Here is a 115,343-nt window from a genome sequence, read left to right on the forward strand (position 1 = left end):
CTTACCATCTACGACTCGATATTGACGGTAAAGCGTGACATCAATTGAATTACCCGTAGGTGAGTTTCCAAAAAACACCCCTTTATGCGTACCTTTCACAACCATTCTTACGATTACCTTCTCCCCCTGAGCAATGATCTCTTCAACTGTGTAGAGTTTATCAGGAAATGCCTCTAATATTTTTCCAGCAAATTGTTTCAGACCTTCTTTCGATTGATAAGAGTGTTCTTGATAATCGGTTGACAAAAATTGTTCCGTACAATCCATATCACTTTGATTCCAAAAAGCCTCGATAAACGCTGATACCGTCTCAATATTTTTCTGTTCAATAGTTATCACAATAAAACATCTCCTTTTTTATGGTTAATTGGCTTTAATTTGGGGCAAAAGTGTCGCTGTATCGAACCATCCACGATGCTCAACAATCTGGCCATCTACTACACGAAATTCACGAAACTGAGTGGCCTTTACGGAATTGCCTGTAGGTGAATTTCCTGCAAACGTACCTTTATGCGTACCAGTCATAAATATTCTAGCTATTACCTTCTCTCCTTGGGCAATGACCTCTTCCACTGCGTAGAGTTTATCAGGAAATGCCTCCCCTATTTGTTTAGAAAAGAATTGATCTGTACAATCTAAATCGTTTTGATTCGAAAAAGCCTCAATAAACGCGGTTACCGTTTCAATGTTCTTCTGTTCAATCGTTTTCATAGTAAAACATCTCCTTTTTTGTACTTACATGAAATGCTTTGAGTCAACAATGTTTTGGTGCGATTATGTTAAAATAATTAGTCGAGTTAGATGGGTCTATTTGTCGCCGGCTGACAAACAAATTTGTTTGTGCTAATATGTGACTATACTGTCACCTTTATAATACGTTACCATTAGGTCACATGTCAAGGATGAAAAAAGCATGCTTGTAAGCAAACTGTTAGAAGGAGGTGTTCCAAATAGATAACGATATATTTAAGGCACTTGCTGATCCCAGCCGTCGCACACTTTTAGACTTGCTTCACGCAACTGATGGGCGAACGTTGAACGATCTTTGTACCCCTCTACAAATGTCAAGATTCGGTGTAATGAAGCATCTTAATATTCTCGAGGAAGCTAACCTCATAACCACAAGAAAAGTTGGCAGAGAAAAGCTGCATTATCTAAATTCTGTCCCCATACGGCAAATTTACGACCGCTGGGTTAGCAAATACGCCGAACCCTGGGCTATCGAATTAACATCACTTAAAAACGAATTGGAGCGTGAAACGAATATGGAAAACAAACCTAGGCATGTTAACCGAATTGCCATTAAAGCGACACCTGAGCAAGTGTGGCAAGCCATTACAGATCCGGCCAAGACATCAAAGTTTTGGTACAATTGCGCAATCCGATCCAACTGGGAAATTGGCTCCTCTTTCGAACTATGGAACCCAGAGGAGAAAAAACTAGCAGATGGGATCATTCTCGAAATATCTCCTCCGCATAAGCTGGTTATGAGTTGGCAGTTCCCCGCGTTTCCAGACACGGCCTCTGAGAGCCCTTCACGTATTACGTGGGAAATTGATTCTCATACCGAGTTAGTCGGTGTGACCCTCGTAACAGTCGTGCATGATGAATTCGAACAAGCAATAAACACCGCAAAGATTCTTGAAATGGGTCTACCGATTGTACTTTCGGGAATGAAGACATTGCTTGAAACCGGGTCAGCACTCTCCAATGATTGATAATAGTAAACAAGAAAATGACGCTTCTTTATAGGAGCGTCGTTTTTACCTATCCGTTACTTTTTATAAGTAATTGAGGCAGGATATTTGAACTTAATGAGGAGATATGATAACACAGGAAAAGTAAGTATTGAAACCAAAAATAAGAGTAATGAAGGTATGCCTATTAGAGGGGTATAGTCTGCCCCATGTTCTGGATTTAAGATTTGTATGCCCAAGGGGCCTTTTGAAAAAATGGCATTTACAGTGAAATTCCAGCCAAGATGGAGTCCTATAGGTAATGCTATTGATTTTGTTTTTGCAAAAGCGTAAGCCAATACTAGCCCCACAAGGGCTGTCATAATAAAAACAATGATCATGGAGACTACATTACCAAAAATACCGTATGAAAACCAATGATAGATGCCGAAGCAAATAGCTGAAAGTAAAATACCTGATTTTACACCAAATCTTCGAATGACTATATAAAGCAAAGCGCCTCTAAAAATTAACTCCTCAAACATGACCGATTTAACATTCCACCACAAATAACTCACGATTTCTAACCCGGTTAAATTCGAGCGAAGCGTCCAATGCAGATGGGTTATTGACCCATCCAATAGCTGAAGCAAAGTGCATACAGTAGCTGCGAAAATAAAACCTGTCGATAACTGCAACAGATTTCTGACTGGTGGTAAAAATCCTAACGCGGAAAGATTTTGCTTTTCTACAATTCGAAGTATGAGCCAAGTAAGAATCATTAAAACAATGATCCCTAACAATAATAACACCTCCATCTACATGATTTTTATCCTTCTGTGAACATTATACAACTTGATATCTTGATTTAGGCATACGTTACTCGAATAAATGGCTTGATCTTGGAAACTCTAATTCAATGAAAGGAGGTTCAAACATGGTTGAGTACACAAATATTCAAGACAATTCCGAAGAAATAATGAATTGTATTGTTAACTGCGACACCAACACCGAGCAAGATCAGAAAAAAGTAGATAAAAACCTTTTGAACAGCATTCCGAACGAAGAAGAATATATCGATGAACCTTAATTCGCTAACCGCCAAAAATGGCGGTTTTATTTATTTCTGTCTGCATTCTGGATAACTCGTCTTACTTCGTGCCTCTCTTCTCTCCCATCCATAAAAATGTTGCTGCCGTGCCAGCAGGAAGCGTGTACGAGAAAGACTTGCTGCCGCGCTGCCCTTTGAACGACCTGCTTTCCGCTGCCGAGCGTGTTCTAATCAATCCGATACGCTCCTGCCCTTACAAATTTACTCGCATGCCCAAATACATAATACTCCGGGTTATAGGAAATCGCCACGGTATTCTGTTACGTATACGAGAAAATGAAATCGATTTCAATGAAATTTTTCAACACAAATTTCTAAATCATTTGAGCATAAAAAAATCATCCGGCCTTCAACAATGGCCGGATGATTTTGCATCTACAATACGTTAATGTTCGTTACTTCGCGGACCATGTCTCGATCAAAGCGTTTGCGTCAGCCGTGAGGATGGTCTTTACTGTTTCGGAGACGTTATCCGCCATCGACTTGCTATTCAGATGCTCCAGGAAATCCTGCATATGTTTGGCCGCTTTCTCATTGTCGCCTTTGCCCAACTGATGCCGTGCCTGATCTAGGCTGTTGTTCAATTGGTTAACCAGCGATCCCTTCAATTCACCGGCTTTGGCATAACGGTCAATCAAGCTGGACAACCCTTCGGGGGTGGCTGCAATGGTAAAGCGGACAGATTCATCCGTCCTATTGCCAGCCTGATCGGTGATGACGATCTTCAGAGTATGGAGGCCTGGCTTCCCGGCCAAATCAACGGAACTACCGTTGTCCAAACGCTTTCCGTCCAGGGCGAGTTCCTGGCTCGCTATGCCAGATAGGGTATCGCTCGCATTCAAGAGCAGCGTTATCGGACGATCGTCAGAGAAAACTGCACCTTCCGCAAGCGGTTCCCCGTTTGCCGTCAGCACAAAGGCCGGCTTCGTTTTGTCAATCTGGACGATTAGCTCCTTCGTTTGCTCAATGTTGCCTGCAGCGTCGACCGAGCGGAACTGCAGCCGATACACGCCTTCGTTCTTGAAAACGATTGATCCGACATAGGTTTGCCATTCCGAGTTGTCCCCCACCTTGTATTCCGTTTTCGATACAGCGGAGAGATCGTCATGTGCCGTCAGTGCAACGGAGCCATCCGTGTTCAGCCAGCCGTTCTGCAGCGCCGGTTCAATCTGTGCTTCCGTCTTAGGAGAATTCACATCTTGCGGATCTACCACTAACGTCGGCGCAGATATCATAAACTTGCGGGAATTCGGGTCTGTTCCATTTGACCTTATAGCGACTTTGGATACATCGGTTATGCTACTTGGTAAAGTATAGCTTGTTGCGCCTGCCGGTAAGTCAACAAGAACCGTTGCCCCATTGTAAACTGTGTAACCTTCGCTTAAGCCGTTGGAGTCCCACTTCAGTATTTTAGCTGAGCCGTTAGTTTCAATTGTAAGATTCTGTGGAGGAGTTGGCGCATTAAACACTTGAACCTGTGTAAGGCGTGGAGGTCCTGTTAGATCCGTCCCGGAATTGCCCCCGGATGCGTTGTCTACCGTTACCTTAATATATCTGGAATGATAGGTCTTACCAAGGTTAATTGGATAGGAACCATCTTCCGAGTCAGTACCTCCAATATTGTTGCCTGTTGCATACGTATAACCTTGGGCAGATTGTCTATCCACTTGTTTAAACGTCATTGCATCAAATTCAGCAGCCGATGTATGGTTTCCAAAATCATCAGATACATAAACGGTTGCTCCTTTTAACCTGGTGGATTTTGCAAATAGTCTTAATTGGCTAAAATCCATGGCCTGTCCAAGGTCAATGACGAAACTGCCTTTTCTCTCTCCGTCGGTACCCAGCCATGAATAATTTCCGATTTGATTCAGACTAGTGACGTTAGTAACATTCCATTTTGTCGGGTCTTCCGATACACCGCTAACCAGTTTGTTTGCATTGCCGTATTCGTTAGCCATAGCAGATTGTATCTGAATTGGGTTGGCACCTTCTGCACGACCTACGTTATAAGCTTTTTTATTAAGGGCAAGGTTTACAGATGACAAACCTGATGCCACCTTACTTATGGTGATATCGGCAAGTTGAAGCGAAGCGTCATAGGCAGAGTTGGTTCCGTTAGCGGAGCTGCGGTAAATGCCCCATTTTGGACGCAAATATTGATCAAATGCAGCTGGATACTCCGTCTCGAATCCGCCGACTCTTTCTGGTCTTCTCCACATGTCTTTCGTGCCGTCGCTTGCACCTTTGTTTGTAAACACTTGATAAACATCCGGGCTGTCAAAAGTGTATACCTTACCGGTTACCCTATCCGTTATTTTAATTGTGAACCAGCCGCTATCCGAAATAAGCGCATGAAGCTCAACCTTAATCCAGTGACCATCGATTTCTTTTAACGGTATTCTCATCATGGTCTTATCGCCGTCATATCGGTTATGATTCACGACCAGATCCCTGCTGTTCGTTCCCGAAATCGACATCGCGAGGATATAGGCGCCGTTTTCTCCGCCGTTGTTCCCGCCCGGTAAAGTATCAGGTGCTTGCCGATTCACAGCCTTCAACTGGAAGATATGTCGGAAGTTTGACTGATTCCACTGGTTGCCGTCCGGAATATTCCAGAGCCATTCATAGGAAACCAAGTCGCCTTCATAAGCTACAAAATCGCCATTTGAATCTTCGCTGGGGCGAATTTCAATTCGCTGCCTGTCCGTGACAGCCGCTCCGTCAACCACATAGCCTAATTTCCGGTCAAAAATACCTTTGTGGCCATACTCGCCGTCGCGAACCTTATCAAGGAATTCGTTATTCAAACCTCTGCCGTTGGCAAGGACCTTGAACACATTTTTTTGCAAGGTACTGTCCCAAATGCTCTTAATATGGTCGTCGGCTGCAGTCGCCTGAGGTTGATCACCGTAAAATTCGTGGTAAGCGTCTCTTATCCTTTTGGTCACGCCTTCTACCGGCTCGTCCGTCCCCATTGCGCCGCCTAAAATGTTATAAGGAGATACGCCTTCAATTGCGTTCATCTTGATCGTCTTGTCATTCGTACCAAACCCGCGGGCTGTTACGTCCAATGCAAACATGGATGGGTTGCCGCTGTTAAAATGAAAGTTGAATTCATTCGTGCCGAGCGGCAGTTTGGCAAGGTATGGAAGCGAGAATATCACCATGCTGCCAGTTAACGAGTAATCGATATTCGGACGAAGCGTAGTATCGCCTTTGGTTATGCTCGTAAGAGTCTGTCCGCTAGCAAGATTTATATTTGTAGATTTAGGTGCAACCTGATCCCATGTACTGTAGGTATCCTTAGCCGGTACCAGTGCGGTTGCGTTAGAAACCGAATCTTTGCCGTAGATAGCCAAGCCGGATATCCCCATCATCGAACTGGTATCATTCGCGCGTTTATCACTAGGACCAACCAGTACTGTGTTGATCATCACATAACGAGCTGTAAACGGATACAAGAATGTCTTGGTATCATAGCCCCATTGTTGTCCGTTGTAAGTTACATATGACCATAAACCTTCCGTTTCCGTCCCACCAGCCAACGTCCAGCCGTTTGCCTTCCAATTGTAATTGCTCGCTGTGTCGGAGGCCGTGGGGGCACTTGCCCAAGAATTGGGGTCATTTGTGTAATAAACCTCAAATCTTGTTGCATTGCTTTGGATATTTGCAATTGTGTTGGGGATTTCAAGGTAAAGTTTATCAATCGTTTTTGGAGCGCCTAAGTCGAGGGTTAAAGCTAGTAGGGATGGCGAATAGTTACTCATATAGACATTTGAACTTGAATTACGCCAGAAACCGCTGCCTCCCGATCGCAAAGCATCTACTCCTGGATGATCTGCAGCTTCTGAACTTACCTTGAGATTCACGCCTGCTTGTGGTGTAAAACGAGACGGAGCCAACAGATTGACGGAACCAGTTGCTGAGGGGTTATAAACAGCATCCGTTACTGAAGAGTTGAGTTTGTTGATATCTGGCGTATTGGCATGAACCGTTGATGCTGGAAGAACGGACAGATTAATAAACGAAAATGCAAGTGCAAATGAAAGAACTGAGCTTACTATCTTCTTTTGAACTTGTTGCTTAAACATTTGAAAGCCTCCTTATTTTCGCAATATTAAGTGTATACCTTTCCACGCCTATTTGTGCGTAGGTGCCCGATTAAGCGCGTTTTCCGCGCCTATGAAAAAAATAATTTTGCTTACAACAGATAAAATCCGACTTAACATTTTCTCATTATGAACCCCTTCTTTCCTCATATTTGCGAGACTAGTAAACGCTTTCAATTACCATCATAATGAATCATTGAGATTTCTGTATTAGTTAATTTATGATATACATGGAATTTTTTACGATTTTACATATGCTGAGCTCGTAAGCTGCAAGCAAAGCAAAAACAAAAACGCTCAACCTCGCCGACTGTAAATAGCCGGCTTAAGTTGAACGTTTCATGCATCCTGATCTTATTCACATCTATTAATTTCACATTAAGAGGTACCAGAGAACCCACTTTTCGTTTCTCCTCCCCCTCGTGTCTTCACCCAAAACGCTAGAAGCATTTGAAAAATATCCCCTCCTATACCAACGGAAACTTTGGTTATAACAGTTGTTTCGTTTGAAATGTAATGATGTTGTCTGTTACCATTTTCCATAGGTATAAACGGAAGGAGGTTATTGGAACTGAATTTCATATTGGAATCAAAAAATACAATCAACATAACGGAGGAAATAACAATGCTAAAAATCGCAATTATAATAGGCAGCACACGTCCAGGACGCAGAGGTGAAGCAGTCGCTCGATGGGTTCACGAGATCGCACAAAAACGCAGTGACGCTGAATACGAAATCGTGGATATTGCAGATTTCAATTTACCGCTATATGATGAACCAAAGCCGCCTATGTTGGCTCAATATACGAAGCCTCATACAGTGGCTTGGTCGACAGCAATCCATTCGTATGATGGCTTTGTTTTCGTAACGCCTGAGTATAATCATGCTATCTCTGGAGCGCTCAAAAACGCTATTGATTTTCTTTTCAATGAATGGAAAGATAAGGCCGCAGGTATCGTCAGTTATGGCGGTGGCACTGGCGGGGCTCGTGCTGCAGAAAACCTGAGACTCATCTTAGGTGAGCTGCATGTGGCTGACGTACGTGCACAGGTCACCCTATCGCTCTTTACAGATTTTGAAAATTATAGCGTTGTGAAGCCTGCACCACACCAGGAAGCAGCCACCAACACGATGTTCGATCAAGTCGTCGCTTGGAGCAGCGCTTTAAAAACGTTGCGTTAAGACTCCAACCAACCGAATAAGAAAGAAAAACTGGATAGGGTTTCGCCTAATCCAGTTTTTTTATTGTTAAATCAGTATTTCTAGTTTCGAGTTACGCTTATACTCTTCGATCTCAGCCCAAATTATATAAGATACTGGCTGTTCCCAGTTCCCCCCTCTCCACTGCCTTTTATTACTTCTAAGTAACTATATGACTTCAAAGTGCGTACTTTTCATTCAACTCTCCAAAGTGCACAATGATCATGAAACCACCAAGGAGTAGGAGAGGATACTATATGAAAACAAATGAAACCACACCGCACAAAACCGCTCTTGTTGTCGGAGCTAACGGCGTTATTGGAAGAAATCTTATCGCATATCTGGAGCAGCTTCACGACTGGGATATCATCGGTGTGTCACGGCGAGGCGGGGAGTCCAACAACCGAGTCCGATATATCGCCGTCGACTTACTTAATGAAAATGATATACGTGAGAAACTTGGAAGTCTAACGGAAGTCACCCATATCTTCTTTGCTGCTTATCAAGACCGTCCTACCTGGGCCGAATTGGTCCCCCCAAACTTAGCCATGCTTGTCAATATCGTCAATGGGATGGAGCCAATCTCTCCATCCCTCCAGCATATCAGTCTCATGCAGGGCTACAAAGTATATGGCGCGCACCTCGGTCCCTTCAAGACACCAGCTCGAGAAACAGACGCCTATCACATGCCACCTGAGTTTAATGTCGACCAACAGCAATTCCTCGAAAATCGACAGAAAGGGAGCAGTTGGACCTGGTCGGCGCTTCGCCCTTCCGTCGTTTGCGGATACGCATTGGGCAATCCAATGAACCTAGCGATGGTTATCGCAATCTATGCTTCCATGTCGAAGGAACTCGGGTTGCCGCTCCGCTTTCCCGGTAAGCCGGGAGCCTACAACAGCCTACTGGAGATGACCGACGCGGGATTGTTGGCCAAGGCCACCGTCTGGGCAGCGACAGATGAACGTTGCGCGAATCAGGCGTTCAACATTACGAACGGAGATCTCTTCCGGTGGAACGAGCTTTGGCCTAAGATTGCTACCTATTTCGGTCTAGAGACAGCACCTCCGCTACAGATGTCCTTGGATGTAGTCATGGCCGATAAGGAGTCGCTATGGAACACCATGGTGAAGAAGCATGGGTTAGTGGATAACAGCTATAGTGATGTTTCCTCCTGGCGGTTCGGTGACTTTGTGTTTTCTTGGGATTACGACTTTTTTGCTGACGGCACGAAAGCGCGTCGTTTCGGTTTTTACGAGTTCATTGATACAGAAGCAATGTTCCTGAACATCTTCGAGGATTTGCGTCAACGCAAGGTTATTCCATGACCTAATACAAGAAACCGGCCTCTGAAATCCAGAGACCGGTTTTTGTCGTATCACTAATCATGTTTCACTCACGTCTGGTACCCGTTCTAAAATCTTGACCTTATCACCGTACACACGTTCAACATGCATATCTCCCCACCTGCACATGATATGCAGAAGTTCCTTCAAACTCCAGCCATACTCGGTCAGCTCATACTCGACTTTTGGGGGTACCTGATTATATGAAATCCGGGTAACAACCCCATCCTCCTCCAGTTCTCGCAGCTGCTGGGTTAGCACTTTTTGTGTAACCGTTGGCATCAAGTTCATCAGCTCGCCGTTGCGTTTCGTACCGAACGTGAGATGGAACAAAATGACTGGCTTCCACTTGCCTCCGATCACTTCGAGCGTTACTTCCACTGCCGTATTATACGTTTTCCCCAGTTCCAGCATAGGATTTGCATCGCCTCCCTGACCTTTACGATACCGTTTCAAGCACGCGGGTGCAAGCCCTAAGTATTTTAACATTCGTTCTAATGTCTTCGTTGCTCCCTCACTTCTCTTACTAAATTTGAGAAACCAACAATAAATGAGTTAATATAGATAATGAAGGAGGCGAAAAAACATGGCCGATATGTCACCCAACATAGAAATAGGAATAAGTACTTTCTTGGAGACTACACCAGACCCAGTGACAGGAGAGGTCATCAGCCATGCCCAGCGGCTACGCAATGCGGTTGAAGAAATCGTACTAGCTGATCAGGTCGGGCTGGATGTCTATGGCATTGGAGAGCACCATCGTGCCGATTATGCAGGCACCTCGCCTGCTGTCGTGCTTGCAGCAGCGGCTGCCATGACTAAGCGGATAAGGCTCACGAGCGCCGTAACCGTGCTGTCCTCAGACGACCCGGTTCGCGTTTATCAAGCTTTCTCTACCCTTGACGGCATCTCTAATGGCCGAGCCGAAATTATGGCAGGCCGGGGTTCGTTCATTGAATCCTTTCCGCTTTTCGGATATAGTCTGGACCATTATGACGAATTGTTCGACGAAAAACTGGAACTGCTGCTTGCTATCCGAGCTTCCGAAAAGGTAACCTGGCGCGGCGTTCATCGTCCCGCTATCGATAACCTCGGTGTCTATCCTCGGTCTGTTCAGAGCCCATTGCCTGTGTGGATCGCAAGCGGTGGGAGTGCACAATCCGCTATTCGGGCAGGAATGTTGGGTCTACCGATCGTATTCGCCATTATCGGCGGAATGCCCGAGAGCTTTGCTCCCTTAGTCGCACTCTACAAAGAAGCTGCCATGAAAGCTGGGCATGATCCAGACAAGCTATCAATTGCGACTCACTCGCACGGATTTGTCGGAGAAACTACCGAACAGGCTGCTGATTTATTCTTCCCCTCAACGCAGGCCCAGATGAACGTTATTGGGCGTGAGCGGGGTTGGGGGCAGAATTACAACCGCGGAACTTTTGATGCCGCACGCAGTATTCGGGGTGCTCTTTATGTCGGCGATCCTGAATACGTCGCAGAAAAGATCATTCTACTGCGCAAAAATTTGGGGATAACGCGTTTCTTCCTGCATATAAATGTCGGCACAATGCCGCACCGTGAGGTCATGCGGTCCATCGAACTGCTTGGCACTAGGGTTGCGCCAATTGTACGAGAGGAGCTTGCCCGAAGTTAGATAAAGTAATCAGATGAGCTGTGGAGAACCCCTCATTCACCTATTCCGACAGAGAATATGAGCCTATGTTTGTATCATTGGACATAAAATAAATACAGTTCCTACTTTGTGTGATCATAGTCGATTTGTCCGAAGTTGTTTGTTGCTGACGGAAGGATTCGTAAAATTTTCTAGACCTATGGAGGTTATGGTTATGATCGTATCCGATGAAATTTATCAGTCCTACGGTATGGATAAAGATTCCTTTATTGCGTTTATGAAAGAAAGAAGTCAGAACACCGCTATCCGCACGCTAGGCATTGAAATTGTAGAGCTAACTCCTGATCGCGTTGTAATGACGATGCCAGTCGGACCGGCAACCCACCAACCAGCAGGGATTTTACATGGAGGGGCTTCTGTCCTATTGGCTGAGACCGCAGCTTCTATCGCTTCTGAAATTAATATCAATAAAGAAAAACATGCAGCTGTAGGACTTGAAATTAACGCCAATCACCTCAAAAGTAAGAAAGATGGTATCGTAACTGCTGTTGCAACTCCTTTGCACAAAGGTAGAAAAACAATGGTTTGGGAAATTAAAATTTCCGATGAGAATAATCAACTCATATGTATTTCTCGATGTACGGTCGTTATCATTGACAAAAAATAATTTTTCTTAATAAAAATGAAATGAACTCCTTCTCAGGAGTTCATTTTTATTTCAACATCTACGCACACTACATACCATGCTCAGGACGTCCTTCTAACCAGTCTTCAAGAGTTGCAACTCTCTCTGGATATTTGTAGCTTCTAGCCAAGAAGCCTGTACCGTGTGCTAACATGGGATCTTGGTCTGTCGGTTGGTAACGCAAATCCACGCTCCACCTAACCTCATTAGATTGATTCGGCGTTGACATATGGAGACATCGATCATTGAATAATATTGCACTGCCAGCGGAAACAGGCAATACAACCGTCTTTGTGTCTCCTAATTGACTTTCCTTTAATGCAGTGTAACCGCTTCCAGTTTCAGATTCTTGGTGCCATTTCAAAAGTGGTTTTCGGTGTGTCTTCGGTTTAATATGCAAACAGCCATTCACTTCGTTAGCGTCGACTAAAGGGATCCAAACTGTGATGACAGGATTGGAATTGGCGTCTGGCCAGTATGATTTATCTTGATGCCAAGGCACTGCTCCTGCGGCAACCCTCGGAATTTTTGGCCTAACATTATAAACTGGATTCGAGAAGAGCTCACCACCGATCAAAGATTCGACAGCATTAAGAATTTTATCGTTGCTCATTAAATGAAAATAACCAGGTATCCGGTCACGCCAACTTCGTCCGTATTTCAAAAATTCTTCAGCGGTTAAATGTTCAAATAGTTCCGCTAACCGATATTTAAACGGGCGGTCAACCAATTTATTCTCAATTAATCCGTCACGAAACAATTCATCGGCAATCATTGAAACCTTGTACGTCATTGCATCTTGCGCTGGCGCTAATTCCTCATTTGATAATAAACGATCAAGTACGATGTAACCTTCCTCATTATAAAATTCAATTTGTTGTTTAGTTAAATATCCGCTATTATTTTCTTCCTTCATCTCTATCACCTTCCATTATTTGCTTGAATACGAGATAATAATAACATGATCATAGAATTTCGTATTTGTTATATCGTACTATCATTGATCAATTTATCCGTTAAATTTAGGAGATGAGGTGATAACTCATGGAGAAGATATCGTCTATTCGTCCCTTTGTTCGTGTCGCTCACCAATACCAGTTTCCAAAAGAAAGAAATGCGAATGAAGCTAACCGGATTGGTTACTGTTATGCTTTTCACTTAGTCTCTGAAGGTAAAGGATCCGTTTCCGCAAATGAGCATCTGTACCCCGTCAAGAAAGGGGATCTTATTTATTTCCCTCCAATGGTTAAGCATGCTTTTTACTCCAATCCAAATCAGCCCTTAGCATCTTACAACTTGTACTGCGACCTTTGGATGAGTCATCCGCTTGTCACCAACCATCATCTCATTTGGAATGAAGCTGATTTCTATCAGGACCTATTAACTTTAGTGGTGCCTTGCTCGGAATTGGATGAGCTCCCTGTCGTAATCCCGTTACAGCATCAAAATGCGTTGATAAGTATATTTCAACATGCGGTGGGCAAGCAAGGAACCCCAGAAAGTTATTCGGATTTAATAAATAGTAGTCTAATCAAGGCATTCCTTATGGAACTCGTTCAGACAGCTGAAACGAATCACCCGATAGACTACCGCATTACGCCAATTATTGAGCGAATGGATAAGGAAGCAAATGCAAGTCATAATTATGAAACCTGGCTGGCAGAATGCGGCCTACAAAAATCTCATTTTCACAAGCTTTTCAAACAGGCTACGGGCCTATCACCCAAAGCTTATTGGACCAAAGCCATTATGCGGCAAGCAGAGGCTGAACTATGGGAGAGTAATCGCTCTGTAACAAGGATCGCAGAGGATCTGGGCTATTCTTCTATTCACCATTTCACGAAGCAATTTACCCAATATCACGGTGTATCCCCTTCAGAGTTCCGGAAAAGAGCTCATTAAATCAAGGATCAACGGATAAAGAACCTTCATCCCTACTATAGGTTTGAAGGTTCTTTACTAACTCGTACGATCAGACGCAATTACTTATTTTTTATATACTTTGTCGTAGGCATCCTGATAAATTTTGATAAATTGATCCATGCCGGAATCTTTAAGGCCTTTCACGTAAGCGTCCCAATCTTTGTCGATGCTTTTAGCCCCCATGATGAACTGCAGCATAGACTGTTTGACGTAATCCGTAATAATCGGCTTCAACTGTTTAACTTGATTGGCTTGATCGTTCGTCAAGAAAATATCCGTCGGGAACTCTTCCTTCGGTTGATGTCCTTCGTACAATTCCTTGGTGGCCTTGTACAGCCTGGTTTCCAAGCCATCCATCGTATAGATTTCCTGGCTAGCTGCATACGAAGTTTCACGATATTCGGCCGAACGAAGGTTCGGTCCCATTTGATTCCAATGATCGTTCTGCACTTGGCCTACTCCATAAGACGTTTCCTTAACCTTGAACTTGGCTGCAGTTCCGCGCGTGTTTTTATCGTTTGCTTCCGCCTTCACCCAGTTACGGCCTTCTTCCCCAGAGTTGGACGTTGTCGTCCCCTCTTCGGAGTACAGATAATCGGCTAGACGAATTGCCGCTTCCGGATTTTTATTTTTATTCGTTATTGCAAACACCGAGTTCCCGATGCCAATGTAATGTGCTGTGAATGAGGCTCCGTCCGGTCCTGTAAGCGGCGCGATCGGATCATAGTCTTTATGACGTGTTGCTGTTGGCGATGCATCCGTGAATTCGCCGAACCAGCCTGCCGGAATAGCACCGGCAATCGCCGTATCCGGACTATTCCCTTTTTGGGTAAGCGCATCCGATTTTTGCGTAAAGGCTTCCTTATCAATCAAGCCTTCCGCATACAGTTTGTTCAAAAATTGCAAACCTTTTTTGAAGCCTGGTTGATCGACCGATGTTGCCAGCTTACCGCCGCTCATCATGAAATAGTTGTTATCCGCATTGTAATAGACGAACGAGTTCATCACGAATGTCTCAACATCCGTATGCCAACCTGTCGGTGAACCCGTTAACGCGATTTCGTCTGCCTTGCCATTGCCATTTGGATCCTTCTCCTTAAACGCTTTGAGCATGTTATAGAAATCGTCAGTCGTCTTCGGCGCGCTAAGTCCGAGCTTTTGCAACCATTTCGTGTTCACCCACATTTTGGCCGAAAACTGGCAGTGATAGCACTCATTTACGGAAGGGATCGCATAAATATTGCCATCTGGCGCAGTGATCGCCTTCTCCAAATACGAAATGTCTTTAAACGCTTTCTTAATGTTCGGTGCGTACTGATCGATTAACTTGTTTAACGGGATCAAGACGCCTTGTTGACCGTACAGCAGCTGCTCCTCTTTCGTTAGATTCCCTTGCATGAAAATATCGGGATAGTCGCCGCTGGCTAGCAGCAGCTGCTTCTTCTCATTCAATGCCGCTGTTTCTCCCGGCACAAGCTGCCAGTTCAAATGAATATTCGACTTTTCTTCCAAATACTTGGTAAACCAATTCGTATTCAAATCTGCAATATTAGCCGATTGCGGCGCGAAAGCACTCATCGTAATTTTATTTTTGGCGATAGGAAAGCCTGTTGCATTAACGTTCGCTCCCCCGTTTGCGCTTCCACCCCCATTAGGGCTAGCGCTATCCTTCGGCTCATCGCTATTCGACGTACAGCCGATTACAAGCAAAGTGATGAATAAAATCAGGACCGCCGATAACCAAGTTTTTCTGGTTCCTTTACTTACCATATTCAAAACCCTCCTTGTTTTTTATACATAATCAATCCTTGGGGGCAAACCTGATCTGTTCGTGCCTCGCATTCCTCCTTTCAATATCTAACTAGATTCAACCTTTCAGAGAACCAATCAATAACCCCTTCACAAAATGTCTTTGTACAAAAGGATACAAAATAAGTACGGGTGCGCTTGCGACGACGATCAGCGAATATTTAAGCAGCTCCTTCAAGCCTTGTCTTTCCGCAAGTTCCCTGACATCTTTAATCATCGTAGGATCGATCGAGTTCAGAATTAGAATGTTCCTTAGAATGAGCTGCAGCGGATACAGATTAGCCGATTTCAAGAAAATTAATGCTTCAAAGTAGGAATTCCAATAGCCGATAGCGTACATGAGCACTAGAACGGCAATGATGGGTTTGGAAAGTGGAATCACAATTCGAAATAAAAACTTGAAGTCGCTGCATCCATCCAAATGTGCGGCCTCCGTTAGTTCCGATGGAATCGATGTCTGAAAAAACGTCCTTGCCAGAATGACTTGCCAAACCGAAATCGCGCCTGGAATAATCATCGCCCATCTCGTATTGAGCAAGCCCATCCCCTTCACTGTCAAATAATAAGGAATTAATCCTCCACTGAACAGCATCGTAAAAACGAATAGTGCCGTAATGACGTTGCGTCCATAAAAGTTTTTGCGAGATAGCGGGTAAGCAGCCGTTATCGTCAATGAAACGCTAAGCAGTGTCCCGAAGAAGAGATAGAACAAAGAGTTGCCGTACCCCGTCAAGATTTGCGGATTTTGAAACACGGCTTGATAGCCACGAAGTGTCGGTTCAACTGGGAACAACCAAACCTTACCTGAGATGACGGCTGATGACGAGCTGAATGATGAACTAACAATATAGATGAGCGGATAAGCTACGATAATCAAGCATATGATCAAAAACAAATAGACAAAGAACAAATAAATTCTGTCCACACTGTTTTCAAGAATTCGGGTAGGTGCCTTTCGCACTTCTAGCGTCAAAGTCTGATCGGGATTTACCATATTTTCTACCTCCTACCACAAACTCGTCTCAGAATTTTTTCTCGCCACATAGTTGACCACAATGAGCAGCAGCAAATTAACGATTGAATTAAACAGTCCGACTGCTGCGGAGAAACTAAAATTCGCTCCTACCAAGCCCATTTTGTAAACATAGGTGGAAATAACCTCAGACGCCCCAACATTAATCGCATTTTGCATCAGGTACACCTTCTCGAATCCAACGTTCATGATCTGCCCTGCATTCAGAATGAGCAAGATGACAGCTGTCGGCATTAAGCTTGGTAAATCGATATGAATCATTCGTTGAAAACGGGACGCACCATCCACCTTGGCCGCTTCATACAAATGCGGATCCACCCCTGCTAGAGCGGCAATGTAAATGACCGAGGCATATCCTGTAAACTGCCAAACATCGGAAAGTACATACACGGTTTTGAAATACTCCGGCTTAGACATAATATTTTCCGCTGGAAACCCGAACTTATCCGCCAAGAGATGGATGAAGCCAAGCTGCGGGGAAAGGAACAGCATAATAATCGAAACCATGATGACTGTTGAAATGAAGTACGGCGCGAATGTGACCAGTTGTACAGCTCGTTTAAAAACCCCGTTTTTCAGTTCGTTCAAAGCAAGTGCGAGTATAATCGGCGCCGGAAACCCGATAAGGAGCGAGTATAGGCTAAGCAGCGACGTGTTCTTGATAACCCTCCAAAAAATAGGCAAATGGAAAAAGTCTACAAAGTGCTTAAAACCAATCCAATCGCTTCCCCATATCCCTTTGGTAACCATATAGTTTTTAAAAGCAATTTGCACGCCAGCCATAGGTACGTATTTAAAAATAATCAAATATACGAGTGACGGCAAGATAATCAGATAGAGTTGCCAGTTTTTCTTTACCATTCTAAGTGCTATACTCATGATACTCCCCCTCACTGCATTTACGTAAAAGTTAATATTAAGCGCTTACAGGATCTATGATATAGGAGCTAGAATTAAATTTATAGGGGTCATTCTTAAGCAGTAGTGTCCGTTTATAAGGTGGTGTGATGAGTCATAACGAAGCCAACGATTACCTTTCAAAACTTGTCGATTGTGAAAAAAATGGCGATTGGCTATATTGTCATCATCTTCATTCCGATTATTTCGTTCGGCCTGTATCTGTATAACCAGAACTACAACAGTTTTCTCGAAGAGTACGCGCAAGGTAGGCAGAAAATTGTTAATCAGGTGCTTAACAACTTAAATGTAAGCACAGTGCAGATTGAATCCGCTTATCAATTGTTTCAAAATAATTCGAATACCATTGCTTATTTAAGTGGGAACTACCGGACCGATTTCGATCAGGTCTCTAATTTTTTAACCTATATCAGACCCCTATTCTCTTATATTTTGTCATCCAATCGACTGATCGACGGAATGACCATCTATATGGAGCAGCAGAATGGTATGGTTTTTCGGCCCGAAATGGCTAAGATGGACGAGTCTAAACTAGATGATAGCATCAAGAAACTCCCGCTTGGCGTTGGAAAATGGATTACGATAAAAAACGGGTCGAATCCAGACATCAACCTACATTTTGTCCATAAAATCGGAAACCGGAATTTTGAACAAGATATCGGTCTCCTTGATATCAAAGTTACTTCGAAATTAATTAAACCTTTGTTAGAATCACTAAATTTGAACAACAGAAGCAATTTATATGTGCTTGATCAGGATCACCAAGTCATTTCTCTTGTGGAAAAAATCCACTTATCACAGGATTCAGAACAATCCTTATTTGCCGATGTCTTCCAATCGAACGCAAAATACTCGTATCAACAGGTTAACGGAAATAAAATGCTAATTGAATCGTTTTATGCCGAAGGCCTTAAGCTGCAGTTTGTCATGATTGAGCAAGTTGACGACGTCTTTATTGGCATCAAAAAAAACAAGTACGTACTCGTATTAACGGTGTCCATCCTTTTATTACTACTTTCAGGCATATATTATCTAATAGCCAGTTCAATTACGAAACGCATTTTAAAGCTTTCCAAACATATGCGTCGAGTTGACGAAAACCACTTCCCACTCTATCACGGGGAAATTAATAAGGATGAGGTCGGACATCTGACCTCCGCCTATAATGCGATGATCAGGCGCATGGATGAGTTGGTAAATACCGTACACCGCTCGGAAATGCTGCGGAAGGAATCGGCCTATCTCATGATGCAGGCGCAAATCAAGCCTCATTTCCTGTACAATACCCTCGAATCGATTCGCATGATCGCGGAAGCGAACGATGACCCGGAAGCTGCTGAGATGTCTTATACACTTGGCAAACTATTTCGCTACAGCCTGTCGGGAACGAAAAGCGAAACTCTACTGGGAGAAGAAGTAGAAAATGTAAAAGACTATATCAAAATCCAGCAAATTCGGATGGGTGACCGGCTGCAAGTATCTTTCGATATAGACGCTGTGATTGATAACTTTATTTGTCCCCACTATATGCTGCAGCCAATTATTGAAAACAGCATTGTCCATGGGATCGCAAATGTAAGAAAACAAGGCTCGCTTTCGATCCGCATTTGGGAAGATTCCGCGTTTATGTTCATTGCTGTTAAGGATTCTGGTGCAGGCATTGAAGAAGAAAGGCTTGTGCTCATTCAAGGCGTCTTAAACGGTAAAATGGATGCCCATCTCTTGCAGACGGATGGCGGCGGTCTCGGTATTTTCAATGTAAACGAAAGAGTGAAAATGTTTTTTGGTGAACATTCGGGTATTCAAATGGAGAGTAAGCTTAACGAGGGGACGACATGTATACTCAAGTTAGCTAAGGGGGCAACACAATGAAACTGATGGTTGTCGATGATGAGCCTATCATTTTAAATGGGATTATCCGCATGATCCAGAAAGCAAATACATCGTTTATCGAAATCGTCGGCGCTGCCGACGGCGTTGATGCGCTGCAAAAGCTAGCCAATTTTCAACCCGACTTGATCCTTACGGATATTCATATGCCGGAAATGGACGGACTCGCTCTTATTAAAGAAATTCAAACCCTGAACCTTTGCAATCGTTTCGTTATTTTAACCGGTTATGGCGATTTCGCCTATGCGAGACAAGCTCTGCGCTATCAAGTCATTGATTATTTGTTGAAGCCCATTAATAAGGAAGAACTTGTCACTGTACTCACGAAAGTTGAGCAAACGATTCGGGATGAACAGCAGCTAACCATTGAGCATGACCTACTGCTTCTCAAAGAGCATATCCTTTATAATTCGCCAATTGAGGACATGCCGCTCAAACCTGAACAGCTGCACACCCTGCTTCCCTATCCATATACGACGATCATCGTATTCCAGGCATACGAGAGTGTTCCCCTTTTGACGGCCGAACGTCTGGAAGGTGTTTGTGCCCTTCTGTCGCACGTTTGCAAGAAAATGTACACTGTCCACTCCCGTTTCTTACGGCAAACGGTCCTCATTGCGAACGGTGTGCATGTTCCGACGGACGAAGAGTTTCAGCGTGCATGCGGCGATTTGTTCGATACGAAGAGGATACTGGGCAGCGGATATTGTATTGGGGTTAGTGTGAGGAAGAACGATAATGATAACTTGCGTGATCTGTATATTGAAGCGATGGCTGCGATGTTATTCAATCGATACTTTTCCAATAGCAGTATGACGATATATAGACCAGAGTCAGAGAACATTCATAGTGATTATAATAATCTTGTTCAATATATTGAACATTCGCTAGCCCAACAGATTTCTATCGAGCAGATTGAGAAGGACATCCAGTCCATACTGCCTCATTTCTCAGGTAATGCGGATTGCAATAACAAGCTGCGTGAGCAGTTTCTTATCTGTGTTGGTGTCTACTTACAAAGTGTTGGCCTAACGCCTGAATCCATTTGGGGTGAACACGCGGCAACCAAACTCTTTTCGCCCAGCAGTACCCCGCTTGAGAATATCAGTGTATCGGAGATCATCGCACAGCTAGTTCGATATGCACGCAGCACCGATCACCACCAGCCGCACACACAAGCAATCGATAAAATCGTCGCTTTCGTGGAACAAAATTACAAGCTGGATTTATCACTCGATGCTGTTGCGGATCATGTGCAAATGCATCCCAATTACATCAGCATGTTATTTCGAAAAGAGATGGGGCTAACCTTTCTTCACTACTTGCATACGTTCCGGCTTACCAAAGCCAAGCAAATCATGCAAGAGAATCCGGAATGGCCAATCAACACTATTGCGGAGCTTGTAGGTTATGAAAATCCGCGGCATTTTTTCAAAGTGTTTAAAAAATTCGAAAACATCACGCCCGGGCAATACCGGCTTGGAAATTCTTCGTGATGGATTTCCTTATACTTCTTCCCTTTCGAAATAAGCAAAAAGCCGCGAATAATAACGCGGCTTTTTGCTTATCATTTTTACCAAGCATATGCTTGAGGAGCTGCTCCGCCTGGACCCGGGAAGATTTCATCTAGTCTCTTCAACGTTGATTCATCCAATACAATATCAACAACACGCAGTGTATTTTGAAATTGTTCTAACGTACGCGGCCCAATAATCGGTGCTGTCATAGCTGGGTGAACCAGCGTCCATGCCAATGCCACATTCGCTTCACTCTCACCAAGTTCCTTGCTTAATGTCGAGAAAGCCTCCAACTGTGTACGAAACTTCTCTACCCTCTCAGGGTTACTCGCTCGTTTTGAACCCTCAATCGGCTTCAAGGCATTGCCGCCTAACAGTCCGCCATCTAATGGGCTCCATGCGATTACACCAATGCCAAGTTCCTGAGCCGCTGGCAGAACTTCAAGTTCAGGCAGCCTGCATAGCAAGCTGTATTTGTGCTGCTCGGATACAAGACCAATAAGATGACGAGATTTGGCTTCATATTGCGCTTTCACCAAATCACGACCTGCAAAGTTACTAGAGCCTACATAGCCGATCTTCCCTTGGTACACGGGAACTTGAAAAGCTTCCCACAGCTCATCCCAAGAAACGTTGCGATCCACATGGTGCATTTGATAAAGCTCAATATGATCCGTTTGTAGGCGACGTAATGATGCGTCCAAATGTCGGCGAAGCTTGTAAGCGGAAAGCCCGCCATCCCGGTTAGGTCCGTCGTTCACATCATGCATGTCTCCATAGAACTTCGTAGCTAGGATCGTTTTCTCTCTACGTCCGCCGCCTAGTGCGAACCAGCGACCTATAATTTCCTCGGTACGCCCAGCATTCTCTCCCCAACCATAAATATTTGCCGTATCAAAAAAATTGATTCCAGCATCCAATGCTGCATCCATGATTCGAAAAGCTTCTTTTTCCTCTGTATCTACACCGAAGTTCATGGTTCCAAGGCACAATTTACTGACTTTTAAGCCCGAACGACCTAAGTAACTATATTTCATCTTTATCTCCTCCATTTCATCCTTATCATACCTGAATCTGGGAGGCTTCAAAAGTACGCACTTTTCCTTAACATAGTTGGTTTAGGGTAATCTACTTACCTGAAAGTAAGTGCTATTTTGAGAAAAAAATAGCCTCGAAAATAACAAATAAGCGCGAAAAACGCGTTTACATCGAGAGCTCTGCGTGCCGACGCTCGCCCACTGAGTCCGAGAAATTTTCTGCTTTACGGACAGATCAGGATAGGTATCTGCATTCATCTTCCTATCCCCCAGTTCATTTTATAACACTTAGCCATAGATCGGCATCTTGCATAATTTCCTATACAACAAAAAAGTGGTCAAATCCACTGGATTATAGGTCGGCTTGAATGCTAAACTCTGTGGAGTGATTTCGAACATTTAGGCTGCAAATCTGAGGATCGCGGGGAACGAGGAGCCGTTATTTCGGTAATTATGTCGATGCGGGACCCGCACGCGGAACGTAGGGGCTCTATTTTGGCGTTTTACCGGTTTTTCCACCTCGAAAGCGGGAAATAGAGGCTCCTCGTTCCGCGAAAACGTGAATTACGCGGTTTTGAGAAAAATAAAGCTTCTACGTTCCGCTAAAATCTGGTGATGCTGGTAAGAGTTGAGTTTTGGAAACAGGTATAAGAGAATATCCGAAATTCTGTATTCACGTCCCCGTGGGACTGCCTCTCAACATGTATCCCTTCCATTCCGTTTTCATTTTATAACACTTAGCCATAGAACGGCATCTTGCATAATTTCCTATACAAAAATAAAAAAAGCCGCGACTAGCGCGACTTTCAAGCTTAAACCTTTTTAACAAATTCGGACTTTAATTTCATTGCTCCGAAATCATCAATTTTGCAATCAATATCATGATCTCCATCAACCAAACGTATATTTTTAACTTTTGTACCTATTTTTATGACGGATGAACTTCCTTTTACTTTAAGGTCCTTGATTACTGTAACCGTATCACCGTCATTTAAGACATTTCCATTGGCATCTTTAACAATTTTGTTCTCTGCACGATCTTCCGTTTCCAATTCTAAAGTCCACTCATGCGCGCATTCTGGGCAAATCAATAGATTCCCATCTTCATACGTGTACGCCGATTGACATTTTGGACAATTTGGTAATTCTAGCATTAATCTCATTTCCCCCATTCGTTATATGTTTATATACTGCCATAGTCTTCTCATATTAACAACCCTTCCTCCTTCCTGCGTAACGTACAAATGTACAAACACACTTCCCGCTTTTGCATTTACTGTATTAATTAAGGAAGGAGAAGTGATAGGATGATTGCAAAGCGAGTTACATTCTCAACTGGTATTTTGCGGAGGCCAAATAAAACGAAGTTTGCCCTTGTCGATGTCGTTAACTTCAATAAAAAGTGCTCCCGCAAGGTTACGGTACAAGTGTTTGACTGGTCCACGGGTTCACCGATTCCCTTGAAGGTAAGTCCTTGCAACACAAAAAAGTGTACGGTAACGGTTGCACCTAATAAATCGGTTTTCTTGTTTGCAAACGTGTCAAAGGTAAAGTTTAAGTATGAGGTTCGGATTACACAGGATAACGATCGCAAATTAGTAACGAATGTAACTGGTGTTACGAATACACCCTTTACGCCGCAAGAAGGGGATACGGTGCTTCAACGAAGCTTAATAAGAATAAAATAGCTTCACTTTATAGCTGAAATTATTTCATAACGAGCAAGCTGCTACAGCAGCTGCTCTTTTTCATGTTATTTTACTTTTGACTATCGAACCATGTAAGATTAAGGAAATAACCAAAGAAATGAGATGATTTCGGATGGAGAAAACAATAAAAGTGTTAGCCATTTCGGGAAGTCTTCGCCAGAAGTCTTCTAATACAGCCCTTATGCACGCTATTATAGCTCTATCCCGCGAAAATATGGTCTTTACTGTATATAACGGATTGGGTGATCTACCGCATTTTAACCCTGATCTTGATGTCGATGATGGACCAGAATCAGTACTAGATCTGCGCACACGACTTAATGAAGCGGATGCTGTTCTTATATGCACACCAGAGTATGGGAATGGAGTACCTGGGGCTTTGAAAAATGCATTAGACTGGTTAGTATCTTCAGGTCAATTTATGAATAAACCGACAGCGGTAGTCACCGCGTCCCCCACTCCTATGGGCGGCGACAAGGCGCATGATTCAATTCTGCTAACGCTGAACATGATCAATGCCAAAATAGTTGAGGGTGGCACCATGAAGATTCCTTACATTAACTTAAAACTTAATAAAGAAGGCGTCATTACTGATGCTATAACCGAGAAAGGTTTAAGATCCCTGCTTGAAAATCTTTTAGAGGCTTGTTTATAATTAATATTCGCCCTCTTAGTACTGATATTTTGCTCTCAAAAAAATCAAAAGAGCTCCGATTTCTCGAAGCTCTCTTTGGTCACTTGAACCATCCCTTTTCTTTAAAACGCATAATAGCCTCAATACGATTGCTTACATTGAGTTTATCAAGGATTACAGAAATGTAGTTGCGGACGGTTCCCGTTGTTATATACATTTGATCGGCGATTTCCTTCGTATTTTTACCGTCGGCGATAAGGATCAGCACTTCCTTCTCCCGCTCGGTCAAAGGATTTTCTTCCCCATATGCGTCATCTACTAACTCTGAGGCATAGATGCGACGGCCGGCCATGATACTGCGAATCGAAGTAGCGAGTTCCTCACTTGGGCTATCTTTCAACAAATAACCGTTGGCACCTGCCTTCACAGCCCTTTCAAAATATCCGGAACGGGCAAACGTAGTCAGTATCATCACCTTGCAGCCAAACCCCTTAAGTTCCTCAGCCGCGTCTAATCCGCTCTTCACTGGCATCTCAATATCCATGATACAAATATCTGGCTTATGAAGATGAACCAGCCTCACAGCATCCTCGCCGTTGCTCGCTGTCCCAACGACCTGCATATCCTCTTCCAAATCCAGCAAAGAAGCAAGTGCGCCAAGCAGCATTCGTTGGTCCTCGGCAATTACAATTCGAATCATATCCCCGCCTCCCTTTCCGGTGGTTTGAAGGCATTCGGCACTTTAATAACGATCGTCGTTCCATTGTTCGAAACAATTTCCATGCATCCGTTCACAAACTCAAGCCGCTCTTTCATACCTCGCAGTCCATTTCCAAGTAAGACAACGGATTCTTTAACCATGCCGACCCCATTGTCCCCCACTTTGATAACCAAATCAGTTTGTGTCGGCTCAATGGCGATCGAACAGGTAGAAGCGCTGCTATGTTTAATAATATTGGTAATGGCTTCTTTTAAGCACATACTCACCACATTCTCGTTCATCAGGGAGGTGTTCGTTAACTGAGGGTCTCCTTCCAAAATGAGGTCGATCTCAGCAGCCTTCAAAATCTGTTTAACGCGAAACATCTCATCCTCGAGTCTAGTACCCCGCATTGATGTAACCATTTCTCTAACTTCCTTCAATGCACTTCTAGCCGTCTGCCGAACATCATTGATTTCAATTTGTGCTTGCGTCGGGTTTTTGCTAATTAATTTCCCCGCCAAATCACTCTTTAAGCCAATTAATGAGAGCTTTTGACCAAGTGTATCATGTAAGTCGCGAGCGATTCTTTGGCGTTCTTCCAACTTTACCAGCTCGGAAATTCGCTTATTTGCATCCTCTAGCTGACCCTGCAGTTTATCACTCCTGTTTCGGTTGTACGTTGTGACTGGAAGGAGAATTACGCCAATCACGTTAATAATGACAAACGGCAATTGCGTAATATATACAGGGTTTTGGGATACAAATCCATAGTTGATCGTGACAATCGTGCTTACTAGATGAATGGTGTACAACGTAATAAATCCGGCTCGACTTTGAATGTTGCCGATAAAAAAGGCTAAAAACAGCGAGAAATATACATAGCTAAACAGTAAAGTCATGGTGATTGAAATCAGAATTTGTACACTCGACCAGAAGTACATGAGCCAGCCTTTAGAGACAAAAGAAAGCACGTAGCAGATAAAGAATACAATAATCATACTGGTGCCTAATACGATTTGGTAAGTAGCAGAAGAACGAAATATGAAGTAAAAAGGGAGGATGTAAAAGACAACCCATACATACGGACTAAGACCTGTTTTTTTGTGAAAAATTTGATGCCACTTTTGCATGGTTCCTTTACCCTCTTTTTCTTCGCCATTGATTTCATTCTATTTTAACATAATCATGGTTGGACAGGATTATTTTCCTTATATGACCGATTTACGGACTTTTAATTTGTTCCCCAAAGAATCTTGCTTATCTTGGTTAGGGAGCACCTGTTTTTTATTTTTATAACCGACAAACGTTTTGTTCTGCTCGTCCCAAAGACGAAAACGTAACGACTGCAGACTCGTGCTAATTGTAATCGTCGTTGCTTTTTGAAGCGGTGGAGTTGCGTTATGAGCCTTCTCCAAGTTATAATTTGGCACTTTCGGACTCAAATGATGCACATGATGAAACCCAATATTTCCGGTTATCCATTGCAAAAGCTTAGGCAGCTTGTAATAAGAGCTTCCATCTACCGCGGCTTTCACATAACTCCACTCATCTTCATTCTCAAAGTAGGAATCCTCAAACTGATGCTGTACATAGAACAGCCAAATCCCCAGCAAGCCGGCTACAAAAACGAGCGGAGCTTGAATCATAACAAATGCCTGCCATCCAATTGCCCAACACATTAAAGCATATAAACCGATGATGGAAATATTAGTCAAGTAAGTACTGATTCTTTCTTTACGTTTTGCACCTTTTGTATTAAAACGGTTCGTAAATAGGAATAAAAAGATAGGGCCAAGTCCAAACATAATAAATGGATTCCGATATAATCGATAAGCAATTCGGCGCAATAAGGGAGAAGCCGCATATTCATCGACCGTAAGAACCCACATATCACCTGTGCCGCGTTTCTCGAGGTTACTGCTCGTTGCATGATGAATAGAATGACTGTTCTTCCATTGTTGATACGGAAAGAGCGTAAGAATACCCGTTATCGTACCGATGATTTCGTTTGCTCGGCGGCTTTTGAAGAACGATTGGTGACAGCAATCATGGAAAATGATAAAAGTCCGTATAACAAACCCGGAAGCAATGAACGTAATCGGCAATGTTATCCAATAAGATACCGACAGGCTTAGATACGCAGCATACCACAGCAGCAATAAAGGTCCTATAGTGTTGAGCAGCTGTTTAACACTCGCCTTCGTATTTGATTTTTCATAGGGGGCAACCTGTTTTTTTAAATTGGATAGCGTAGATTGGGTCATCGTTATTGTTCCTCCTCGGGTATGGTAAGCGAGTCATGTTGTCGAACGTAAGTCGCAATATCCTATCTTCATTATAGATATCGCTTTCATTTCGTTGTAGTCATAAACGTCAAGTAGCGAGTATGACAAATGTCATGTCCTATAAAAAAAGAGTGCCGCTACTTCGTAAAATACGAAATAGCAGCACCTGATTACAACATCCTTACTTTAGACGCAGTCCCATTCTCCCATCAATTGAACAACCGTTATCGCGATATGTTTTCAAAATGTTATAACACATTAGTCATGGTCCTGATCTTCTAATTTGCTCATCAAAAGTCTGACTTTCGAATCGGTATCCGAACCGGGAGAAGGTGTATACACACTGCATCTTAAATCGGTACGTCCTTGTACTTGAAGTGTTGTCAAATCGAACAGCATCTTTCCCACTTTGGCATGCCTGAATTCAATGAACACTTCGGGGGCTGAACTCACATCACTTTGGTTCCAAAAAGCCCTAAAATCCTGGCTCTGCTCACTGATCTGCTCGATAAACTCACTGTACCAGTTATCTCCCACATATTGCCCGTAATAAGATCGAAACATCGCCAAGAATCCCTTTACAAAATCATGCCAGTTTACAGCCAGTGCCTTCAACTCTTTACGTGTAAAAAGCAGCCATATCATATTTCTTTGATCTATAGGGATCATCGCAAAATCTAGGAATATAGCCGCGGCTGCTTGATTCCATCCAACAATATTACATCTACGATCTGAAATAATCGTGGGGCAATCGTGAAGCTCTGTCAGGATTCTGCTTAACGCTGGGCTGACCGTAGGTATATGATCTACAAATGTGGTCGGTGCCGGCTGCTCGAGAGCCAGCATGAAGAGATACTGGCGCTCATCCTCATTAAGCTGCAAAGCTAATGCGATACGGTCCAGTACTTGAACGGACATCTTGATATCTCTTCCTTGCTCTAACCAGGTATACCAGGTCGTGCTGACACCTGCAATTGACGCCACTTCTTCTCTGCGTAAGCCAGGTGTTCGTCTACGACTTCCGCCCAGCACCCCAGCTTCACTGGGTTGGATTCTAGCACGATGAGTAGTTAAAAACTCTGATAGCGCCTGTAACCGTTCCTTTGTATCCACGCCATAATCCTCCTACGCATTTATCATAGAAGCTATTATACCAGTATAAACCGTAACTTGTAATAGGATAAATAGTGTGACATTCTAATGGAAAGATAACCATTAGGAGGAATAACAAATGAAACGTGTAGTTGTGACAGGGATGGGAGTTATTACACCCATTGGGAATCAGGTGGATACGTTCTGGGGGAATCTTACGGATGGTAAATCAGGTATTAGCAAAATAGATCATATGGATGTAACCGATTATAAAACCAATTTTGCTGGTGTGATTCGGAATTTCGATGCAGAAGCAGCTGTTGGTCGGCGAGATGTACGCCGGATGGACCGATACTGCCAATTTGCCGTTGCCGCGGCCAAGCAGGCACTTGATGATGCAGCATTGGTCATTGATTCCACGAATGAGGAACGTATCGGCGTCTATATTGGCTCTGGTATAGGCGGTATTCAGACGATTCTGGACAATTATCGTACTTTACTGACCCGCGGACCTGGTCGCGTGAGTCCGACCGTTGTACCCATGATGATCGCCAATATGGCGGCGGCACAGGTCAGTATCCTGTTTGGAGCCAAGGGCCCCTCGCTAGCTCCAGTAACCGCTTGCGCCACGGGCAACAACGCCATTGGCGAAGCTTTCAAGCTTATCCAGCGCGGAGGCGCAGACGCCGTCATTGCCGGTGGCGCCGAAGCGACGGTCACCGACCTCGCGCTGGCTGGCTTCGGCAATGCGACGTCGCTGTCGACGCGCTGTGACGCGCCGGAGCAGGCCAGCCGCCCGTTCGACGCGGAGCGGGACGGCTTCGTCGCCGCCGAAGGCGCCGGCGTACTCGTGCTGGAGTCGCTCGAGCATGCCGAGCGTCGGGGGGCGCGGATCCATGCCGAGCTCGTCGGCTATGGATCGACTTCGGACGCCTACCACATCGTGGCGCCCGATCCTGAAGGCTCGGGAGCTTACCGAGCCATGCGCGAAGCGATATTTGACGCCGGGATCGACGCGGCGGAGATCGACACGATCAACGCGCACGCGACGAGCACGATCGCTGGCGATCTCTCTGAGACACTCGCCATTAAGCGGCTGCTTGGTCGCGGTGCGCATGACGTGCCTATCAGCGCAAACAAGTCTATGCTCGGTCATATGCTCGGCGCAGCTGGTGGTGTGGAAGCCGTCGCGCTGATCAAAACCTTACAGGACGGTCTTATCCCACCGACTATTAATCTAGAAAATCCAGATCCCGAGTGTGATCTCGATTACGTTCCACTCGTTGCAAGACGAGCCGAACTTCGATATGGCTTGTCCAGCTCATTCGGATTTGGCGGGCATAACGCTGTCCTCATTTTCAAAAAACAGGAATAATCCATCTCTTCCATCTCCTCTTTAACCAAATAAACCTAATCCGTTCAGCGAAGCTAAATGGATTAGGTTTATTCTATGAATGGTTCAGGAAGTCTAATTCCAGAACCATTTCTCATAAATATAGTAGATGCAAAATGAAAGGAAAGCGAGGGCTATACTGAGCCACCCTGTAATAAGGGCACCTTTTTTTTCTTTGATCATACCAGTCTTCACATAGATTCTAACATCGAAACATAAAATGAGGATCCCAGAAATTAGTAACAACAAAACCGTGTAATAGTTAAATGTAATCATTGTCGAACCCCTTCTCACCCGAGCCGCGGTCGTAAAACTCATAGCATGGAACCAAGATGTAACGGATTATTTGGTTTTTGTGCCAATTCGTCGCATATTTATACGAAGACTTACCTCAACGGACATTTCTTGATACATTTCTTCCCACTTCTGCTTAGTTTTGATTTCCTTATTCCAATACGAAGGATGGAAAGCACGTACTTCTTCCCCGAAACCGAAGATGTCGCAACCATCCTTTTGGGTCTGGCGAATCAATTTTTCAAAACCTATTTTACCGTCCTTTTCAATGGATTGTTCTAATTTTTTAATGGTTTCTTTCGTTAGCGTCAAATTTTCATTCGATTTCTCCCGTAAGTCTCCTTCTATTTGACTCACAACTTTGGCATGAATTTTACCGTTTATGATCTCTGTAGTAATTTTCGCTTTACGATGGGTAGATTGAAATATGACAGAGGTTTCTGAACCTGGTATATGTGTGATGACGCTATATCCGCCAGGATTGATTTGCTTCATTGCCATAAAGTGGCCGATTTGCAGAGGTGTCGTGATTCCCTCCATTTTGTCACCTTTAAAATAAGCCAAGCCGGCGATTTCAACATTAGATTCTTTCTTCAAATCCAGATAAGGGAGAGACCCTTCCTGTCCTTTAGCAGAACTAGCACTATAAAAAACGCCCAGGAAATTATTGGGAAGTTTCCCCATTTCCTTGGCATGATCTAAAGCGGCCACTAGATATAAAGTGGGAACACGCTCCAATTGGGGAGTTGCTCTCATGATATCAGAAGCTTTCCCTTTGGACACAACCATCCAAACTGTTCTTCTTACCTGCGGCTGACGACGGAAGAAATCTTTCTCATTTTCGATACCTTTCCTTGCCATTGCTTCTGACACTACGATTACACGCAAATGACCAAAAAACAATCGATCCGCCAATTGCTGCTGCAGATTCATCAAAGAATCATTGATGGTACTCCCAACGCTACTCAGCACCCAGACGGGTTTCTGCCCGGCTGGAACTCCTCCAGTACCTCCCGTCCCCAAGGGAATGCGTCCCGGAACGGCAATTTGTACGGTGATTCGTATTAATCCTTTTTTCGAGTTTGGATCTTTAAGGATTTGTGTGGCATTGCTGCTTTCATTCGCTTCATGCGGTTTGGCTTCATCGATAGCAATAGCTAAAACAACAGCTCGATCCTCGATTTCCAAACGATCCCAGCATCCCGTAAGCATGGGTAAAAGCAATAGAAAAACAAGAACCCGGCTAATCCGTTTTCGCCACACGTTGATCACCCCGACTCCCCTTCTTTTTCTTGCGAACAAGGGCTACGATCAGTAGAACCAATGGATAGAAGACTGTGATGACCAGTCCCCAACGACCAACAATTTGAATAATGCCATACATCTGCAGCAGGTTTTGGGGAAACATGGCAATGACATAGATGAAAGGAATCAGAAAAAATGAAAACAGCTTGTGATCGCGCAAATGTAACAGTTGGCTTAAAAAGTGAATGGCCAAGTAATAGGTTGACAACAATGTCGTAAATACCGCTGTGACCCAAACGGCAAGAAAGGCGCCATCCAACCTCTCTAGGATGTTAGCCGGCAATGATGTGGTTTTGGCTAATTCCAAGGTAGGCCAAACTAAATTTTTAATTTCCTCTGCTCCAAATACGCCAACTGTAGCAACTACAATGAGTAAGTAGAGTCCCCCCGAAATCAACATGCCGACTAAGCTTGCCAACATCGCTCTATCCGGTTTACGCATAGCTGGAATTACGATGGTCATGACGAAAGATCCTTGAAATAAGGCAGCCATGGTAAGGATTCCTTTTGACATGCCGCTCGGTTCATTCCCCCATATGGGCAATAAATTGACCCCTTGCGCATTTTTTAGCGATAGAACGACGATCAATACAAGCGGGAAGACTATAAGCGGGAAATAAAAATGATGGAAATAGGTAAAGGTTGTCATATCAGCACGCGAGGAAACCGCAGCTAACAACAGCATCACAATAACAGTCACTTCCAGCGGCGTTTTCGTTAATACGGAAGTCACTACGACTTCACCGAATTCGCGCGAAGCGAGTGCTGTAAGTACGGAAAAGAAAACGATGATTAAGACGCTGAATAACCGAGCCGTCCATTTACCGATCAGAACTTCACTGTATTCAATAATCGTTTGAGTTGGAAAGCGCATGCCGAGTACGGTAACTAGCCAAAGCCCAAAGGAGCCGATTAAGATACCTATAAAGGTTACGAGCGGCGCCCCCGAATCGGCAGCTCTAACAGCAAAAAGCGAGAGCGCTAATACACCAACACCAATAATCGTGCTAATTAGAATTATCGCTGCTTGAATCATCGTTACTTGACGAGGATACTCCATCTTCTATGTCCCTCCTTGTATTCCCTACTTTCAATGGATCTAAGGTATTGCTTGGTGGATGCTTCAATTCCTTCGTTTTCATACCCAGACGGCTATCATTCGGCGTATGCAAGAGTGCCGGTCTCTTTGGCATGGACCAGAGTGGCAGCCGGGCCAATGTATCCTTCATCCCTTGGAAATTCCCTGGTACAATCGGACTCAAGTAAGGCACCCCGAACGATTTTAATGAGAGCATGTGGTTGGCGATCAGGATAAGCCCGATCATCACGCCGTACAAGCCAAACATACCAGCCAAAATCACAAGCGGAAAGCGCAGCATCCTTAACGCCAGCGCCGCGTTGTACGCCGGTGTGGCAAAAGAACCGATCGTTGTTAAGGCGATGATGACGACCGTAATTGGACTGATGAATCCAGCAGCAACCGCGGCCTGTCCGACGACTAGCACACCGACAATCGATAGCGCTCCCCCAACCTGCTGGGGCAGCCGCAGAGTCGCTTCCCTCAGCACCTCCATGGAAACCTCCATGATCAGAACTTCAATTAGAGAAGGAAAAGGTACTCCGGCTCTCCCACCCGCAACGGCTACCGCAAACTCTGTTGGTATAAGCTCCGGGTTAAAAGAAATCAGAGCAACATATAACGAAGGGAAAATCAACGAAAAAACAAGAGCTACCAGCCGCGCTAGCCGAATAAAGCTGACCAGTAGAAATCGTTCCGAGTAATCTTCGACCGTTTGGTAAAACTGACTGAACACTGTCGGCAATATGAGGGCAAAGGGGGAACCGTCGACTAGCAGGATGACCCTGCCTTCCAGAAGATTGGCGACAGCTTTATCCGGGCGTTCCGTATTTTGAATTTGCGGGAACGGGGATAGATGGTTATCTTCAATAAACTGTTCCAAGTATCCAACGTCAATAATGCCATCAATGTCGATCAACGCTAATCGTCTGAACACCTCTTCAACAAGTTGGGGATTTACAATCCCATCCAAGTAACAGATAGCTACTTTAGATTTGGTTACACGACCTATCTTAATTGTTTTTACCCGTAGATCCGGTGTCGGGAGGCGATAGCGAAGCAAAGAAAGGTTCGTGCCCAACATTTCGATGAATCCTTCACGTGCTCCGCGGATGACCTGTTCAGTTTCAGGTTGCGTGATTGAGCGCTTGTCCACATTTCGTGTACTGAATAGCAGCGCTTCCTCCAACCCTTCCACTACGAGAACCGTCTCTCCTTGTACAACGGCTTGGATCAACTCAGATAACTGTCCTTCTGTTCTCCCTTCACAGGCATACAGCGTATCTGCAAATAATACATCCTTTAAGGGGCGGCTATTTTTCGCTTTCCCTTGCTTGTTAGTAGACGATAACATCAGCGGTTTTAAAATATGCTCATTCAAATACTGCTTCTCAATTAAGTCTGAGAAATACAAAAGCACAGCTGGGTACTGATCAAATATACGAAACCGGTGCATGACAAAATCGTCATTTTCACCAAGTATCTTATCAACGAAGGAAATCGTCTCTTCGAGAATTGGAGTGATTTTCCCTTCTTCATTTTCATCCAAAACCTGATGGGCAGGCGGCTCCTTTGGCGGAATCATGCGAGGTTGCTGGCTTTGAGATACTTTTATAGCCCTTCGTTTATACCATTGCCACATAGCCACGCTAACACCGCCTCCTGAAAACAGTCCCAAGATGTTCTATTCTTCCGGATTCCCTTTCATTTCCTTCTCCGTATTTTTATCCATTTTCCCAATAATATACATGAGAATAGATAATCTGTTCTGAAGAGCCTTTCCTACCTTAACCCCAAAGAGGAAGTTTCCACTGATATATCGAATAACTGTATGGTAAATTATTTCCGAACTGGCGAGGGGGCCATTATGCTTTATATAAAAGATGTATTGCTGCAGTTACTATTCGCCCTAACTCCGTTTGTTCTATATAACATCTACTACCGTGATAAAACCGCAAACTATTCAAAACGGTTTATCAATTTTACGTGTATGATTTGCCTATTTATGTCCATGACCTTTCATTCTAGCGTGCAGAACGGAATCATTTTTGACATCCGTTACGTGATCATGTTTTTCGGAATGGTGTACGGCGGCATGACTACTGGACTTCTATTGCTTGTTGAGTTTGTATTGTACCGAGTACTAATTGGCGGACAAGGACTGTTCTCAGCGATGATTATTCTTGTGATTACATTCAACCTATCTATCCTGTTAGCAATTTTATATCGCCGACGCTCCGAGTACCGAAACCTAATAACTTTCCTAGCTGGATTAAGCTTTTCCTTTATACCTATTTGTGTAATGCTTGTAACTGAACGTAAATATATAGTCGAGAACTTGACGTTTAATATCCTAGTTATGCCCGTACAAAATTCCCTGGGTATTTGGTTATTGATTTCCCTTTTCAATAAGGCTGTTTCAGATAAGCAGCTATTCCAGAAATATCTTCAAAACGAAAAAGTTGAAACCATCGCTCACGTCGCCGCCTCCCTTGCCCATGAAGTGCGTAATCCACTTACAGCCGTAATGGGATTCTTGAAATTAATCCGTAATGATTCTCTCTCAAAAGAAAAGACCCACTATTATATTGATATTTGTGTTGAAGAGATGAAGCGGACGGAAGTCATCCTTTCTGAATATCTATCCATAGCTAAACCTAGCATTCCAATTTATGAACAAATGGATCTTGTGCCGCAGTTAAACTCCGTTATAGATGTCATAACACCATACGCTAACATGAATAACGTCGCATTAGAAGTACACAATGAGGGGCATGAACTTTATATCTCTGCGAATCCAAATGAAATCAAACAACTACTCATTAATTTTATAAAAAATGCTATTGAGGCTTGCTCTTATATCTCAAGAGGAAAAGTCATCATTCGTATGGCCCCCGAATCCCAACTCTATGCAAAAATAACCATACATGATAATGGGGTCGGCATGAGCAGCGAGCAGCTGGAGCGGCTTGGCACCATTTATTTTTCAACTAAAAGCAAAGGGACAGGAGTAGGCCTAACATTTTCTTATCAATTAATCCGTTCGATGAACGGTGCTGTCAATGTTCGAAGTACATTAGGAAAAGGAACAGAATTCATTATCTCTTTACCTTTAACCAACTGACTATTCTCTTTATTAGTTTTAAAAGTTCGAGAAAAATAAGAAAAAAGACACCTGGGGTGTCTTTTTTTCGTTCCAAAATATGGCTTCGTCTACTCAATCAATTTCCCAACTTTAGAGATATTCGTAACCCCACTAATCAAAAGAACGACGAGATGGCCAAGACCCCTGCAGCTTACGAATGAACATGATCTGACCCGTGTGATAAGCGTCATGCATGATCAGGCTATTCACCCACCGGCCAACGGATAGTGATCGATTGGGGAAAATGTACTCGAATTCTTCCTCTTGCCAGCTTGCGATCCGATCACGAATTCCCTGATGAACGGACTGCAAACGATCCAAGGTTTCTTGCCAATCCTTAGTCGACATTGACAGCACAGCAAAAGTATCGTCATTGGTTAGTTCCTCAGGATAATCGGATTCTTCACCCGTCATTCTTTTCAATAATCGTTCTTTATAAAAAATCAGATGATGGACATTTTCCCAGATCGAGTTGACATGTTCGCCCTCAGGCCGCCAATTGGCTTGCTCTGGAGTTAACTCTTTAAGCGCATCAGTTAGTGGCGGATACCAGTCTTCCTTCTCATAGCAACTATCCCATCCATGAAGCAACAACTCGACTTTATTCATTTCATATCCTCCTTAGATCACACTTTTGTAACTACCTAAATATGATTAACGCGTTACATTTGTAATGTACCATGGAATATTATGGAGGTCAAGTAACTAGCAAAATCGAGTTTAAGATGTTACAATGTTTTAAAAAAAGAACGGGGTTACATCTATGCTTTGGGACGATTTCCTGAATAGCTTACATCATGATTGGCGAGGAGACGGAGCCATCGATGATCGCCTAGATCAACCGGAATGGTTGGATCAGTGGGTTGAGAAACACCAACTTTCCGTTGATCATCGTCCTTCTCCTAAAGAATTCATTGCCCTGAAGCAGTTAAGGACGCTTCTCCATCGGATAGTGACGGATTTCGCAGCCAATTCCTCACCTAGTGAGGAAGATATAGAAGCCCTCAACAAAGTCATGGCTGACGGGGCTGTTATTCGTCAACTTGCAAGAAACAGTGAACGTTATCAATTAAATTTGTATGCAATCGGTCATCAGTGGTCCCATATTCAGGCTGAGATTGCAGCATCTATGGCACAATTGATCGCTGAGGGTGAACCATCTCGGATACGCATCTGCGATAATCCGAACTGCTTATGGGTTTATTACGACGATACTCGCAACCGCTCCAAAAGATACTGTGATGATAAGCTGTGCGGTAATCTAATGAAAGTACGCCGATTCCGCGCACGACAAAAAGTAGCTTCCGACTTGCACAAACATGAGCATTAACGACAACTGCTTTTTTGAGGTATCATCTTTCACATAAATCTGCCAGAGGCTGCGTCAAACTCCTCCAGCTCTCAGGTACATCTTCACTTTTATTGACGTAAACGGATTGCAAATACTTAGATACACTAGTAACTTGGCCTTCAACTAATATCTCTCGTATTTCGGAAGCCTTTGTTGGCACTAAGTTAATCAATTCGATCATGAATTCATCTAAAGGTAGAAACATATCCAAGCTTTTCTTGTAGGAACAACGAGTTGGAAATCGCGGCGAGCTCCCTGAATCGTATTTAGATAGCTTCACTGTGGAATAATGCTCGGATAGCTGGTCGAGATGAGCAATAGCCGGTAAATTCCTCACTCTTGTAAAATGGAATAAGTGCTTTCTGCTTTTTGCTTTTGTTATTGTAGTTACAAAAGCATCACTCATCGTTTTGCTCCTCTAACATTCACCATGTTGTTCGCCCCTACTTTTTTACATTATTAAAGCCTTAACCGGCAAGCGGTCAAGGCTTTTTGTTATTTTTGCCCTGAATCAAAAGGCTCGTCCGTTATTTTGACCTTCCCCTCTGCAAGCTGGTGTATACCGTCACTCGTTCCAGCTGCATACACATCCGATAGTTGTTCATGCGTAAGTGAACTGCCTTCTAATTGTTTGTCACGAGATTCCTTATCATTTTTCACCGCACTCACCTCCATTTGCCTGCTATATCCAATATAGTTTGTACTTTCAGGCTATTCTTATTCTTGGTTTGCTATTCATCATAGGCTCAGTAATTTAGCAACAAATTTGGGATTAAATACTTCGGATAGCTCGTCCATTACATTTAAATAGACAAGCCCATTTCCTTCAAGTTTTGGAGAATTCCCTAGGGGTACGGTTCTTTTTATTAATTGAGCATACAGCTCACGCTCTGTGAGATTTCGCTCGAAGCTTGCATTCACAAGTACTTTAACTAGCGCCATTGCTCCCGCGACATGTGGAGTTGCCATAGAAGTTCCGCTTAATGTTGCATAGGTTCCGTTTAAATAGGTTGATAAAATTTTCTCTCCAGGGCCCACTAGATCGACTTCATTGTTCGAATTCGAAAAATTGGAAGAGTGTCTCTCCAAGTCAATCGCACCTACGCTAATGACTTCGTTATAACAACCTGGATAGTCAAACTCGTCTGTTGAATCAACCCCATCGCCTTGATTACCTGCCGCACAAATCACAAGAATGTTGGAGGCTACAGCTTTTTGAATGGCTTCGTGTAACGCAGGAAGATTTTCTGGACCGCCGAGAGACATGGAGATAATATCCGCTTTTTGTTCGACCGCATAGTTAATGCCATTAATTATCCACTCGTATTGACCAGACCCATGTTTATCAAGAACCTTAATAATAAGCAAATTAGCCTCAGGAGCTACACCGACAACGCCATTATTGTTTTTGGTCGCAGCTATTGTTCCCGCAACATGTGTTCCATGACCATTGTAATCCTTGTATACATCCGTCTTGCCTTCATCATCATTCGTAAAGTTAATTCCGCCGACTATTCGTTCTTTTAAGTCAGGGTGGGTGATATCACAGCCGGTATCCAGTATGGCAACTGTTATCCCCTTCCCTTTGGTTTGATCCCAGATTTTGGGGGCCTGAATCATTTCCACGCCGGTTGGAATTTCATTGACCTGTTCAATCTTCTCAAGTACTTGAAACGGAATCACATGAACTTGTCGCTCCATTTTTATTCCCTCCTAATTAGGATTAAAATAATAATGCTTGATTCATTCAAATTTGATGTTGATCGACGGGTTATCTCTATGCTATTATTTGGGGGAACATTTTTAACTTATCGTTGTATTTTGCTAAAAAAAACAAGAGTGCTACCAACACTCCTGTTTTTTAGATACATTGGCTTTTGGGACCTCCTGGGGCTAATGGTTCATACACACCTACCTGATCGTTTAGCGGCGAAGGGGTAGGTTTTTTAGTGTATTCTAACAATAATTAAGGCTATAAAAGTTAACAATGCCAAGAGGAAACTCCCAAATTGTAGAATCAACTTTATCATTTCATCTGGTTTCACCTTTACCCTCCTCCTTCCTTACGAAAGGGAGATCCGGGTGGCCTAGTATCTAACAAAAGTGCCTACAAAGAGTAACGTGTGAAGATCGAAACCACCCTACTAACAGTACCCAAGGATGTTTTTGGGACAGAAAAAGCCTACCCTCATTTAATAGCTGGCTGGCATAGTTTCCCTTAGCCCCTCTAGCTTTGCGTCACCGCCTTTAAACGGTTTTGCCATTATCGTGGGTAGACTTCTATATACTGTAAATCTATTATATGCCTAATTATTATATAAGAATATAGGGAGTTAGACACATTATGGATTGTAAGTGCATACAACTAATTTGTCGAACTTAATCAAGAAATACACCGGATCATAGAAAATCGTCATTCGACTAGTTCGAAAGCAATGTATGCTATGTCTCCGCCCTTAAGTTCTCATGAACTTGCCGTCTTGTGAACTCATAGAAAGCAAAGGCTTCCTCCCATGTTTGGAATCCCGCCTGCGCGATGATATCGCTACCTCCGCCTTTCCCATTGTATTTTCCTACATATTCTTTGAAGAAGGCTCCGCAAGAAAGTGGAGAACTACTGTTGTTAGCAAGAATGACTTTGTTTTCCGCAGAAGTAGCAAGTAATACTGGAGTATCACTTTGTGAAGCTAGCTTCACAGCCAGACTTTGCAAATCTTTAAGCGTCTTGTCATCAAAAACACTTGTTATCAGTTTGTCATCGCTACTTGATAACAGCTCCTGCGCAACATAAGCATTGTTTCTCTCTTTGAGAGCAACCAGTTCAGCCTGCAGCTGCTTCTGTTCATTTTCCCACTTCTCAATCCGGTCGATAATCTCGTCTTTACCGGTCTTGAATTTGGAGGACAAGACACCCAAAATCCGCTGGTTTTCATTAAATTCCTTCAAGGCGCGGTATCCGCACAAAAAGTAAATCCGAGTGTTTCCCTTTTGTTTTTCTGCTCTCAGCAGCTTAATCATGCCAATTTCACCCGTTGATGAGACATGTGTCCCACCGCAAGCGTTGTATTCTACACCTTTTATTTCGACAATTCGAATATGATCCGTTACTTTGGGCTGTTTAACTAGCCGCAGTTGAGCTACTTCTTCTTCGGTAATAAAATAACTAACAATACTGTTGTTCAGGTAAATTTGCCGGTTTACTTCGTTCTCAATTGAAGCAAGCTGGTTCAATGTCAGTTCTGGCTGCTCCACGTCGATAGTGGCATAATCGTTACCCAAATGAAAGCTTACCGTCATAGCCTGATAGAGGTCGCGGCAAACCGCAGAAAGCAGATGCTGCCCACTATGCTGCTGCATATGGTCAAATCTTCTATTCCAATCGATCTGGCAAGTCACCTTGCTCTCATCGGGCAGTCGTGCTACCTTGTGCAGCACTTCATCTTCTTCATTGATCACATCAAGCACAGGAATTCCGTTAATATGCCCAAAATCGCAGGGCTGTCCGCCTCCATGTGGGTAGAAAGCCGTCTCCTTCAGGATGACATAATACCCATCTTCTCTTTCAAGAGTTTGGTGTATGTCTGTTTGCCATTCGGTTACGTAAGCGGAATTGTAATATAGTTTTATGGACATGATGATTTCCTTTCTGCTTGCTAGCCATTACGAAATAAGGCATTTATCACTTAGCACTTAACCAACGTGCTTGTTTTCGATCCACCAAGGCAATTCTTTTCCGGTGTCTGCCAAGATAAACGCGTTTTACTAAACCTCTCCCCAATATACCTCGGTTTCATAGTCGAAAAACACATTTCCATCTTGCACATGCCGCTCAAATATATGCTGCAGTTCCGTCATCATCGGCGCAAAATTGGGGTGCTCAGGTACGGGAATGTAGGAAGATGACATCAACCTCCCCTTCAAACCTTCAAAATCGAAAACCTGAGTAATAGCGAATCGTTCTAGCTGCATACTATCGTTCTTGAAGAATGACGCCAGCGTTTCCTGCGAAATATTTTTATGAGTAACTTTTTCATAATCGCTTCCAAATGTACGAAGCAGTAAGTCGTACTCTTCTCTAAATGTATTGCCATGTTCCAGACGCGAGTTCCAGATCAATAGTACCCTCCCGCCAGGCTTCAGAATCCGATGGAATTCGGCTTGTGCGGCCGTGCGATCAAACCAGTGAAACGCTTGGGCACAAACGATAAAGTCGACAGACTCATTCGGTAGTCCAGTCGCTTCAGCAGATCCCGTTACGATACGAAAATTTGCAACTCCACTTAACATTTGCTCAGCGGCTTCCCGCATCGCTTGATTCGGTTCAACAGCGATTACTTGGCTCCCTCTTTGTAATAGCAGCTTTGAAAAAATACCTGTCCCTGCGCCGATGTCCGCAATTACTGCATTTGCATGCAGACCAACGACGTCGTACAAATAATCAATAGCCTCTTTCGGATAACTCGGGCGGAATTTCACATAGGTATCAACGCGATTTGAAAAACGTTCTTTATTATTATTCATCTCATACCTCTCCCATCAGATAAAATATCCTTCTACAAACGAAGCGGCCAACTGTTGATGTGTTAAGAAACTATTTTCGTTTCACTTGATGAAACAATGTTTCATAATATACATATATATCATATTCAATTATTTGACAAAAGTCCATAACAAATACACAGCACTAAAACACAAAAAAACGACCGCTACATTCGCGGCCATTCAACATTTTCCTCAACTTCAACCCTTCTCGAATTCGGCAGGATAGCTAGCTCCGAAGGGCGCATCCGGTCTTGCAAATTGTCCCATTAAATAACGGCGTGTCGAAGTTGTGCGGTCTAAGAACTCTTGATTATTCTCGAAACGATCTGAGCATCGAACCCAAGGCGGACTATAAATATAGTGCATCGTATATCGGTCGTAATCACCATCATGAGTGAAAGTCCGATGCCAGACGGCATTATGAAAAAATAGTACCGATCCCGAAGGTGCACAGATGACATGACCGATCGGAACATCATCCTTAGCAGTTCTAATCGCACCCGGAAGCTGTACTTGGCTTCTATGGCTGCCTGGGATCATCTCCATATTCCCCGTTCTAGGAATGGATTGGTCCGTCAATAAGAAAGAAGCTCGAAGCTGAATCAGCGGAATTGGATATCCGAGTTTACTAAATTCATAAGCCCCAGACCCATCCTGATGCCAACCCCCCACGCCGCCGAAAGCTGGCTGTTTGGTACACCATGCTGACTGTAAAATGAAACGCTCTCCGTAAAGCGCCCTAACTTTAGGCAATACAGCGGGATGATCAATCAATCGCTCCAAAGCGGATTCCGTTTCATAGCCTTTTCCCACCTGTGCCCAACCTTTCGCACCCTCTGACTCGTGTAAGCGGATGGATGCTTCAAGACATTCCTTCACCTCATCTTCGGAGAGTACGTTAGGAATAATCAGATAGCCCCATGATTCAAACATAAACCGATCGAGCTCCGTAAATTCTCCTGGATTAGAAATAGGATTCATAGTAAAGCTCCTCCTTTTTTAAACAAATGATTATTTCTTAACCAATAGTTCTCTAGTGGATTCTCCTAACACTAAGGTCGATTTTACGATCACTTTAGTTGGCTCTGTCACACTCTCCTGGCAATTCAGTAGTTTAAGCAGAAGTTCAGCCGATTTAGCACCAATTTCCTGCTCATGTTGGTCTATATGAGTGAATGTAGGGTTTCCATCTAGCTCGGATGAGGGATTATCGTACATTATAATTGAGAGGTCGCGCGGTACATTTATTCCCAATTTTTTAGCCATACTGGTTATGTTCAAGCCCAATTTCAAATTCAATGTGATGAACGCAGTTGCTGTGCGATATTTGAGATAATGATATAACGGGTGCTTTTCAGTTGGGATCGTATCCGTCACTTGAAAATCTGTCACAATTAAAGCTGGGTTAATCATCGAACCTTTTTGTTTCAGTGCTTCCATATAACCGCGAATCCGTTCGTCGACAGTCACCGTGCTGATCGGAATATCGGAGCAAATGGCGATGTTCCGATGTCCTAGCTCCCACAGATGGTTAACCGCCAATTGAGCACTCATCCAATTATCCGAACAGACACAATGGGTATCAAAGCCTGGCAAGTAGCGATCAATGAGCACGAACGGAAATTTCCGCAGTTTCAGTACCAAGATTTCTTCGTTGTAGGTTTCCGCATCAATCGGAAAAATAATAAGTCCGACGGCCCCATTCTTAATCAGCTCCTGAATGGCTTCCTTTTCCCGTTCCTTGTTATTGTGAGTTAGCACAATCGACACATAATAATTGGTGTTCTCTAACACGGAATTGATTCCTTTTAAAAGTCGAATAGCAAAGAAATCCTCCAGTAAGGGTAGAACGAAGCCGATCATTTTGCGGGAGGAAGCACGCTCATCATGCGCCTTCACATCCGAAGCGTCAAAGTGCTTGATCTCCAGGCTCTCATCTGCTTGTGTACGGGATTCTGGACTAACGAAGCTTCCTCTACCCGGTATTCGGTAAATCCATCCGTCTTTCGCCAGCTGTGTAAGCGCATTGGAAACCGTCATCCGACTGACTCCGAATTGCTCCATCAACTGCTTTTCCGTTGGAAATTTGTCGTTTTCCTCCATAGCGCCTAATTGGATCAACTGTTTAAAATGCTCTTGGATCTGCAAGTATAGCGGTTGTCGTTCATCCGTCCTGGCTGATACCCGCATTCTGCTCATATATCTCCCCCTCAGAAGGGCTCAGTGTGACACATCGCCATGCTTCTTCCATATCCCGAATTAAATCATCCGGATCCTCGGAACCTATATAGAGTCGAACAAGCGAACCTGTTTGCTGATCATTGTTATTTAAGGCATTTACGTTGATTAAACTTTCGAATCCACCCCAGCTGGCTCCAATCCGGAAATACTGCAGACGGTCCGCCCAAGCCCTTAATTTGGCAACCGACTCAAGGGATTCGAACGAAAATAAACTGCTGTACCCTGACATTTGCGTACGAGCCAGCTCATACTGAGGATGGTTTGTTAACCCCGGATGGTTTACTTTCCTCACATAATTTTGCCTGCCTAAATATTCGGCGACCTTCAGCCCGCTCGTTTCATGACGCTGCATCCGCATTGGCAGTGTGCGGAGCCCCCGCGTAACCAAACCCGCTGTCTGTGGCGTCATGATGCCGCCGAACAACATATATTCCGTTGACATCAGTGGGTCCATGAATCTATGGGAGCCAACCACAACGCCCCCCACGCAATCGCTATGCCCGGAAATGTACTTCGTGATCGAATGGACGACGAGGCTAACCCCCATCATGAGCGGATTTTGATGACAAGGCGTCGCCCACGAATTATCGAGAATCGTTTGTGCTCCTATACTTTGTGCCAACGCCGCACAATTTCGTATATCTTGGAGCTGGAACATCATACTAGTCGGACTCTCCAAATACAGCAATTTGGTATTCGGTCGAACCGCACGTTTCCAGTTTTCCAATGAGCTGCCATCGACAAAGGTCGTTTCGACCCCAAACTTTTGCAAGTAGACACCTAGAAATTCTCGCGTCGGTCCGTACGCCTGATGTGTGCAAATGACGTGGTCACCCTGCTTCACTATAGACATAATCGCTGCCGAAATCGCCGCCATTCCGGACGCAAAGCACTTGGCCCTTTCCCCTTGCTCTAGCTGGGCGAGCTTGTCCTCCAGGTACCTTACCGTAGGATTATTGCCTCTGGAATACACGAAGTTTTCTTGCTCATCGAGTCTTGCCAAGTTGAGTTGCTCGTACGTATCGAACGAAAATAAACTCGTCTGATAAATGGGTACACTTATGGCGCCATGATGACGATCATCGTGCGCATCATGCGCCACTATGGAATAAATCTTCTCCTTTGCGCTCACTACCCTTTCACCGCCCCTTGGGTTAATCCTTCTACAATAAATCGTTGTGCTAGGGCAAACAAAAGTATCGTCGGGAGTACAGACAGCACAGTTCCGGCGGACATAGAGCCCCAATCTACATTAAATTTGAGGATAAAAGAATTCATCGCTACCGGCAGTGTCTTTAACGATTCGTTATCGATAAACATGACGGCCAAGAAAAGCTCGTTCCAGTTCTGAACGAAAGCAAAGATGAACATCGAGGAAATGCCCGGCATCATGATCGGGATAATGACTCGCATGAGGGCAGATAACTGGGAACAGCCGTCGATCATTGCCGCTTCCTCCAGATTGGCAGGAATTCGCTGGAAAAAGCCTCGCAGCATAATCGTGGAGAACGGGATCAAGATGACCGTATACATGAGGATCAATGAGATTCGCTGATTAAGCAGATGCAAGTTTGACATCATCATGTAAAGCGGAGCCAGAGCTATGAATCCAGGAAGCATCTGCGTGACGAAGAATGCGAGCATGATTTGTTTGTGGCCGCGAAACCGAAATCGAGCGAGTACATAAGCACTGCATATGGCGATCACGATTACGATCAGCGCAGAGGATATCGAAACGAGAAGACTGTTGGCAATATATACGTTGAACTTAGATACTTTGAAGATGTTGACATAATTTTGAAATGTGAACTGCTCTGGCCAGTAATGGACGGGATAACTGAATATTTCCTTTTGCGGCTTTAACGAGGTGATGACGATCCAGTATAACGGAAACACCATAATGACTAAGTACACGAATAGAAAGGCAACTTTTATGATCCGATACCCGTAATTTCGTTTCATTTAGAAGTCACCTACTTTCTCCGACTTAGTAACCATCAAATAAAACAAAGTGTACAAAAACAACATGACGATCATAATGACCCCGACTGCCGATGCAGCCCCATAATCGCCGTCATAAATAATTTTATTGAGCATCAAAGAGGACAAAATGTGGGTCGCCCCTCCCGGTCCGCCATTCGTCATGCCGTAAATGAGTGTAGGATCGTTGAAGATCCAAATGACCCGCAGCAGCGTTGTGGCGATGATGGTCGGCATGATGTACGGAATCGTCACATAAAGCAGCTTTCGATAACCGTTCGCTCCATCGATACTCGCAGCTTCGTACAGCTCCGAAGGTATAGATTGCAGTGCAGCCAGCAGCATGATGGTAAAAAAGGCTATCCCGTACCATACGTTGGCGACGATAACGGAGGACATCGCCCATTTCGGATCCGACAAGAACCCGATGCGATCTTCAATAATACCAAGACGCAATAAGAGATCGTTGATGACGCCGATTTGTGAGTTAAACAGCCACTTCCAAATAAGGCCGATCAGAAATCCCGATAATGCCCATGGATAAAAAATAAAGGCTTGGTACACGCCTCTTCCCCAGAACTTCTTGTTTAAAAATAATGCTAGGATGAACCCTAAGAGAAATTGCAAAATTAAGGAGAAAAACACCCAGTAGGCACTGTTTTTCAATGCGGCAAGAAATTGATGGTCTCGAAACGCATCAACAAAGTTTTGCATGCCGACAAAATGTACTTGCTTCAGATTGAACAGCTTGTAATTTTGAAAAGCCATCACCACTCCCTTGAAGAAGGGATAGTATGTAAAAATCAATACAAGCAGCAGTGCGGGCAGCAAGCTGGAGAGAATGAATTTTTGTCGAGAACTCACATGAACACCCCCCGGTAAGAAAAAAGCGGCAAGCGATGACCGCCCGCCGCTTCCAACTACTTCCTTTATTTTTTCATTCCCGCTTTCTGATCTAACCAAAATTTATCCCATTCCTTAAGCGTATCGTCAGTCGATTTCTTATCGAGTAAATAAGATTGCTGCCCTTTCATGCTCAGCTCTCCCCAGCTTCCGTTGCCAGGATATTTGAACGGCGGTGTAAAGTTAACGAAAACATCTGCTTTTGCAGTCATATCAAGCAGTGTCTTGTAAGGGCCTGTTTGGAAGAACGTATCGGCAGTCGCCGATGTATGAATCGGTATCGTGCCAATTTGCTTAGAAAATTCCGTATTTTCTTTCGGGCTCGAGAGATAAGAAATTAATTTCCAAGCTTCGTTCTTACTTTTGGAATTCGCTGTTACGCCCCATCCTGCAGCTCCTGTACTGACCAGTGATTTGCCGTTAGGACCGAGTGGCATCGCAGCCGTTTCTAATGTTTTGGGGTCCATTTTATCCTGAAGCACCTTGATAACGTCTGGATCCTGGAGTAAAATGCCTGTTACCCCAGATGTAAAGGCTTGAACTTGATCCTGGAATCCCCAGTTGATCGAATCCGGCGGTGACGCCTCTTTATAAAGCTTCTTGTACAGCTCCAAAGCCTGCTTTGCTTCAGGTGTGCTGTACACCGTCTTGCCGTCCTTCGTAAAAGGCGCATCGTCGAGATTCATCAATTTATCGTTATAATCATAAATCATATGGTCGAAGTTGCCGTTAGCTCCCGGACCTCCGCGGAACGAGAAACCATACCGATTTTGTTTCGGATCGGTAAGCTTTTTGGCAGAATCGACCAGTTCTTCCCATGTCTTCGGTGCACTAAGCCCCTTGGCGTCGAACCAATCTTTCCGGTAAAACACTTGTCTTTGATATAGAGCGTTCGCGATAAAATAGAGTTTGCCATTATTCGAGCCAACAACTTTGGACGTACCAGAGAGAGTTTTACTATCCGCCCAACTCGATGCGTAGGTATCCAATGGTTCCAAATAACCATTATTCACATACTCGGCAATGTTAAGATCCCGTACCTCGAGAATATCGAGTTCTTGCTTAGCGGCAAGCATTGTTCTGATTTTATTGTCCGCTTGATCAAATGGCGGTGATATGAGCTCCACTTTAATATTCGGATTGTCCTTTTGAAACCGAGCTATGGCATCTTGAAGCAGTTTGGTGCGTTCCGGACTCGTTAAACTTTCAATCATATGAAGCGTTACTTGCTTGACCGGAGGCTCAGTGCTCTTCGCGCTCTCACTGGGCGCTGCCGTATTTCCACTTGGAGTTGCCGTATTCTCGGAGCTTCCACTCCCACTACACCCTGCTAAGGAACCAAATAACATAACGCCAGCAAACAAAGTTGTCCACCCTTTGACCACAGCTGCCCCCATATCTAACGCCCTCCTCAATTTAGTCATATTCAACTATATTGTCTTAATTAAATAGATATGTCTTAATGCTGCCGCTTTGTTTAATAAATAAAAAAACGCTAATGACACTTATATGTCATCAGCGTTTTATTTTCTTTTATTTTATACCCCTTCAATAGCAACATGGTTTTGATTATGCTCAACAATAAGAGCAGCTCGCATGAGCTCTCTCATGACATCGGATTGCAGTTGTGGATTTAAATAGAGGGTTTTGATGTACAGCTGACCTTTTTCACTCGATGTGTATTTGGGAGGTATACGATTTAAAACTAGAGCAAGAATATCCTCTTTGCAATGCTGACAACCGCATTTGATATCATAGCTTTTTTGAAACTCTTCATACAAATTGCTAACGATTGCTTCTACTGCATTAACTAATCCCATACTTGTTCAAACTCCTCTATACCAACATTTATCTCACTAAACTAGAGCGACTTTATGATTCATTCATCAACCTTTGATCAAAGTCTCATGTTCATATTCAATCATGAATATGTTTAGTAAGTGTTAGGTTGACATAAATGGAACCCTTATTGCACTTCATCTCTTCTCAAAATAAAAACGAGAGAAGCTTATAAGGAGCCCCCTCGTTTTGCTGATGTTATACGGTTTCCGTGCTGTTTAAGATTGCTTTCAAACGCGCTAACTGAAGAAGATGATGGCGATAATGCATCTCAATGAGTGCAAACCATTCTTTCGCGTTAAGTGCGCCTAATCTTGGATGCAACGAGGTACATCTCGGAGATATGCCCTCAAGCAAAGGCTCGATTTCTTTCAATTTTTGGAGCACGGCATGCATGCCATCGATGATCTGCTGCTTACTAGCTGGCTGCTCGGGCGTATATTGAGGAGATGCTGGAACCCTAATACGTTCAGGTGGAAAACCGCCTAGCGCAAAGACTGTTGCTCCCGCTTCCGTTTTTTCTCCAACAGGATCGACTGCATCTGCACTCTGACTTCGACATTTCTCAATATTGCCAATCTGCATGTAGAGAGCTGTTTTGATGAGATGGAGGTACACTTGTCCAAGCGACCATTCATTCTCATTTGACTGAAGCTTCAGTTGCTCTATGCTCAGAGGATTTAATTCATCTAAGTATTGGTGGGTAAGTTCCTCAATTCGTTTCAAAGTTTCGGCTGTTTTCATCATATTATTAGCTCCTCTCGAATCTTGTACCTTAAGTATACACAACGCTACTGACAGCTGTATGTCAGTAGTGTTTATGCGTTTAAGAATTTCGTATGAGATAAAGCCCTTGCGGAATGACGAGCCAGAAACCAGATATAGGCATTATTATTGCCCCTATGATAGACAAAATGAGTATATGCCAGCCTACAAAGCGAGGAATAGCAAGGCCTTTCTCTTTGGTCATCCAACGCATCATTCGTCCAATAATCCACAACAAAACACCAAAAAATAAAAACCAGATAGCTGCCATCCTGTCGAATGACTGATCAACGGAATTCCATACACCCGCTTTCACCATATCGTTGAGCGGTTTCCAACATAATATCAAACCGACAGCATTATGAATATAAGAAGTCCACTCCATCATCCATCCGCTATGCTTCTGTATGGCCACGCTGCACCTCCCTAAAGTTTCGTTCTTGTAAAACTATCTAACGTAAGCATAGCTTTAATCCTCAACAGGAATCTGTTTCAAATGATTACTATCGTTCACTTGTTTCATGGAATCATCTTCTTCCAACCGGTCAATAGCCGCATCAAGCAGAGATTTGACTCCTAATAAGGCTTCTTTTTCCGCTTGTCGAAAATGTGCTCTTGCTGCCTCTGGAACGAGTCTTGCCACAGCGATGTTTTTAATATCCTCGAAGAGGAGCGCAATGTTTTCTAAATCCTGCATGTTTGTGCGGATGCTCATGAACCATCTCTTCCTTTCTATTTACGATTCTTCGTTCGGACCGAAATGTATGGTAAGTATGCCGTCTGCAAGACGTGCAGCTTCCACCTGTCGCCCCATCAAGACCCTCGGCAGTGCAACAATCCGTCTGTAGCTGCCCACCTGTAGTGTCAATTCATCGCCTTTTTGATTTAATTGGAGCTGCTTCTTTTCGGTAAATGGCAGCGAGATGCGGAGTTCATATCCTCCTTCTGTTTTCTTCACTTCCTCTATGATGCCTCTGTGTAGAATCGCTCCGCATTCCCGTTCGTGGAAAGCCGCTGCTGCAACGCGCTCAAGCATCTCTTTCCCAACAACCTCAAGAGGCATTAGAGGAACTTTCAAGATCGGCAAAGGACTAAAGCATTGGATAATTTCATCTTCGTACTTGTTCTGTATCTGTTTCCACTGTGCAAAATACCCTTCAGATGCTTCTTCGGAAAGCACTTTATTAACAATGACCGCATCGGTGTGAAACCCGTATAAGTTGAGGTTAGTAAAGGCTCTCCGCGCTTCGGAAATTACCATTTTCTCCGGATTAACGACAAGACGTATGCTAGTAATTTCGGGATCGGCAATCACTTGCTGCAGCTTTTCCAATTGATCGACCACTTGGCTGAAGCTGTCCATGACATCGTCGTTAGGCAGTTCTAAGCCCTTGGTCACTTTCAGAATCGGGCGTGCTAACTTGAGAATTTTACGCTCGAAAGGAAATATATTTCTCACCCACCAACGAAGGAGCTGGGGATAGCTAAGCAAGCGAAGTGTTTCTCCAGTCGGTGCACAATCCACAATGATTGCATCATACAGTCCACTTTCGGCATGCTCTTTAATTCTCAAGAGGCTAAATAATTCTTCAAACCCTGGAAACACCATAAGCTCTTCAGATCCGATATCATCTAGGTTAGCCCACTGCATAAAGTTCGAAAACCAATTACGAACACTCCCCCAATACCGCTGTGTTTCCCTTAAGCTATCGATTTCTTGCGCCCACAATCGCTCATGAATTAATATGGGTTCATGCTGCAGCGGAATACCGAGCGAATCCGATAAGCTGTGGGCAGCATCCGTACTTATAACGATTGTTCGCTTACCTTCGGCTGCCATTCGGTAAGCTGTTGCTGCGGCGATACTGGTTTTTCCCACTCCGCCTTTACCTGTGTAAATAATAATGCGCAAGCTTAGCACCTCCATTAGTACGATTTCGTAGTAATTGCATAAAAAAATTAATCGATTTCGATCGTTCTCGTCTGCGTCGATTTCGAAGGTCCGGCAGACTCTGCATTTTGTTGTAAAGCTTTAGCCACTTTCAACGACAGATGAATAAATTGCTGAAGTTCCTCAGCCGTCAAGGCATTTTCAATACGCCCAAACATGACATTCATCGTACCAAGCGCCTCTTCGGCTATCAGTTCCCCATCTTCCGTCAATCGATTAACAATAATTCGCTGGTCTTGCTGCGATTTCTCTCTATAGATGTAGCCTTTTCGAACAAGCCGCTTGGCAATACTGGTCACTGTGCTAAGAGGCGCACCCAAGTGATCTGCCATTTGGGACATTGTCAGCTGACCATGAAATTTCAGCAACAACAATGTTGAAAAATCAGAACTCGTGAGCTGCAGTTCCAGGTAGGTCGTATCAGGAAACATACTAAGTGGACGAAGTCCATTTTTGAAAATAAGCTCAAACAGCTGCTGCATGAACATTCCTTTCTTCTTACAATAAACTACGATATCGTAATTTTCCTATCTTTAAATTACTACGCAATCGTAGTAATGTCAACTGTTACATTGAACAGATCAAAAAAGCAGGTCGCCATGGCGTCCTGCTCGTTGGTGTCATTTCGAATATAAGTTTTATAACAATGGGGAAAATAGGCGTGCTGTTTGCTCGATTATGCGCTGTGGATAGGAGCGTTGTATCAATTCTTCCATTTGCAATGGTACGGAATCAAGTAGATCACGCTCGAATTGCTCCGTGAGTTCCCGTCCCACATCGGCACTGTATAAGAGTTCAATGACCTCGAAATTTAAACGAAAACTTCGCATATCGTAATTCGCAGAACCTACGCCAGCCATTTCTTCATCAATGATCATTACCTTTGCATGAAGTATGTCTTTCTCATACATATAAATTTGAACTCCTGTTTCAATCAATTCTCCATAATAGGTACGGCTCGCAGGTCCCACGATTTTGGGAGTAACATGACGTGGAACCAGCAATCTTACACGTACACCGCGTGCAACGGCTGCCTTCAACGCCATTATGATATCTGATTCGGGCACAAAGTAAGGTGTGGTAATATCTATGGACTTAGTCGCTTGTGTCAGACAAATGAAGAAAGCCTGCCGGATGACTTCAGTAGGAATTCCAGGATTACTCTCTAACGTTTGCATGTATGCATAGTGCAGCGACTCTGTGCCAGAAACGGGATCAACGCCCGCATCCAATTCCGCACCCCATTCTTCCGACCATCCGGAAAGTGAAACTTTGGCAGTTGGAATGATTTGCTTTGATCTATTTCTTATACCCTGTTTAGTCTTTTGCGGAATCTTTTCCTTCGAAGCAATATTCCAATGGACATCGAATATTGTCCGCAGATCATTTGCAACTTCTCCGACTAATCGCATATGAGTATCACGCCAAAAGCCTACGTCAGGCTTTAATCCTGTATACTCATCCCCTACGTTGATACCACCTGTGAAAGCTTCGATCCCATCGATGACGACAATCTTACAATGATCCCGATAAGTCAAAGTGGGTATCCAAGGAAAACTCAATGGAAATATCGTCCGGCATTCTATTCCGGCATCTATCATCCGACTGATCACATGTTTAGGAAATTGTTTACTCCCCCATCCGTCTCTAATGAAACGGATCTTCACGCCAGCTTCGGCTCGTTCAATCAGGATATCCGTAATTCGTTTGCCAATCTGGTCATCCCGATATGTGTAATACTCCACTTCCACGGTGCTTTGCGCATTCTGTAGAGATGCGATAAGTTTATCATAAGTTTCTATGCCGTTCGTAAGCAATTGAACTCGGCCACTCCTAAGTCCATGCACCGTCAACTGACTGACAGATTGAGCGATGATGGAGGAAGCAGGACTGAAAGAATCAGGCAATGGATCTGACACATTGTTCGGAGAAGTGAGTCTCTCTTTACGAAAATGAATTGGATTGGCAATGATGAGATATATGACGTATCCAAGAACAGGAAATATCAGACCTATAGCTAGCCAATTCAAAGCTTTTTCCGGACGACGTACTTCACGGATCGCTACGATTAACATAAAGATTGTATTCAAAGCGTAAAGTCCAATAAACCCCATGAAATAACCCCCTAAATTATATTCAAAGCACAACATATAGTAAGAAACATCCAAAAACTTTCACAACAAAGCTTTTTCTTATGATTCACATACGCAACAAATTGCATACTAACTATTGGAAAGTAGTTTTACTGATGAATAAAAAACCGCTTATTTCCTGTTTAAGGAATTAAGCGGTATCCGTATCAAAATCTTTGATTTCTTGATTTCCTAAGAGAGTTAATTAACAATAAAAATACTAACTGCACGAGTTCAAAAATAATTGCTTCCATCACTACCAACAACGCTAGGATTTGACCAAATGGTTTAAAGAAAGTTTCTGTTTTGGGATATACATATTTACCAGTAAAATAGAAACTACGCATGATAAAATGAAAACTCTATTATTCAACCACAGCTATTGCATCAATTTGAACCATAAAACCCATATTTGCTGGCCCTATTGTACGAGCTGGATATGGTTTTGAGAAGTATTCTTTGTAAATCAAATTAAATTCATCGAAGCCTGCTCCTTCTCCAAGAAAGACAGTTACTTTAACCACATCTTTCAAAGCTGCGCCAGATGCTTCTATAATTGCTTTGAGGTTTTCTAATGCCCTTCTCGCTTGTTCTTCCAAGGTATTTCCTACTACCCTACCAGTTTCAGGATCAAAAGGTCCTTGTCCGGCTACGTATACCGTATTACCTACTTTAATTGCCTGCGAATAGGGCATTCCCTCTGGGTTTTGTGCCTTCTCTGTAAAAATAACTTCTTTCATCGTAAACCTCCAGTTTCATATTTCATACCAAGGATCTTTTCTCTTGTGATTCGCCGCGGAGCGCAGTGTTAAAAGATTTTGGGTACAGCTGCCATCTTCTCGATTTAACCTAAACAATTATGGTTTAGTAGCTTTCCATATGTATTTATATTCTCTAACTCCTATATTTCCACTAATGATATGTTCTTTGACCTTTCGTTGAAGCTCTTTACTCATTGCTGGCATTGTATAATCTGGGTTACCAGGTGTATCCGTTAAAAACTTAGCGAATTCACTCTCATCGGGAAAATAATAGATAGCGTCCTGAAATTCTTCAATCTCAATATTAATAAATCCATTAAAAAGTAATCGTTCCTTTACTTTCTCTAGCGCACCGGAATGAATACCGAATATCGTGCCTTCGCTTGTTAGGATTCTACTATGATTTAATATTGAAGTTGGGCCTCTTCGATTGTAAATCAAATTAAATTGATCATCATTAAAAGGCAGTTCCAGTTCCCCCTTGGTAGAACAATAAACAAATTTAACGTTATCGCAGTGAGCTTCCTCTAAACTTGATTTAGCAATGTTTATCATTTCTAATGAGTTATCAAAACCAGTAATATCAGTTCCTATACTCCCCATCTTCCTAGTAAATTCTCCGTGACCGCAGCCTGCATCTAAGACAGAATTAAACATTGGCAGCATGCTTGTTAATCTCTGTTCAAAAATCTCTTCAGCTGAAATTCCTTCAACTGTATAAATGGCAGTGCTTTTATACCCACCATTTTTTCTGGCGATCATGTCATACCACTCAATCCCCAAACATTTACCTCCACCCTCAAGACCGAATAATTACATCAATCGTTTAACCACTCGTTGATTAATTCGATAAATCCCAAAAATTCCCTGCATCTTCTCGTAATTTGTGCTTAATTAACAATCAGTGTTATTTGCCATACAGCAGCCTACGTCAGTATCTATCAATGAATTGATTGTGAGACCCACAACTCAAACTATATAAATTCAAAAGCCGGCATGAGCGCCACAAAATAGCAGCTCATGCCGGCTTATCTAATGTAAACAAAAATAATGGCGTAAATATGGGGACTGTTCTTGGCATTTCTTACATCATAGTTGGAGTCATCGTATTAAACCTGTTTGGACAGAATCAAAGCAACTATTGATTTTCATAATACTTGACTAATTCAATAACCATAGCCCCCATCCGTTCGCTTTCGGGTACAATGACGTGGTCCAACCCTTCTGCTCTCAAAGCCACTTCCGTTACTTTGCCGACCGCTACTGCCTTTACTCGTGTGCTGAACGATTCTCGAACTGTATCCACGATCCCTTGACGTTTAGCATATTCAAACAGATATCGCACCTGTACCGCGGTAGTAAAACAAACAGCGTCGATCGATTTAGTTGAAAGCTCATGACACAACGTCTCCAAAGTGGATGATTCCGGTTCTACATGTCGATATGGCAGCAGTTGAATAACATTTGCCCCTCGATTCTCTAAGAATTGGATCAAATCAGGCTGAGGTTCACCATGTAACTGGACAACTACTGTTTTACCCGCGAAATCGCAAAGATCCATACTTCGGATTAAACCTTGAGTCGTTCCATCCTCATCGACAATTTCGGGTTTTATGTCCAATTTCTTAAGCAAAGCATACGTTTTATATCCGCGTGCCGCTACGTTCGCTTCTTTCATTTTTTGAATCAGAGTTGTATGAATTTCTAACCGTTCCGCAGCACCCAGCAGCGTATCTGTTCCAGTACCTGTTGTAAGAACAAACCAATCAATCTTGTTATTCACGCAAAATAATAATTCTTGTTCGATTGCTGACTCATCAAAATATATAAGGCCTTGCAAAGGACGAATGACAGGGATACCTCCCTGCTTCTCGATTAACAGGCTCATTTCCTCTGTTTTTCTAGAGCCTGCGATTACGATCTTCTTGTTGTTAAGCTTTTTCATTTTCTATGAATCCCCCTCAGAATGCTGTCCCTATTATTGTAATTGTTTTCATGAAATTTTAAAATGACCACGCTTCGCATTGTGTAGCGAAGGCGTGGCCATTTTTACCCGATCGAATAACGAATATACGCTAGCAAGGCTAACAATCCTGCAGCAATTGAAATCACATAAAAAGATGTAAGTCGAACCCATTTCACCTCTGTTTTTTGGAAATAGGTTTGATCGCCTTCACGATTCTTACGAGAAAAACCAACCATAAAGGTAACTACTAAGCCAAATAATAGTATGATTGAAAATATCCCAAAATAGATATACATATTCATATAATAACCACCTTTTCTTTGTAAAATTGGTCCTTCGGTGAAAATTATATAGGAAATTGATCTGAATTTCATCAACCACTTTGGTTCTTTTTATACCATCCAATTTCTCAAAATGTCATCATAGCTTGAACGAACTTGTTCTAAGCCAAATAATCACAAAAAGCCGCAGTCTATTTAAGACCGCGGCTTAATTGTCTAGTTTATGCTCGTTTTATGACTTCAACCCGCTCACAATAACTTCAATCGCCTCACTTAGTGGTGTAACCGGGCGACCAAGAAGTGTCTGAAGATCGTTACTCTCTAGTTCTAGAACGCCATCTCTAATCGCGCTTTGGATGGCAACAAGAATAGGAACGACTTGCTCAGGAACCCCTGCACCAACCATGATTTTAGCGTAAGTCTCATCGTCAACATGCTGAATAGGAACTTCACGATCAAGTATCTTTGACAGAACCGCTGAAAGGTCATCATGCGTGATCAGTGTGCCAGATAGCTCATAAACGGTATTCTCATGTCCTTTACCTGCAAGCACATTTGCTGCCGCTTGTGCATAATCGCCGCGAGAAGCCCAACCTACTTTGCCAGCGCCTGCAGAGGTTACGAGCGGTGCACCCGCCAATACGCCTTGTATCGTTCCAATCTCGTTCTCAATGTACCAGTTATTACGCAGGAATGAGTATGGAATTCCCGTTTTGCGGATCGCTTCCTCTGTCGCACGATGCACGGGCACAAGAAAGAGAGAGCTTTCCTCTGCGTTTGTAGCACTAGTGTACGCGATGAAACCAACCCCAGCGCGCTCAGCCGCGGATACAGCAGCTAAATGTTGACGAATTCGAGTTTCATTATCCCCTTGCGTCGACACGATAAGCAAGCGGTCAACACCAGTGAAAGCTTCATCTAGAGATGCTGGATCATCAAAATCACCATGGCGAACTTCAACACCCCGAGAACGTAAATCAGTTGCTTTCTCCGTATCTCTTACGCTAACAGCTAATGTTTCAGCTGGTACGGATGCAAGTAAAGCCTCCACCACTTTTGATCCCAATTGTCCCGTAGCACCAGTCACTAGAATTTTCATTTGTAAATACCTCCATCAGATTATTTAATAATGAGTTAGAATCGCCACAGTTATAACCATATTGGTTACAACTAGGTTATAAAAATTAGCTCATTGAAGAGCTATTTTTAAGTAAAATTAGATATGAGTTGTTGCAAGGAAACGTTAGACAATCTTTGTTCCATCGCTGATTGAGCGTCCCGCATTTCTGTACGGAGCGCAGATTCAATATTTCTTCCTACCGTACAGTTGGGGTTAGGATGGTTATGGAAATTGAACAACTCCCCATTCTCGACCACTTCCACTGCCCGGTATACATCAAGTAATGTTATTTGGTCCGTATCCTTACTTAGCGATGTTCCGCCAACTCCAGCACGTACATCAACGAGTCCTGCCTTCTTCAGCATCCCAATAATTTTGCGAATGATGACAGGATTCGTATTCACGCTGCCAGCAATGAAATCACCTGTACATTCCGTTGGAATGGTCGCAATTAACGACAAGATATGAACAGCTATCGAAAAGCGACTGCTAATTTGTTTCATTCATTATCACCTACTCGTTGTAACCAGTATAGTTCTAACTGATATCAAAGTCAAGTTTGTCATGTCGATTACATCGTTTTTTTCAGTAAACGTTCCAAAATAAGTTCTTTGATTTCCAATGGATTCTCAATTTGAAAAACTACTTTTCCAAACTTATGATTATTTAGTTCAAGTATGACGACATCCTTATGATCCTCATAGGAAATGAAACACCATCTATCTCCGATCAGAAAACGTCCTTCTCTAATGTCAGCTATTGAGGTACCCACTCTAATTTGAAACATAGATAACTTAAAGTCATCTATAGAGACATTCATTATATCCGAATACGGAATTTCAACACGTTGTTTCAAAGCAGCAGCACTTGTCAATCCCGTTAGATGAAGTATAAGAGCATCCTTCGTAAATTCAATTGTTCTAGCCATTTTAACTACCTCCGCTTTATATATTTTGGATTTTCTTGTAGAAACACCTATAGTACGACTGAGTATGAGAAATCGTTCATTCATTTTTAAATAATTTATTAAAAAATAGAGCTGCCACTAAGGTCATTGACCTTGAGAGACAGCCCTAAACTTAATCGTCATTGCATTTTTACTCATTGATTTTTGAATCCTTAATGAGATCTTTCTTCCAAAATTCGATAACAATATGGTCCGCTAATTCCATGGAAGCCCATGAATTCTTAAATTTAAAGTCGTATTCTTCCATTTTTTTTACTTCCATTTCTACTTCGGATTTTCTTACTCTTAGTTCCATCGATATGCAATTATTAAGAATTGTTGTTAGCTCAATCAATTGTTTATTGGAATTTTCAGTAGTTGTCAAATTATTCTCACCCTTCTATTATTGTGGCTCAAGATTATGTTTGTTATGAAGAAAAAGAACCCCTTTCGGAGTTCTTTTGACGGTGAATTGATTGATGGTACTTATGCCTTGAACCTTACTTGGCTTGGTTTATACCTCATCCATTATTGCAGTACAAGTACTACACTAAGTGTTTGCGGCACATCTCCTCGCTTCTATATGGATTCAAAAACAACTTCCCTGGTATTTATCTCGTTGAATGTACAACGGAACCACACCTCTCTTGTTTCACCGTCATAAGTATTATGGCTGATCTGATTCAAATTATACATGTTCATTTACATAAAGAATTGCTTCATCCTATGTTGCTGCAGTAAGGTCTAATCTCCAATCGTTACAGCTCATGAAGCTCCCCGGAGGGTATTCGAAGCTGCACTCGGCGTTGAACTTGAAGTCGAGTTTCCGGCAAATGGCATTCGATGCGGGGTTATCGACCGACGGAAATGCGTGAATGTACCTGTTCTTCTGTTCCGCTCTGGCGCTGGCAACAGCCGCCGCGGTTGCTGCGCTTGCAATGCCTCTGCCTTGGAAAGTCGGCAGTACGCCCCAACCGATCTCGTACACGGTCTCTTCCTGCCAGACACGTTCCCAGTACCCGATGTTGCCGACCGCTTCTAGTTCTGGAAGCAGAACGATGCTGAACATACGGCCTGTCCCCTTGCCGCCAATCTCAACGTAGCGTTTGTGGCGCGCCAGGATCTGCTCCTCCGTCTCCGGACCACCCAAGTGTTCCAGCATCTCTGGTACATTCATGCGATACAGAAGTGCAAGATCAGCCTCTGCCCATGGCTCGATCCTTACCTGCAGCTCGTTCGTTCGAGTTAGCATCTTTCACCTCCTACTAAGGAATTCATGTCATAATATGTACATTTTCATTGTACTTCTGAACCATGATCCTCATCAAGTTTTAAGCTTCCTTCTTGCGATCAAGAACGGGTTGAGGCTTAAAACAACTACTCAATCACTCCTGAGCGAACCATAATTGCCTTGATATCCACTTGAACCTTGGCTTTGGGATACATCTCCCTCCACTTCTCATCTGTCAGATTAGCGTGTCGCACCTTTGATTGGAGAACTTCACCAAAACCAATCGGATCTGACCGAACCGCTTGAGTTTTGGCAATAAGCTGATTCGCACGCCGGACCAATTGCTTGGCAATCTCGTTTTCGAGGGCATGAACGACCTTTGGATCTCCTAATTTCAACTCGTTCGAAATCTCTTGAATCCTGGCATTCATAGATATATGGACAGAAAATGACGGAATTGAGGGGTCTATTAGCTTAATTTTACTGGAACTTGCGATATTTTCTATCACGATATTAATTTTATCTGTCTGAATACCAGACTTCATTTGTCGAAAAGGTTCCGTATCCAAAGATAACTCCAAAGCGCCGGCTCTGTAACGATCTCGAATAAGTTTTAGAACAAAAGACTCGTCCACCCTAAGCTCTCCTACCATCTTATCATTCTGAAAAATTGCCGTATGATTCAATGCTATTTCGTCGCCATTACGCTCTATAATAGGGAGTACCGGGTCTTTTCCTACAGAATAAACGTCATGAATAAATTCATGAAGCGTGCATGAGGAGATTTGTTCTCCTTGAATATTTTGACGGATCATTTTAAAGAGGTAGGTTCCGATATTGCTTATTTCCGGAAATCGATGCGTGATGATATTTTCCGTGCTCCCTTTACTGACGGTTACATACATCGTATCCGAAATGGCAGAGTCTCTTGAGAGTGTATCAGTAAGGGATAAGATCCCACTCCGGGCTAACTTTTCATTATACATGGCAATTCGGAGCTGTCCACTAACGACACGCTTAGATACTTCACGGTTTTGAGCATTCCGAATCCCTTTGCTTGTGTTACCTGTTGTAACGACAACCTGAACCTTTTCTTTCGCTTCCGGATCTATTTGATGGAGCAGTGCCGTTCCCTTGATGCGGTCATTTTCTAGAGGATCATAACCAACAATGACGATGAGGCCTAATTCTTCCAAAATCCTTTTTTGCACACAGCCTGTCCAGATAGGAATAAATAATACGATAACCGATAGAACTAGCAGGGATTTCTTCATTAGATCCCTCCTCTTTTCATTTGAAAGTGTCTCTTGAGCAGAACAGCAGCATAAAGTACCCAGGGATAACCAAATACAAAGTAAAGAGCCACTTTCGAAAAGATGTCATTTAAAGTATTAATCTGTATGCGTGTTTTAAAAAAGATTGATACAACAACCAATATAAGGGCAAAGGTGTAAAGGGCATATTTTTGCTTCCAACCAAATATTCGTTTAATTCCTTTGGAAGCTGCCCACATGTACATCATTAAGTTAGGGAGGACTACCAACATCCATACACAGATAGCCACATATTCAAAGCGTTCTAGAAATGGAAACACAACAATTTTAAAAAGGCTGAATGTAGCCCAAACGGTCTTCGATAATTGTCCAGGACTAAAGTAAACAAGCGTGACCACCATAACAGCTACATAGATGATCGTGGTGGTAAAAAGTCCCAAATGAGCGGCCAAGGGGGCATGTTCTTTGTTACGAATAAAAGGATACACAAACATCAGAATTTCGAACCCGACGATGGTCAATGACATTTTAAACATACCTTGAACTAACTCGGAAATGCTTGCTTCCATGATCGGTGTAAGATGTGTCCATTCTGCATATCGTAACGGAAAGTACAAAAATACAATCAACCATATTGTCAGAATTACCGACATAAAGGCGATCCCAACAACAATCCGAATACCGCCAAGAACGCCATAAGTAATTAACATAGCCAAAAAAGCACTCAGAAGCCATGTTGGCAGGTCCGGGAATATCCAGGTCTGAACCATTTCCACATAATTGCGGGATATCACGATGACCGCAGTTAGCATATACAACATAATCAAAGTGTTGATTATTCCCCCGAAATATCGACCATAAAGGTCCTTGTGAACTTCATAGAGGTCCATGTTCGGATTCAGCTTAAGTGTTCGCAGCATGACCCAAACCGTTAGATGAGACCATGCCCCAGCCATAAAGACGGATATCCACGCATCATGCCCCGCCGATTGGAAAATGATTCGCTGAAATCCAGACAAACCAGTTCCTACCTGATTGGCAAGAATAACAAAGAATAAGAGAAATGAACTAAACATCAATCTCTTTGGAGGACTACCAGTCTTCACCTGAACTCCTCCTTGTCCACTATTCATCAATATCTCCGTGGCTACTCACAGTCTCTTGTTCCACAAACCTGAAGGTATCATCGCCATGGGTAAACATGGAGCGTTCGCGCAAAAATGAGAAAGGTAGTCTCAAAATGCTGTCTTTCAAGTCCCCTTTTCGAAATGGATAGAGGGGATACAAATAAGGCTGACCCAGACTAGTTAAACGAAGTAGGTGAATTACCAAAAAGCAGATACCAATCATGATCCCAATTCCTCCATAAAAACCTGCAAGTATAATGATTGGATACCTGATGATACGAATCGTAATACCCATTAGATAAATCGGTGTAATAAACGACGCCAACGTTCCTAGCGCTACGATAATGATGAGAATATTACTTGTAAATCCTGCCTGTACGGCTGCCTGTCCGATGACGATACCACCTACGATTCCGATAGTTTGGCCAATCTTGGTCGGAAGTCTTGCGCCTGCTTCACGAAGCAGCTCGATCGTAATTTCTAGAAACAAAGCTTCCATTAAGGGGGGAAATGGTACTCGTGTTCGTGATTCAGCCAGCGGCACGACCATGGCGGAAGGAATGATTTCATAATGAAACGTTAATGCAGCCACATAGATGGGGGTGAATAATAAAGATAAGACCATGGCTCCAACCCGCAAAAGCCGGAAGAAGGTAGCCATATTCCACCGAACTTGATGGTCTTCCGCGGAAGAGAAGAAATCCATCATCGTCGATGGGCATACAATGGCAAACGGACTTCCGGAAACAAACAGTACAATTTTCCCCTCTGATAGGGAATACGATGTACGATCTATACGTTCGGTCATTACAAACTGTGGGAAGATCGTAAATTTATTATCCTCTATTAACTGTACTAGTTGTGCACTGGATACCACACCATCTATCTCAAGACTATTGATCCTATCGCGCACTCGTTTAACGAGCTCATTATCTGTAAGATTTTTGATATAAAACATCGCCACTTGTGTCTTGATTTCCACTCCAACTTCCAAGTTCTCCTGACATAAGTTTGGACTCGGCAGGTACATCTGAAGCAAGGCAATATTGGACCTTAAAATTTCGTTGAATGCAATCTGTGGGCCAAATACTTGGCTTTCAATCTCAGCTTTCGAAAAGCTACAATTAGGTGGCCTGTAAACATTCAACAGAAAATTGAAGCGGCTATCATCACTGTGAAGATACACCCATCCGAGCAATAACATTTCCGCAACAGACTGAATAACTTTAACCTCAACAATTCCTGCAACGGGAAATCGTTCTGTTTCATTGATTGAAGGCACATCGACAAAAGTCAATAAAGGTTGAATAATATCCCTTTGAAGCAAATCCTGGTCGACTAGAGTTTCTATGTAATAGATGGCGGCTGTTTGCTGTCCAAGCACGACATATTTGGCAATTAAATTGGGATTTCCATTAAGAGCCTCTTCGAGCAGTTGTTCCAACTCGATAATATCCGCAGGTATGTCGTTTTTCATGTTCTGCATGTTAAACAATCCCTCGTTTCACAATGCCATATCGCATAGTATGTCAAAATGTCAGGAAAACAATCCCATATAGCTTTGAAAAACGGAAAAAACCATCGCGTTGACTGCGAGGGTTCTTAAGGGCGCGAGGCCCGGTTACTTATTAACTTGTTCTCTTAAAGTGAACTGGATGCCCATCTAATCCATGGAAACAGTTAGCAGAATATGATTTCCTGATGGGTCGACAGCTGTATAATCATGAACATGATAGCCTAACAATTCTAGATTCTTTATCGCACTAACTCTAGTAATTTCATCGGCAAATACGATCGTATAATATTTCAAACCAACGCTGTTACGAGATGGCGCTTGTACGCCTTTACCATTCCAGATGTTTAATCCAATATGATGGTGGTATCCTCCACTCGATATAAAAAGCGCTTGATTGCTTATTTGATAAACAACCTTAAACCCAAGTCCATTGAGATAAAATTCTGCTGCTTTCACGAGGTCTGATACATGTAGATGAATATGCCCCATAATGGTATCAGACGGCAAACCCGTGAACTTCTCTCCATTCGCTTCAGATAAAAGACTGCGTAAATCAAAGTGTTCGGTTGCCATGCTGACTTGTTCCCCAATCCATTCCCAGCTTTCAGAAGGACGGTCTACATAAATTTCCACCCCATTCCCGTCTGGGTCCGCCAAGTACAGCGCCTCACTTACAAGATGATCGGATATGCCTTGTAACGGGTATTTGATATCTACGAAGTGCTGAATGACTTTTGCCAACTCTTTCCGGTCCGGTAAAAGTACCGCGTAATGATAAAGTCCTGAACGGCGCGGTTCTTTCGGTAAAACATCTGCTGGCTGCTCTAGGGTCACCAGAGCATCCTTTCCGTTTAAAGTCAGTGAAACTGAGGATTCTGTGCGATCCAAAATTTGAAATCCTAATACGCCTTGGTAGAACGATAAAGACCTTTCAAGCTGTTCAACGATTAAATGTACATGACTAACAAATGTATTTGGTTTTTGATGAAACTTCATATGAGTACCTCCCAATAAGTTTGTATCTTAGAACCCTGATTACTTACTTGAATTCTTTATTATCAAGCATAATTAATTGGGAAGTTGATGATTTCGCGGTCTGTTTCGTATGTTGAACGAGATTAATGATGTCTTGATACGCTTGTTTTGCTCCAGTAACCAATAAGGGCACACCGATGAAATCAATTTTTAACCATCGTGAAAGCATTCCACCACATGTCATCGCAAAAGGCACAGTTGGAGACGTGTTTGATAATATGATTTTTTCGTTGAGAACCGCTTCTTCAATTAACATATCTATGAGATTAAATACACCCGGAACTAGGATTTTAGACCTTCCTCTGCCCATTGTGTATACTTTATTGTCATCCTCATCCTTGCCATGAAAGTATAACTTCCCTCTGTCTTTGTAAACTAGTTTATTGAAATTGTGTGTATTCAGTATCTCATTTTTTGTTGGCTCGTGGGAACCGTCTAACTTTTTGAGATGATAAGCTGCAGCTAAAGCTGTTGTATGTGTCCCCCCGAAATCGTTATAAATATAGATCATAGTTCATACCCACCACCCAGAGAATATTGTATAAAACTTCTTTACTCATTATCTCCTATAATGAATAAAACAACCTCATTCTCGTGCATATTACAGTTTGTTGTAACCTTATAAATAACAGCAAGGGAGCATTATGAACGATGACAACAAACAGTGGACATCAAGGAGCGCATGGGATCGGTCAAGAGGTAGAACAATTGAACAATCAGGCGCAAGCGGCAGAGCTCATGCAAGGAAAAAATAAGGTAGATCAAGAAATCATTGCAGCAGCTAATGAGCACAGTTCAGAACTAGAAGAAATCATTGAACGTGAGACAACGTAATTTGTAACTAATTAGAGAAAAATAAAGAGAAGCCACGCACTGATGCGTGGTTTTTTGTTGTATCTCATCATATAAGAATATCCATTAGGTAGGATCAGGTGCAAAATCGGGGTCCGTATTTTTTGTTTCTTTGCCAAAAAACAATAAAACGAGTGCTCCGATGACAATCGCTATGAAGAATACCATAAAAATGGAGGTGATTGCTTTATTACTCGCCACCAGCAAACCTACAAGATATGGACCAATGATACCGCCGATACGTCCGATGGATGCGGCAAGCCCAACACCCGTAGAGCGTACTTCAGTCGGGTACAACTCAGGTGTGTAAGCATACATGGCTCCCCATGCACCAAGATTAAAAAAAGATAAGCTAACACCAGCTGCTATCAACATCCCCTCCGTAGCAGCACTACTGAACCACAATGCGCTTGCTGCAGTCAGCAGTAAATAAGTGACGAGCACAAACTTACGGCCGAATTTCTCAATGAAAAAAGCAGCGGTAAAATAACCTGGAAGCTGTGCCAACGTCATGATTAATACATATTGAAAGCTTTTTACGAGACCATAACCCTTAAGAACCATGACGGTTGGAAGCCATAGAAACATTCCGTAATAGGAAAATACCACCGTGAACCACAAGATCCAAAGTGTTACGGTAGATCTTCGATATTTAGATGACCATACGGAAGCTAAACGTTCGCTGAATGACAATTTTCGGCTGCGCAATTCAGTAAATCGTGGTGAATCTTGAATCGATCTTCTAAGGTATAAAGCATATAAGCCCGGCAGCGCACCGATAACAAAGGCCGCACGCCAGCCATATGTAGGAATCACGAAGTAAGCAATAAGCGCCGCGACGATCCACCCGCACGCCCAGAAGCTTTCTAGCAGAACGACAGCTCGTCCCCTTTCATTAGTGGGAAACGACTCAGAAACAAGCGTTGACGCGACAGGAAGTTCTCCACCGAGTCCTATTCCAGTAACGAAACGCAGGACACATAGGATAACAAAGCTAGTGGCAAGAGCAGAGAGTCCGCTAGCAACCGAGAAAATAATAAGCGTTCCAAGTAATACGGTTCTTCGTCCGTAACGATCAGCAAGTGAGCCTGCTAATAAAGCTCCTACAGCCATTCCGATCGAATTAATAGCTGCCAACAGCCCAATTTGTTGTGCACCTAATTTCCACTCGACTGCTAATGCAGCAACAATAAACGAGATTATCCCTACATCCATAGCATCGAACAACCAGCTAATTCCTGTGCTGAAAAGCAACTTTCGTTTTGCCGGTTCACGTAACAAATTTGTTTTAATCACATCCAAAACGCATTCTCCTAATCATCGCATTAGCTTTCCTGATCCTATTTTGTGTTACATTACGGAAAAACACTCCCTCTGCAAACCAATTATCAAACCTCAAGTTGATCACTCTACCCATCGGATTAAATGTGACCGATCTAAACATATACGAATTCAGTTCGGATCGATCTGACCCATCCACATTTGACTGCTCCGATTTCACGCGTTGGGCTTATCTTTCTGCTCTAGGGATGGATATTCCTAAAGATTCTCGAAGTCAAGCGACCTATGTTCAATCTTTTTCCAATCGAACTTACACAACTATCGATCAAGCCCAGCGTGGTGATTTGCTCTTTTTCGTCAGTTATAACGGGACAAATCCGGATAATTACATCGGGATGGATAAATCAATCGGAAACATTACACATGTCGGTATTTATTTGGGTAACGGTAAAATCATCCATACTGCCTCAGCGGCCACAGGTGGCGTACGTATTGATGAAATTGCTAATCATCTAACCTATCGCTTTGCCTTAGGCGGTTCGGTACTAGACACCAAATAATCCCATACTCTCACATATCTGATTGGCCTGGGATCCATCCAACTTCTTGAGACCAACTATGAGCTCTTTGTAATATCTCCCAAACGACTGGCCCTTTGCCTTCAACATACTTTGTTCGATCATTACTAAATAAATTCATTAATCTATGTTTTTCCAACGCATATCCCAAACAATCTTTTGAGTGTTCTCGCAAGTAATCTCTGAAAAGTAACGTTTTTTGTTCTGAAAAACTTCCAGACTGCCTAACATGTATATGCGTTCTTCTGTTTCCTGGCAATTCTCGAAAATACTTTTTGGTTTTGTCAGGATTCTCTTTTCTTAATTTAAAGCCATTTTCTTCGATTTTGGATTTATAACTAGAATCATCATCTAATTTAACTACAGAGATTTGAATATCAATGATCGGTTTAGCATCCAAACCAACAATTGATGTAGATCCAACATGATCGATACGAACTGCCACGTTTCCTAAAGAGTCCCTTAATCTTGATCCAATATCATGAAATAGGTCTTTCCATTCTGAATTGTACTCCGCAATTCTCCACTGATCTTCCATGTTCCATTCTCCTCTGGAGATTACAAAATCTCATTTCGCATAAAAAGCTGAAAATATCAAGAGACGTGATCTTTTCAAAAAGAACACGCCTCTTTTGCAAATTAATCTCTTATTGGTATTAATATTTCAACATTTTCTTCTGCTACATTTTCCTCATAGTAAAATATTTCGATCGGACATGATTGATCCAAAAACTTCTGTTGATATCCATTTTCTTTCATCCACTCAAATATTTTGGAGTACGCTTCACCAATTGTTTTGGTTGTACAATTTATTTTAGCATAAGTGACGGTAGGAAGCTTAAAACCAATCATCCCATCGGGTATTAAAGTTAAATCGTCCACTTCAAGGCAAGCAAAATAAGTAGCAAATATCCCATTGCACATATACGGTGAAAACAAGACTTCCTGATCCTTCGCATTTGTTATCTCATGTTTTCTCTCTGCAAATTGACTTTGTATTTGTAGCGCTGCATCTGGGAAACCTTTTGGAAAATTGGCTGTAAGACTCTGACCTACTAATTGATACTCTCTTCTTAGAGTCTCACAGTGATATTTAATCATCGTTTTGTTTTCCAAAGTAATCGTCCCTCTCCAATTGATTATTTATTTTGGATTAAACCGATCCCATTCCCTACTGGATCCACTAAATAGGCCAGATAAAAATCATCAAACTCCATTTTACCTCTAACAACTTGTGCTCCCGATTCAACTGATTTCGTAAGTGCCTCATCTATGTTGTCAACTTCGATTTGAATTCTTATTCCGTGTGGAAAATCACTGGGTCCCTTGGAAATACCTCCGTTAATGCCAGATTTATCATCATTTCCTGTAGTCACCGGGTGATATCCCCAGTTAGGCTCAGCAATCTTCCAGCCAAAAACAGACGAATAAAAATTTGCAGCACGTTCCGGATCTTGACTATTCATTTCAAATAATACAACACGACTCAAATGATTCAACCTCCACAATTGGTATTTATACCCATATCCATAATACCGAATATTTGTTCCCATGTAAATGAAATTTTTTCCGAAATGAACAAAAAAAACCGATCCTTGATGACCAAGGAACGGCTTCTTTTGGGGTATTAATTATAAGTAATCTTTAAACCTAATTCCAAAGCTCGGGCAAGCGCCCCTTCAGAAAATTTAGGTTTCTTATACTTCTCTTCAAACTCTTCTTTAGATAGCGGTGTCCAAATGAAATCTTTATTCTGATAGATCCACGTTTTGGTTCCCCAATCGACGTGAACCGTCCGGCTCGCGACCTTTTTTACGACGCCAATCTCGATAATAACACCCGTTTTACCGAATATTTTGGCACAGTATTTGTTAAGCATTTCGCTCACAACAACACCCCATTTCTATACGCCTGATCTTAGTGAATGTATAATACTTGAAGCTATTTCAATAGACTGTTCGTCTGTTTGAAATTCATCACGAAAGGAATCACCCAATACCTTATTAATCGCCATGCCGAGGGATAGCGCATCCAAATCATCTAGATGTTTAGTGATATAAATGGTTATCGTTCGCGTTTCACCATCATACTCATCATCCGGACAATCCATCGCTAGAAGCTTTACGGGGTCCCATCTATCGATGTGGTGCTTCACGACCTCCATAATTGGCGTAGGGTCATAAGGTAGGGATTCTAAATATTTATTCTCTTTCATGATTTCCTTTTTAATACTCCAAAGCATAACATTCATTTTCGTCTGATCAGATACTGCTCTAAATTTCAATAGAAAAGCCTCCTTTACAGGACGCTTTCTCGATCTTCTGTCACAATCTTTTCAGACCGTTCAATTATCGCCCCATTGAAGTTTAGCATTTTCCCTGTACCTTGGGCAATACATTCCATCGGGTGCTCAGCGAGATGAACCGGAACGCCTATGTCTTGCTGAAGCCTTTTATCCAATCCTTCCAGCAATGCGCCGCCCCCACATAACAGAATACCCTGCTCCATCACATCACCAGCAAGTTCCGGCGGGCATTTCTCCATCGCGAGTCGAATGCATTCTAGGACCGATTTCACAAAATCATCCATAATCTCGTAAATTTCCTGTGATGAAATTGATATTGTCCTAGGCAAACCCTGCATAAGGTCACGCCCTCTTATATCCATTTTCACTTCTTTCACAGGCATCACAACGGCAGCGACGTTCTTCTTGATTTCCTCCGCAGTCCGTTCTCCAATAGCCATATTATAAGTTTTCTTCACATATTCAATGATATCCTGATCGATCGACATGCCTCCACGTCGAACCGACTCACTTACGACAATACCACCCAGAGAAATGATGGCTACTTGGCTTGTCCCTCCGCCGATATCAAGGACCATACTACCAATTGGCTCTGCAACTGGAAGCCCGGCGCCCATTGCCGCAGCCAGCGGCTCCTCGATAGTGATTGATCTCCTTGCTCCTTTATGTACAATCATCTCTTCGACGGCGCGTTTTTGCACATTCGTAATTCCGCAAGGCACTGAAATCAGCACTTGGAAGCTGCGAAACCATTGATAACCTCTTTTTATTTTGCCAATAAAATATTTCAGCATCGCTAAGGTCATATCAAAGTTAGCTATAACCCCATCTTTTAAGGGATAGATGACTTCCACATTAGCCGGAGTTCTCCCTATCATGTCATAGGCTTCCTTGCCAAAAGCTTTAATTTCCCCCGTATCCGTTTGAATGGCGACGACAGACGGCTCTGACAATACAATCCCTTTTTTTTGTTGATAAATAAGTGTGTTACAGGTCCCCAGGTCTACTCCAAACAGTTCTTCCAATCTCTTTAACATGACTCGCTCCTTCTCGCTGTTCAATAGACTATGCCCATAGTAGCGTGTATATTATTTGATTTTGACTTAACTGCATCTTCATACTTGTTCGCATAAAGCAGCCATTCTAGGGGGGTAACCCAAAAAATGCCACCCACCATATAGGTGAGCGGCACTCTCAAGTAAGCTTAATTTAGTTCGCAGCTGCTGGTTCTGCTACTGCTTTATAAGCTGAGGAAACGTAAGTTACGGCTTTTGCCTCCGTTATCACATCAGCATACATCGTGTCCGGTTTAGGATCTTGCAAGGTATACGAAATCACCGCTTGACCGTTTTGGTCAAATCGAACATTTTGAATGGCAATACTGTAACCTGAATTCGGTTTTTGACCTCTTGATAAGGTAACCTTGTTCACATCTTCGGTTACTTTCTCAACGGTTACGGATACATCTTCTACAGGTGCCGGTTTTTGGATATGTGTTTCTAAGACGCGCATCGCATTGAAGATCCACCCTGCAGCTTCGCCACGAGTAAGTTCGGCTTTGGGATTAAACATACCTTCCTTGTCAAGGTCGGCAATTTTGTATAGCAGCAATCGCTGTAAAGCGCCTTGATATTCGGGAGTGATCTGAGCCTCATCTTTGATCGGTATAAACATTTTCACTAGCGGGAAATTGCCCTTCTTTTCTAAAGCACGTACGAGCATTTCCCCAAATTGTTCACGAGTTATCGTAGCGTTCGGGTTTACATCCTTAGGAATGTTCATGCCGTTGTAGTGCGCTATGATAAAGGCATCCGCATACCAAGCATCATTCGGAATGCTGGTATAAATGTCAGAAGCTAATGGCTGTTTAATAAAACGCAATGTATCCATGTTTAAATTCATGCCTTTAACAATCATTTGAACGGTTTGTGCATAACTAATCTTTCCTTTTGGGACGAAATGATCCTTATCAATACCGCTCACGATTCCGCGTTCTTGCAGTGCAGAGATTGCTGCAGCTTGTCCGTCCTCTACATCCGTAAAAGCGAAGGCACTGCTAAAAGTCAAACTGCTTACCAAAGCTGTTGTTAAAGTTAAAGCTGCTATTTTTTTCATAGTTAATTCTCTCCTTTTAGTAGGTTATCTTATTACAAACTCTAAACGTTTAGTACGTGATAAATGTTTCAGTGATTTTAAAAAAAATAAAAACCGAAGGATTTCCCCCGGCCTAATCATCTTTTAAATGAAGTTCAAACTTAATTGCTGATTATAATTTATTCTCCTTAATTTTTTGAACGACATACGTCAAACAATCACTCTTAAGCAGAATTTTACGCCCATTTCTCTCTATATTAAATTGCAATGCTTTTAAATTAGTGAAGGTTATTTCCCAGTCTGGATACGCCGATGATAATAACTGTTTCGCTTCATTTGTTGTCAAATTAAGTTCCATAAATGGATCTAATTCCATTCCTGATACTACATCTATTTCTTGTATGTTGGTGCTCATAATAACGCAATTAATCCCGTTCTCTTTCGTTCCTAGTGCCATTCTTTCTAAGACTTGAATAAATTTCGGGACTGATTCCACATGTTCTAATGCAGAAACCGCAATGATGTAATCAAAATGATTCTCTTCGATGATATAGTCTCCAATGTCTGATAGCTTCGGTTCTATGTACGCACGAACTCCATTCTGTTCACTATAATCTACTAATTTCTTAAGTGCAGATTCAATAATATCCACACAAACAATTTGTCCTGTCTGGCGTTCCTTTAGTGATTCAGCAATTGGAATACTGTTTCTGCCCACTCCACAACCTAAATCTAATACAGTGAGATTTTCTTTGGAGTTAAAATGAGTTAGTGTATCCATCACTGTTTTTACTGGTTTTGAGAGCCATGATCCCTCTTCAAATAATTTGTAGTTATCATAACAAGCTTCATGATATTTTCGCTCTTCATTTCTAATGATTTTGATCCTATTATCCATTTTTGTTTTCCTCATTTTCTTTTCACATAAATAACATTCACTTTACATCCACATAACTCATAAGTAATAACTCTTTGTTAAAATAAAAAGACGATACGTTCCTATCCAAAAACTTTAAGTTAGAAAGGAACTACACGATGCCCGATAAACACTCTTACGAAGCTGCTTTTAAACATGAGTCTTCTTTACGTTATTGGGAAATTTTGAAATCAACTGCCCGCTATGTGCTTTCTCGCACGATGATAAGACGATGGCGCACTGACCGAATTGTACTGCCCGGTTCATCTCGTATTCTGTATGTCGATCCAACCGAAAACCGCGGAAGAATTCTGTATATGACAGGTGGAATGACGCAACCAAGGCTGAATCTGTTTTGGAAAACGGCGGTTGCCTCATTCCGACCAACTTTGATCGTAGACGTAGGAGTAAATTATGGCGAATGCCTATTTTCCGTAACCTATCCCAAAAACAGTAAAGTAATTGGAATTGAAGCCAATCCTAATTTACTGCCGTATATTGAGCGTTCCAAGAAAGTACATCCTAACCGCAAAAGAATTAACACCATTTATGCTATGGCTTCTAACGAAGATAGCGATAAGCAATCTTTCTTCATTAACAAATACTGGTCTGGCCTTTCAACCGCAGCTCTTGGCAAGGGGGGCGTTTCGAAGCATTACCAACAACACGATATTCCCAGCATTACACTTGACTCTATACTTAGCCAGTATCAGTTGGATAAAGAAAAACTCTTATTTAAAATCGATGTGGAAGGTCATGAAGAAAAGGTTATTCAAGGGATGCTGCAATCCATTAAGAATTGTCCTAATATACTTGGATTTATTGAATTTGACAGTAAATATTTAGCCAAAAGTGATACGGATGCCCATGCATTTTTATCTTTTTTACAAGAACATTTCGACCTTTATGTTTACTTGAATAATCAGGATCTGTACCACTTCGAGCAAATTTCTCTGGAAAAACTGCAGCTGTTATTCAAAAAGAAACATATTCACACAGATATCATCTTGGCCTCACCTAACATGACGATTCCAGAGATCTATTCGCAGATTATACGATTGGATTAGTACAGTTTACATATCCAGCAAAGCATTCTTTAGAGCGAGCCTAGGGTATCCTTCCGCTAGCTTTAAAATAACAGAATCATTCAGCATTATATTAAGATCAACAATATTTAACTCGTCAGTAGGGAGATATTCTTCAATCCAATGTTGTGTCAAGAAAATTTGATCATTTAGAGATCCCAAGATGCTTCTATTGTGAGTTTTAGTGAAAATCAACTTGTCCATGTTCGATAAAAACAAATTAACCTCTTGATCTGTGAATTGATCTGCTCTTAAGACAATCTCTAAATTTTTCAAAAACAAATGTTGAAAGTCTTTAACATGTTCTTTCCTGACCCCATAAAGAACTACTTGGTATCTTGTTAAATCGTTCATTATCATTACACAGTTCTTTCTGCCCACCTTAAACAAATGAGCATGCCAACTATTCAGTGGTCTATATCCCACTTCCGGAATTGGTGAAACTGGAAAATTGCTTAAATCAAATACTTTCTTTGTACATGCAATAACTGCCATTAATGTTCACTACTTTCTTATTGTAATTGTTCAAGATTTTAATCAGCTTACCTTATAGTTTCTTTCTCATTACATACCAGCTATCTGTCCGATCAGGATAAAACTTATGTTCAATTACTTCATATTTGAGTCTTTTATACATGTCTATGTTTTCAGGAATCGACAACCGTACCGCAACTTTTGATTCTTTAATTCCCAGTGACAATGCTTTATTTTCTATAAAATTTAATAATGATTTACATATTCCTCTTCCGCGATATTCCTGTATAACTGAAACTCGCCCAATATAAATATAATCTTCAATAAATCTATATCTAGCCGAGCCTACAGCCTTAATTCCATGCCATGCTAATACGGCTCCCCCACCTTCTTTAAGTACGAAATACAATGTCTACTTCTTCTATTTTTGCTTCTCTAATTTCTATTGACAATGTAACACACTCCACTTATTATTTGTGATCTCAATCCTCATGTTTCTCATTTAACCATTTGTTCAAAATTTCTTTACCAGTTACAATTTCAAATGTTTTTATAAAAAACCATGTAAACCCAGAATAGAAACCTATAAGTGGGTAGCGAAACGATGCCGGTTTATTCCCCTCAAAATAGAAATGTCCTACCCATGATAAAAGGTAATGTAATATGGCTAGGATTAGCGTTACTTTCAGGTCATAAAACAAAAATAGCCAAGCCATAAAAGCCGACATAAACGCAAAATAGTGTAGTATTCGATTGGTCTTATTCTGATGTTCTTTCAGATAATAATCTAAGTCGCATTGAACTCGAACTATGAACTTCTTTTGTCTCATATCAGTTTTTCCTCATTTATCATTGTCCATATCTTTATTTTTCTCATTTGCTTTTTTCAAATATGTCTCAAGCTCGCCTTCAATTTCTGCATTAATCTTTTCAAGTTCCTTTTGTTCGGATTCACTTCGCACTTCAAGTTCAAGTTCAAGTTCCTCTTCAATTTCCTCATTCGTCATATGAAAATCGTTACGATCCACGATGCCTAATCGTTCTTTAATTCTCTGAATATCTTCATACATTTTTTTGTTTCTTTGATGTGTACTTAAAACAAGCCCAAAAATAACAGCAAGTATAACAATTCCCCCAAGTGGCCCTAGATAAATAGAAATCAGTATTGCAAATATAATGGCTGTAATAATTCCAATAATCGTCATTCGTTTATTCCTTTCAGTGGTTGATCCATTTTTTATCATAAACTTCCTTTGGTTTAATTCAATAAATCCCAAAATATCCCTGCACAAAATCCCTCCTTTCTCAAAAATTCTTATGGTCGAATCAAAATGGACAGCCCTATGTGTAGTGACTGTCCATTGGTATCCTTTTTTTTAACCATGATACGAATAAAATCCCTGACCAGATTTACGCCCCAAACGACCTGCTTTTACGTACTTCCTAAGAAGTGGACACGGACGATATTTCGAATCCTTAAAGCCTTCATAAAGAATTTCCATGATGGATAGACATGTATCCAACCCGATGAAATCCGCCAACTCTAGCGGTCCCATGGGGTGCTTCATGCCTAGCTTCATCACGGTATCTACCGATTCAACAGATGCAACACCTTCATAAACGGTAAAAATAGCTTCGTTAATCATCGGCATCAAGATTCGATTCGACACAAACCCAGGGAAGTCTTTCACTTCCACAGGGGTCTTCCCCATCCTTTCACTCAATTTATATACTGCTTCGAACACTTCCTGCGAGGTTTCCAAACCACGGATGACTTCAACTAAAGGCATAACCGGTACTGGGTTCATGAAATGCATGCCAATCACCTGGGAAGGACGTCCCGTGACCGCGGCGATTTCTGTAATGGGAAGCGATGACGTATTCGATGCCAATATTGCCCTAGGCGGGCAAATGGTATCTAGCCTTTGGAATAGTGAAGTTTTCAACACCATATTCTCGGAAATGGCTTCTATCACAAGATCTACCTGTTCCGCTTGTTCCAATTGCTCCGAAGGTTGTATTCGACTCAGAATTTCAGCCTTCCTTACTTCTGTAAGACCTCCCTTCTCAACACCTCTAGCTAGTTGTTTGTTTATCGAAACTAATCCTTTGTCAATAAACGCCATGGAAATATCATGCAATAGCACCTTCAAACCCGAAGCTGCAGCAACCTGAACGATGCCGCTCCCCATTTGTCCCGCACCTACAACCATGATAGTCTGTATATTCATCTATTCACCCCTCCCACTAACTTATGGATCTACATGCAAAAGAATGGCGTCTCCTTGAGCTGCTCCACTGCATATCGCGGCTATTCCGTATCCTCCGCCAATTCTCCGTAGTTCATGGATCAAAGTCAATATGATTCGCGCCCCGCTGGCGCCAAGGGGATGACCAAGTGCAATCGCTCCCCCATTTACGTTGACTCGCTCCGGATTCCAGCCAAGTAATCTTCCACTGGTCAGCATAACAGCCGCAAAGGCCTCATTCACTTCGAACCTGTCGATTTGCTCCAACGACAAATCTGTTTGACGCAATAGCTTCAGAATCGCCAGAGCTGGTGTGGTCGCGATATATGGCGCTCTTTCACCTACAGCAGCGTGACCAATAATCCTCGCCAGAGGCTTTATCCCTTGAGAAACAGCCTTCTCTTTGGACATGACCACCATCGCTGCAGCGCCGTCGTTTACACCGGGGGCGTTCCCAGCTGTTATGGTGCCATCCTTTGTGAATAAAGAAGGTAATCCGGCAAGCTTTTCAAGACTTGTATCTGGTCTAGGGACTTCATCTTGACTAATCTCAATCGTTCCACCCTTACTCTCGATAGTTACAGGGACGATTTCCTCCGCAAAATATCCTTTTTTCATCGCTTCTACTGCTCGAATATGACTGCATAGAGCCCAGTCATCCTGTGCTTTGCGGCTAATTCCGAACTCTGCGGCAACCGTGCTGCCATGAACGATCATATGCACGTTGTGAAATGAACACCATAGACCGTCATGAATCATGAGATCCACGAGGCTTTGATCCCCCATTCTTGCTCCCCATCGGGCGCTTGGCAGAGCAAACGGTACGTTGCTCATGCTTTCCATCCCGCCGGCTACGATAATATCTGCATCCCCTGTACGTATGATTTGATCGGCCATTGTCACACTTCTCAACCCGGAAGCGCACACTTTGTTAATGGTCTCCGTCGTCACGCACCAGTCCAAACCGGCCCATCGGGCAGCCTGACGAGAAGGCATTTGTCCCGTTCCTCCCTGCAGCACCATCCCCATAATCACTTCGTCAATGGTTGCCGGATCAATCGAAGATCGGAGGATTGCCTCTTTCATCGCTGTTCCTCCAAGAACGACAGCGGGAACTTCTTTCAAGGCACCGCCCAACTTCCCGAACGGAGTTCGGGCACCGCCTACAATTACACTTTCCCTCATGGATTCACCCCCCATCGTTCTCAATAAATGATCGTTTCTTGATGATATTGTTCCAAATAATACTTAACCCGCTGCATGAACCGGCTGCAAATCAACCCGTCCACAATCCGGTGATCATAGGAAAGGCAAAGGTTGGCTATCGATCGGATCGCAATCATCTCCTGAATAACTACGGGCTTACGTACGATGGACTCAATTGTCAGTATGGCTGCCTGCGGATTATGAATGATTGGACAGGAAAGCAAGGATCCTACGGATCCGGTGTTACTAAATGTAAATGAACCCTCTATTAAATCGGATGGCAGCAAGGAACCACTTCGCGCCCTATTGACCAACTCATACAGCTCAATCGCGATTCCTGCTATGGATTTACGATCCGCATGATAGATCACAGGTGTTACGACGGTATCGTCGGCAATAGCAACAACTATCGATAGGTTTATATCTTTTTTGAGAAGAATGCTGCCCGAGTGCCAGGTTGAATTCAGCATGGTGAACTCCTTCAAGGCATTCACGATCGGTTTCAATACGAACGGACTAAGCGAAAGCGGGACGCCCTCTCTTCGCATAAAGTCGTTTTTCAACTCTTGCCGCAAGGCGACGAGGTTACTGACATCCACTTCGATCATCATCCAAGCATGGGGATTTTCAGAGTTCCTCTGCATACCCAGCCTCCTTCAGATTTCCGCTAATTGGCGCATGGCTTCTTTGACGATGTCCACATTCGGCAGGTAAAACTTCTCTAAAGTTGGCGCCATGCCAACAGGAGGAATATCGGGAGGGCAGCATCTCATAATAGGTGCATCCAATTCGTATAACAGGTGTTCCGCTATTAGAGCCGATATTTCAGCACCAATGCCACCTGTTTTATTATCTTCGTGTACGATCAATATTTTACCGGTTTTGGCTGCCGCCTCATAAATAGCAGGCTTATCGAGTGGATGAAGCGTCCGCAAATCCAATACCTCTGTACTAATTCCATCCTGCTCCAGCTCGAAAGCCGCTTTAATCACATAATGTACCGACAAACCGTAGGCAATCACTGTGATATCCGTCCCCTCGCGCCTTATGGCTGCTTTGCCAATTGGAACGGTGTAATCTTCTTCAGGTACTTCATCTGATATCGAAAGATAGCATTTCTTATGTTCGAAAAAAAGGACAGGATCTTCGTCCCTCACTGCCGCTTTCAGTAAACCTTTGGCATCATAGGCTGTAGATGGCGCAACTATCTTGAGTCCTGGAGTGCCGAAAAAGACCGATTCCGGACACTGTGAATGATACAATCCGCCTCCGCCTGTCGCCCCGTAAGGTGCGCGTATGACGATTGGACAATGCCAGTCATTATTCGAGCGATAACGAATTTTTGCTGCCTCGCTTATGATTTGATTAGCCGCCGGGAAAATAAAATCGGCAAACTGGATTTCCGCTATCGGCCTCATCCCGACCATAGCCGCTCCAATCGCAACACCCACAATGGCTGATTCAGAGAGAGGCGTGTCAAGGACTCTCAATTCACCGAACCGATCGCGCATGCCTTTCGTCGCATTCAAAACGCCGCCCTTCCCAATATCCTCACCGAGCACAAATACATGCTCATCGCGTTCCATTTCTTCTATCATCGCACGGCGAATGGCCTCCAAATACGTTAAGATTGACATTTTAAGCATCACCCCCGTCTTCCGCATAAACATGCCGTAATACATCCTCGGGAGCCGGATAAGGGGCTTTTTCAGCATATTTCGTTGCTTCATTTACTTCTTTTGTAACACTCTCATTCAGCATTTGTTCGATCTCTTCGGTCATAACCCCGCATTCGATCAAATAACGACGAAACCGCTGCAAGCCGTCCTGCTCCTTATGGTACTCTACCTCTTCTTTCGTCCGGTACAGCATATCGTCATCCGCTGTGGAATGTGGCGGTATCCGATAAAGCATCGCTTCAATCAACGTCGGCCCGTACCCGCGAACGGCACGCTCCCTCGCTTCTTTGACCGCGCGATACACCTCCAGCGTGTCATTGCCGTCCACACGCTGCCCTGGGAAGCCATAGCCTGCGGCACGATCAACAACACGTCCAGCCACTTGTCTATGCGCAGGAATGGAAATGGCATACTGGTTATTTTCGCATAGGAAGATAACGGGCAGCTTGAATACACCGGCAAAATTGAACGCTTCGTGCACATCCCCTTGGTTGCTCGCCCCTTCGCCAAAGCTGACGAAAGCTACATGGTCTTCCTTCCTCATCATAGCCGTCAGTGCGATGCCGACAGCGTGTAGGGCCTGCGTGGCAACCGGACTTGATCCAGAAACAATATGATGCTTCTTATAGCCAAAATGCCCTGGCATTTGCCTGCCTCCGTTAATGTCTTCCGCTTTAAATAAGGCTGCCAGCATGAGTTCACGCACGGTCATACCCACCGTTAGGACAAAGGCATAGTCCCTGTAATAAGGCAGAAAATAGTCATGCTGCTTATTTAATGCGAACGCCGCTGCTACCTGGGTCGCTTCTTGACCTACACTAGAGATATGAAAGGCCGTTTTGCCTGAGCGTTGAAGAAGTGTGGCTCGCTCGTCAAACTTCCTCGCTTTGAGCATGAAGGAATACATCTTCAGCACCTGTTCATCGGTTAATCCGAGCTGTTGATGCTTGCTAACTTGCTGAGAAGACATAGGAACCCCTCCTCTCTCCTGCTGCTACATATTTCTTCGATATTGCCCGCCTACCTGATAAAGCGCGTGAGTAATTTGCCCCAAGCTTGCAACCTTGACCGTTTCCATCAATTCGGCAAAAATGTTGCCTCCATCAAGCGCAATTTGCTGCAGCTTTGCCAAAGCCTCGGGTGATTCTGCTTGGTACCTCGAGAGAAACTCCCTGAGATTCGTAATTTGCTGTTCTTTTTCTTTCGACGTTGCGCGAGCTAGCGGGATATTCATGTCCTCATCTTTGGAAGGATTGGGATGAAGGAACGTATTCACGCCAATAATGGGCAGCTCGCCATGATGTTTTTTCATTTCATACAGCATCGATTCATTCTGGATTTTACCCCTTTGATACTGAGACTCCATAGCTCCGAGTACACCGCCCCGTTCACTAATTCGTTCTAACTCCTGCAGCACAGCCTCCTCAACCAAATCGGTTAATTCCTCGATGATAAACGAGCCCTGCAGCATGTTCTCGTTTTTAACAAAACCAAGCTCCTTCGTGATGATCAATTGAATAGCCATTGCTCGACGTACAGATTCCTCCGTTGGAGTTGTTATCGCCTCGTCATAAGAATTCGTATGCAGCGAGTTACAGTTATCAAGAAGGGCCATCAGTGCTTGCAGCGTGGTTCGGATATCATTAAAATCAATTTCCTGCGCATGCAGAGATCGCCCTGACGTTTGGATATGATATTTCAGCTTTTGACTGCGTTCATTCGCGTTGTATTTGTTCTTCATAACCGTAGCCCATATTCGCCGGGCCACTCGTCCAATCACCGTATATTCCGGATCAAGTCCATTGCTGAAAAAGAAGGACAGATTCGGTGCGAAGTCATCAATCGGCATGCCTCTAGCCAAATAATACTCAACATAGGTAAATCCGTTAGCTAGTGTAAAAGCGAGCTGTGAAATCGGATTCGCCCCTGCTTCGGCAATATGATAGCCTGAAATAGAAACCGAATAATAGTTACGAACTTCATGATCGATAAAATATTGCTGAATATCGCCCATCATCCGAAGTGCGAACTCTGTGGAAAAAATACACGTATTCTGCCCCTGATCCTCCTTCAAAATGTCAGCCTGTACCGTCCCCCTCACCGATTTCAGCGTCTGCCCGCGGATATGGTTCGCCTCCACGTCCGTAGGTCGTCTTCCTTGCTCCCGGGAGAATCGTTCGATCTGGAAATCGATCGCCGTGTTCATGTACATCGCAAGAAGTATTGGAGCAGGACCGTTGATCGTCATTGAAACTGAAGTCAACGGATCGCATAGATCGAACTCGGCATACAGCTTCTTCATGTCGTCTAGTGAACAGACACTAACCCCGCTCTCACCGATCTTGCCGTAAATGTCCTGCCGTTCATCAGGATCCTCCCCATACAAAGTGACGGAGTCGAAAGCCGTACTGAGACGCTTTGCTTGATCATTCTGCGACAAATAATGAAATCGTAGATTGGTTCGTTCCGGCGTCCCTTCGCCTGCAAACTGCCGTTTGGGATCCTCAGCTGTTCGTTTGAATGGAAAAACACCTGCTGTAAAGGGAAATTCCCCCGGAACATTCTCACGGTACATCCAGCGAATGAGATCTCCTGCATCACGGTATTTGGGCAGGCTAACCTTCGGGATGTCCAGACCTGACAAGCTTGAAGTTGTTAACTCTGTCACGTATTCTTTATCCCGTACTCGGGTAGTAAAGGTTTTGCCTGTGTATTTCCTTTGCAGCTCCGGCCACTGGGCAAGTAGATGGCGAGTTTCTTTTTGCATACGTGTTTCTAGATTCATCTTAAGTGTTTGCAGGACTGATATACTTTCGACTGCTCCAAGTTCCTGCTGTAGGGCTGTTATCGCCCCTTCAATTCGGTAGCAAGTAGTGGCCAACTCGGCTTCCCTTTCTGCGTACGCATGATACGCCCGTACCGTATTCGCGATTTCTCCTAAATACTGTGTGCGATCAGCTGGTATGATGACATGTGTCTTGGGCGCATGTCCAGATGAAAAGCCCTGAATAGGCCACTGCAAAGCACATTTTCGATTCAAGGTATCGATGAGTGCACGGAATAATGTATCCACGCCAGCATCGTTAAATTGACTAGCCATCGTTCCATAGACAGGCATGGTTTCAAAATTCAAATCAAATAAACCATGATTTCTTTGAACTTGCTTCTTCACATCTCGAAGAGCATCCGCAGAGCCTCTTCGGTCAAATTTATTAATCGCAATTAGATCCGCATAATCAAGCATATCAATCTTCTCTAATTGCGAAGGTGCACCGAATTCACTTGTCATCACATAGAGCGACACATTGGCTACTTCGGTGATCTGATGATCACCTTGACCAATTCCGCTGGTTTCCACCAAAACGAGATCAAAGCTGGCCGCCTTCAAGATGGCAATGGCAGGACCGATTGCAATGGACAGCTCATTGCCCGATCCCCGTGTTGCCATACTCCGCATATACACGCGGTCGTTGTGAACAGCATTCATGCGGATGCGATCCCCAAGCAAAGCGCCGCCGCTTCGCTGCTTGGTTGGATCGACCGATAGGATGGCGATGGTTTTATCCGGGTACTGACGCAGAAAACGCTGGACTAATTCATCGGTTAGGGAGCTTTTCCCCGCTCCGCCAGTGCCTGTGATGCCAACAACCGGACATGTGGCCCCAATCGACTGTTTACTTAATGTCTCTATCTCCGATTTCGATTCCCTGCTTTCACTAACTAGTTCGGCAGCTGTAATGAAGCGGGCTATCGACCTATGATCATTGATTTGCCCTACTTCGCTTACTTCGTAATCTTTGGCATAGCCAGAAACCGTACTAAAATCACACTCCTTCATCATGAAGTTAATCATTCCTTGCAAGCCAAGCTCCCTTCCATCGTCAGGCGAAAATAGGCGAGTAACGCCGTAGTCATGAAGCATTTTGATTTCCGAAGGAAGGATCACACCCCCTCCGCCACCGAAGATTTTAATCTCGGGAGCCCCTTTTTCCCGCAATAAATCAATCATATAAGTAAAGTACTCGACGTGCCCGCCTTGATAGGATGATACGGCAATTCCCTGAACGTCCTCTTGAATAGCTGCTTGCACAATCTCCCTAACGGATCGGTTATGCCCTAGATGAATGACTTCCGCTCCACTGGCTTGAAGAATTCGCCGCATAATCGTAATGGACACATCGTGGCCGTCAAATAAAGCCGAAGCCGTTACGAATCTCACCTTATGCTTCGCACGATAGTTGGTTTCCGAACCCACAGTTGACACGGCTGCACCTCCCTTCCTCAATCTGTCAGAAGGCTTCGAGAAATAATCACTCGCTGGATTTCGTTCGTCCCTCCATAGATTTGCGCGATCTTAGCATCGCGCATATAACGTTCAACGGGGAAGGCTTTCGTATAGCCATATCCCCCGAAGATTTGAACAGCTTCCACTGTCACCTCCATGGCCGTATCTCCAGCAAAAAGCTTGGCATAAGCTGATTCCTTGCCATATGATAACCCCTGACCTTCTCGCCAAGCCGCTTGATACGTCAGCAATCTTGCCGCTTCGATTTTTGTTGCCATATTCGCCAGCTTAAAACCAATCGCCTGCTGCTGCGCAATTGGCTTTCCAAACTGCTTGCGTTCTTTGGCATAGGCCAACGAGACATCCAGTGCTCCTTGCGCGATCCCTACCGCCTGAGCCGCGATTCCGATTCTAGCGCCATCAATCGTGCGCATGGCGATTTTAAATCCTTCTCCTTCACTTCCGAGCAGGTTTTCTATGGGGATGCGGCAGTTGTCAAAACGGATCTCCGTCGTTGGCGATGAACGAATGCCCAATTTTCTTTCCTTTTTGCCAAACGTAAATCCGGGTGTGTCTTTCTCTACGATAAACGCGCTGCAGCCTTTGTCATTTTGCGAAGGATCTGTCAAAGCGAACACGATATAGATTTCCGCTGCACCTGCATTGGTAATGAGTTTTTTGGATCCGTTTAATACATAGTGATCTCCATCTCGCATGGCTGTCGTTCCCATGGATCCAGCATCTGAGCCTGAGCCGATCTCTGTTAGACTATATGCCCCAAGCTTCTTCCCTTCTGCCATGGGACGTAGAAACCTTATCTTCTGCTCCTCCGTTCCAAAGGTATAAATAGGCCAGCTCGCAAGCGAAATATGTGCGGACAGAGTAATACCCGTAGAAGCGCACACTCGAGATAGTTCCTCTACAACAAGACAATAGGTCAGATAATCGGAGCCAAGCCCACCGTAGTTCTCAGCCCAAGGAATCCCTGTCAGACCAAGCTCACCCATTTTGTTAAATAAGGTCCGATCAAACCGTTCATCCTCATCTCGAAGGGCAGCACTAGGTTCCACCTCGTTTTCGGCGAAATCACGGACCATACTGCGAACCATTTCCAGTTCCTCCGACAAGCTAAAGTCCATGTCATAACGACCTCCTCTTGATGACTTATGTGTATGCAAAGACCCCACCGACAACAGGAGATCAGTGAGGATGGTTCATAGGCCGCTACTCATTTTCACTCAAAATCGTTTTGGCAATTTTTCCATCTAATGCTTCATAATCGTAATATCGAATCGTATCATACAGCTCACTCCGGGTTTGCATACGGCTGAGAGAGCCCTTTTGAGTTCCGGTTTGACTGATTTCCTCAAAAACTCTTTCATAGGCCTTAGCTGCTACGCGAAGAGAAGTGACAGGATAAATGACCATATGAAATCCCCAGCTTTCAAATTGCTCCGCCGTATAATAAGGCGTACGCCCATATTCCGTCATATTGGCTAAAAGTGGACCCTCCACTTCTTTGCTGAAGCGTTGAAAGTCCTCTTGATTCTCCAGCGCTTCTGGAAAAATCGCATCAGCTCCCGCAGCAAGATATTGCTGTGCTCTATGAATCGCTTCATCCATTCCCTCGACGCTCTTCGCGTCCGTACGCGCAACGATAAATAACGTCGGACTCAAGGCTTTGATCGTTCGAATTTTCTGAATCATCTCCTCAGACGAAATGAGCTTCTTTCCATTCAAATGTCCGCATTTTTTCGGCATTTCCTGATCCTCTATTTGAACGGCTGCGACCTTCGCCTCCACCATTTCCTTAGCTGTTCGTGCTACGTTTAAAATACCGCCGAATCCGGTGTCTATATCGACAAGTAGAGGAAGACCGGATGCACGAACCAGCTCACGGGCACGTTCCGCCACCTCATTCGAGTAAATGAGGCCTAAATCAGGCAGTCCCCTGCTAGCTGTGTAAGCAGCTCCAGATAAATAAATGGCTTTAAAATGAGCCTGTTTAGCTATTCTTGCAGCCATTCCGTCGTGGGTACCAGGAATTTTGACAATTGGACCAGCACCAACAAGCTGACGAAATTCAGCGGCCAATCGTTGTTGATCCGGTTCTTCTTCAATCAGCCATGACATAAAGACCTCCTGCATCTCGCCGATTTTATTAACCTGTGGTCATATAATAAAAAGCGCCATAAACTCATGAACAGGCGTTTGAATCAACCGCTCATAGTCAAGGGAAAGCTTCCGTATTTCTGTCGTCTTCTTACGAGGAAACCGAGTTAGTAAATTTGCTTCAAATTTCTCAATAACCTTAGGTAAACCTTCCTCACGCCGCCTTCGATGCCCGATCGGATACTCGCAAACGACTTTCTCCGTTTTCGTACCGTCTTTGAAATGAACTTGGACCGCGTTGGCAATCGAGCGTTTGTCTGGATCCAAGTAATCCTTGCTGTACTGCTCATCCTCGACAACGACCATTTTCTCCCTAAGTGCATCAATCCGAGGGTCTTTAGCGACCATTTCTTCGTAATGCTCAGCGGTCAATGTACCAAACATCAGCCCAATCGCAACCATGTATTGCAGGCAATGATCTCGATCAGCTGGATTATGCAAAGGTCCCTTCTTATCAATAATCCGAATCGCAGATTGATGGGTAGTCAAAGTGATGTGAGCAATCTCGTCCAGTCGCTTGTGTACCTTAGGGTACAGCTCCAGTGCGCACTCGACGGCTGTTTGAGCATGAAATTCAGCAGGAAATGATATTTTAAATAAAATATTCTCCATCACATAGGAGTCTAGTGAACGTCCTAATGTGAGTTCTTTTCCTTGAAACAAAACATCTTGGAAGCCCCAGTTTTTTGCAGAAAGTGCCGATGCATATCCCATTTCGCCACCTACAGCCATCAAAGCTAAACGTACCCCACGACTTGTGGCATCACCGGCAGCCCATGATTTACGTGAACCTGTATTCGGAGCATGTCGATACGTTCTTAAGCTTGCACCGTCAATCCATGCGTTAGAAAGGGCGCTGCACAGCTCTTCTCTGTTCGCCCCCAACATTGCCGCAGCAACGGCAGTCGAAGCTATTTTCACAAAATGAACATGATCCAGCCCTACACGGTTTAAGCTGTTCTCAAGAGCAAGCACTCCTTGAATCTCGTGCGCTTTAATAGTCATAGTGAGGACATCCTTCATAATAAGCGGCTTTTTCCCCTCAGCAACTCTATTGCGGCTAAGATAATCGGCGACGGCAAGAATACTGCCTAGATTATCCGATGGATGCCCCCATTCAGCAGCCAACCATGTATCGTTATAATCCAGCCAGCGAATCATACAGCCGATATTAAAAGCCGCATGGACAGGGTCTAGCTCGTATCTCGTACCCGGCACACGGGCACCACCCGGTAAGCTCGCACCTGGTACAATCGGACCCAAATGCTTCGTACAATCCGGAAATCGCAAGGCGAGTAATCCGGTGCCAAGTGAATCCAATAAGACATGCTGTGCGATGCGATACGCTTCCTCACTTTCAATCCCTTTTGCCAATGTATAATCGGCAATCTCCTCGATTAAGGGGTCAAAGGTCATCTCCTTATTTTCCAGATATCCAGAACTACTCATTCTTATTCGTCCTTTCTGCTTAAGTGACCCGACTGCTGAGGAGGGTGTAGATCTCGAGGTCCCTTATAATGAACGCGTGGTCGAAAGAGTCGATTATTATCATGTTGTTCGATCACATGCGCGCTAATGCCGATCGTTCGGGCAGCAAGAAATACCGGTGTAAACAATTCAATTGGAATCCCAAGCAAATAGTAAACAGGAGCTGCATAATAATCCAAATTCGGATGCAAATTCTTTTCTCGCTTCATGACTTCTTCACCAAGGACACACATGTTGTAGAGCTCTAGTTGATTTTTGTCTAATGCGAGTTCAGCAAGCGCCTCTTTCATAAGGAGTGCACGAGGATCCGCTTTTTTCATATAAACCCGATGCCCAAAGCCCATAATTCGTTCTTTCTTTGTTAATTTATTTAGTATGAGTGCTTCAAGATTTGCTTCCGATCCCGCTTCCAAAAGCATAGCCATGACCGCTTCATTCGCACCGCCGTGCAGAGTCCCTTTGAGTGAAGCAACCGCGCCAGTCAAGGCACCATAAAGATCGGATTGTGTGGATGCAATTACACGCGCAGCAAACGTTGAATTCGGCATTTCATGCTCACTATAGACGATAAGAGATTGATCAAAGATTGCTTCTTCCATCTTGGTTGGGACGCGTCCTGTGATCAAATATAAGAAATTAGCTGTATAGGATAACTCTTTGTTCGGGTCAATGAATGGCTGCTTCGTTTGCGCGCGATACCCGTTGGCAACAATTTCCGGCACTTTCGCTAGCAATCGAATGGCTTTCCGGGTATTGGCTTCTCTGGAACGATCCTCAAGATCGACGTCGTAACTAGCTATAGCTGAAATGCCTGTTCGCAGAACATCCATGAAGTCTGCTTGCTCGGGGAGTAGTTGTAGAATCGCGTTCACATTTGGAGGTAATCCATATTCCGATTTCAACTTCTCTTCGATCGAAAGCCGTTCATCTGGATTAGGCAGCGCTCCGTCTAGAAGCAGCCCCACAATGTCCAGATAGGTTACGTTTTGGGCAAGCTCAATTAGGTCATACCCGCGAACAACAATTTCCTCCTTCTCCACATCCAGATACGAGATGTTCGTCTCGCTAGCAATGACATTTTCAAGTCCAGAAATATAGCCGTCACTCATTTCATCGCTCTCCCTTCCTCCGTTCGTTCTTTCATTCAGTCAGTCGGCAAGAAGCATTCGTGATATCACAATACGCTGAATCTCGTTCGTCCCTTCGTATATCTGGGTCACCTTCGCATCGCGCAAAAACCGCTCTACAGGGAAATCCTTGGTATAGCCGTCGTCACCAAATATTTGCACAGCCTCAATGCAGACCTGAACAGCGGTATCACTGGCGAAAAGCTTGGCAATAGCAGCTTGCTTTCCATATGTTAACCCCTTGCTTTCCCGCCAGGCGGCCTGATAGGTAAGCAGTCTAGCTGCTTCAATGTGAGTTGCCATATCAGCGATTCTAAAAGCAATCGTTTGCTGCCCACCAATCGGCTTACCCAATTGATTTCGTTCTTTTGCATAAGCAATTGAAGCATCTAGAGCGCCTTGCGCAATTCCAAGTGCTTGAGCAGCAATTCCGATGCGTCCGCCATCCAGACTTTTCATGGCAATTCGAAACCCGTCACCTTCCGGCCCTAACAAATTCTCCACAGGAACACGGCAATTCTCAAACCTCAGTTCCATTGTCGGCGATGAACGGATGCCTAGCTTCTTTTCTTTGCTGCCAAAAATGAATCCAGCAGCTCCCTTTTCTACGATAAAGGCGCTGCACCCTTTTTGCCTTTGCTGCAAGTCCGTCATCGCAAAAATAATGTAAACCTCCGCCTCCCCTCCATTTGTGACAAATAGTTTGGAACCGTTAAGGACATAACGGTCCCCGTCCTTTATCGCTGTTGTCCTCATCGCTCCAGCATCGGAGCCGGAACCACTTTCCGTTAAGCTATAGGCTCCTAGTTTCTTCCCCTCTGCTAAAGGCCGCAAAAACTTTTGTTTCTGTTCTTCTGTGCCATACTTGTAAATCGCCCAACTGACTAGAGAGGTGTGAACGGAAAGCATAACTCCTGTGGAACCACATACCCTAGAAAGCTCTTCAATGACCATTGCATAGGTTAGAAAATCGGACGCAAGCCCACCGTACGCTGTAGGCCACGGAATTCCTGTCAAACCAAGCTTTCCCATCTTATCGAACAAATTTCGATCAAATCTTTCTTCTTCATCCCGCTGTGCAGCCGTCGGCTCTACTTCGTTAATCGCAAAGTCACGCACCATGGTACGAATCAAATTCTGTTCATCCGTATAGGACACATGCATTCGACTGCCTCCTTCGACATGATAGACATTCCTTCATGTTTCTGCCGAGGATATTTTTGGTCGATGTTTTGAAAATAGGACAAGCTGTAAACGCTTTCAGTTCTATGCTTTATATATACACCCTTTTACAAATGCTTATACCTTCGGGGCTGCACGATTTTAATTGACTCTTACTCCCGCTGAAAAAAATGAAAGAGCCAGACCTTTGTACGGGTTGGCTCTTCCAAGTTCATTGTTATTCCAGTATTTATACCAGTTCTTTGACCAATTGTTGATTTTTCTTTCCAAAAGATACGAAATAAAGCAATGTGCTTGCTATAACAACTAAGCATAATATCAGAATGAGATTGCCGTACAGGTAGGCGTGTGAGTCTGAAATTAAAGGGTGAAGTGGAAAAGCAAGCAGCTCTTTCTCCATCACTTTGGCAACGAGTGCCGTCACGACTGCTCCGGAAATCGTTGAGGTCATATTGAAAAAGCCCATCCCGACGCCAATCTGTTGAACCGGCAAAATTTGCGTAATCGTTTCCGTTAACGCCGTTTGCATGAAAGAAAATCCGATGTACATCATGATGAGGGCTGCACCAATGTACCATACCCAAAGACCGATGGATGAAGATTGAAGTAATAGACTAGCTGCGATTAATATCAATCCTAGATATACAACATAATGGCTTCCTCGCTTGACCGTCATATTGCCGGCCACTTTACCAAATACGACCGCGCTAATGGCTCCAGGAAACATAATAAGTCCAATATGTTCTGTATCAAGACCGTATATTTTACTTAGCATCAGCGGTATGACGAACATGACTGACATCACAGTGCCAAAAATGAGAAAGCCGATGATGAGACCATTTCGATAAAGAGAATTTGTGAAAAGTGCAGGTTCGACGAACGGCTCCTTCGCTCTGCGAATATGAACGATAAATAGCGTAAGAGCTATCAATACAATTCCCAAGTAGATCCAATTTCCTTCCGTCGTAAACAAAATCAGCGTTGAAATGACTATTCCCAACAGTACCGTTCCTACAACATCCAATTTTCCTGCTTTGCGCGGTTCCACTGGCAGAAACTTTTGAAAAAAAGGAATAGCGATGACGACGGGTACCGAAACAAGAAACAAAAAGGCCCAGTGGAAAGATCCTGCAATATAACCACCAAGTACCGGACCAATCCCAATAGCGAATGAAACGGTCGATGTAATGATACCAAACATTCTCCCCCGTTCTTTCACTGTGAAAAACCGGGCTACCATGACGAAAATCAAGGCTGGGATAGCTGACCCACCTGCCCCTTGTATGGCCCGAGATAAAATGACAGCGGGATACCACGATTGGCATACAAAACCCAATATTGACCCAAAAGCGTAAAGGGAGATCCCTATTGTAATCAATTTTTTGATGCTGTACATATCGGAAAGCTTACCGAATATAACCATTCCCATACCGAAGACGATAAAAAAGATCGTAACTACCCAACTTACACCGGAAGCATCCAAGCCGAATTGCTTGGCAATACTTGGGGTGGATACGTTGAATACGGATTCATTCAAAACGGCAAAAAAGATGACATAATAGATCCAAAGGACACTTTTCTTTATTTCTGAATTGCCCTCTTCAGATTTGGTTTGACTCTCAACGACATTCATTTTGACTGGCTTCCTTCCTCTTTACGAATTTTTAAGTTCATTTCATTGATCTTACTATTCATTTACCCCTCGATTCACCCCATTTTTTACCAACTTAGTTTCTTCTCCCAGTGTACCAAACGCACGTTCTCATGTATAGTAGTTTACACAACAAAAATTTTTGTATAACATACAAAGCTTCGACTAAAGAAAAACTGCCCCTCTCTGTCGCCAGAGAGTAAGCAGTCAATAAAATGGCCCTAATTAGTTTACATCCACACTCACTGTAGCATGAGAAGCCTCGCTATAAATGGTAATCTTATGAGTGCTGTCGTTCTGTGGCTTGGCAGTCAGTCTAACCTCAAAGCGGGCGTTCCCATTTTCATCAAATAAATCAGTTGTTCCTAGCGATGTACCCGCCTTTACAATCTCAAGGTTTGGATTTTCAGGCGATACAACAGGCGTCAAGCTCTTTGAAGTGACCTCATTTTGATCAAACTGTCTTTTGATAATCGGATTCCCATACTGGTCAAACAATTTCAATGAAATGGAAGCTTTATCGCCCACATCAATCAATCTTGTTTTCATATTCGAATAGGTAATTTTGTTCGGTTCAATGAAACTGAGTACAGGTGCGTTGCCTACTTTGAAGCTTCGAGCTGCACTAAGCTTGCTATTATTCACATAAATAGTTACGGGTATATAATCTTTCATCTGAGAAGTATTCGCCTCTTTGATGTTAGCAATAATAACGAGGTTGCCCCACTCATCCTTTTTAAAATCTGCTGGAGCTGAACCAGCAACAATGGCCGTGAAACCCGACGTGCCAAGGGACGCGGTCTCTCCGTATTGATTCATCGCTTTCACTCTAACCGTTGCAGCTGAGCTGTTCGCAATGGTTTCTTCTGGATTGACGAAGTTGATTTCGGTCACCTGCTCCGCTTGTGCTCTGAAATAGACTTCATTTCTTGATACAGTTGATACGTCTAACCCAGAAATAGCAGCTGTATACTCTCCTTCACTGATCGGTGAAGATGTGAGTAAAGTAGCCCATTTGCCATCATCAGACCAAGTCACAGTTACCGGAACATTCAATGTTCCTTTGCTTAATGTAAGGTTAGCTTTTGTCTTGTCTACCGTTTGATTAAACCAAACTTTCACTTTGCTTGCTCCAATAGCCTGTGCGCTAACTAACGCGATTTTACCTGGTATATATTGTTGTTTTGCTTCATAAGCGCCTGTTACCAGGAGTTCGCGGGTAGCAGGCATTTGACCTTCGAAAGCACCTATTGTTTCTGGGAGAAGCTTCAAGTTCAAGGCAAGAGCTACGTACCCTTTGGCCCAATTAGAGACGGATCCATCTGTTAGTGTCTTATTACCTGCCTCTGCATCCTTCCCTAAAATTCGAATCAAGAAAGTAGCTAACTCCTCCTTCGTCACTTGTCCAGCTGGGTTGTAAGCACCATCGCTAACGCCATTTGTAATTCCAGCTGTTTTCAAAGCTTCAATATACGGTAATGCGTAGCCATTAGCTTGATTATATGTACTTACATCCGTAAAAGAGGAAACTCTTAAACTTGCATTAATCGGAAGATCCAAGATCATCGCCGCAACTTTAGCGAACTGTGCCCGGTTCATTTGACTCTTTAATCCGAAAGTCGTTTCGGTCATCCCATCAAAAATACCCGCGCTAATCATCGCATCGAATTTGACTTTAGTAGCGGCGTCCAGTTGGTTCAAATCTGAGAAGTCAGCTGACGTTTTGCCGAATGCAACAGATGAGAACACGGATAAAGCCATTGCGGATGTTAGTACGAAAGATAGTTGTTTTTTCATAACGTTTCATCCTCCTAAGTCTGGGTTTTGTGTTGATAGGAATTTATACCCAGCTGCTTTGAGATCGAAACGAAATGGTTTGAAATATTTTACAATTACCGACTTGCTTGATACTTGGATAGATTCCAGGAAGGCCATGAATTGTCTCCGGAATCTGATTTAATGCGATCTATGGTTGCTTGTATCGACACCAACTCAGGGTGCTTGGCTTGCAGTTCCTTAAGTGGCGGGACCACGTCGGTTGAAAGTCTCCCCAGATATTCAAGGTCGATGATTCCCGTTCTTTCGTACCGCTCCATATTGTTGATGACGATTCGTTGTTCAATATTCATATAATTCATCATCAGATAGGCAATAATTGCCGTTGTGATAACAGCTTTTGACAAGGACATCCGCTCCATCCAGATTCGGAAAAAAGCAATGATAAACAGTACACCTAAGAAAATCATGAAACCATGAACAAGTAATCTCGTTTGCGTGAAGCCATAAGCCTCTTCATACAACGAAAGCCTTCCATAAGCGGAAATGAGCATCACGATCGTGCATCCGACGAGCATCGTCAGCAGCCCTTTTCGAATGGTTTCACCTACATGACCGCTGCGGCGGATCCAGTGCAAACCTGGAAATAGCAGCGAAATATTGATGATAGCGACGGCAACAAGCTCAGCAAACCCTCTTCGCGCGTACTCCGCATAGAGAACACCATTTGGTAAAAACCCATTCGCTGCTCCGAATAAATAAGAGAACTGAATGATAGCGAACAGTATATAGACAACATTGACACACACCAGTAAAGTACCTGCTGTTATTGGATCAATCAGAAACTTTTTGCTCACAGCGGCTGATTCCTCACTTAACTCTTGAGGCGTTTGGCTGACTTCAATGACTTTAGGAAAAAGAATTCCCCATAAATAGCAGAACGTGTATAGGGTTATTGCAATCCCAAAGCCGGTTCGTACAATTCCCTCAGCAATAGATATTCCGTTGAACCATTGCGGGATTCCGGCCATCCAAGATTGAAAAACTCGATCCGCAGAAGCTAACAACCCAATAACGATGAACAAAATGGGGGCTGCCAACAAAAGGCCTGCACCAACTTTCCCCATTTTCCCCCAAACAGACTCCTTTTCGGACTTTCTACTCGGCAGCCAAGCTTTGATCATCCCAAAAGGTACAGACAAGTAAGCTAGCGGCCTACCAAAGCAATGTCTCAGCAGATCCTGCAGGAATGTAGCGTGATACCATGCATGCTTACTATTGCGTGATAAGACAATCGTCTGCATCGCAATGCATATGGGTAAGGCAAGCATATTAAGCGTATGGAACAGATTGTTTGCAAACAATGTATAAGTCATAGCAATTAATACAACTGGAGCTAGAAGGAACCAACCCGCTTTATTTTGTCCTTCCCACGGCTCAAAGCCGCCTAATCTTCCTTTTATGGCGTAAAAGTAAAGGCTGTAAAAGCCAGCCACACTAATGAGAACAGAGATGCCGGCGGCATGGTCAATAAACATGTATTGAACCATGAAACCAAATAAACATGCGTACATAAGCATTAAACCGTATTTTCTTTGCCATGGAGCAGGATCTCTCATTGGACTTTTTCTCCTTTGTTTTACAAATGGTAAGACAGCAAAAGCATTTGTTATTTCCTGCCCTTTATTGTAACCTGTAAAACAAGAACAAAAAGTGTAAGTTTAAATTTCATAATTTCATATTTTATTCCGGAGGTTAAAGGGTGAAAATACGCAAGCATTATTTAACACTTCGACGCTCATTCCCCCAGGTCCATGAAGAACATCCACTCGAAATAACACTAGAGGAGCTAGCGTTACATTTGGACTGTACGCACCGCAATATGGTGCTGCTTCTCAAGCGAATGCAGCAGGAGCAATGGCTTACTTGGCTGCCAAAGAAGGGTCGAGGCAATCGCTCGACTCTTATTTTCCATTCGCGCAAAGAGGATATGCTTCTGGAGGAAGCTAAGGAATTGGTCGCGAAACAGGATTTGCATTCTGCACTTGAACTGCTGCAAGCAGCTGAGCATGCTTCTTCCCTACGGGAACAATTCCAAGTTTGGTTGTCAGGGCAATTCGGCTTTCGGTCTGAAGTGCAAGGCCAGCGTCGAACGGATATTTTGCGCTTCCCACTTACGCAAACTATTCACGCCTTAGACCCTGCAGCCATCCATTATGCCGGGGAATCCCATCTGGTGAATCAGCTATTCGATGGACTCGTTCGGATGGATGCCAAAGGAGATCATATCCTGCCGCATCTTGCACACGCGTGGGATGTAGATGCTTCTCGCACCTTATGGACCTTCTATCTTCGGAAAGGTGTGCAGTTTCATCATGGCCACGAGATGCTGGCGAGTGATGTGAAATATTCACTTGAACGGCTTGGGCGCTTAGCGCCGCGTGGTCTGTATAGCTGGGCTTATGCGGGCATCATTGACATTACAACACCAAATGAAACAACAGTTTGCATTCAACTGTCTGAACGCAATGAATTATTTCTCGGATTCTTAACTACCAATCGCGCTTCTATCGTACCAGCAGATGTCTGTGAAGCAGCGGGCGGACTGATGGATAAGTCGCCCATTGGCACAGGACCTTTCCGTTTAATTGGACATGAGCAAGGGATATGGATCCTGGAGGCATTCCCTGCTTATTTTCAAGGACGTGGGTTCTTGGATCGGGTCGAAGTGTGGACAATGCCGGAGAATGAACAGACGGAATTATCAGCTCAAAGACAGCCTTTCCAAGTCATGCACAATGTGCGAATTTCAGACATGGAAGCGCAGCGTTGGCAGCAAGTACGGCAATCTGGCATGACGACGAAATTCATGACCGTGAATGAATTGAAAGATGGACCGTTAAAGAATCCATTGATTCGCGAGGCACTTAACTTAGCATTGGATCAACCCTATTTGCTGGAACAGCTCTCTGGTGATGTCATTGAAGCGGCAAGCAGTTTCTTCTTACAGCCAGAACAAGATGCGGATCGTTCAAATCATGTAATTAGCACGACGGGACAGCCAATTGATACCGAACAGCTGCTAGCAGCTTCCGGCTACCAGGGTGACGTACTGAAGCTGGCGACCATCCCACAGTATGAACAGGACGCACTCCTCTTGCAGAAAATGTACGCGATGTCCGGAATCACTCTGGAAATCCTGCTCATTCCCGCTGAGGAATTCAAGGGCGAGCTGCGCATGACGGCAGATCTGCTGCTGTTTGCCGTCATGCTAGACGAGCATCGCGAGCTGAGGCTCTACGATATGTACAAGAGCATGCGGCAGCATGCTGCGCCTGATGTACAGACCATGCTCGATGACAGCTTACAATTGCTGCGTTCCGAGTCCGATCCGAAACGCAGAATGGCGCTGCTCGAGCAGTTGGAATCCCAGCTCAAGCAGCGCCACAGCCTGCTATTTCTATATCGAAAACATCTCAAAACCGCTTACCATCCGTCGATTCGCGGCATCTCCCTCGATTCGCTTGGATGGGTGCGATTTCGCGACATTTGGTTCACATAGAACCATTCACCCAAATAAACTATTCGCTCTTCAGTGTTACACCAGCGGGTAATATGCGAACAATGTGATCACGAAGCACCACGTTATCGTGCAGTTCATCATTGAAGATGGCAATAATTCCACTATCTTCGCGAGTACGAATCAAGCGCCCAATCCCCTGTCTTAGCCTTAACAACATGTAAGGAATATCTACCTCTTCGTACGGCGAGGTTGAAGCTTGACGCTTCGCATTGAATACGGGATCTTGTGGAGGAAACGGCAGCGACCAGACAATGACATTGGACAACGAAGGACCCGGTATATCGAGTCCTTCCCATAGGGTGACAGCAGACAACACGCTGTGTTCATCCCCCTGGAAAGATCCAATCAAATGGCTAATTTCTTGATCCCCTTCAAACAAGAACGTCAGTTCTGAACAATCCGAACGACCTTTAATTTCTCGCTTAAACCGCTGCAGCTCCTCGTGGGTTGGGAACAGAATAAGCGCTCTTCCTTCTGTTCTTTTTAACAACTGAACCGCAGATTCCATCTTTTCTTGAAACGTACCGCCAGACGCCCATTTGGGTGCGATCACTTCCATCCGCTCCGCATAATCAAAAGGAGAATCTACAGAAAAGGATAGATACTTATCAAGACCCAAACTGTTAGCCACATAATCGAATGAACCCTCAACTGACAGTGTAGCCGATGAGAAAACGATTGGCATTTTGGATGAAAATACGTGCTCTTTCAGCACTTCTTTCACGGTTCTTGGCATAATTACTAGGCTTAGACCTGTAATGCTTTCAGTGGCCCAACAAATGAAGGTTTGATCGTTGCGGAACAATGCCAGCGCTTTCTGCATCATTTCCAAATGTTCTTCCACGATTTTAAGCTGGTAGTCGTTTAATGTGAACATCTCACCTTCAAAGACAAGCTCCTCTTCAATCTCCGATAAAATATCACTTAACCGGTGGATCTCTCGCAGCAATCGGTCATTGATGACAATCTGCTTACGATCCGATCCAACAATCGGTTGACAACAGCTTTCAAGCACTTCGAACATAAGCTCGCTTTGCTCAATGGCCTGATCAATACAGACGGCTAACGTCTCGCGTACTTCCCCTTTTAACAAACGAATCACTAATTCCTCGAACACCATATGCTTCAGCTTGTACGTTAGTGCTTTCTGAGCAGCTGATTCCATCAGATGTCCTTCATCGAAAACAACCGTACAATGATCCGGCAGTAAAGGAAGCTGGCCTTCACGCTTTCTTCCGTCGTACGTCCACACATGTTCCATGTAGAAATCATGCGAGCAGATAATCAGATCCGCCGAACGTCGATACGCTTCACGAGATAACGTTTGGCCGCAGCGATGGCGCTTATCACAGACGAAACAATCCTGATAGGCATCCCAACTCACCTTGTGCCACTGTTCATCATTCAGGTGTGGATAGTTTTTACGATCCCCATAAGCATGAAAAGTTTGCAGCGCTTCACGTGTGTGAACGAAGTCAGGAAGCCCTTCATGAAGCTCTCTATATAAGCCGGTATCTTCGTGTCCGAATCGCGCCTCATCAAGCTTGACGAGACATACGTATTGGTCAGGCGATTTGGCAAGTCGCGCATCGATAACGAGATCCAAGTGACGCGATATTTTATCAATATCTCCACCTGGCTTGACCAATTGCTCAATCAAAGATTCATCCGCACAAGCGATGATAGCCGGTTTCTTCATGAAACGCGAGTAACATATCGCATACAATAAATAGACAAGCGTTTTCCCCGTACCTACCCCTGCTTCCGCAAAAATGGTCGATTTATCAGCAAAAGCGCGTTCTAACTGGAACGCCATGTAAATCTGTTCGTCACGAACCTCAAAGCCCGCTTCAGGCAAAACTTCATAAAATATATCCGCAATCCAGTCAGAAACCTGCTGCATGAATGGCTGTGCGTGATCATATGCAAATGGATAACGTCCCACGTAATGTGCCCCCAACAAATAGAATCGAATCAAACTTATATTATCCCACGAATGCTGATTAAAAGCAAAGAATCGCTAGAAATAGAAACGTATGAAAAAAGCTCATTCCTCAGCACACACGCCGCTAGAATGAGCTCTCCTATTTTACATACTAAAACGTTCGCGATATCCGCACTTGCGGCATAATTCCTCGACAACTTCACGTCTGGAAAAGCCCTCGAACAATCGGTTCGCCCGTTCGCCCTCTACGATTTCGGAGAAAGGGGTTTGGTTGATATTACCCAGATTAATGACCCCTTCCCCATCCAAACAACAAGGAATCACAGTGCCATCAACAAGAATGCCTGCTTGGTTTCGCAATGCGTGACAGAAGCCCGGCCCTTCAATTTCTTCCGCCTTCAAATCCGGCCATTGGAACTCATGATCCTGATTCAGATAGACGCGATCGGCCAGTTTAACACCAGTGCCTCGTACGAATTTCTCATCGATTTTGTAATCAAGTTCGAACTCTTTCTCGAGCAATTCCAGCACTTCACGGTTTCGCTGCCGTTCTTGATTCGTCTGATTGTCCGTATCTAGATTCCATAAACGGAATGAGATAATCACATTGGACTTAGCAACGATTTCCTTAGCAAATCGCAGGATACTCGTGACATATCCTTCCTTATCCTCAGATCCTTCGTGGCCATCAAAGCTGTGCAAGGAGAAATTCATTTGCCGCAACGCCGGTTTATCCAGCAGCTTGTGTCTATTTTTGTTAATCAGCGTACCGTTGGTTGTGATATTGACCTTGAAGCCTTTCTCATGGCTCAAATCCAGCAGCTCGTCTATCTTCGGGTGCAGCAAAGGTTCCCCTTTGACATGCAAATAAATGTGATCCGTGTGCGGCTTGATTTGATCTAATATATTGGTAAATGTATCGATTTTGATAAAATTAGCTTGGCGCTTCGTTTGTGGGCAGAAGGTGCAGGCCAAGTTACAAACACTTGTAATTTCGATATAAAATTTCTTGAACTTCTTCATTACTATGGCTCCATTTCTAGCTGCGCTCCTATGATATTTGTAATTATACCAAGCAAGCTCTATGAAGGAAAGGAAATCGAACAATTAGAAAAACCATTTGACCATCCATCCAATAAAATGAGCAGACGGAATCAGGAAAACTTGCGCTAGCAGCGTTCCCAGAAATCGAGATGTCATGAGCAGCGCATAGATCTTGCCAAGCTGTCTACGTTGCGATTCGTCATGCAGTGCTTTGTCCGTGATAAGACCTAACTGCGGATCTATGAATATGGTAAGCAAAATAGTAGCAATACCGTTAATAAGTCCAGATGCTTGCGACGCTGTCGTTGCAAATTCAGGTAATAAATGCGCGGCATATAAGGAAGAAAGCACACCAACTGAATAGAAAGCTGTCACCATAATATTAATCAAAAGGAATCGCTTTGGAATCCCCAAATAACGAAATTGGCTCAGCAGCTTGACGTTTGGCTTCTTCAAATATTTTTTCGTGTTCTTCAACTGCGTCACCGTGACACTCGTTATGAGTTTCGGAATCGATCCTGCAATTTCCAACCGGGAAATGACTCGAACGCTGAGATTGATAAAAGACGGGAATAATGCAATCGCAATCAGTGTCCCAATCGACGAGGCGAATAAGCTGATTCGCAGGTATCGTTCCAAATCGAAGGTCGGTTCGACCTTCGCAAAATCAACAAAATGCGCAGTCATTGGCGCCTGAATTAAATTCGCTGTGCGTGATACTAGGACGACAATGCCGACTAAAGAGAGTGCCACCGCCAGCTTGTTCACTTGCACCCCAGCGTAACGAATCGAGTATGACAACGTTTCCGCTGTATGAATAATCATCGTCAGAATGAAGACCAGAATGAGTGTGTTCGTCATCGTATGGATTCATCCTCAGAAAGGGCTAATAATCTGCTGAGAACCTCTTCCCAATGTACTTTCATTTCTTCTCTTTGCTCCGCGCTGTCCAGCTTCTCTTGATGGAAGCTAATCGTTATTTTCCCTGGACTAGCGGCAGGCATTAGACGAATTTGAAGTGTTGACGTATTCGGGAAACCAGCAGGCTGCCAAGTCAATCGAAGCTGCTCCAGTGGCTTCACCACACGAAATTCGCCCGTCGTTCCTTCTTGCGTCACGAATTTGTGACCCTTCACGAGCTCGAATGTCGCTAAATCACCTAACCAAAGCTTTCTCCCTCGTGTTGAAGTCAGCAGCTCCCAAGCCTCCTCTTGGAAAAAGGGGAGTGTACGTCTAACACCAATTTGAAAGCCTACCGAAGCGGTCAGACCAACTGGTTTGTTGGTATTCATCTCTTCTTTCCTCCTATCGGGTTAAAATTCACCGCTTTTATACCGGAAGTCGTTTTCTCATCCAACGTATCTGCCCCCGATGATTAATCTCATCCTCTAACACGTGGTACCACATGAAATAATGGTTGGCTGGCTGGTTCTGCCAGAATGGATACTCCTCATATAACCAATCATCTGTCTTCGTCTTGAAAACATCATACGTTTTACCGCGCACCTCGCTCAAGATGTTGAGATAATAGTCGAGGTTATTTCCCTTTATTTGATCTCTTCCTTGATCCCCAAGCTCGAGGGCTGCTCCCCAGATTTTCATTTCCTCCTCGTTCAAGTCACGATGCTCGAATGTCTCTAGCTGATAAGCAACCTCGACGGCTGCGAAGTGCAGCAGCAAAGAGCCGATGGAGTTGCTTTTCGCGTCGATTGTGTAGTCTAATTGTTCAGTTGTGAGTCCTTCCACACTTCTCAGCGTTGTAAATCTGGCGTAATTCATCATTGACATCAGCCTGCTAATTTGAGGCGCATAGCCTGGTACATCAGTAATTAAAAGAAGATTAGGTGTATCTTGCATATGTACTTTCGCTCCTTGTTTAATCGTTAGAATGATCATATTTAGATTCGTTCTTTTGGTAGATTTTCCCTTCTTTTACTTAAACGCCTCTCTCAAACTTCCCTTAATCATCCCACTAGCCAGAATTCAAAAGTAACTGCCACTGCAACAACAACAACAACAACAACAACAACAACAACAACAACAACAACAACAACTAATTCCCTGTTCCCGTTGGAGTATTCGAACAATATTTGCTGTAAAACATGCAGTTAATTTCACTTCTGCTACTCTTTCCCACGAATTACCTGCATTTCCTACATCAAATTCACCCGATATACTCCGTTTGAGCCTTTTGAAGCGAATTTAGCTGCATTTTTTGCAGGTAATCCCCTCCATAGGATGTTCATTGACTGATTTTGATGCACAAAATGCATGTAGTGTGATTTCATGCAGCCCTCATGGTTGGTCGAAAATCATTACATTTCCATCGTTATATCCAACGATTAATGAACTTACCATGCGAGTAAATAAGCCATTATCAACAACACCTGGAATTAAGTTGATTTGTTTATTTAGCTCTATTGGCTCTACTATTTTTTCAAAGGTACAATCTACGATTATGTTTCCGTTATCCGTAATATACTCCTTATCGTTCCTCATTCGTATCCTTGTGTTACATCCTAGTTCCTTTAGTTTATTTATTGTTAAATTTACAGCAAAGTGTACGATTTCGACCGGTAATGGAAATTGGCCTAAATGTTCTACTCGTTTTGATTCATCTACAATTACAAAAAATCTCTTACTATTAATTGCTAGTATCTTCTCTCTGACTAATGCGCCGCCTCCGCCCTTGATTAAGTTAAAATGAGTATCAACCTCATCTGCACCATCGATCGTTATATCTATGAATTCTATTTCAGAAAAAGGCACTATAGGAATTCCTAATTTATTTGCCAATTCTTCCGAGTCTCTAGAACTCGCTACGGCCCGGATACGAAGTCCTTCATTTATTCTTTGAGCAATTTTTTGGATTGCCCAGTAAGCCGTAGATCCTGTACCTAGTCCAACTACCATGCCATCTTCAATAAATTCAACAGCTTTCTCAGCCGCTAGTTTTTTGGGGTTCAGCATTTTCTATTCTCACTCCCTGAATTTAGGTTATTCCTTACCTTATTTTGCCCTCATCATTTCTTAATTACAATCTTTGTCATTGGAAAAGGAGTTCATATATTTTCGTGAAACTCTCACAAATTTCCTTTGTATATATAAAAAAAGAAGCCCAATCTCTCAGGCTTCTCAACTTATTCATGATGAATGCCGCTCATCGCCATACCACAGTTCCCTGAACGTCGCACTCTGCCGCAGTAGTTCTTCTGAATTTCCTTCGGCCTCAATGCGGCCGTCTTTCATCACAATGATGTGGTCAGCTCGCGATAGCGCCGTTTTGCGGTGGGATACAACCAAGCAGGTCGCTTCGCTTCGGCGCTGGAACATCCGCTCCCACAGCTTCTGTTCCGTCTCGACGTCAAGCGCGCTCGACAGGTCGTCGAAGACGTACAGCTCGGCGTCGCGCACGAGCATGCGCGCTGCAGCCGTCCGCTGCGCTTGCCCGCCGGAGAGTTTCACCCCACGCGGGCCGATGACGGTGTCCAGCCCGCCAGGCAGCTGCGCGACGTCGAACTCCATCACCGCCGCGTGTAAAGCCATTTGCAAGCTATCGCCTTGCTCCGCTTGCCCGAGCAAAATATTGTTGCGCAGCGTATCGCTGTATAGCCGCGGCACCTGCGCGGTATAAGCGCTCCGCGGCGGTGTAAAGAATGTGCCCGGATCTTCGACGGGTACACCATTCCACGCAATCGTTCCCTTTCCCTTAGGCAGCAGCCCAAGGAGCGAGCGAACAAGCGTGGTCTTGCCCGAACCAATCGTTCCCGTAATAACGGTGAACGATCCTCTTTTCAAGCTGAAGTGAATGTCCGAGATCCCTCTGCCTGTATCCGAGTAAGCGTAGCTCAGTCCATTCACATCAAGCCGCTGCAGTGGGGCACTACTCGCACCCTCACGCTCAAGTCCATCGCCACCAAGACACTCATTCTCTCTCCCATTCTGAGCCAAAGGGATAGTGGACACAGCAGCCTCCGCCATTTTACTCTCCGCCTTCAAATGTAGTGAATTAACCATCGTAAGAACCCTAGCCGATGCCCCCTGCAAAAGAAACGTCAATCTCTCCAACGACACACTCATCTGCTTAAAGTACGTAATAAACTTTCCCACATTCGTAATAAACTGCGTAACAAAAGTTAAATAGTACACGAACAAAGCAAAATCTCCGACGGTAAACGTCCCAGCTCTCATTTTCGTTCCTGCTAGCAATAGAATGAGTCCCGTTCCCAGGTTAACCGAGTTAGAAAACACCGAATCCAGCACTTCACCCATGAGTCGATCCTTCAGCATCGCTTTCCTACGATCGTCACCGAAGCTGCTGAACCGAGCGATCACTCTTTTCTCCGCACCGGCGACTTGAATCGCCTGCACATTGCCGAACATTTCGCTGATCTCTCCCGTTACCTTGGAGGTAGCTTCACGGCTAGCGGCACGATACTTCTGTAAGCGAACCGTTGCCAACTGCGCAGCCGTAATAACGAGAACGATTGGCATAAACACGAGCAGAGTCATTTGAGCATCAATCCGAATCAGGATATAGCCCGATACGAGGGCAAAACAAGTCATCCCGAACACATCGACCGACCAGCTTGCTGCCTCTTCTGATTGATCGACATCATCTCGAAAATGGCTAATCGCTTCCCCCGGAGAAACGGGAATGGCCTGTGCCCCCGGCTGTTTTAATACATGCTCAAGCAAATTTCGTCTAAGCAGCATCCCCATACGAAAGCGAAAATTAACATCCGTAATAAAACCAATTACTATCAGCATAATGCGCCCTAAGGCTGCAGCCATTAACAAGGCGATCAGTCCCCATACACCATAACCCAGCGCCGACGTACCTGTCAGAGAATCGAAAAACTCTTTCGTTATAAGTCCAGGCGCAATCGGAGCCAAATAGATAACTGTCCAAGCAATCGCGTTAACCAAATACCGTATTGGCCGGTACATAATCAGCCGCCATAAATATTGAAATGTATTCATGCCAACACCTCCTCTAAGCCTGTGGCAAGTAACTGGCTGAAACGAGAGTTCGGATCTGCGGCCAGATGCTCTCTTTTACCCGATTCCAACACGCGCCCATTATCCAGAATAAGAATATGATCCGCTCGTTGAACGGTTGTTAGGCGATGCGCAATCATAATACAAGACCGCTCTGTCAATAGCTTGGAAACCGCTTTTTCCATACGCTGCTCTGTCAGCGGGTCAAGTCTTGAAGAAGCTTCATCCATGATCACAAGTCCGGGGTTCGTTAAGAAAACCCGTGCGAAGGCTAGCAGCTGTGCTTCTCCTGCAGACAGACTTCCTCCTCCGGAGGCTAAACCTGTATTTAGCCCATCAGGCATGGCTTCATACCACGCTCCGAGTCCAAGCTCCTTGAGTACTTCAATGATTTGTTCGTCTGTGATCGAATTGTCGTAGAAGGTTAGGTTATCTCGAATGGTCCCTTGCATTATTTCAATATTTTGCGTTACAAGGGCTACACGTTTACGTAAATCAACTAACTTACAACTCCTGATATCGGTACCACCAAGCGCGATACTCCCACTTTGAGGATCGTAAAAGCGAAGCAGCAACCTTGCCATCGTTGACTTACCACTCCCCGTACGGCCAAGGAGTCCTAGAACTTCTCCCGGTTTCAGAGTCAGATTTAACTCCTCAATCGTAGGCTGATCCCCATCATAACTAAACGTGACATCACGGAATTCAACACTAAGCGGTCCTTCCGGTAACGGAGTCCCAGTCCCATCCTTAATCTCAGACTGGATAGCGAACAGCTCGCGTATACGCGAAATACTGGCGTCTGCCTTTTGCAAATCTTCCATTTGCGTACGAATCTTCTCAATCGGCTTGGCTAATAGTTCCGTATAGAAGAAAATCAGATACACAGTACCTAGCGAGATATGCTGGGTGTGCCATAGATAAGCGCTAATACCAAACGCCATGGCATTGCCAAGCGCAAATACGAAAATAGACATGTTCCACATCGCACAGAAACCGAGAAAGGCTTTCACCCGAAGCGGCAGCATTTTTCTAAGCATCGTATAGAAGCGATTCATAACGAACCCAACTGCACCATTGGCGCGGATATCCTCTGTTCCTTCCAAGTGCTCACCAATAAAACCATAAAACTCTGCGTTCGCCTGCCGCCATCCCGCCCAAACTGGAACGGCGAATTTACGAATCCACTGAATCATAAAGACCGCAAAAACGACGAAAAAGGCCATCCCCGCGCCAATCAACCAATTTTCCCGAAGTAATAAAATAATGATGCCAGCCATCAAGAGCAAATTACCCAATAAATGAATGATCATGCTCGAGAAAAAATTGGCCAGTGCATTCACATCCCCATCTACACGTTCGATGAGCGAGCCTGATGTATGTGATTTATGAAATGACATATCCAGTGATAAACAATGAGCGGCAAGATCCACCCGCAGCTTATTCGTAGTTTTCCACCCTACATTTTCACTAAAATAGGTAGCAATGACGGAAACCAGCTGCTGAACAAGCGCAAAGCCAATAAACATAATCGCGGCTGTAATCAGTGGCTGCATAGCCCCTTGCGTTTGAGAGGTATCGATAAAATAGCGAATAATTTGCGGGTTGATGAGCTGAAGACCAATAGATGCGAATAAGAGCATCGTCAAAACAATGAGCGTACCCTTTTGGGGGAACAAATATCGGCTAAGCAGCTCCGTATATTGCCCCATCGTATTATGTTTTTTTTGTTTATGCTTCATATGGAAGCGTCCTCCACCATTAATTAATGACGTTAATATTTAATGTTACTAATCAATCAAACCATTTCTTATTTCGGAAAAACAAATACATTCCGAAACCAATGCCGAACATGATAAATAGAACAATAAAATATCCCCAACGCCAAGTAAGTTCCGGCATATTTTGAAAATTCATTCCGTATATCCCGGCAATAAATGTCAGAGGCATGAATATCGTCGTAATCACCGTTAAAGTCTTCATAATTGTATTCATCCGATAGGAATTTATGGAAACATAACTATCCCGGATATCCGCAGTTAAATCTCGATTGGAGTCAATTATTTCTGAGAGCTTAAGTAAATGGTCGTAAATGTCTGTAAAATAGACGACATGTTCTTTAAGACCTTCAATTTTTTCAGTATTAATAACACGATAGAGCAGATCCCTCATTGGAACAATTGTCTTTCTAATCTTTAATAGCTTTGCTCTTATTTCAAATATTTCGTTCATTAAGATGTGAACGGGAACACTTTTAACTCTTACTTCGATTTCATCTAACTGATCTTCGATTTGATATAGACTAGGGAAATATTCATCTACCAGCTTATCTATAATTAAATAGGCCGTGTATACAATACCTTTCTCACGAAACTTTTCTAGTTCTGCCATCCGATGCCATGCCTCATCAATTTCCTTAGACGGTGAATAATGGAAGGTAACAATGAAGTTAGTGCCCCAGAATAGGTCCACCTCTTCCGCAGTTAATGTTTCAGGATGCAAAGCATGAAGGACAAAAAAATGAGTATCCTCATAATGATCTAGTTTAGGTCGCTGCAGATAGTGATAGCAATCTTCTATAGCCAGTGGATGAAATTGAAAGTGCTTTTGTAAGAGTAAAGCTTCCTCCTTGGAAGGCGCATTGAAATCTACCCAGTACCGATCTATATTTGAATTTTTAAGCTCTTCTAATGAAGATAGATGGATAATCTCCTGTTCTTCGTTAACAGCCAATATTCTAATCACTTGTGTCTCCCCCTTAATTCCCTATTCATTAACCTACAACAACGATTAAAGCTTGTCCATACACAATGGCAAAAAAGCCGCAATCGCTCGCGGCCCTCATTCCCCTATTCTTTTAAAACTAATTTCAAAAATATCGGGACGTCATCATCTTTTTCTTCGTATAAAACTCTACACCATCTTTGCCATTGGCATGCAAATCTCCATAGAAGGAGTCTTTCCAGCCTGAGAATGGGAAAAAGGCCATCGGAGCCGGTACGCCAACGTTTACGCCTAACATCCCAGCTTCTACTTCTTCTCGAAATTTGCGTATGGATTTGGCATTCTCCGTATAGATGACGGCCGAGTTGCCGAATCGCGATTGATTCACAAGCAGCAGCGCTTTGTCCAAATCCTCAGCTCGGAATAGGGATAAGGCCGGCCCAAATATTTCCTCTTTCGCGATTGTCATATTTGGTTTCACATGATCAAATACCGTAGCTCCAAGGAAAAATCCTTCAGCCGAACAAGCCTCGGCCTTTCTTCCATCTAATAGAAGCTCCGCTCCCTCCTCTATCCCTTTGTCGATAAAGGCTTCAATCCTGGTACGCTGTTCGCTTCGAATGATCGGCGTAAGTGTTACTTCTTCATTCATCCCATTGCCAATTACCATATTACGCGCTGCCTGATGAAGCATGTTCACGAAATTCTCCCCGTCCCCAACAACCACAACAGCCGAGCAAGCCATGCATCTCTCCCCCGCGCTTCCAAATGAAGACATGATAATATTCTCAACCGATTTTTCAACATGGGCATCGGGCATCACGATATGATAATTCTTTGCCCCTGCTAGCGCTTGCACACGTTTACCTGCGGAAGAAGCCTTCTCATAGACATATTTCGCGACTGGCTGCGAGCCTACGAATGAGATAGCTTTCACTGCTGGAGTCGTTGTCAGCGCATTCACCACATCATGTGTACCATGGACGATATTCAGCACCCCATCAGGAAGTCCCGCCTCCTGAAATAATGCCGCCAATTTCATTGCAGTCAACGGTGTTCGCTCAGAAGGCTTTAAGACGAACGTGTTTCCACAAGCAATGGCTAAGGGAAACATCCAGCAAGGCACCATCATCGGAAAGTTAAAGGGTGTTATCCCCCCAACGACACCGAGCGGCACCCGAAAAAGCTCCGAGTCCATATCGGTAGATATGTTAGCCAATGTCGAACCCATCATATGCGAAGGCGTTCCTGCTGCAAATTCTACGCATTCGATCCCACGGAGCACCTCACCTAACGCTTCTTTATAGCTTTTACCATTCTCAGATGTAATGAGCTCTGCTAGTTCTTGCTCATGCTCCTGCAATAACTGCCAGTAGTGAAACAATACTCTTGCTCGTTTGGGTACAGGTGTTCTGCTCCATGATTCGAAGGCCGTTTGTGCCGCTAGGACAGCAGCTTCGACGTCTTCGGATGAAGAAAGCGGCACACGAGCGATGATTTCTCCTGTTGCCGGATTAATCACATCACTCACTGAACCGCTTTCTGAATCGATCCAAGCACCATTTACGAAATTTTGTAAGAGTTTCATATTCGTTCATCTCCTGGTAGGAAGAATTTTTCCCAAAAGTCTTTGGACACATTGTATAATAGGTGAAATTACTATTCTATTACGTCAACTTTCCTTACATGAAGGTGGTGAACTCGCTTGGTACAGACACTCTTACAATTAACAGTGAAAGATATTTTGCAGAGACCGCTATTCCACAAAGCAGAAGCCATCGCAAGTGAGGAAGCTTTGAACCGGAAGGTACGTTGGGTACATATCATGGAAGTGACCCAGGTCGGCCATCTTCTCAATGGAAATGAGCTTATTCTAAGCACAGGCATTGGTTGGCATGATAACGAGGAGCTTAGTCTCTCCTTTTTGCAGCAGTTAATCGACAGCGGCGCTTCAGGATTATGTATCGAGCTTGGCACGTATACGAAACAGCCTCTTGAACGGATGAAGAAACTTGCCACGAAAGAGAACTTTCCACTTATCTTTTTCCACGAAGAAGTACGATATATTGACATTACGCAGGATCTGCATGCCTATTTCATCCATCAACATCACAAAATGGTATCAGACCTGGAATCCCTCTCCACCCAGCTGAATCAATTACTCCTCTCGGGGAAAGGACTGCAGTCGCTCTTGAAGCTGCTGCATCAAACGACACACTCACAAGTCGCCTTCTTTCCCTTCGGCGCGGAGGCGCAGTTCGTCCCTACCATGCCGAAAACAAAGGCCGATGCCTTTTATGAGAAATGGATTTATGGCGAGATCTTTCAACTTCCTAATGCCAAAAACAAACTGGCCCATCGCCCTATCTTAGCATTAGAACATTTGTTCGCAGACTTACTTTTATATGCCGATCAAGAACTCAGTGAATTTCAAATCCTTGCTCTAGACAGGTTCGCAACGGCCATTGCACAAGAAATGATGCGCACGAAATATATGGAGGAGAAAACGCGATACAAACAGAACCTCTGGGTCACAGATTGGCTGAACGGCAAACATACAGGGCAAGAAATTCGCGATTATATGTTCTCCATCAAACCCTCCATGAAGCTGAGCCAAACTATCGTCTGCCTATTTGACATCGTCTCAACAGCCGAATCTTCCAAGGACTATGAAGACCTCCTTTTACAGAAGCAGATGATCGCCCGCGCCCTCTTTGAAGGTGAAGGTTTCTATCTCATGCCCACCGTCATACATGATCAAATCGTATTCATCCTACTTGACCAATTGCCATCCATGCCATCCAATGAACGAATCTCCAGAGCCATACAAAGACTTCAAAAATCAGAGGCTAATCAAGAAACAATCTTGTTCTCCCCTTGGTTCGGTATCGGGAAAACATTGAGTGACCCAACTCGCGTTAAGGAAAGCTATGAGACCGCCCAAGAAACGATTGAGATTCAGAAAGATACCGGAATGTTTGCAAGTCCTTTCTATCATGAGCAGCATGTGAACAGAGTGACTCTAAAAATGAAGCAATCCGGATTGCTGGAGTCATTCATCGATGAATACCTTGGGAAATTAATTCATTATGATCGGGAGAAAAACGGACAGCTTTTGAAGACATTGAAAGTTTATTTAGCACTGTGCGGATCCAAACAGGATACAGCCAAGGAGCTGTTTATCGTTCGGCAAACCCTGTACCATCGTCTGGATAAAATAGCAGCGCTGCTTGGTGAAGATTACATGCATCCACACAAGAGGATTGCCATTGAGCTCGCCCTACACGGCTACGAATATATGCTTGGCGCAATCATTTAAGCCTGCGTTTGCCCTTGTTTAAGGAGCAAGGACACATAATACTTCCTAGCATTAGCCGTCGTTAGATGCAGATTCGCCGTTTCACCGCCGGGATGTTCGAGATCGAGCCATGCTCCCTCCAGATCTTCCTTCACCCCGACGATTTTGAACTTCTGAGCCACGAAGTCATCCAGTTTCTGCTTCTCTAGCTTAAATTGTACATACTCAGACATGTGTGGCTCCCCCTTTGACAACTTCTACATTCTTCGACTTAACATCGCGTGAAGCTGCATGATATGTGGCTCGTTTCACGAATTGCCCGGCACCCGCCGTGCCTACGAATTGTTTATTCCGAATCACATATTCGCCTCGAGACAGAACAGTTACGGGCTCCCCAGAGATCACGATGCCTTCAAATGGATTGTAATCCACATTCATATGGTGGGTTTCAGATGAGATCGTCCGAGTTACGTTCGGATCAAAGATGACAATATCCGCATCGCATCCTACAGCAATGGTCCCCTTTTTGGGAAATAAGCCAAATAGCTTCGCAATTCGCGTAGACACGATATCTACGAACTGATTCAGCGTGATGCGGCCCTTCACTACGCCTTCTGAATATAGGATGGAGAATCGATCCTCAATGCAAGGTCCTCCATTCGGGATTTTGCTAAAATCGCCTAGTCCCAAGTCTTTTTGCCCATTAAAGTTAAAAGAGCAGTGATCAGATCCGAGCGTCTGGAGCTGTCCATTTTTCAAAGCTGTCCACAGAGCCTCTTGGTGATGTTGTGGTCTCAGCGGAGGCGACCATACGTATTTCGCCCCTTCGAAATTCGGCCTTTCCAAATAGGTCTGATCCAACATCAAGTACTGCGGGCACGTTTCCCCCCAGATATCAACGCCTTTATTCCGCGCTTCGGCAATCTGCTGAACGGCTTCCTCGCACGTCACATGAACAACATAGAGCTGAGAACCTGCCAATGCAGTAAGCTTAGCCGCACGCCCTGTCGCTTCGCCTTCAATTAAAGATGGACGCGTTAGTGCATGGTAAATCGGATCCGTATTACCCGCTTCCAGCGCTTCTTTTATCAAGTATTCAATCACATCGCCGTTCTCTGCGTGTACCATGACAAGTGCTCCGTGCCGCTTCGCCTCAAGTAATGTCCGATACAGCGTGCCGTCGTCGGCTTGGAATACATTTTTATAAGCCATAAACACTTTGAGCGAGGTGATCCCCTCTTCGTGAATCATTTTCGGCAGCTCAGCCAGCACCTCATCGTTGATCTCCGCAATCATTAAGTGAAATCCATAGTCGATGACGGCTTTGCCTGAGGCTTTTTGATGCCAAGTTTGAACAGATTGACTTAACGGTCGTCCTTTGTTCGTTAAACAAAAATCAATGATTGTCGTCGTTCCACCGAAAGCAGCTGCTCTCGTACCGGTCTCGAAATCATCGGCTGTAACCGTGCCGCCAAAAGGCATGTCAAGATGAGTATGCGGATCAATACCGCCTGGGAACACATAATGACCTGCGGCATCTACAATTTCTGCCCCTTCCTTCGATAGGTTCAGACCTATTTGCGTAATGATCCCGTTCTCGATAAGGACGTCTGCCTGATACTGGTCAACAGCCGTCACGACCGTTCCGTTCTTAATGAGCTTGGACATGGTTACACAGCCTCCTTCTTGGTGGTGTCTTTGCCTTCCGACAGCTTGGCGATAGCCTCCTGTCTTTCGTTCCACGTCATTGGCGCATCTGTGCCTGATACCTCAATCATAGAAATGGCACCTTCAACGGGACAAACAATCGCGCATAAGTTACATCCTACACAATCTTCTTCACGTACCTGCAAATAAGACTGACCCTGATCACCCGTCAACATATCAATGCATTGATGAGACGTATCCTCGCAGGCAATATGGCATTTGTTGCAGTTGATACAGGTATCCGTGTCAATTCGTGCCACGACCGCATAGTTCAAATCCAAATTTCCCCAATCGGAGTAGCGCGGAACGGATTTCCCGATCAATTCGGTAACACTGGCGAGACCTTTTTCATCCAAATAGTTGTTCAAGCCATCGATCATATCTTCCACAATGCGGAAACCATGATGCATCGCTGCTGTACACACTTGAACGCCCGTCGCACCCATCAGCATGAACTCAACAGCATCTCGCCAATTGGAAATACCGCCAATGCCGGAAATGGGCACGCCAACCTCTGGATTTCGCGCACAATCAGCAACCATATGGAGGGCAATTGGTTTCACTGCAGGACCGCAGTATCCGCCATGAGATCCCTTGCCTCCAACATGAGGAATCGTGTTCCACGAATCGATATCAACACCAGCTAGTGAGTTGATCGTATTGATCAACGAAATCGCATCCGCTCCGCCTCGAACCGCCGCCTTAGCTGTGCTTGTAATATCTGTGATGTTTGGTGTGAGCTTCACGATGACCGGCGTCGTCGCCGCTTCCTTCACCCACATCGTCTGCGCCTCCACGAGATCCGGCTGCTGCCCCGAAGCAGCACCCATGCCGCGCTCAGCCATGCCGTGTGGGCAGCCAAAGTTCAGCTCCAAGCCATCTACACCGACAGCTTCGACCTTTTTCACGATCTCATGCCACTTCTCCCGGTTCGGCTCAACCATCAGGGATACGACAATCGCATGATTCGGAAAACGCTTCTTCGTCTCAAAAATCTCTTTGAGATTGATCTCGAGTGGTCGGTCCGTGATGAGTTCAATATTATTGAAGCCTGCAACGCGTTGTCCGTTGAAATGAATGGCTGCAAAGCGCGAAGACGTATTAATAATGGGGTCGCCAAGTGTTTTCCAAACCGCTCCGCCCCACCCCGCTTCGAAAGCACGCTGAACTTGATAACCCGTGTTGGTCGGTGGCGCCGATGCCAACCAGAACGGATTGGGTGAAGCTATACCTGCCAGATTTATGCGTAAATCAGCCATGTTGAATCCCTCCCGATCCATTTAGAAAGTCATTAAGCCGATGCATGTTCCCTTTTCACCAGTTGATTATAAATAGCATAAGCCGTTTGTTTGCCTTGCTGAGCCGCCGATACAACCATTGCTTCTCCCTGTCCTTCTCCGAAAATGACGTCACCTGCTGCATAAACCTTGGGATTGGACGTTTGACCTGTTAATGGATCAACCGTAACGGTTCCTCGTGTGTGTGCAAGTTCGAACTGATCAATGAGGGAAACATGCCTCGTCTGCCCAATCGCTTTAATAACGGCATCTACCTCAAAAATGAATTCTGAGCCTTCAACGGGAACCGGACGTTTGCGTCCCGCTTCCACATCTTCAAGCTCCATCCGCAAACATTCTAATGCCACGACATTTCCATTCGCATCCCCGATGATCCGCTTTGGAGCAGTAAGCCACTGAAACGCAACACCATCCTGCTTAGCGAAATCATATTCAAAATCATACGCCGTCATCTCTTCCTGCGTACGCCGATACACAATTTGAACCTTTTCAGCTCCTAGCCTCACTGAGCACGTGGCCGCATCAATGGCTGTATTCCCTGCTCCAATGACCGCTACCCGCTTCCCAATGAGGAATGTATCCAGCTCTTGTTCTGTCTTCGTGGATTCCACAAAATCAATGGCGTCGTACACACCCGTCAAGGCTTCGCCTTCAATTCCCAGCATCGGAACCTTTGACATTCCCACAGCCAGAACAATTGCATCATAATCGCCCAGTAAATCTGAGCTGCTTACATCTATGCCAACTCGCGTGCTCATGCGGAATTCAGCGCCTAACTGCCTAACCTGCTCGACTTCCCACAAGGAAATCTCCTGAGGCAGCCGGAACGAAACGATCCCGTAGGTATCTAACCCTCCAGCCTGCTCCTTCGCCTCGAACACCGTAACCTTGAACCCGAAGCGGGCAAGCTCCCGAGCTGCCGATAAACCAGCAGGTCCGCCTCCAACCACAGCTACCGATTTCCCATTACTTGTCCCGGCTTTGAACAATATTTGTTCATTATGGATAGCCCAATCTGTCGCATAACGCTGTAGATTGCCAATCAGGATAGGCTTGGACGAATGATTGAGTACACAAGCTCCTTCACAAAGCTCCTCTGTGGGACACACCCTTGAACAAGAGGCTCCTACCGGATTAGCTTCCATGATTGTACGTGCTGAGCCTTTGAGATTGCCGGAAGCAATCTTTTTGATAAATAAGGGAATATCAATACCGGTTGGGCAGGCACGAATGCAAGGAGCATCATAACAAAATAAGCAGCGGTTCGATTCCTCGATCGCCTCTTTCGGCTTCATGCCGGATTTGACCTCGGCGAAATTGCGTTTCAAATCGGTTAAGGAAATAAATGTTGAACTCATCTTCGCTCCCCCTCCCACGCTTATAAACTAACGATTTGATCATAGGTTTCAGGCCTGCGATCCCGATAAAATTGCCAAACATTGCGGACCTCACGGATTAACTCTTTGTCCATTTCACCGATGACCACTTCATCTTGATCCCGACTTCCGATGGAAACGATCGAACCACGCGGATCCACCAAGTAAGATTGACCATAGAATTCTCCCATGTTCCACGGAGCTTCGAGACCAACACGATTAATGGCACCGACGTAATACCCATTGGCCACGGCGTGAGCTGGCTGTTCGAGCTTCCAGAGATACTCCGAAGTCCCCGCTACTGTAGCGGAAGGATTGAACACAATCTCAGCTCCGCCAAGTCCGAGAACCCTTGCTCCTTCTGGGAAATGGCGATCATAACAGATGTAAACCCCAACTTTAGCAAACACTGTATCGAACACGGGGTAGCCCAGATTACCTGGTTTAAAATAATATTTCTCCCAGAACCCACAAGATCCGCCG

The 115,343-nt window shown here is 43.9% G+C and carries 115 protein-coding genes and 1 riboswitch (2 of these 116 cut by a window edge); of the genes, 19 read left to right on the plus strand and 96 right to left on the minus strand.

What is annotated here, in order from left to right; all coding sequences use genetic code 11:
- Together GC102_RS02510 and GC102_RS02515 are read right to left on the minus strand one after the other, a co-directional pair.
- A protein-coding gene (locus tag GC102_RS02510; RefSeq protein ID WP_171688095.1) for an ester cyclase crosses the window boundary here: on the minus strand, window positions 1–339 show its 5' portion. 63 nt of this gene lie to the left of the window's left edge; the window shows 339 of its 402 coding nt (coding positions 1–339); its start codon is at window positions 337–339; the stop codon falls past the left edge of the window.
- A gap of 24 nt (window positions 340–363) precedes the next feature.
- A complete protein-coding gene (locus tag GC102_RS02515) occupies window positions 364–711 on the minus strand; it encodes an ester cyclase (protein ID WP_171688096.1) in 348 nt (115 codons plus the stop codon).
- Window positions 712–950: 239 nt separating this feature from the next.
- Between GC102_RS02515 and GC102_RS02520 the strand changes: the two genes are divergently transcribed.
- Entirely contained in the window at window positions 951–1,718 is a 768-nt protein-coding gene (locus GC102_RS02520) for an ArsR/SmtB family transcription factor (protein ID WP_171688557.1), read from the plus strand.
- Window positions 1,719–1,774: 56 nt separating this feature from the next.
- On the opposite strand, the gene GC102_RS02525 is transcribed toward GC102_RS02520, so the two are convergent.
- Window positions 1,775–2,479, minus strand: a complete 705-nt coding sequence (locus GC102_RS02525; protein WP_171688097.1) for a CPBP family intramembrane glutamic endopeptidase — start codon at window positions 2,477–2,479, stop codon at window positions 1,775–1,777.
- A 134-nt stretch (window positions 2,480–2,613) separates the two neighbouring features.
- Here GC102_RS02525 and GC102_RS02530 point away from each other — a divergent pair, with 134 nt between their 5' ends.
- Window positions 2,614–2,766 (plus strand): hypothetical protein, encoded by a 153-nt coding sequence (locus tag GC102_RS02530; protein WP_171688098.1) that lies wholly within the window; start codon window positions 2,614–2,616, stop codon window positions 2,764–2,766.
- 61 nt (window positions 2,767–2,827) lie between these two features.
- Here GC102_RS02530 and GC102_RS39950 read toward each other — a convergent pair whose 3' ends face one another.
- The gene (locus GC102_RS39950) at window positions 2,828–2,962 is read right to left on the minus strand and encodes a hypothetical protein (RefSeq protein ID WP_281367619.1); all 135 of its coding nucleotides are present in this window, start codon (window positions 2,960–2,962) and stop codon (window positions 2,828–2,830) included.
- A 220-nt stretch (window positions 2,963–3,182) separates the two neighbouring features.
- A complete protein-coding gene (locus tag GC102_RS02535) occupies window positions 3,183–6,881 on the minus strand; it encodes an FIMAH domain-containing protein (protein ID WP_171688099.1) in 3,699 nt (1,232 codons plus the stop codon).
- 643 nt (window positions 6,882–7,524) lie between these two features.
- Here GC102_RS02535 and GC102_RS02540 point away from each other — a divergent pair.
- Both GC102_RS02540 and GC102_RS02545 read left to right on the plus strand, forming a co-directional pair.
- Window positions 7,525–8,082 carry an NADPH-dependent FMN reductase gene (locus GC102_RS02540; RefSeq protein WP_171688100.1) on the plus strand — a complete coding sequence of 186 codons (558 nt, stop codon included), beginning with the start codon at window positions 7,525–7,527 and terminating at the stop codon, window positions 8,080–8,082.
- A 275-nt stretch (window positions 8,083–8,357) separates the two neighbouring features.
- Window positions 8,358–9,428: an SDR family oxidoreductase gene (locus GC102_RS02545; protein ID WP_171688101.1), complete on the plus strand. Its 1,071-nt coding sequence runs from the start codon at window positions 8,358–8,360 to the stop codon at window positions 9,426–9,428.
- A 57-nt stretch (window positions 9,429–9,485) separates the two neighbouring features.
- Here GC102_RS02545 and GC102_RS02550 read toward each other — a convergent pair whose 3' ends face one another.
- The gene (locus GC102_RS02550) at window positions 9,486–9,860 is read right to left on the minus strand and encodes a winged helix-turn-helix transcriptional regulator (RefSeq protein WP_171688102.1); all 375 of its coding nucleotides are present in this window, start codon (window positions 9,858–9,860) and stop codon (window positions 9,486–9,488) included.
- Window positions 9,861–10,053: 193 nt separating this feature from the next.
- On the opposite strand from GC102_RS02550, the gene GC102_RS02555 reads away from it, so the two are divergent.
- On the plus strand, window positions 10,054–11,094 hold the full coding sequence (locus GC102_RS02555; RefSeq protein WP_171688558.1) for an LLM class flavin-dependent oxidoreductase: 1,041 nt from the start codon (window positions 10,054–10,056) through the stop codon (window positions 11,092–11,094).
- Window positions 11,095–11,350: 256 nt separating this feature from the next.
- Entirely contained in the window at window positions 11,351–11,740 is a 390-nt protein-coding gene (locus GC102_RS02560) for a PaaI family thioesterase (protein ID WP_246320729.1), read from the plus strand.
- A gap of 67 nt (window positions 11,741–11,807) precedes the next feature.
- Here GC102_RS02560 and GC102_RS02565 read toward each other — a convergent pair whose 3' ends face one another.
- Window positions 11,808–12,674 carry a phytanoyl-CoA dioxygenase family protein gene (locus GC102_RS02565; RefSeq protein WP_171688103.1) on the minus strand — a complete coding sequence of 289 codons (867 nt, stop codon included), beginning with the start codon at window positions 12,672–12,674 and terminating at the stop codon, window positions 11,808–11,810.
- A 128-nt stretch (window positions 12,675–12,802) separates the two neighbouring features.
- Here GC102_RS02565 and GC102_RS02570 point away from each other — a divergent pair, with 128 nt between their 5' ends.
- A complete protein-coding gene (locus tag GC102_RS02570; protein WP_171688104.1) occupies window positions 12,803–13,660 on the plus strand; it encodes a helix-turn-helix transcriptional regulator in 858 nt (285 codons plus the stop codon).
- An 84-nt stretch (window positions 13,661–13,744) separates the two neighbouring features.
- Here GC102_RS02570 and GC102_RS02575 read toward each other — a convergent pair whose 3' ends face one another.
- The 3 genes from GC102_RS02575 to GC102_RS02585 form a co-directional block, all read right to left on the minus strand.
- The gene (locus GC102_RS02575) at window positions 13,745–15,451 is read right to left on the minus strand and encodes an ABC transporter substrate-binding protein (protein WP_171688105.1); all 1,707 of its coding nucleotides are present in this window, start codon (window positions 15,449–15,451) and stop codon (window positions 13,745–13,747) included.
- Window positions 15,452–15,548: 97 nt separating this feature from the next.
- Complete coding sequence (locus GC102_RS02580; RefSeq protein WP_171688106.1) at window positions 15,549–16,484, minus strand: carbohydrate ABC transporter permease; 936 nt, start codon at window positions 16,482–16,484, stop codon at window positions 15,549–15,551.
- A gap of 12 nt (window positions 16,485–16,496) precedes the next feature.
- The gene (locus GC102_RS02585; protein ID WP_171644069.1) at window positions 16,497–17,402 is read right to left on the minus strand and encodes an ABC transporter permease; all 906 of its coding nucleotides are present in this window, start codon (window positions 17,400–17,402) and stop codon (window positions 16,497–16,499) included.
- A gap of 174 nt (window positions 17,403–17,576) precedes the next feature.
- Between GC102_RS02585 and GC102_RS02590 the strand changes: the two genes are divergently transcribed.
- Both GC102_RS02590 and GC102_RS02595 read left to right on the plus strand, forming a co-directional pair.
- Complete coding sequence (locus tag GC102_RS02590) at window positions 17,577–19,313, plus strand: sensor histidine kinase (protein WP_312883173.1); 1,737 nt, start codon at window positions 17,577–17,579, stop codon at window positions 19,311–19,313.
- On the plus strand, window positions 19,310–20,827 hold the full coding sequence (locus GC102_RS02595) for a response regulator transcription factor (protein WP_171688108.1): 1,518 nt from the start codon (window positions 19,310–19,312) through the stop codon (window positions 20,825–20,827). Before GC102_RS02590 ends, GC102_RS02595 begins: the two co-directional genes overlap by 4 nt.
- A 77-nt stretch (window positions 20,828–20,904) precedes the next feature.
- Here the strand turns inward: GC102_RS02595 and GC102_RS02600 are convergent, their stop codons facing one another.
- Together GC102_RS02600 and GC102_RS02605 are read right to left on the minus strand one after the other, a co-directional pair.
- The gene (locus tag GC102_RS02600; RefSeq protein WP_171688109.1) at window positions 20,905–21,885 is read right to left on the minus strand and encodes an aldo/keto reductase; all 981 of its coding nucleotides are present in this window, start codon (window positions 21,883–21,885) and stop codon (window positions 20,905–20,907) included.
- Window positions 21,886–22,697: 812 nt separating this feature from the next.
- Window positions 22,698–23,039, minus strand: coding sequence for a zinc ribbon domain-containing protein YjdM (locus GC102_RS02605; protein ID WP_171688110.1), 342 nt, complete (start codon window positions 23,037–23,039; stop codon window positions 22,698–22,700).
- Window positions 23,040–23,192: 153 nt separating this feature from the next.
- Between GC102_RS02605 and GC102_RS02610 the strand changes: the two genes are divergently transcribed.
- Together GC102_RS02610 and GC102_RS02615 are read left to right on the plus strand one after the other, a co-directional pair.
- Complete coding sequence (locus tag GC102_RS02610; RefSeq protein WP_171688111.1) at window positions 23,193–23,573, plus strand: hypothetical protein; 381 nt, start codon at window positions 23,193–23,195, stop codon at window positions 23,571–23,573.
- 133 nt (window positions 23,574–23,706) lie between these two features.
- Window positions 23,707–24,249, plus strand: a complete 543-nt coding sequence (locus GC102_RS02615; RefSeq protein WP_171688112.1) for an NADPH-dependent FMN reductase — start codon at window positions 23,707–23,709, stop codon at window positions 24,247–24,249.
- A 79-nt stretch (window positions 24,250–24,328) separates the two neighbouring features.
- On the opposite strand, the gene GC102_RS02620 is transcribed toward GC102_RS02615, so the two are convergent.
- From GC102_RS02620 to GC102_RS02635, 4 genes are all read right to left on the minus strand, one after another.
- On the minus strand, window positions 24,329–24,928 hold the full coding sequence (locus GC102_RS02620) for a response regulator transcription factor (RefSeq protein ID WP_029197103.1): 600 nt from the start codon (window positions 24,926–24,928) through the stop codon (window positions 24,329–24,331).
- Window positions 24,925–26,061 (minus strand): sensor histidine kinase, encoded by a 1,137-nt coding sequence (locus tag GC102_RS02625; RefSeq protein ID WP_171688113.1) that lies wholly within the window; start codon window positions 26,059–26,061, stop codon window positions 24,925–24,927. The genes GC102_RS02620 and GC102_RS02625 overlap by 4 nt, the downstream gene beginning before the upstream one ends.
- A gap of 78 nt (window positions 26,062–26,139) precedes the next feature.
- Entirely contained in the window at window positions 26,140–27,195 is a 1,056-nt protein-coding gene (gene desA, locus GC102_RS02630; protein ID WP_171688114.1) for a Delta(5) desaturase DesA, read from the minus strand.
- 279 nt (window positions 27,196–27,474) lie between these two features.
- A complete protein-coding gene (locus GC102_RS02635) occupies window positions 27,475–28,329 on the minus strand; it encodes a helix-turn-helix transcriptional regulator (RefSeq protein WP_171688115.1) in 855 nt (284 codons plus the stop codon).
- 118 nt (window positions 28,330–28,447) lie between these two features.
- Here GC102_RS02635 and fabF point away from each other — a divergent pair, with 118 nt between their 5' ends.
- Complete coding sequence (gene fabF / locus GC102_RS02640) at window positions 28,448–29,683, plus strand: beta-ketoacyl-ACP synthase II (RefSeq protein WP_171688116.1); 1,236 nt, start codon at window positions 28,448–28,450, stop codon at window positions 29,681–29,683.
- 93 nt (window positions 29,684–29,776) lie between these two features.
- On the opposite strand, the gene GC102_RS40505 is transcribed toward fabF, so the two are convergent.
- From GC102_RS40505 to GC102_RS02655, 4 genes are read right to left on the minus strand one after another with little or no spacing between them, the layout of a single operon-like run.
- Window positions 29,777–30,019, minus strand: coding sequence for a CLC_0170 family protein (locus GC102_RS40505; RefSeq protein ID WP_376769343.1), 243 nt, complete (start codon window positions 30,017–30,019; stop codon window positions 29,777–29,779).
- Window positions 30,020–30,043: 24 nt separating this feature from the next.
- The gene (locus GC102_RS02645; RefSeq protein ID WP_312883146.1) at window positions 30,044–31,267 is read right to left on the minus strand and encodes a Ger(x)C family spore germination protein; all 1,224 of its coding nucleotides are present in this window, start codon (window positions 31,265–31,267) and stop codon (window positions 30,044–30,046) included.
- Complete coding sequence (locus GC102_RS02650; protein ID WP_171688117.1) at window positions 31,239–32,360, minus strand: GerAB/ArcD/ProY family transporter; 1,122 nt, start codon at window positions 32,358–32,360, stop codon at window positions 31,239–31,241. The genes GC102_RS02645 and GC102_RS02650 overlap by 29 nt, the downstream gene beginning before the upstream one ends.
- Complete coding sequence (locus GC102_RS02655; RefSeq protein ID WP_376769347.1) at window positions 32,308–34,020, minus strand: spore germination protein; 1,713 nt, start codon at window positions 34,018–34,020, stop codon at window positions 32,308–32,310. Before GC102_RS02655 ends, GC102_RS02650 begins: the two co-directional genes overlap by 53 nt.
- A gap of 225 nt (window positions 34,021–34,245) precedes the next feature.
- Between GC102_RS02655 and GC102_RS02660 the strand changes: the two genes are divergently transcribed.
- Window positions 34,246–35,502 (plus strand): ATP-binding protein, encoded by a 1,257-nt coding sequence (locus GC102_RS02660; RefSeq protein ID WP_171688118.1) that lies wholly within the window; start codon window positions 34,246–34,248, stop codon window positions 35,500–35,502.
- A gap of 132 nt (window positions 35,503–35,634) precedes the next feature.
- On the opposite strand, the gene GC102_RS02665 is transcribed toward GC102_RS02660, so the two are convergent.
- The gene (locus tag GC102_RS02665; RefSeq protein WP_171688119.1) at window positions 35,635–36,132 is read right to left on the minus strand and encodes a DinB family protein; all 498 of its coding nucleotides are present in this window, start codon (window positions 36,130–36,132) and stop codon (window positions 35,635–35,637) included.
- A 154-nt stretch (window positions 36,133–36,286) separates the two neighbouring features.
- Between GC102_RS02665 and GC102_RS02670 the strand changes: the two genes are divergently transcribed.
- Complete coding sequence (locus GC102_RS02670; RefSeq protein ID WP_171688120.1) at window positions 36,287–36,853, plus strand: CGNR zinc finger domain-containing protein; 567 nt, start codon at window positions 36,287–36,289, stop codon at window positions 36,851–36,853.
- A 22-nt stretch (window positions 36,854–36,875) separates the two neighbouring features.
- Here the strand turns inward: GC102_RS02670 and GC102_RS02675 are convergent, their stop codons facing one another.
- The 33 genes from GC102_RS02675 to GC102_RS02835 form a co-directional block, all read right to left on the minus strand.
- Window positions 36,876–37,280, minus strand: a complete 405-nt coding sequence (locus tag GC102_RS02675) for a DUF7002 family protein (protein WP_171688121.1) — start codon at window positions 37,278–37,280, stop codon at window positions 36,876–36,878.
- A gap of 89 nt (window positions 37,281–37,369) precedes the next feature.
- Window positions 37,370–37,534, minus strand: a complete 165-nt coding sequence (locus GC102_RS02680; protein WP_171688122.1) for a YozQ family protein — start codon at window positions 37,532–37,534, stop codon at window positions 37,370–37,372.
- A gap of 78 nt (window positions 37,535–37,612) precedes the next feature.
- Window positions 37,613–38,575: a S8 family peptidase gene (locus tag GC102_RS02685; RefSeq protein WP_171688123.1), complete on the minus strand. Its 963-nt coding sequence runs from the start codon at window positions 38,573–38,575 to the stop codon at window positions 37,613–37,615.
- Between the two features lie 245 nt (window positions 38,576–38,820).
- Window positions 38,821–38,904: a putative holin-like toxin gene (locus GC102_RS40510; RefSeq protein WP_367618672.1), complete on the minus strand. Its 84-nt coding sequence runs from the start codon at window positions 38,902–38,904 to the stop codon at window positions 38,821–38,823.
- A 161-nt stretch (window positions 38,905–39,065) separates the two neighbouring features.
- Window positions 39,066–39,146, minus strand: a riboswitch (cyclic di-GMP riboswitch).
- Window positions 39,147–39,316: 170 nt separating this feature from the next.
- Window positions 39,317–40,507: an alanyl-tRNA editing protein gene (locus GC102_RS02695; protein ID WP_171688124.1), complete on the minus strand. Its 1,191-nt coding sequence runs from the start codon at window positions 40,505–40,507 to the stop codon at window positions 39,317–39,319.
- Window positions 40,508–40,636: 129 nt separating this feature from the next.
- The gene (locus tag GC102_RS02700; protein WP_171688125.1) at window positions 40,637–41,395 is read right to left on the minus strand and encodes a class I SAM-dependent methyltransferase; all 759 of its coding nucleotides are present in this window, start codon (window positions 41,393–41,395) and stop codon (window positions 40,637–40,639) included.
- Between the two features lie 219 nt (window positions 41,396–41,614).
- Window positions 41,615–42,397, minus strand: a complete 783-nt coding sequence (locus tag GC102_RS02705) for a phytanoyl-CoA dioxygenase family protein (protein ID WP_171688126.1) — start codon at window positions 42,395–42,397, stop codon at window positions 41,615–41,617.
- 30 nt (window positions 42,398–42,427) lie between these two features.
- Window positions 42,428–43,615 (minus strand): GntR family transcriptional regulator, encoded by a 1,188-nt coding sequence (locus GC102_RS02710; RefSeq protein WP_246320706.1) that lies wholly within the window; start codon window positions 43,613–43,615, stop codon window positions 42,428–42,430.
- Window positions 43,581–44,789, minus strand: coding sequence for a trans-sulfuration enzyme family protein (locus tag GC102_RS02715; RefSeq protein ID WP_171688127.1), 1,209 nt, complete (start codon window positions 44,787–44,789; stop codon window positions 43,581–43,583). Before GC102_RS02715 ends, GC102_RS02710 begins: the two co-directional genes overlap by 35 nt.
- Window positions 44,789–45,619 (minus strand): carbohydrate ABC transporter permease, encoded by an 831-nt coding sequence (locus tag GC102_RS02720; RefSeq protein WP_171688128.1) that lies wholly within the window; start codon window positions 45,617–45,619, stop codon window positions 44,789–44,791. Before GC102_RS02720 ends, GC102_RS02715 begins: the two co-directional genes overlap by 1 nt.
- Entirely contained in the window at window positions 45,620–46,501 is an 882-nt protein-coding gene (locus tag GC102_RS02725; protein WP_171688129.1) for a carbohydrate ABC transporter permease, read from the minus strand.
- Window positions 46,502–46,566: 65 nt separating this feature from the next.
- On the minus strand, window positions 46,567–47,937 hold the full coding sequence (locus GC102_RS02730) for an ABC transporter substrate-binding protein (RefSeq protein ID WP_246320707.1): 1,371 nt from the start codon (window positions 47,935–47,937) through the stop codon (window positions 46,567–46,569).
- Between the two features lie 141 nt (window positions 47,938–48,078).
- Window positions 48,079–48,360, minus strand: coding sequence for a late competence development ComFB family protein (locus GC102_RS02735; RefSeq protein WP_171688130.1), 282 nt, complete (start codon window positions 48,358–48,360; stop codon window positions 48,079–48,081).
- Between the two features lie 217 nt (window positions 48,361–48,577).
- A complete protein-coding gene (locus GC102_RS02740; protein ID WP_171688564.1) occupies window positions 48,578–49,123 on the minus strand; it encodes a DinB family protein in 546 nt (181 codons plus the stop codon).
- Window positions 49,124–49,205: 82 nt separating this feature from the next.
- The gene (locus GC102_RS02745; RefSeq protein WP_171688131.1) at window positions 49,206–49,559 is read right to left on the minus strand and encodes a DUF6463 family protein; all 354 of its coding nucleotides are present in this window, start codon (window positions 49,557–49,559) and stop codon (window positions 49,206–49,208) included.
- Window positions 49,560–49,613: 54 nt separating this feature from the next.
- Complete coding sequence (locus GC102_RS02750; protein ID WP_171688132.1) at window positions 49,614–49,859, minus strand: hypothetical protein; 246 nt, start codon at window positions 49,857–49,859, stop codon at window positions 49,614–49,616.
- Window positions 49,860–49,880: 21 nt separating this feature from the next.
- Window positions 49,881–51,056: an ArsA family ATPase gene (locus GC102_RS02755; RefSeq protein ID WP_171688133.1), complete on the minus strand. Its 1,176-nt coding sequence runs from the start codon at window positions 51,054–51,056 to the stop codon at window positions 49,881–49,883.
- A 47-nt stretch (window positions 51,057–51,103) separates the two neighbouring features.
- Window positions 51,104–51,577 (minus strand): MarR family winged helix-turn-helix transcriptional regulator, encoded by a 474-nt coding sequence (locus GC102_RS02760; RefSeq protein WP_171644142.1) that lies wholly within the window; start codon window positions 51,575–51,577, stop codon window positions 51,104–51,106.
- 156 nt (window positions 51,578–51,733) lie between these two features.
- Window positions 51,734–53,209, minus strand: a complete 1,476-nt coding sequence (locus GC102_RS02765; protein WP_171688134.1) for a phospholipase D-like domain-containing protein — start codon at window positions 53,207–53,209, stop codon at window positions 51,734–51,736.
- A gap of 383 nt (window positions 53,210–53,592) precedes the next feature.
- Window positions 53,593–53,967 carry a Rid family detoxifying hydrolase gene (locus GC102_RS02770; RefSeq protein WP_171688135.1) on the minus strand — a complete coding sequence of 125 codons (375 nt, stop codon included), beginning with the start codon at window positions 53,965–53,967 and terminating at the stop codon, window positions 53,593–53,595.
- 117 nt (window positions 53,968–54,084) lie between these two features.
- Window positions 54,085–54,771, minus strand: coding sequence for a class I SAM-dependent methyltransferase (locus GC102_RS02775; protein WP_171688136.1), 687 nt, complete (start codon window positions 54,769–54,771; stop codon window positions 54,085–54,087).
- 355 nt (window positions 54,772–55,126) lie between these two features.
- Window positions 55,127–55,933, minus strand: a complete 807-nt coding sequence (locus GC102_RS02780; protein WP_171688137.1) for a uroporphyrinogen-III synthase — start codon at window positions 55,931–55,933, stop codon at window positions 55,127–55,129.
- Window positions 55,934–56,037: 104 nt separating this feature from the next.
- Window positions 56,038–56,256 carry a hypothetical protein gene (locus GC102_RS02785; RefSeq protein ID WP_060645074.1) on the minus strand — a complete coding sequence of 73 codons (219 nt, stop codon included), beginning with the start codon at window positions 56,254–56,256 and terminating at the stop codon, window positions 56,038–56,040.
- 211 nt (window positions 56,257–56,467) lie between these two features.
- A complete protein-coding gene (locus GC102_RS02790; RefSeq protein WP_171688138.1) occupies window positions 56,468–57,334 on the minus strand; it encodes an SDR family oxidoreductase in 867 nt (288 codons plus the stop codon).
- A gap of 107 nt (window positions 57,335–57,441) precedes the next feature.
- Complete coding sequence (locus tag GC102_RS02795; protein ID WP_171688139.1) at window positions 57,442–57,858, minus strand: Rrf2 family transcriptional regulator; 417 nt, start codon at window positions 57,856–57,858, stop codon at window positions 57,442–57,444.
- 68 nt (window positions 57,859–57,926) lie between these two features.
- Entirely contained in the window at window positions 57,927–58,283 is a 357-nt protein-coding gene (locus GC102_RS02800) for a hypothetical protein (RefSeq protein WP_171688140.1), read from the minus strand.
- 169 nt (window positions 58,284–58,452) lie between these two features.
- Window positions 58,453–58,686 carry a hypothetical protein gene (locus GC102_RS02805; protein ID WP_171688141.1) on the minus strand — a complete coding sequence of 78 codons (234 nt, stop codon included), beginning with the start codon at window positions 58,684–58,686 and terminating at the stop codon, window positions 58,453–58,455.
- A gap of 339 nt (window positions 58,687–59,025) precedes the next feature.
- Window positions 59,026–59,553, minus strand: a complete 528-nt coding sequence (locus tag GC102_RS02810; protein ID WP_171688142.1) for a GNAT family N-acetyltransferase — start codon at window positions 59,551–59,553, stop codon at window positions 59,026–59,028.
- A 125-nt stretch (window positions 59,554–59,678) separates the two neighbouring features.
- On the minus strand, window positions 59,679–60,806 hold the full coding sequence (locus tag GC102_RS02815) for a Ger(x)C family spore germination protein (protein ID WP_171688143.1): 1,128 nt from the start codon (window positions 60,804–60,806) through the stop codon (window positions 59,679–59,681).
- On the minus strand, window positions 60,806–61,912 hold the full coding sequence (locus GC102_RS02820) for a GerAB/ArcD/ProY family transporter (protein WP_171688144.1): 1,107 nt from the start codon (window positions 61,910–61,912) through the stop codon (window positions 60,806–60,808). Before GC102_RS02820 ends, GC102_RS02815 begins: the two co-directional genes overlap by 1 nt.
- Window positions 61,913–61,931: 19 nt before the next feature.
- Entirely contained in the window at window positions 61,932–63,419 is a 1,488-nt protein-coding gene (locus GC102_RS02825; protein ID WP_171688145.1) for a spore germination protein, read from the minus strand.
- 177 nt (window positions 63,420–63,596) lie between these two features.
- Window positions 63,597–64,445 (minus strand): VOC family protein, encoded by an 849-nt coding sequence (locus GC102_RS02830; RefSeq protein ID WP_171688146.1) that lies wholly within the window; start codon window positions 64,443–64,445, stop codon window positions 63,597–63,599.
- 43 nt (window positions 64,446–64,488) lie between these two features.
- Entirely contained in the window at window positions 64,489–64,995 is a 507-nt protein-coding gene (locus GC102_RS02835) for a DUF3189 family protein (protein ID WP_171688147.1), read from the minus strand.
- A 140-nt stretch (window positions 64,996–65,135) separates the two neighbouring features.
- Here GC102_RS02835 and GC102_RS02840 point away from each other — a divergent pair, with 140 nt between their 5' ends.
- Window positions 65,136–65,318 (plus strand): hypothetical protein, encoded by a 183-nt coding sequence (locus GC102_RS02840; RefSeq protein WP_047673155.1) that lies wholly within the window; start codon window positions 65,136–65,138, stop codon window positions 65,316–65,318.
- An 84-nt stretch (window positions 65,319–65,402) separates the two neighbouring features.
- Here the strand turns inward: GC102_RS02840 and GC102_RS02845 are convergent, their stop codons facing one another.
- The gene (locus tag GC102_RS02845; protein WP_312883174.1) at window positions 65,403–66,632 is read right to left on the minus strand and encodes a niacin permease NiaP; all 1,230 of its coding nucleotides are present in this window, start codon (window positions 66,630–66,632) and stop codon (window positions 65,403–65,405) included.
- 131 nt (window positions 66,633–66,763) lie between these two features.
- Here GC102_RS02845 and GC102_RS39270 point away from each other — a divergent pair, with 131 nt between their 5' ends.
- Window positions 66,764–67,177 (plus strand): C40 family peptidase, encoded by a 414-nt coding sequence (locus GC102_RS39270; protein ID WP_312883149.1) that lies wholly within the window; start codon window positions 66,764–66,766, stop codon window positions 67,175–67,177.
- Window positions 67,178–67,187: 10 nt separating this feature from the next.
- Here the strand turns inward: GC102_RS39270 and GC102_RS02855 are convergent, their stop codons facing one another.
- The 8 genes from GC102_RS02855 to GC102_RS02890 all read right to left on the minus strand — a co-directional run bounded on the left by GC102_RS02855 (window position 67,188) and on the right by GC102_RS02890 (window position 72,492).
- Window positions 67,188–67,733, minus strand: coding sequence for a GrpB family protein (locus GC102_RS02855; RefSeq protein WP_171688148.1), 546 nt, complete (start codon window positions 67,731–67,733; stop codon window positions 67,188–67,190).
- 101 nt (window positions 67,734–67,834) lie between these two features.
- Window positions 67,835–68,311: a GyrI-like domain-containing protein gene (locus GC102_RS02860; RefSeq protein ID WP_246320709.1), complete on the minus strand. Its 477-nt coding sequence runs from the start codon at window positions 68,309–68,311 to the stop codon at window positions 67,835–67,837.
- A gap of 23 nt (window positions 68,312–68,334) precedes the next feature.
- Window positions 68,335–68,685 (minus strand): VOC family protein, encoded by a 351-nt coding sequence (locus GC102_RS02865; RefSeq protein ID WP_171688149.1) that lies wholly within the window; start codon window positions 68,683–68,685, stop codon window positions 68,335–68,337.
- Window positions 68,686–68,822: 137 nt separating this feature from the next.
- Window positions 68,823–69,083 (minus strand): hypothetical protein, encoded by a 261-nt coding sequence (locus GC102_RS02870; RefSeq protein WP_056832646.1) that lies wholly within the window; start codon window positions 69,081–69,083, stop codon window positions 68,823–68,825.
- A 15-nt stretch (window positions 69,084–69,098) separates the two neighbouring features.
- Window positions 69,099–69,479, minus strand: a complete 381-nt coding sequence (locus GC102_RS02875) for a hypothetical protein (protein WP_171688150.1) — start codon at window positions 69,477–69,479, stop codon at window positions 69,099–69,101.
- A gap of 14 nt (window positions 69,480–69,493) precedes the next feature.
- Window positions 69,494–70,537, minus strand: a complete 1,044-nt coding sequence (locus GC102_RS02880) for a rod shape-determining protein (protein WP_171688151.1) — start codon at window positions 70,535–70,537, stop codon at window positions 69,494–69,496.
- Window positions 70,538–70,709: 172 nt separating this feature from the next.
- A complete protein-coding gene (locus tag GC102_RS02885; RefSeq protein ID WP_171688152.1) occupies window positions 70,710–71,615 on the minus strand; it encodes an S-layer homology domain-containing protein in 906 nt (301 codons plus the stop codon).
- A gap of 151 nt (window positions 71,616–71,766) precedes the next feature.
- Window positions 71,767–72,492, minus strand: coding sequence for a class I SAM-dependent methyltransferase (locus GC102_RS02890; RefSeq protein ID WP_171688153.1), 726 nt, complete (start codon window positions 72,490–72,492; stop codon window positions 71,767–71,769).
- Window positions 72,493–72,629: 137 nt separating this feature from the next.
- Between GC102_RS02890 and GC102_RS02895 the strand changes: the two genes are divergently transcribed.
- Complete coding sequence (locus tag GC102_RS02895; RefSeq protein WP_171688154.1) at window positions 72,630–73,577, plus strand: FkbM family methyltransferase; 948 nt, start codon at window positions 72,630–72,632, stop codon at window positions 73,575–73,577.
- A 6-nt stretch (window positions 73,578–73,583) separates the two neighbouring features.
- On the opposite strand, the gene GC102_RS02900 is transcribed toward GC102_RS02895, so the two are convergent.
- From GC102_RS02900 to GC102_RS02985, 18 genes are all read right to left on the minus strand, one after another.
- Window positions 73,584–74,090: a DUF6933 domain-containing protein gene (locus GC102_RS02900; RefSeq protein WP_171688155.1), complete on the minus strand. Its 507-nt coding sequence runs from the start codon at window positions 74,088–74,090 to the stop codon at window positions 73,584–73,586.
- Window positions 74,091–74,142: 52 nt separating this feature from the next.
- Window positions 74,143–74,478 carry a GNAT family N-acetyltransferase gene (locus GC102_RS02905; RefSeq protein WP_171688156.1) on the minus strand — a complete coding sequence of 112 codons (336 nt, stop codon included), beginning with the start codon at window positions 74,476–74,478 and terminating at the stop codon, window positions 74,143–74,145.
- 73 nt (window positions 74,479–74,551) lie between these two features.
- Complete coding sequence (locus tag GC102_RS02910) at window positions 74,552–74,899, minus strand: DUF962 domain-containing protein (protein WP_171688157.1); 348 nt, start codon at window positions 74,897–74,899, stop codon at window positions 74,552–74,554.
- 12 nt (window positions 74,900–74,911) lie between these two features.
- Window positions 74,912–75,274 (minus strand): hypothetical protein, encoded by a 363-nt coding sequence (locus GC102_RS02915; RefSeq protein WP_171688158.1) that lies wholly within the window; start codon window positions 75,272–75,274, stop codon window positions 74,912–74,914.
- A 171-nt stretch (window positions 75,275–75,445) separates the two neighbouring features.
- The gene (locus GC102_RS02920; protein WP_171688159.1) at window positions 75,446–76,300 is read right to left on the minus strand and encodes a 3-hydroxybutyryl-CoA dehydrogenase; all 855 of its coding nucleotides are present in this window, start codon (window positions 76,298–76,300) and stop codon (window positions 75,446–75,448) included.
- Between the two features lie 21 nt (window positions 76,301–76,321).
- Window positions 76,322–77,503: an acetyl-CoA C-acetyltransferase gene (gene mmgA / locus GC102_RS02925; protein WP_171688160.1), complete on the minus strand. Its 1,182-nt coding sequence runs from the start codon at window positions 77,501–77,503 to the stop codon at window positions 76,322–76,324.
- Between the two features lie 20 nt (window positions 77,504–77,523).
- Window positions 77,524–78,168 carry a 2-oxo acid dehydrogenase subunit E2 gene (locus GC102_RS02930; RefSeq protein WP_171688161.1) on the minus strand — a complete coding sequence of 215 codons (645 nt, stop codon included), beginning with the start codon at window positions 78,166–78,168 and terminating at the stop codon, window positions 77,524–77,526.
- A gap of 12 nt (window positions 78,169–78,180) precedes the next feature.
- On the minus strand, window positions 78,181–79,161 hold the full coding sequence (locus GC102_RS02935) for an alpha-ketoacid dehydrogenase subunit beta (RefSeq protein ID WP_171688162.1): 981 nt from the start codon (window positions 79,159–79,161) through the stop codon (window positions 78,181–78,183).
- Window position 79,162: 1 nt separating this feature from the next.
- On the minus strand, window positions 79,163–80,173 hold the full coding sequence (locus GC102_RS02940) for a thiamine pyrophosphate-dependent dehydrogenase E1 component subunit alpha (protein ID WP_171688163.1): 1,011 nt from the start codon (window positions 80,171–80,173) through the stop codon (window positions 79,163–79,165).
- Window positions 80,174–80,197: 24 nt separating this feature from the next.
- On the minus strand, window positions 80,198–83,458 hold the full coding sequence (icmF, locus tag GC102_RS02945; RefSeq protein WP_171688568.1) for a fused isobutyryl-CoA mutase/GTPase IcmF: 3,261 nt from the start codon (window positions 83,456–83,458) through the stop codon (window positions 80,198–80,200).
- A 26-nt stretch (window positions 83,459–83,484) separates the two neighbouring features.
- A complete protein-coding gene (locus GC102_RS02950; RefSeq protein WP_171688164.1) occupies window positions 83,485–84,627 on the minus strand; it encodes an acyl-CoA dehydrogenase in 1,143 nt (380 codons plus the stop codon).
- 85 nt (window positions 84,628–84,712) lie between these two features.
- Window positions 84,713–85,621 carry a methylisocitrate lyase gene (gene prpB, locus GC102_RS02955; RefSeq protein WP_171688165.1) on the minus strand — a complete coding sequence of 303 codons (909 nt, stop codon included), beginning with the start codon at window positions 85,619–85,621 and terminating at the stop codon, window positions 84,713–84,715.
- 39 nt (window positions 85,622–85,660) lie between these two features.
- Window positions 85,661–87,109 carry a bifunctional 2-methylcitrate dehydratase/aconitate hydratase gene (locus GC102_RS02960; protein ID WP_246320710.1) on the minus strand — a complete coding sequence of 483 codons (1,449 nt, stop codon included), beginning with the start codon at window positions 87,107–87,109 and terminating at the stop codon, window positions 85,661–85,663.
- Window positions 87,110–87,111: 2 nt separating this feature from the next.
- Window positions 87,112–88,257, minus strand: a complete 1,146-nt coding sequence (gene mmgD, locus GC102_RS02965; protein WP_171688166.1) for a citrate synthase — start codon at window positions 88,255–88,257, stop codon at window positions 87,112–87,114.
- A 39-nt stretch (window positions 88,258–88,296) separates the two neighbouring features.
- Window positions 88,297–89,439, minus strand: coding sequence for an acyl-CoA dehydrogenase (locus GC102_RS02970; protein ID WP_171688167.1), 1,143 nt, complete (start codon window positions 89,437–89,439; stop codon window positions 88,297–88,299).
- 247 nt (window positions 89,440–89,686) lie between these two features.
- Entirely contained in the window at window positions 89,687–91,090 is a 1,404-nt protein-coding gene (locus tag GC102_RS02975) for an MFS transporter (RefSeq protein WP_171688168.1), read from the minus strand.
- A gap of 243 nt (window positions 91,091–91,333) precedes the next feature.
- Entirely contained in the window at window positions 91,334–92,905 is a 1,572-nt protein-coding gene (locus GC102_RS02980) for an S-layer homology domain-containing protein (protein WP_171688169.1), read from the minus strand.
- A gap of 95 nt (window positions 92,906–93,000) precedes the next feature.
- Window positions 93,001–94,503: a DUF4153 domain-containing protein gene (locus GC102_RS02985; RefSeq protein ID WP_171688170.1), complete on the minus strand. Its 1,503-nt coding sequence runs from the start codon at window positions 94,501–94,503 to the stop codon at window positions 93,001–93,003.
- 143 nt (window positions 94,504–94,646) lie between these two features.
- On the opposite strand from GC102_RS02985, the gene GC102_RS02990 reads away from it, so the two are divergent.
- Entirely contained in the window at window positions 94,647–96,446 is a 1,800-nt protein-coding gene (locus GC102_RS02990; protein WP_171688171.1) for an ABC transporter substrate-binding protein, read from the plus strand.
- Window positions 96,447–96,465: 19 nt separating this feature from the next.
- Here the strand turns inward: GC102_RS02990 and GC102_RS02995 are convergent, their stop codons facing one another.
- The 10 genes from GC102_RS02995 to GC102_RS03040 all read right to left on the minus strand — a co-directional run bounded on the left by GC102_RS02995 (window position 96,466) and on the right by GC102_RS03040 (window position 108,769).
- A complete protein-coding gene (locus GC102_RS02995) occupies window positions 96,466–98,412 on the minus strand; it encodes an ATP-dependent DNA helicase (protein ID WP_171688172.1) in 1,947 nt (648 codons plus the stop codon).
- Window positions 98,413–98,556: 144 nt separating this feature from the next.
- Window positions 98,557–99,435, minus strand: a complete 879-nt coding sequence (locus GC102_RS03000) for a radical SAM/SPASM domain-containing protein (protein ID WP_029194982.1) — start codon at window positions 99,433–99,435, stop codon at window positions 98,557–98,559.
- An 84-nt stretch (window positions 99,436–99,519) separates the two neighbouring features.
- The gene (locus tag GC102_RS03005) at window positions 99,520–100,317 is read right to left on the minus strand and encodes a lipid II flippase Amj family protein (protein ID WP_171688173.1); all 798 of its coding nucleotides are present in this window, start codon (window positions 100,315–100,317) and stop codon (window positions 99,520–99,522) included.
- Entirely contained in the window at window positions 100,314–100,748 is a 435-nt protein-coding gene (locus GC102_RS03010) for an SRPBCC domain-containing protein (RefSeq protein WP_171688174.1), read from the minus strand. The genes GC102_RS03005 and GC102_RS03010 overlap by 4 nt, the downstream gene beginning before the upstream one ends.
- Window positions 100,749–100,785: 37 nt before the next feature.
- A complete protein-coding gene (locus GC102_RS03015) occupies window positions 100,786–101,313 on the minus strand; it encodes a DinB family protein (RefSeq protein ID WP_171688175.1) in 528 nt (175 codons plus the stop codon).
- A 438-nt stretch (window positions 101,314–101,751) separates the two neighbouring features.
- Complete coding sequence (rpiA, locus tag GC102_RS03020) at window positions 101,752–102,423, minus strand: ribose-5-phosphate isomerase RpiA (protein WP_171688570.1); 672 nt, start codon at window positions 102,421–102,423, stop codon at window positions 101,752–101,754.
- A 177-nt stretch (window positions 102,424–102,600) separates the two neighbouring features.
- Window positions 102,601–104,439: an ABC transporter ATP-binding protein gene (locus GC102_RS03025; protein ID WP_171688176.1), complete on the minus strand. Its 1,839-nt coding sequence runs from the start codon at window positions 104,437–104,439 to the stop codon at window positions 102,601–102,603.
- A complete protein-coding gene (locus tag GC102_RS03030; protein ID WP_171688177.1) occupies window positions 104,436–106,199 on the minus strand; it encodes an ABC transporter ATP-binding protein in 1,764 nt (587 codons plus the stop codon). The genes GC102_RS03025 and GC102_RS03030 overlap by 4 nt, the downstream gene beginning before the upstream one ends.
- Before the next feature lie 52 nt (window positions 106,200–106,251).
- A complete protein-coding gene (gene corA, locus GC102_RS03035; RefSeq protein WP_171688178.1) occupies window positions 106,252–107,202 on the minus strand; it encodes a magnesium/cobalt transporter CorA in 951 nt (316 codons plus the stop codon).
- A 124-nt stretch (window positions 107,203–107,326) separates the two neighbouring features.
- The gene (locus GC102_RS03040; RefSeq protein WP_171688179.1) at window positions 107,327–108,769 is read right to left on the minus strand and encodes a CoA-acylating methylmalonate-semialdehyde dehydrogenase; all 1,443 of its coding nucleotides are present in this window, start codon (window positions 108,767–108,769) and stop codon (window positions 107,327–107,329) included.
- 117 nt (window positions 108,770–108,886) lie between these two features.
- Between GC102_RS03040 and GC102_RS03045 the strand changes: the two genes are divergently transcribed.
- Window positions 108,887–110,500 carry a PucR family transcriptional regulator gene (locus GC102_RS03045; RefSeq protein WP_171688180.1) on the plus strand — a complete coding sequence of 538 codons (1,614 nt, stop codon included), beginning with the start codon at window positions 108,887–108,889 and terminating at the stop codon, window positions 110,498–110,500.
- Here GC102_RS03045 and GC102_RS03050 read toward each other — a convergent pair.
- The 5 genes in view from GC102_RS03050 to GC102_RS03070 are tightly spaced (at most 32 nt apart) and all read right to left on the minus strand, a layout consistent with a single transcriptional unit that may run on beyond the window.
- Window positions 110,497–110,712, minus strand: a complete 216-nt coding sequence (locus tag GC102_RS03050; protein WP_171649005.1) for a hypothetical protein — start codon at window positions 110,710–110,712, stop codon at window positions 110,497–110,499. The genes GC102_RS03045 and GC102_RS03050 overlap by 4 nt on opposite strands.
- Window positions 110,705–112,147 carry a dihydropyrimidinase gene (gene hydA / locus GC102_RS03055; RefSeq protein ID WP_171688181.1) on the minus strand — a complete coding sequence of 481 codons (1,443 nt, stop codon included), beginning with the start codon at window positions 112,145–112,147 and terminating at the stop codon, window positions 110,705–110,707. The genes GC102_RS03050 and hydA overlap by 8 nt, the downstream gene beginning before the upstream one ends.
- Window positions 112,148–112,149: 2 nt before the next feature.
- On the minus strand, window positions 112,150–113,445 hold the full coding sequence (gene preA, locus GC102_RS03060) for an NAD-dependent dihydropyrimidine dehydrogenase subunit PreA (RefSeq protein WP_171688182.1): 1,296 nt from the start codon (window positions 113,443–113,445) through the stop codon (window positions 112,150–112,152).
- A gap of 32 nt (window positions 113,446–113,477) precedes the next feature.
- Window positions 113,478–114,842 carry an NAD(P)-dependent oxidoreductase gene (locus GC102_RS03065; RefSeq protein ID WP_171688183.1) on the minus strand — a complete coding sequence of 455 codons (1,365 nt, stop codon included), beginning with the start codon at window positions 114,840–114,842 and terminating at the stop codon, window positions 113,478–113,480.
- 20 nt (window positions 114,843–114,862) lie between these two features.
- Window positions 114,863–115,343, minus strand: partial view of a nitrilase-related carbon-nitrogen hydrolase gene (locus GC102_RS03070; protein ID WP_171688184.1) — the 3' portion only. It continues 401 nt past the right edge of the window; the window shows 481 of its 882 coding nt (coding positions 402–882); the start codon falls outside the window, past its right edge — the gene reads right to left on this strand; it ends in the stop codon at window positions 114,863–114,865.

The organism is Paenibacillus germinis (assembly GCF_013141785.1).
Taxonomy (GTDB): Bacteria; Bacillota; Bacilli; order Paenibacillales; family NBRC-103111; genus Paenibacillus_E; species Paenibacillus_E phytorum.

Coding starts and splice junctions, on each gene's coding strand:
- GC102_RS02570 (WP_171688104.1), top strand. CDS start 12,803: ATGGAGAAGATATCGTCTATTCGTCCCTTTGTTCGTGTCGCTCACCAA.
- GC102_RS03010 (WP_171688174.1), bottom strand. CDS start 100,748: ATGAATACCAACAAACCAGTTGGTCTGACCGCTTCGGTAGGCTTTCAA.
- GC102_RS02975 (WP_171688168.1), bottom strand. CDS start 91,090: ATGAATGTCGTTGAGAGTCAAACCAAATCTGAAGAGGGCAATTCAGAA.
- GC102_RS02960 (WP_246320710.1), bottom strand. CDS start 87,109: ATGAGTAGTTCTGGATATCTGGAAAATAAGGAGATGACCTTTGACCCC.
- GC102_RS02675 (WP_171688121.1), bottom strand. CDS start 37,280: ATGAGTGATGCTTTTGTAACTACAATAACAAAAGCAAAAAGCAGAAAG.
- GC102_RS02670 (WP_171688120.1), top strand. CDS start 36,287: ATGCTTTGGGACGATTTCCTGAATAGCTTACATCATGATTGGCGAGGA.
- GC102_RS02600 (WP_171688109.1), bottom strand. CDS start 21,885: ATGAAATATAGTTACTTAGGTCGTTCGGGCTTAAAAGTCAGTAAATTG.
- GC102_RS02735 (WP_171688130.1), bottom strand. CDS start 48,360: ATGGGATTAGTTAATGCAGTAGAAGCAATCGTTAGCAATTTGTATGAA.
- prpB (WP_171688165.1), bottom strand. CDS start 85,621: ATGTCATGGCTGATTGAAGAAGAACCGGATCAACAACGATTGGCCGCT.
- GC102_RS02765 (WP_171688134.1), bottom strand. CDS start 53,209: ATGGGGTTTATTGGACTTTACGCTTTGAATACAATCTTTATGTTAATC.
- GC102_RS02800 (WP_171688140.1), bottom strand. CDS start 58,283: ATGGCTAGAACAATTGAATTTACGAAGGATGCTCTTATACTTCATCTA.
- GC102_RS02650 (WP_171688117.1), bottom strand. CDS start 32,360: ATGGAGTATCCTCGTCAAGTAACGATGATTCAAGCAGCGATAATTCTA.
- GC102_RS02720 (WP_171688128.1), bottom strand. CDS start 45,619: ATGAAACGAAATTACGGGTATCGGATCATAAAAGTTGCCTTTCTATTC.
- fabF (WP_171688116.1), top strand. CDS start 28,448: ATGAAACGTGTAGTTGTGACAGGGATGGGAGTTATTACACCCATTGGG.
- GC102_RS02900 (WP_171688155.1), bottom strand. CDS start 74,090: ATGGCAGTTATTGCATGTACAAAGAAAGTATTTGATTTAAGCAATTTT.
- GC102_RS02770 (WP_171688135.1), bottom strand. CDS start 53,967: ATGAAAGAAGTTATTTTTACAGAGAAGGCACAAAACCCAGAGGGAATG.
- GC102_RS02615 (WP_171688112.1), top strand. CDS start 23,707: ATGGAGAAAACAATAAAAGTGTTAGCCATTTCGGGAAGTCTTCGCCAG.
- GC102_RS02780 (WP_171688137.1), bottom strand. CDS start 55,933: ATGAAAAAGCTTAACAACAAGAAGATCGTAATCGCAGGCTCTAGAAAA.
- GC102_RS03030 (WP_171688177.1), bottom strand. CDS start 106,199: ATGAAGCATAAACAAAAAAAACATAATACGATGGGGCAATATACGGAG.
- GC102_RS02970 (WP_171688167.1), bottom strand. CDS start 89,439: ATGCATGTGTCCTATACGGATGAACAGAATTTGATTCGTACCATGGTG.
- GC102_RS02560 (WP_246320729.1), top strand. CDS start 11,351: ATGAAAGAAAGAAGTCAGAACACCGCTATCCGCACGCTAGGCATTGAA.
- GC102_RS02665 (WP_171688119.1), bottom strand. CDS start 36,132: ATGAATAAAGTCGAGTTGTTGCTTCATGGATGGGATAGTTGCTATGAG.
- GC102_RS02785 (WP_060645074.1), bottom strand. CDS start 56,256: ATGAATATGTATATCTATTTTGGGATATTTTCAATCATACTATTATTT.
- GC102_RS02595 (WP_171688108.1), top strand. CDS start 19,310: ATGAAACTGATGGTTGTCGATGATGAGCCTATCATTTTAAATGGGATT.
- GC102_RS03015 (WP_171688175.1), bottom strand. CDS start 101,313: ATGCAAGATACACCTAATCTTCTTTTAATTACTGATGTACCAGGCTAT.
- preA (WP_171688182.1), bottom strand. CDS start 113,445: ATGGCTGATTTACGCATAAATCTGGCAGGTATAGCTTCACCCAATCCG.
- GC102_RS02920 (WP_171688159.1), bottom strand. CDS start 76,300: ATGAATATACAGACTATCATGGTTGTAGGTGCGGGACAAATGGGGAGC.
- GC102_RS02835 (WP_171688147.1), bottom strand. CDS start 64,995: ATGATCTATATTTATAACGATTTCGGGGGGACACATACAACAGCTTTA.
- hydA (WP_171688181.1), bottom strand. CDS start 112,147: ATGTCCAAGCTCATTAAGAACGGAACGGTCGTGACGGCTGTTGACCAG.
- GC102_RS02985 (WP_171688170.1), bottom strand. CDS start 94,503: ATGAGAGATCCTGCTCCATGGCAAAGAAAATACGGTTTAATGCTTATG.
- GC102_RS02515 (WP_171688096.1), bottom strand. CDS start 711: ATGAAAACGATTGAACAGAAGAACATTGAAACGGTAACCGCGTTTATT.
- GC102_RS02585 (WP_171644069.1), bottom strand. CDS start 17,402: ATGAGTATAGCACTTAGAATGGTAAAGAAAAACTGGCAACTCTATCTG.
- GC102_RS02730 (WP_246320707.1), bottom strand. CDS start 47,937: ATGGGGGCAGCTGTGGTCAAAGGGTGGACAACTTTGTTTGCTGGCGTT.
- GC102_RS03005 (WP_171688173.1), bottom strand. CDS start 100,317: ATGACGAACACACTCATTCTGGTCTTCATTCTGACGATGATTATTCAT.
- GC102_RS02740 (WP_171688564.1), bottom strand. CDS start 49,123: ATGAAAACAGCCGAAACTTTGAAACGAATTGAGGAACTTACCCACCAA.
- GC102_RS02550 (WP_171688102.1), bottom strand. CDS start 9,860: ATGCTGGAACTGGGGAAAACGTATAATACGGCAGTGGAAGTAACGCTC.
- GC102_RS02790 (WP_171688138.1), bottom strand. CDS start 57,334: ATGAAAATTCTAGTGACTGGTGCTACGGGACAATTGGGATCAAAAGTG.
- GC102_RS02695 (WP_171688124.1), bottom strand. CDS start 40,507: ATGTCCATAAAACTATATTACAATTCCGCTTACGTAACCGAATGGCAA.
- GC102_RS40510 (WP_367618672.1), bottom strand. CDS start 38,904: ATGATAAAGTTGATTCTACAATTTGGGAGTTTCCTCTTGGCATTGTTA.
- GC102_RS02885 (WP_171688152.1), bottom strand. CDS start 71,615: ATGAAAAAAATAGCAGCTTTAACTTTAACAACAGCTTTGGTAAGCAGT.
- GC102_RS02535 (WP_171688099.1), bottom strand. CDS start 6,881: ATGTTTAAGCAACAAGTTCAAAAGAAGATAGTAAGCTCAGTTCTTTCA.
- GC102_RS02760 (WP_171644142.1), bottom strand. CDS start 51,577: ATGCAGCAGCTGTTTGAGCTTATTTTCAAAAATGGACTTCGTCCACTT.
- GC102_RS03050 (WP_171649005.1), bottom strand. CDS start 110,712: ATGTCTGAGTATGTACAATTTAAGCTAGAGAAGCAGAAACTGGATGAC.
- GC102_RS02580 (WP_171688106.1), bottom strand. CDS start 16,484: ATGGTAAATCCCGATCAGACTTTGACGCTAGAAGTGCGAAAGGCACCT.
- GC102_RS02950 (WP_171688164.1), bottom strand. CDS start 84,627: ATGGACTTTAGCTTGTCGGAGGAACTGGAAATGGTTCGCAGTATGGTC.
- GC102_RS02565 (WP_171688103.1), bottom strand. CDS start 12,674: ATGAAGGAAGAAAATAATAGCGGATATTTAACTAAACAACAAATTGAA.
- GC102_RS02855 (WP_171688148.1), bottom strand. CDS start 67,733: ATGGAAGATCAGTGGAGAATTGCGGAGTACAATTCAGAATGGAAAGAC.
- GC102_RS02935 (WP_171688162.1), bottom strand. CDS start 79,161: ATGTCAATCTTAACGTATTTGGAGGCCATTCGCCGTGCGATGATAGAA.
- GC102_RS02895 (WP_171688154.1), top strand. CDS start 72,630: ATGCCCGATAAACACTCTTACGAAGCTGCTTTTAAACATGAGTCTTCT.
- GC102_RS02660 (WP_171688118.1), top strand. CDS start 34,246: ATGCTTTATATAAAAGATGTATTGCTGCAGTTACTATTCGCCCTAACT.
- GC102_RS02705 (WP_171688126.1), bottom strand. CDS start 42,397: ATGAATCCTATTTCTAATCCAGGAGAATTTACGGAGCTCGATCGGTTT.
- GC102_RS02620 (WP_029197103.1), bottom strand. CDS start 24,928: ATGATTCGAATTGTAATTGCCGAGGACCAACGAATGCTGCTTGGCGCA.
- GC102_RS02625 (WP_171688113.1), bottom strand. CDS start 26,061: ATGCAAAAGTGGCATCAAATTTTTCACAAAAAAACAGGTCTTAGTCCG.
- GC102_RS02685 (WP_171688123.1), bottom strand. CDS start 38,575: ATGGAGCGACAAGTTCATGTGATTCCGTTTCAAGTACTTGAGAAGATT.
- GC102_RS02940 (WP_171688163.1), bottom strand. CDS start 80,173: ATGTCTTCTCAGCAAGTTAGCAAGCATCAACAGCTCGGATTAACCGAT.
- GC102_RS02575 (WP_171688105.1), bottom strand. CDS start 15,451: ATGGTAAGTAAAGGAACCAGAAAAACTTGGTTATCGGCGGTCCTGATT.
- GC102_RS03000 (WP_029194982.1), bottom strand. CDS start 99,435: ATGAAGAAGTTCAAGAAATTTTATATCGAAATTACAAGTGTTTGTAAC.
- GC102_RS02825 (WP_171688145.1), bottom strand. CDS start 63,419: ATGCAGAACATGAAAAACGACATACCTGCGGATATTATCGAGTTGGAA.
- GC102_RS02980 (WP_171688169.1), bottom strand. CDS start 92,905: ATGAAAAAACAACTATCTTTCGTACTAACATCCGCAATGGCTTTATCC.
- GC102_RS02795 (WP_171688139.1), bottom strand. CDS start 57,858: ATGAAACAAATTAGCAGTCGCTTTTCGATAGCTGTTCATATCTTGTCG.
- GC102_RS02815 (WP_171688143.1), bottom strand. CDS start 60,806: ATGAAGAAATCCCTGCTAGTTCTATCGGTTATCGTATTATTTATTCCT.
- GC102_RS03025 (WP_171688176.1), bottom strand. CDS start 104,439: ATGAATACATTTCAATATTTATGGCGGCTGATTATGTACCGGCCAATA.
- GC102_RS02750 (WP_171688132.1), bottom strand. CDS start 49,859: ATGAGCATCCGCACAAACATGCAGGATTTAGAAAACATTGCGCTCCTC.
- GC102_RS02880 (WP_171688151.1), bottom strand. CDS start 70,537: ATGTTAAAGAGATTGGAAGAACTGTTTGGAGTAGACCTGGGGACCTGT.
- GC102_RS02810 (WP_171688142.1), bottom strand. CDS start 59,553: ATGCTAACTCGAACGAACGAGCTGCAGGTAAGGATCGAGCCATGGGCA.
- GC102_RS02830 (WP_171688146.1), bottom strand. CDS start 64,445: ATGAAGTTTCATCAAAAACCAAATACATTTGTTAGTCATGTACATTTA.
- GC102_RS02655 (WP_376769347.1), bottom strand. CDS start 34,020: ATGTGGCAATGGTATAAACGAAGGGCTATAAAAGTATCTCAAAGCCAG.
- GC102_RS02710 (WP_246320706.1), bottom strand. CDS start 43,615: ATGAGCAGAATGCGGGTATCAGCCAGGACGGATGAACGACAACCGCTA.
- GC102_RS02540 (WP_171688100.1), top strand. CDS start 7,525: ATGCTAAAAATCGCAATTATAATAGGCAGCACACGTCCAGGACGCAGA.
- GC102_RS02930 (WP_171688161.1), bottom strand. CDS start 78,168: ATGCAGAGGAACTCTGAAAATCCCCATGCTTGGATGATGATCGAAGTG.
- mmgD (WP_171688166.1), bottom strand. CDS start 88,257: ATGAGTGACGGCTATATTTCTGGACTTGAAAATGTCATTGCTAGCGAG.
- mmgA (WP_171688160.1), bottom strand. CDS start 77,503: ATGAGGGAAAGTGTAATTGTAGGCGGTGCCCGAACTCCGTTCGGGAAG.
- desA (WP_171688114.1), bottom strand. CDS start 27,195: ATGACCCAATCTACGCTATCCAATTTAAAAAAACAGGTTGCCCCCTAT.
- GC102_RS03040 (WP_171688179.1), bottom strand. CDS start 108,769: ATGAAACTCTTACAAAATTTCGTAAATGGTGCTTGGATCGATTCAGAA.
- GC102_RS03065 (WP_171688183.1), bottom strand. CDS start 114,842: ATGAGTTCAACATTTATTTCCTTAACCGATTTGAAACGCAATTTCGCC.
- GC102_RS40505 (WP_376769343.1), bottom strand. CDS start 30,019: ATGAGTTTTACGACCGCGGCTCGGGTGAGAAGGGGTTCGACAATGATT.
- GC102_RS02605 (WP_171688110.1), bottom strand. CDS start 23,039: ATGCTAGAATTACCAAATTGTCCAAAATGTCAATCGGCGTACACGTAT.
- GC102_RS02910 (WP_171688157.1), bottom strand. CDS start 74,899: ATGAGACAAAAGAAGTTCATAGTTCGAGTTCAATGCGACTTAGATTAT.
- GC102_RS02530 (WP_171688098.1), top strand. CDS start 2,614: ATGGTTGAGTACACAAATATTCAAGACAATTCCGAAGAAATAATGAAT.
- GC102_RS02915 (WP_171688158.1), bottom strand. CDS start 75,274: ATGACGATTATTGGAATTATTACAGCCATTATATTTGCAATACTGATT.
- GC102_RS02700 (WP_171688125.1), bottom strand. CDS start 41,395: ATGAATAATAATAAAGAACGTTTTTCAAATCGCGTTGATACCTATGTG.
- GC102_RS02610 (WP_171688111.1), top strand. CDS start 23,193: ATGATTGCAAAGCGAGTTACATTCTCAACTGGTATTTTGCGGAGGCCA.
- GC102_RS02890 (WP_171688153.1), bottom strand. CDS start 72,492: ATGGATAATAGGATCAAAATCATTAGAAATGAAGAGCGAAAATATCAT.
- GC102_RS02840 (WP_047673155.1), top strand. CDS start 65,136: ATGACAACAAACAGTGGACATCAAGGAGCGCATGGGATCGGTCAAGAG.
- GC102_RS02545 (WP_171688101.1), top strand. CDS start 8,358: ATGAAAACAAATGAAACCACACCGCACAAAACCGCTCTTGTTGTCGGA.